Annotated in this window: 92 protein-coding genes, 1 pseudogene and 1 riboswitch (2 of these 94 only partly in view); of the genes and pseudogenes, 52 read left to right on the top strand and 41 right to left on the bottom strand. The window is 63.2% G+C overall.

Annotation, left to right across the window (positions count from 1 at the left end; genetic code table 11):
- From madL to Q9451_RS17795, 28 genes and pseudogenes are all read left to right on the top strand, one after another.
- Window positions 1–351, top strand: partial view of a malonate transporter subunit MadL gene (gene madL / locus Q9451_RS17930; protein WP_012272087.1) — the 3' portion only. It extends 72 nt beyond the left edge of the window; only the last 351 of its 423 coding nucleotides appear in the window; its start codon lies off the left edge, out of view; its stop codon occupies window positions 349–351.
- Between the two features lie 2 nt (window positions 352–353).
- On the top strand, window positions 354–1118 hold the full coding sequence (gene madM, locus Q9451_RS17925) for a malonate transporter subunit MadM (protein WP_012272088.1): 765 nt from the start codon (window positions 354–356) through the stop codon (window positions 1116–1118).
- Between the two features lie 196 nt (window positions 1119–1314).
- Window positions 1315–7149: a manganese-oxidizing multicopper oxidase MnxG gene (gene mnxG / locus Q9451_RS17920; protein WP_012272089.1), complete on the top strand. Its 5835-nt coding sequence runs from the start codon at window positions 1315–1317 to the stop codon at window positions 7147–7149.
- An 18-nt stretch (window positions 7150–7167) separates the two neighbouring features.
- Window positions 7168–9144: a cytochrome D1 domain-containing protein gene (locus tag Q9451_RS17915; RefSeq protein WP_012272090.1), complete on the top strand. Its 1977-nt coding sequence runs from the start codon at window positions 7168–7170 to the stop codon at window positions 9142–9144.
- The gene (locus Q9451_RS17910) at window positions 9141–9797 is read left to right on the top strand and encodes an SCO family protein (protein ID WP_012272091.1); all 657 of its coding nucleotides are present in this window, start codon (window positions 9141–9143) and stop codon (window positions 9795–9797) included. The genes Q9451_RS17915 and Q9451_RS17910 overlap by 4 nt, the downstream gene beginning before the upstream one ends.
- Window positions 9794–10459 carry an SCO family protein gene (locus tag Q9451_RS17905; protein WP_012272092.1) on the top strand — a complete coding sequence of 222 codons (666 nt, stop codon included), beginning with the start codon at window positions 9794–9796 and terminating at the stop codon, window positions 10457–10459. The genes Q9451_RS17910 and Q9451_RS17905 overlap by 4 nt, the downstream gene beginning before the upstream one ends.
- Window positions 10460–10656: 197 nt before the next feature.
- Complete coding sequence (locus Q9451_RS17900; RefSeq protein WP_080516249.1) at window positions 10657–12141, top strand: ABC transporter substrate-binding protein; 1485 nt, start codon at window positions 10657–10659, stop codon at window positions 12139–12141.
- Window positions 12142–12153: 12 nt separating this feature from the next.
- Window positions 12154–12795: a SurA N-terminal domain-containing protein gene (locus tag Q9451_RS17895; protein ID WP_012272094.1), complete on the top strand. Its 642-nt coding sequence runs from the start codon at window positions 12154–12156 to the stop codon at window positions 12793–12795.
- Between the two features lie 249 nt (window positions 12796–13044).
- Complete coding sequence (locus Q9451_RS17890) at window positions 13045–13578, top strand: response regulator (RefSeq protein ID WP_041166482.1); 534 nt, start codon at window positions 13045–13047, stop codon at window positions 13576–13578.
- 60 nt (window positions 13579–13638) lie between these two features.
- Window positions 13639–15312, top strand: coding sequence for a GspE/PulE family protein (locus tag Q9451_RS17885; RefSeq protein ID WP_012272096.1), 1674 nt, complete (start codon window positions 13639–13641; stop codon window positions 15310–15312).
- Window positions 15296–16075, top strand: a complete 780-nt coding sequence (locus Q9451_RS17880; RefSeq protein WP_012272097.1) for a hypothetical protein — start codon at window positions 15296–15298, stop codon at window positions 16073–16075. The genes Q9451_RS17885 and Q9451_RS17880 overlap by 17 nt, the downstream gene beginning before the upstream one ends.
- 1 nt (window position 16076) lies before the next feature.
- A complete protein-coding gene (locus Q9451_RS17875; protein ID WP_012272098.1) occupies window positions 16077–16619 on the top strand; it encodes a pilus protein in 543 nt (180 codons plus the stop codon).
- On the top strand, window positions 16606–17169 hold the full coding sequence (pilO, locus tag Q9451_RS17870; protein WP_012272099.1) for a type 4a pilus biogenesis protein PilO: 564 nt from the start codon (window positions 16606–16608) through the stop codon (window positions 17167–17169). Before Q9451_RS17875 ends, pilO begins: the two co-directional genes overlap by 14 nt.
- Window positions 17169–17678, top strand: a complete 510-nt coding sequence (locus tag Q9451_RS17865; protein ID WP_012272100.1) for a hypothetical protein — start codon at window positions 17169–17171, stop codon at window positions 17676–17678. Before pilO ends, Q9451_RS17865 begins: the two co-directional genes overlap by 1 nt.
- Window positions 17675–19540: a secretin N-terminal domain-containing protein gene (locus Q9451_RS17860; protein ID WP_012272101.1), complete on the top strand. Its 1866-nt coding sequence runs from the start codon at window positions 17675–17677 to the stop codon at window positions 19538–19540. Before Q9451_RS17865 ends, Q9451_RS17860 begins: the two co-directional genes overlap by 4 nt.
- Window positions 19537–20016 (top strand): type II secretion system protein, encoded by a 480-nt coding sequence (locus Q9451_RS17855; RefSeq protein WP_012272102.1) that lies wholly within the window; start codon window positions 19537–19539, stop codon window positions 20014–20016. Before Q9451_RS17860 ends, Q9451_RS17855 begins: the two co-directional genes overlap by 4 nt.
- Before the next feature lie 5 nt (window positions 20017–20021).
- Window positions 20022–20396 carry a type II secretion system protein gene (locus Q9451_RS17850; protein WP_012272103.1) on the top strand — a complete coding sequence of 125 codons (375 nt, stop codon included), beginning with the start codon at window positions 20022–20024 and terminating at the stop codon, window positions 20394–20396.
- Window positions 20371–20898, top strand: a complete 528-nt coding sequence (locus Q9451_RS17845) for a type II secretion system protein (protein WP_012272104.1) — start codon at window positions 20371–20373, stop codon at window positions 20896–20898. The genes Q9451_RS17850 and Q9451_RS17845 overlap by 26 nt, the downstream gene beginning before the upstream one ends.
- Window positions 20895–21287 (top strand): curli production assembly/transport protein CsgE, encoded by a 393-nt coding sequence (csgE, locus tag Q9451_RS17840; protein ID WP_012272105.1) that lies wholly within the window; start codon window positions 20895–20897, stop codon window positions 21285–21287. The genes Q9451_RS17845 and csgE overlap by 4 nt, the downstream gene beginning before the upstream one ends.
- Complete coding sequence (locus Q9451_RS17835) at window positions 21284–21697, top strand: curli assembly protein CsgF (RefSeq protein ID WP_012272106.1); 414 nt, start codon at window positions 21284–21286, stop codon at window positions 21695–21697. Before csgE ends, Q9451_RS17835 begins: the two co-directional genes overlap by 4 nt.
- A gap of 34 nt (window positions 21698–21731) precedes the next feature.
- A complete protein-coding gene (locus Q9451_RS17830) occupies window positions 21732–22583 on the top strand; it encodes a CsgG/HfaB family protein (RefSeq protein WP_012272107.1) in 852 nt (283 codons plus the stop codon).
- A gap of 192 nt (window positions 22584–22775) precedes the next feature.
- Window positions 22776–23615 carry an RHS repeat-associated core domain-containing protein gene (locus Q9451_RS17825; RefSeq protein ID WP_080516250.1) on the top strand — a complete coding sequence of 280 codons (840 nt, stop codon included), beginning with the start codon at window positions 22776–22778 and terminating at the stop codon, window positions 23613–23615.
- Window positions 23616–23664: 49 nt separating this feature from the next.
- Window positions 23665–23774, top strand: a pseudogene (locus Q9451_RS17820) (curli production assembly/transport protein CsgG); the annotation flags it as partial.
- A gap of 470 nt (window positions 23775–24244) precedes the next feature.
- On the top strand, window positions 24245–24490 hold the full coding sequence (locus Q9451_RS17815; protein ID WP_041166695.1) for a hypothetical protein: 246 nt from the start codon (window positions 24245–24247) through the stop codon (window positions 24488–24490).
- Between the two features lie 433 nt (window positions 24491–24923).
- A complete protein-coding gene (locus tag Q9451_RS17810) occupies window positions 24924–26834 on the top strand; it encodes a sigma-54-dependent Fis family transcriptional regulator (protein WP_345960696.1) in 1911 nt (636 codons plus the stop codon).
- Window positions 26835–26837: 3 nt separating this feature from the next.
- Window positions 26838–28571 carry an ABC transporter ATP-binding protein gene (locus tag Q9451_RS17805; RefSeq protein WP_012272112.1) on the top strand — a complete coding sequence of 578 codons (1734 nt, stop codon included), beginning with the start codon at window positions 26838–26840 and terminating at the stop codon, window positions 28569–28571.
- Entirely contained in the window at window positions 28561–29238 is a 678-nt protein-coding gene (locus Q9451_RS17800) for a hypothetical protein (RefSeq protein ID WP_012272113.1), read from the top strand. The genes Q9451_RS17805 and Q9451_RS17800 overlap by 11 nt, the downstream gene beginning before the upstream one ends.
- Window positions 29231–30523 (top strand): tryptophan 7-halogenase, encoded by a 1293-nt coding sequence (locus Q9451_RS17795; RefSeq protein WP_012272114.1) that lies wholly within the window; start codon window positions 29231–29233, stop codon window positions 30521–30523. Before Q9451_RS17800 ends, Q9451_RS17795 begins: the two co-directional genes overlap by 8 nt.
- Before the next feature lie 143 nt (window positions 30524–30666).
- Here Q9451_RS17795 and Q9451_RS17790 read toward each other — a convergent pair whose 3' ends face one another.
- On the bottom strand, window positions 30667–31980 hold the full coding sequence (locus Q9451_RS17790; RefSeq protein ID WP_345960695.1) for a hypothetical protein: 1314 nt from the start codon (window positions 31978–31980) through the stop codon (window positions 30667–30669).
- Window positions 31981–32085: 105 nt separating this feature from the next.
- Window positions 32086–33579: an aldehyde dehydrogenase family protein gene (locus tag Q9451_RS17785; RefSeq protein WP_012272116.1), complete on the bottom strand. Its 1494-nt coding sequence runs from the start codon at window positions 33577–33579 to the stop codon at window positions 32086–32088.
- A gap of 412 nt (window positions 33580–33991) precedes the next feature.
- Between Q9451_RS17785 and peaA the strand changes: the two genes are divergently transcribed.
- The 5 genes from peaA to Q9451_RS17760 all read left to right on the top strand — a co-directional run bounded on the left by peaA (window position 33992) and on the right by Q9451_RS17760 (window position 40264).
- Window positions 33992–35557 carry a quinohemoprotein amine dehydrogenase subunit alpha gene (gene peaA, locus Q9451_RS17780; RefSeq protein WP_041166696.1) on the top strand — a complete coding sequence of 522 codons (1566 nt, stop codon included), beginning with the start codon at window positions 33992–33994 and terminating at the stop codon, window positions 35555–35557.
- Between the two features lie 48 nt (window positions 35558–35605).
- Window positions 35606–37036, top strand: a complete 1431-nt coding sequence (gene peaB / locus Q9451_RS17775) for a quinohemoprotein amine dehydrogenase maturation protein (RefSeq protein WP_012272118.1) — start codon at window positions 35606–35608, stop codon at window positions 37034–37036.
- Window position 37037: 1 nt separating this feature from the next.
- Entirely contained in the window at window positions 37038–37361 is a 324-nt protein-coding gene (qhpC, locus tag Q9451_RS17770) for a quinohemoprotein amine dehydrogenase subunit gamma (RefSeq protein ID WP_012272119.1), read from the top strand.
- Window positions 37362–37392: 31 nt separating this feature from the next.
- A complete protein-coding gene (gene peaD, locus Q9451_RS17765) occupies window positions 37393–38514 on the top strand; it encodes a quinohemoprotein amine dehydrogenase subunit beta (protein WP_012272120.1) in 1122 nt (373 codons plus the stop codon).
- Between the two features lie 76 nt (window positions 38515–38590).
- The gene (locus Q9451_RS17760; RefSeq protein WP_012272121.1) at window positions 38591–40264 is read left to right on the top strand and encodes a fatty acid CoA ligase family protein; all 1674 of its coding nucleotides are present in this window, start codon (window positions 38591–38593) and stop codon (window positions 40262–40264) included.
- 30 nt (window positions 40265–40294) lie between these two features.
- Here Q9451_RS17760 and mobA read toward each other — a convergent pair whose 3' ends face one another.
- The 3 genes from mobA to Q9451_RS17745 all read right to left on the bottom strand — a co-directional run bounded on the left by mobA (window position 40295) and on the right by Q9451_RS17745 (window position 45247).
- Window positions 40295–40870 (bottom strand): molybdenum cofactor guanylyltransferase MobA, encoded by a 576-nt coding sequence (gene mobA / locus Q9451_RS17755; RefSeq protein WP_012272122.1) that lies wholly within the window; start codon window positions 40868–40870, stop codon window positions 40295–40297.
- A gap of 61 nt (window positions 40871–40931) precedes the next feature.
- Complete coding sequence (locus Q9451_RS17750) at window positions 40932–44060, bottom strand: efflux RND transporter permease subunit (protein WP_071984389.1); 3129 nt, start codon at window positions 44058–44060, stop codon at window positions 40932–40934.
- An 11-nt stretch (window positions 44061–44071) separates the two neighbouring features.
- Complete coding sequence (locus Q9451_RS17745) at window positions 44072–45247, bottom strand: efflux RND transporter periplasmic adaptor subunit (RefSeq protein ID WP_012272124.1); 1176 nt, start codon at window positions 45245–45247, stop codon at window positions 44072–44074.
- Window positions 45248–45438: 191 nt separating this feature from the next.
- Between Q9451_RS17745 and Q9451_RS17740 the strand changes: the two genes are divergently transcribed.
- Both Q9451_RS17740 and Q9451_RS17735 read left to right on the top strand, forming a co-directional pair.
- Entirely contained in the window at window positions 45439–46140 is a 702-nt protein-coding gene (locus Q9451_RS17740; RefSeq protein WP_012272125.1) for a response regulator transcription factor, read from the top strand.
- 6 nt (window positions 46141–46146) lie between these two features.
- Window positions 46147–47445 (top strand): ATP-binding protein, encoded by a 1299-nt coding sequence (locus Q9451_RS17735; protein ID WP_345960694.1) that lies wholly within the window; start codon window positions 46147–46149, stop codon window positions 47443–47445.
- Here Q9451_RS17735 and Q9451_RS17730 read toward each other — a convergent pair.
- The 4 genes from Q9451_RS17730 to nrfB are packed head-to-tail and all read right to left on the bottom strand — an operon-like array spanning window position 47420 to window position 54568.
- Window positions 47420–48511 (bottom strand): GGDEF domain-containing protein, encoded by a 1092-nt coding sequence (locus Q9451_RS17730; protein WP_012272127.1) that lies wholly within the window; start codon window positions 48509–48511, stop codon window positions 47420–47422. The genes Q9451_RS17735 and Q9451_RS17730 overlap by 26 nt on opposite strands.
- Before the next feature lie 41 nt (window positions 48512–48552).
- Window positions 48553–49392, bottom strand: coding sequence for a DUF4434 family protein (locus Q9451_RS17725; protein ID WP_012272128.1), 840 nt, complete (start codon window positions 49390–49392; stop codon window positions 48553–48555).
- A complete protein-coding gene (locus Q9451_RS17720; RefSeq protein ID WP_012272129.1) occupies window positions 49392–52397 on the bottom strand; it encodes a phage receptor in 3006 nt (1001 codons plus the stop codon). The genes Q9451_RS17725 and Q9451_RS17720 overlap by 1 nt, the downstream gene beginning before the upstream one ends.
- Complete coding sequence (nrfB, locus tag Q9451_RS17715) at window positions 52394–54568, bottom strand: cyclic di-3',5'-guanylate-activated glycosyltransferase NrfB (RefSeq protein ID WP_345960693.1); 2175 nt, start codon at window positions 54566–54568, stop codon at window positions 52394–52396. Before nrfB ends, Q9451_RS17720 begins: the two co-directional genes overlap by 4 nt.
- Before the next feature lie 193 nt (window positions 54569–54761).
- On the opposite strand from nrfB, the gene Q9451_RS17710 reads away from it, so the two are divergent.
- Together Q9451_RS17710 and ilvA are read left to right on the top strand one after the other, a co-directional pair.
- A complete protein-coding gene (locus Q9451_RS17710) occupies window positions 54762–55193 on the top strand; it encodes a PACE efflux transporter (RefSeq protein ID WP_003253887.1) in 432 nt (143 codons plus the stop codon).
- Window positions 55194–55374: 181 nt separating this feature from the next.
- A complete protein-coding gene (gene ilvA / locus Q9451_RS17705) occupies window positions 55375–56934 on the top strand; it encodes a threonine ammonia-lyase, biosynthetic (RefSeq protein ID WP_012272131.1) in 1560 nt (519 codons plus the stop codon).
- Window positions 56935–57099: 165 nt separating this feature from the next.
- On the opposite strand, the gene Q9451_RS17700 is transcribed toward ilvA, so the two are convergent.
- The 4 genes from Q9451_RS17700 to Q9451_RS17685 form a co-directional block, all read right to left on the bottom strand.
- Complete coding sequence (locus Q9451_RS17700; RefSeq protein ID WP_012272132.1) at window positions 57100–58281, bottom strand: hypothetical protein; 1182 nt, start codon at window positions 58279–58281, stop codon at window positions 57100–57102.
- A 63-nt stretch (window positions 58282–58344) separates the two neighbouring features.
- The gene (locus Q9451_RS17695) at window positions 58345–58812 is read right to left on the bottom strand and encodes a VOC family protein (protein ID WP_012272133.1); all 468 of its coding nucleotides are present in this window, start codon (window positions 58810–58812) and stop codon (window positions 58345–58347) included.
- A 110-nt stretch (window positions 58813–58922) separates the two neighbouring features.
- Window positions 58923–60542 (bottom strand): NADP-dependent glyceraldehyde-3-phosphate dehydrogenase, encoded by a 1620-nt coding sequence (locus Q9451_RS17690; RefSeq protein ID WP_012272134.1) that lies wholly within the window; start codon window positions 60540–60542, stop codon window positions 58923–58925.
- A gap of 147 nt (window positions 60543–60689) precedes the next feature.
- Window positions 60690–64517 (bottom strand): DUF6543 domain-containing protein, encoded by a 3828-nt coding sequence (locus Q9451_RS17685; RefSeq protein ID WP_012272135.1) that lies wholly within the window; start codon window positions 64515–64517, stop codon window positions 60690–60692.
- A 323-nt stretch (window positions 64518–64840) separates the two neighbouring features.
- On the opposite strand from Q9451_RS17685, the gene Q9451_RS17680 reads away from it, so the two are divergent.
- The 3 genes from Q9451_RS17680 (at window position 64841) to Q9451_RS17670 (ending at window position 68014) form a co-directional block, all read left to right on the top strand.
- Window positions 64841–65995 (top strand): hypothetical protein, encoded by a 1155-nt coding sequence (locus tag Q9451_RS17680; protein WP_012272136.1) that lies wholly within the window; start codon window positions 64841–64843, stop codon window positions 65993–65995.
- Window positions 65996–66068: 73 nt separating this feature from the next.
- Window positions 66069–67187: a glycosyltransferase 61 family protein gene (locus tag Q9451_RS17675; RefSeq protein ID WP_012272137.1), complete on the top strand. Its 1119-nt coding sequence runs from the start codon at window positions 66069–66071 to the stop codon at window positions 67185–67187.
- Window positions 67188–67231: 44 nt separating this feature from the next.
- Complete coding sequence (locus Q9451_RS17670) at window positions 67232–68014, top strand: AraC family transcriptional regulator (RefSeq protein WP_012272138.1); 783 nt, start codon at window positions 67232–67234, stop codon at window positions 68012–68014.
- Here the strand turns inward: Q9451_RS17670 and Q9451_RS17665 are convergent.
- Window positions 67993–68592 (bottom strand): LysE family translocator, encoded by a 600-nt coding sequence (locus tag Q9451_RS17665; RefSeq protein WP_012272139.1) that lies wholly within the window; start codon window positions 68590–68592, stop codon window positions 67993–67995. The genes Q9451_RS17670 and Q9451_RS17665 overlap by 22 nt on opposite strands.
- A 282-nt stretch (window positions 68593–68874) precedes the next feature.
- Between Q9451_RS17665 and Q9451_RS17660 the strand changes: the two genes are divergently transcribed.
- A complete protein-coding gene (locus Q9451_RS17660) occupies window positions 68875–70446 on the top strand; it encodes a TerC family protein (RefSeq protein WP_012272140.1) in 1572 nt (523 codons plus the stop codon).
- On the opposite strand, the gene rarD is transcribed toward Q9451_RS17660, so the two are convergent.
- Window positions 70409–71296, bottom strand: coding sequence for an EamA family transporter RarD (rarD, locus tag Q9451_RS17655; protein WP_041166484.1), 888 nt, complete (start codon window positions 71294–71296; stop codon window positions 70409–70411). The genes Q9451_RS17660 and rarD overlap by 38 nt on opposite strands.
- Before the next feature lie 33 nt (window positions 71297–71329).
- Window positions 71330–72916 carry a cyclic diguanylate phosphodiesterase gene (locus Q9451_RS17650; protein ID WP_012272142.1) on the bottom strand — a complete coding sequence of 529 codons (1587 nt, stop codon included), beginning with the start codon at window positions 72914–72916 and terminating at the stop codon, window positions 71330–71332.
- Window positions 72917–73216: 300 nt separating this feature from the next.
- Between Q9451_RS17650 and hppD the strand changes: the two genes are divergently transcribed.
- Window positions 73217–74293: a 4-hydroxyphenylpyruvate dioxygenase gene (gene hppD, locus Q9451_RS17645; protein ID WP_012272143.1), complete on the top strand. Its 1077-nt coding sequence runs from the start codon at window positions 73217–73219 to the stop codon at window positions 74291–74293.
- A 24-nt stretch (window positions 74294–74317) separates the two neighbouring features.
- Here hppD and Q9451_RS17640 read toward each other — a convergent pair whose 3' ends face one another.
- The gene (locus Q9451_RS17640) at window positions 74318–75124 is read right to left on the bottom strand and encodes a CSS-motif domain-containing protein (RefSeq protein ID WP_012272144.1); all 807 of its coding nucleotides are present in this window, start codon (window positions 75122–75124) and stop codon (window positions 74318–74320) included.
- Window positions 75125–75257: 133 nt separating this feature from the next.
- Entirely contained in the window at window positions 75258–75944 is a 687-nt protein-coding gene (locus Q9451_RS17635; protein WP_012272145.1) for a type 1 glutamine amidotransferase domain-containing protein, read from the bottom strand.
- A gap of 90 nt (window positions 75945–76034) precedes the next feature.
- Between Q9451_RS17635 and Q9451_RS17630 the strand changes: the two genes are divergently transcribed.
- Window positions 76035–78158 (top strand): ATP-binding protein, encoded by a 2124-nt coding sequence (locus tag Q9451_RS17630; RefSeq protein ID WP_012272146.1) that lies wholly within the window; start codon window positions 76035–76037, stop codon window positions 78156–78158.
- Between the two features lie 6 nt (window positions 78159–78164).
- On the opposite strand, the gene Q9451_RS17625 is transcribed toward Q9451_RS17630, so the two are convergent.
- Both Q9451_RS17625 and Q9451_RS17620 read right to left on the bottom strand, forming a co-directional pair.
- Window positions 78165–79781 (bottom strand): response regulator, encoded by a 1617-nt coding sequence (locus Q9451_RS17625; RefSeq protein WP_012272147.1) that lies wholly within the window; start codon window positions 79779–79781, stop codon window positions 78165–78167.
- Between the two features lie 80 nt (window positions 79782–79861).
- Window positions 79862–80917, bottom strand: coding sequence for a HEAT repeat domain-containing protein (locus Q9451_RS17620; RefSeq protein WP_012272148.1), 1056 nt, complete (start codon window positions 80915–80917; stop codon window positions 79862–79864).
- 136 nt (window positions 80918–81053) lie between these two features.
- On the opposite strand from Q9451_RS17620, the gene Q9451_RS17615 reads away from it, so the two are divergent.
- Complete coding sequence (locus tag Q9451_RS17615) at window positions 81054–81641, top strand: TetR/AcrR family transcriptional regulator (protein WP_012272149.1); 588 nt, start codon at window positions 81054–81056, stop codon at window positions 81639–81641.
- Between the two features lie 119 nt (window positions 81642–81760).
- Here the strand turns inward: Q9451_RS17615 and Q9451_RS17610 are convergent, their stop codons facing one another.
- From Q9451_RS17610 to Q9451_RS17590, 5 genes are all read right to left on the bottom strand, one after another.
- Window positions 81761–83176 (bottom strand): TolC family protein, encoded by a 1416-nt coding sequence (locus tag Q9451_RS17610; RefSeq protein ID WP_012272150.1) that lies wholly within the window; start codon window positions 83174–83176, stop codon window positions 81761–81763.
- Window positions 83173–86352 (bottom strand): efflux RND transporter permease subunit, encoded by a 3180-nt coding sequence (locus tag Q9451_RS17605; protein ID WP_012272151.1) that lies wholly within the window; start codon window positions 86350–86352, stop codon window positions 83173–83175. Before Q9451_RS17605 ends, Q9451_RS17610 begins: the two co-directional genes overlap by 4 nt.
- 12 nt (window positions 86353–86364) lie before the next feature.
- Window positions 86365–87606, bottom strand: coding sequence for a multidrug efflux RND transporter periplasmic adaptor subunit MexE (gene mexE / locus Q9451_RS17600; RefSeq protein ID WP_012272152.1), 1242 nt, complete (start codon window positions 87604–87606; stop codon window positions 86365–86367).
- Window positions 87607–87763: 157 nt separating this feature from the next.
- Complete coding sequence (locus Q9451_RS17595; RefSeq protein ID WP_012272153.1) at window positions 87764–89350, bottom strand: rhodanese-related sulfurtransferase; 1587 nt, start codon at window positions 89348–89350, stop codon at window positions 87764–87766.
- Window positions 89347–89955 (bottom strand): cysteine dioxygenase, encoded by a 609-nt coding sequence (locus Q9451_RS17590; protein ID WP_012272154.1) that lies wholly within the window; start codon window positions 89953–89955, stop codon window positions 89347–89349. The genes Q9451_RS17595 and Q9451_RS17590 overlap by 4 nt, the downstream gene beginning before the upstream one ends.
- A 194-nt stretch (window positions 89956–90149) precedes the next feature.
- Between Q9451_RS17590 and Q9451_RS17585 the strand changes: the two genes are divergently transcribed.
- Window positions 90150–91085, top strand: coding sequence for an ABC transporter substrate-binding protein (locus tag Q9451_RS17585; RefSeq protein WP_012272155.1), 936 nt, complete (start codon window positions 90150–90152; stop codon window positions 91083–91085).
- A 27-nt stretch (window positions 91086–91112) separates the two neighbouring features.
- Window positions 91113–92420 carry an LLM class flavin-dependent oxidoreductase gene (locus tag Q9451_RS17580; protein ID WP_012272156.1) on the top strand — a complete coding sequence of 436 codons (1308 nt, stop codon included), beginning with the start codon at window positions 91113–91115 and terminating at the stop codon, window positions 92418–92420.
- Here Q9451_RS17580 and Q9451_RS17575 read toward each other — a convergent pair.
- Together Q9451_RS17575 and gspG are read right to left on the bottom strand one after the other, a co-directional pair.
- Entirely contained in the window at window positions 92414–93604 is a 1191-nt protein-coding gene (locus Q9451_RS17575) for a type II secretion system F family protein (RefSeq protein ID WP_012272157.1), read from the bottom strand. The genes Q9451_RS17580 and Q9451_RS17575 overlap by 7 nt on opposite strands.
- Before the next feature lie 11 nt (window positions 93605–93615).
- Window positions 93616–94041 (bottom strand): type II secretion system major pseudopilin GspG, encoded by a 426-nt coding sequence (gene gspG, locus Q9451_RS17570; protein WP_012272158.1) that lies wholly within the window; start codon window positions 94039–94041, stop codon window positions 93616–93618.
- A 185-nt stretch (window positions 94042–94226) separates the two neighbouring features.
- Here gspG and Q9451_RS17565 point away from each other — a divergent pair, with 185 nt between their 5' ends.
- From Q9451_RS17565 to Q9451_RS17550, 4 genes are all read left to right on the top strand, one after another.
- On the top strand, window positions 94227–94820 hold the full coding sequence (locus Q9451_RS17565) for a lytic transglycosylase domain-containing protein (RefSeq protein ID WP_041166486.1): 594 nt from the start codon (window positions 94227–94229) through the stop codon (window positions 94818–94820).
- Window positions 94821–94938: 118 nt separating this feature from the next.
- On the top strand, window positions 94939–96399 hold the full coding sequence (locus Q9451_RS17560; protein WP_012272160.1) for a HAMP domain-containing sensor histidine kinase: 1461 nt from the start codon (window positions 94939–94941) through the stop codon (window positions 96397–96399).
- A gap of 297 nt (window positions 96400–96696) precedes the next feature.
- A complete protein-coding gene (locus Q9451_RS17555; RefSeq protein WP_012272161.1) occupies window positions 96697–98190 on the top strand; it encodes a HAMP domain-containing sensor histidine kinase in 1494 nt (497 codons plus the stop codon).
- Window positions 98159–99586 carry a sigma-54 dependent transcriptional regulator gene (locus Q9451_RS17550; RefSeq protein WP_012272162.1) on the top strand — a complete coding sequence of 476 codons (1428 nt, stop codon included), beginning with the start codon at window positions 98159–98161 and terminating at the stop codon, window positions 99584–99586. Before Q9451_RS17555 ends, Q9451_RS17550 begins: the two co-directional genes overlap by 32 nt.
- Before the next feature lie 84 nt (window positions 99587–99670).
- Here Q9451_RS17550 and Q9451_RS17545 read toward each other — a convergent pair whose 3' ends face one another.
- From Q9451_RS17545 to Q9451_RS17535, 3 genes are all read right to left on the bottom strand, one after another.
- A complete protein-coding gene (locus Q9451_RS17545) occupies window positions 99671–99973 on the bottom strand; it encodes a hypothetical protein (RefSeq protein WP_012272163.1) in 303 nt (100 codons plus the stop codon).
- A gap of 84 nt (window positions 99974–100057) precedes the next feature.
- Window positions 100058–101410 (bottom strand): GntP family permease, encoded by a 1353-nt coding sequence (locus Q9451_RS17540; RefSeq protein WP_003253832.1) that lies wholly within the window; start codon window positions 101408–101410, stop codon window positions 100058–100060.
- A gap of 111 nt (window positions 101411–101521) precedes the next feature.
- Window positions 101522–102061: a gluconokinase gene (locus Q9451_RS17535; RefSeq protein WP_012272164.1), complete on the bottom strand. Its 540-nt coding sequence runs from the start codon at window positions 102059–102061 to the stop codon at window positions 101522–101524.
- Between the two features lie 207 nt (window positions 102062–102268).
- Between Q9451_RS17535 and Q9451_RS17530 the strand changes: the two genes are divergently transcribed.
- Together Q9451_RS17530 and Q9451_RS17525 are read left to right on the top strand one after the other, a co-directional pair.
- On the top strand, window positions 102269–103288 hold the full coding sequence (locus Q9451_RS17530) for a LacI family DNA-binding transcriptional regulator (RefSeq protein WP_012272165.1): 1020 nt from the start codon (window positions 102269–102271) through the stop codon (window positions 103286–103288).
- A gap of 158 nt (window positions 103289–103446) precedes the next feature.
- Window positions 103447–104766, top strand: coding sequence for a PAS domain-containing methyl-accepting chemotaxis protein (locus tag Q9451_RS17525; RefSeq protein ID WP_012272166.1), 1320 nt, complete (start codon window positions 103447–103449; stop codon window positions 104764–104766).
- Here the strand turns inward: Q9451_RS17525 and Q9451_RS17520 are convergent.
- From Q9451_RS17520 to Q9451_RS17470, 11 genes are all read right to left on the bottom strand, one after another.
- Window positions 104741–108013 carry a transporter substrate-binding domain-containing protein gene (locus Q9451_RS17520; RefSeq protein WP_012272167.1) on the bottom strand — a complete coding sequence of 1091 codons (3273 nt, stop codon included), beginning with the start codon at window positions 108011–108013 and terminating at the stop codon, window positions 104741–104743. The two genes, Q9451_RS17525 and Q9451_RS17520, sit on opposite strands and share 26 nt — an antisense overlap.
- Window positions 108014–108026: 13 nt before the next feature.
- A complete protein-coding gene (locus Q9451_RS17515) occupies window positions 108027–108641 on the bottom strand; it encodes a response regulator transcription factor (RefSeq protein WP_012272168.1) in 615 nt (204 codons plus the stop codon).
- Window positions 108642–108863: 222 nt separating this feature from the next.
- Window positions 108864–109106, bottom strand: a complete 243-nt coding sequence (locus Q9451_RS17510; RefSeq protein WP_012272169.1) for a DUF1272 domain-containing protein — start codon at window positions 109104–109106, stop codon at window positions 108864–108866.
- A gap of 66 nt (window positions 109107–109172) precedes the next feature.
- Window positions 109173–109925 (bottom strand): precorrin-4 C(11)-methyltransferase, encoded by a 753-nt coding sequence (cobM, locus tag Q9451_RS17505; protein ID WP_012272170.1) that lies wholly within the window; start codon window positions 109923–109925, stop codon window positions 109173–109175.
- Between the two features lie 33 nt (window positions 109926–109958).
- Window positions 109959–110345: a cobalamin biosynthesis protein gene (locus Q9451_RS17500; protein WP_012272171.1), complete on the bottom strand. Its 387-nt coding sequence runs from the start codon at window positions 110343–110345 to the stop codon at window positions 109959–109961.
- Entirely contained in the window at window positions 110345–111031 is a 687-nt protein-coding gene (locus Q9451_RS17495) for a CbtA family protein (protein ID WP_012272172.1), read from the bottom strand. The genes Q9451_RS17500 and Q9451_RS17495 overlap by 1 nt, the downstream gene beginning before the upstream one ends.
- Before the next feature lie 9 nt (window positions 111032–111040).
- Entirely contained in the window at window positions 111041–111229 is a 189-nt protein-coding gene (locus Q9451_RS17490) for a CbtB domain-containing protein (protein ID WP_012272173.1), read from the bottom strand.
- A 93-nt stretch (window positions 111230–111322) separates the two neighbouring features.
- A riboswitch (cobalamin riboswitch) is annotated at window positions 111323–111547 on the bottom strand.
- 113 nt (window positions 111548–111660) lie between these two features.
- Entirely contained in the window at window positions 111661–112761 is a 1101-nt protein-coding gene (locus Q9451_RS17485; protein ID WP_012272174.1) for an LLM class flavin-dependent oxidoreductase, read from the bottom strand.
- Between the two features lie 27 nt (window positions 112762–112788).
- Window positions 112789–114123 (bottom strand): LLM class flavin-dependent oxidoreductase, encoded by a 1335-nt coding sequence (locus Q9451_RS17480; RefSeq protein WP_012272175.1) that lies wholly within the window; start codon window positions 114121–114123, stop codon window positions 112789–112791.
- Window positions 114124–114213: 90 nt separating this feature from the next.
- Window positions 114214–115008 carry a class II aldolase/adducin family protein gene (locus tag Q9451_RS17475; RefSeq protein ID WP_345960692.1) on the bottom strand — a complete coding sequence of 265 codons (795 nt, stop codon included), beginning with the start codon at window positions 115006–115008 and terminating at the stop codon, window positions 114214–114216.
- Between the two features lie 24 nt (window positions 115009–115032).
- Window positions 115033–115343, bottom strand: partial view of a D-isomer specific 2-hydroxyacid dehydrogenase family protein gene (locus tag Q9451_RS17470; protein WP_012272177.1) — the 3' portion only. The gene runs 634 nt beyond the window's last position; the window shows 311 of its 945 coding nt (coding positions 635–945); the start codon falls outside the window, past its right edge — the gene reads right to left on this strand; it ends in the stop codon at window positions 115033–115035.

Raw genomic sequence — 115343 nt, 5'->3', positions numbered from 1 at the left:
GTGCTGCTGGGCGTCAAATCCAATGTGGGTGGGGTTGGCATCGCCATGATCCTGCTGATCTGCGCACGCCTTTATATGCACCGCAACGGTGGCATGAGCAAGGAATGCGAGTTTGGCGTGGGCTTCTGGGGCGCCATGTACATCCCGGTTGTGGTGGCCATGGCCGCCCAGCAGAACGTGGTCACCGCCCTGCACGGCGGGCCGGTGGCGCTGCTGGCGGCGGTGGGCGCGGTGCTGGTGTGCGGCGCGACCATCGCCCTGATCAGCCGCAGCCATCGCGGCGAGCCTTTGCCCGCGCTTGACCCCACCCCTGAAGCCAGTGCGCAGGTTGCCCCTGCAGGAGGTCGTTGAACATGTGGCCCATCATTGAAAGTGCCTTGGAACACAACGGCCTGATCACTGCCTTCGCGGCGGTAGGCGCAATCATGTGGTTGTCGGTCGTGCTGTCGAAGTACCTGACCTTCGGCCGCGTGCACGGCTCGGCCATCGCCATCGTCATCGGCCTGGTCCTGGCCTGGGTCGGCGGCACCCTCACCGGCGGCCAGAAAGGCCTGGCCGACATGGCGCTGTTCTCCGGTATCGGCCTGATGGGCGGGGCCATGCTGCGTGACTTCGCCATTGTCGCCACGGCTTTCGAGGTGCAGGCCACCGAGGCGCGCAAAGCCGGCATGATCGGCGCGGTGGCGCTGTTGCTGGGCACTGTGTTGCCGTTCATTGTTGGCGCAGCGGTGGCTTACGCCTTCGGTTACCGCGATGCGGTGAGCATGACCACCATCGGTGCGGGTGCGGTGACCTATATCGTCGGGCCCGTGACCGGGGCGGCGCTGGGGGCCAGTTCGGATGTGATGGCCCTGTCGATTGCCACCGGGTTGATCAAGGCGATTCTGGTGATGGTGTTCACCCCTGTATCGGCGCGCCTGCTGGCGCTGGACAACCCACGCTCGGCGATGGTGTTCGGTGGGTTGGCGGGGACGGTGTCGGGGGTGACGGCCGGGCTGGCCGCGACGGATCGGCGGTTGGTGCCGTATGGGGCTTTGACGGCCACTTTCCATACTGGACTGGGTTGCCTGATGGGCCCGTCGATCTTGTACTTTTGTGTTCGCGGTCTGGTCGGCTGACAGCGAATTCGTGGGAGCCGCCGCATCGACATCAAACGCTGCGATGCGGCACCCCCCGATTCTGGGAAATCCGTTGGGGGATCCTCCCCAATCTGTTTCGGTTGATCTCATAACTTATTGATAAGGAAGAACATTATCTTTTGGCATACACCTTGCTGCAGCTCCCCGCAGAGTTCCTGTGTCCCGGAGGTGCAGCATGACTACGCCACGCAAAGGCCCCCTTCTGTCATCACTCGTTCTGGCCCTGCTGGGTTGGGAATCGACCAGCGAGGCGGCCGTGCAGTGCCAGCGCACCTTGGTCGCCAATGTGGTGGCACTGGACCAACCCCTGATGTTCAACCGCCTTGGTGCGCAAAACGCCAACGGCATGCTGTTCGCGCTCCGCGAGGATGTGGTGGACGACAAGCAGGTGCCGCTGAGCAAAGGCGGGGCTGCGGTACCCGGCAAGGTTACGCTGCGCCCGGACAAGCGCCCACGGCCGATCGTGCTGCGCGTGGCTGCCGGTGACTGCCTCACGGTCAACCTGACCAACCTGCTCGATTACCGGGCCAACCCCAACAAGCACGGCATCGAGGCAGAGGGGCCCGAGGGTGAAGAGGTGGAAAACGAAGCGGATGAAGGCTTCGTTGCCGACGAACAGGTGGCCGAGCGCATGGTCGGCTTCCAGGTCAACGGTATGCAGGCGGTCAATAGCATCGCCGACATTTCTGCCTACACCGGGCGCAATGGCAACTTCTTCGTCAGCCCCGGCAGCACCCGCAGCTACACCTTGTATGCCGAGCGCGAAGGTGCCTTTGCCGCTACCAGCAAAGCCGCCACGTTTGGCGGTGAAGGCACGGCGGGCAACGTTGCCAATGGCCTGTTCGGCCAGGTGGTGGTGGTGCCCAAGCTTGGCCGCACCTACCGCAACACCCTCACCGAAGAAGAAATGCGCCTGGCCACCACTGGCCGTACTGCCACCGGCCAGCCGGTGATCGACTACGAAGCGCGTTACCCGCAAGTAGAACCATGGATCGCCGAAGGCAAGGCCGGCAAGCCGATCATAGCCATGGTCAACGGTAACGAGATCATCAACAGCGAAACCGATGCCATCGTCATGGGCCCAAACCCCGACGGCAGCTTCCCCAAGTCTACCTACCCACTGGAAAGCATGGGCAAGCGCAACCCGGCGCTGCCCAACCGCCTGGAGGCGTTCCGCGATTTCGCCTCGCAGTTCGCCGACGAGGTCGCGGGCACTCAGGCGTTCCCCGGCTACTGGGCGGACCCTGTGATGGGCCATGTACTGGAGCCGACGCGTGACTCCTTCATGATCAACTATGGCTCCGGTGGCATGGGCGCCGAAGTGGTGGCCAACCGCCTGGGGGTGGGCCCGATGCACGACTGCCTGTCGTGCGCTTACGAAGAGTTCTTCCTCAGCGCCCATACCGTCGGCGACATCGGCACCCTGGTGGATGTGCCGGCCAACGTCGGCCTGGAGCACATCCGCCCAGGCGAAGTCCCGCCGGCCAGTGCCGTTGGGGTCAAAGCCAGCATGGCCCTGTACCCCTCGGAACCTGCCAACGTGCACCACAGCTACATCGGCGACTTCACCAAGTTCCGCAACACCCACAACGGGCATGAGCAGCACATCTTCCACCTGCACGGCCACCAGTGGCTGTTCAACCCCAATGACGACAACTCTGACTACATCGATGCCCAAGGTATCGGCGCCGGTGTCGGCTACACCTACGAGATCGCCAACGGTGGTTCGGGCAACCGCAACCGGGTGGCCGGCGATGCCATCTACCACTGCCACTTCTACCCGCATTTCGCCCAAGGCATGTGGGCCATGTGGCGGGTACACGATGTGTTCGAAGAAGGCACCCGCCTGGAGGTGAGTGGGCAGGGCGAGAATGGCTTCCACAGTACGCCATTCGCCTTGCGTAGCGGCAAACCGGCAGCGGGCGCTCGGGCGCTACCCGATGGCGAGATCGTCGCCGGCACGCCGATCCCGGCCATCGTGCCGCTGCCGGGCAAAGCCATGGCACCGATGCCTGGAAAAGTGGTGGTGGTACCCAAACTCTCCGAAACGCTGGTCGCTGCCAATGACGATGATGACGACGATGAGGAGGGCGATGACGACCACGCCAACCAACCCCCCGTGCGCAAGGCTGTCGGCTCGCTGGCATTGGTCGATCGTACCGAAGCCAACCGAAATGCCGACGGCACCCTGAAAAACCCAGGTTACCCATTCTGGATCGGCGGCATGGAAAGCAGCGTCGGCAACCGCCCACCCACCCCGCCGCTGGACATGCTCGACCCGGCCCTGGCCCGGCAGCTGAAAGACAGCGGCAAAGCCCTGTGGGCCAACCTGGATGCGAACCAGGTCGATGGCTGGGACGGTGGCCTTGGTCGCCACGCGCTGGACGGCGTTTCGGCCGGCGGCGAAGCCGAGACCACCACCACCAAGCTGGACTTCACCAAGGTCGTGCACAAGGCCAAGCCCATCTACCTACCGGAAGAGGGCACCGATGTCGAGCAGGCTGCCATGCAGTTCCACGCCATGGCCGAACACCCCAGCTATGCCCTGATCCCTGGCAGCCAACCCGTGGCCAAGGCATTCCGCACCAACGGTGCCTTGCCCACCGCCGGCGCACCGTACTACGAACCGTGCATGGATGACCGTGGCAAACGCTTGACCCAGTCTTCGGGCGTGGGCGAGTTCTTTAGCGGCGAGAGCCCTACCGGCCTGAACTTCCGTGGCGCTTCGGCCTTTACCGCCGACCGCCCACGTATCTACAAAGGTGCCAATATTCAATTCGACGCGGTGTACAACAAGGTCGGCTACCACTTCCCACAGGCACGCATCATTGCCCTATGGGAAGACGCCTGGCCGGTGATTACCAAGCAGCGCCCACCAGAGCCACTGGTGATGCGCATGAACACCTTCGACTGCACCATGTACCAGCACACCAACCTGATCCCGAACATCTACGAGATGGACGACTACCAGGTGCGCACCCCGACCGACGTGATCGGCCAGCACATCCACCTGCCTAAATGGGACCTGACCGCTGCCGATGGCTCGGCCAACGGCTGGAACTACGAAGACGGCATTCTCTCGCCCGGCAGCGTGGTCGAGCGCGTACATGCCATCCGTGCCTACAACGGCTGCACCGAGGGCGATAGCCGCGACGGTACCGCTGCCTGCCCGAAAGCCAAGCAGCACCCGTACTTCGGCCGCTTCGGCCGCGCCGACTGGCTGGGCGCACGCACTGCCATGCAGCGCTGGTTTGCCGACCCGCTGGTGAACGTGTACAACGTCGACCGTGGCCTGGGTACCATCTTCACCCATGACCACCTTGGCCCATCGACCCACCAGCAACTGGGCCTGTATGCCACGGTGCTGGCCGAACCCGCTGGCTCCACCTGGTACCACGCCGAAACCGGTGAGCAGCTGTACAACCCGGCCACGCGCCAGGATGGCGGCCCGACCTCGTGGCAGGCAGTGATCCAGACCGGCGACCACGATGGCGATGGCAAGAACGATAGCTACCGCGAGTTCTTCCTGGAGTACAGCGACTTCCAGCATGCTTATGAAGCGGGTGTTTACGTGGGCGCAGGGCCAGACGGCATCCCCAATGCCCAGTCGTACCCTGCCACCGCTGACAGCTTCCGCTACGCCATCAACCCCCCAGTGCGCGGCAAGGCGTCGAACCTGCTTGAAGCCATCGTCGAAGAACGTGGCGGTATCAACCCTGGCTGCCCAAGCCGGCCATGCCCGCAGGCGATCTCGGTGGACGACCCAGGCATGTTCGTCGTCAACTACCGTAACGAACCGTTGGCGCTGCGCGTGTACGACCCGAACAAGGTCGGCCCGGACGGCAAGCGTGGCATGCAGGCCGACGGCCTGGCCGGCGACCTCAGCTATGCCCTGCAAACCCGTACCGACCGCGCCATCCCGGCGATGAACCTGTCGCCTTCAGCGATCACCTCGGCGGTTGGCCCTACCGGCGGCACCACGCTGTTCCCGCCGCACATCAACAAGGCTGGCGCCGAACCGGGCGACCCATTCACCCCGTTGCTGCGCACCTACTCCGGTGACAACGTGCGTCTGCGCATGCACGCCGGGGGCCACGAAGAAGAGCACAACGTCACCCTGCATGGCGTGAAATGGCTGCAGAACGGTACCGGTTTCGGCAATAGCTCCAACTCGGGCTGGAAGTCATCACAGATGATCGGCATTTCCGAGCAACTGGGCTTCATGGCGCCGGTGTCGATGATCTCGAGTTCCGCAGCCACCAACGGCGACTACCTGTATTCGCTGGACGCCGCCCTGGAAGGCTATTGGAACGGTATATGGGGCATCATGCGCAACTACACCGTGCAACGTGCCGACCTGTTTGCGCTGCCTAACAACCCGCAACCGGTGGCCATGCGCAACACCGTGAACTTTGACGGCATCTGCCCGAAAACCACGGCCAACCCCAACGGCATCGGCACCCGCACCACGGTCAAGCGCAACTATGAGATTGTCGCGGCCCTGGCCAACGACATTCTCGAAAACCGCAACGGCGTCAGCATCAACGACCCGGCGGGCATCGGCCAGCACGTGGGTGGCGCGCTCAAGGCCAACGGCGGCACCCTGGTGTTCAACAGCCGTAGAACCGCCATCCCGCTGGTGAGTGGGGTAGACCCCGAAGATGGGGAACCTTTCACCATCGGTGGTCACAGTGCACCGCTGCATGACCCGACCGCGATCCTGTATGTGCGCAAGGCCGACCTCGATGCCAGCACTGGCAAGCTCAAGGCAGGTGTCCCGGTAGAGCCGCTGGTACTGCGCGCCAACGCTGGCGACTGCATCAGCATCACCCTGGAAAACCGCCTGCCACTGGTGATGCCAGACCTGCCAAGTACCGCCGTGATGCACAACGTGGTCAAGCGTGACCGCTTCGGTAGCGAGGGCTCCACCGCCTTCGCCAACAACCTGATGCGGCCGTCCAGCCACGTGGGCCTGCATGCCCAGTTGCTGGCCTACGACATCACCAAGTCAGACGGTGCCAACGTTGGCCTGAACCCGGTGCAGACCGTGCCACCCCGTGCCGGCACCAGCGGCGCCTACCCAACCAAGGTGTACCAGTACTACGCCGGCCACCTGGAGCGTGAAGGCAAACCGGTGTCGCAACTTGGCCGCACCGTGGACAACATCAACACCACGGCCATCGAGTTCGGCGGCCTCAACCTGACCCCGTCGGACTTCATCAAGCAGCCGCAAAAAGGCCTGGTGGGCGCCATGAGCATTCTGCCGCAAACCGCCACCTGGACCGAAGACACCGCCACCCGTGCCCAGGCCACGGTGAAGGTCAGCGGCCAGCCAGATTACCGCGACTTCGTCACGGTGTGGCAACGTGCGCTGAACATGCGCTGGGCCGATGGTCGCCCGGTAGAAGGCATCAATACCGAAGGCAACGGCGCTGCCGGTGACCCGCAGGACAACGGCAACATGGCGGTCAACTACAAGACCGAGCCGTTGTGGCTGCGCTTCGGCATGGCCCCCGACTCGCCATTCGGCCGCGCCAATGGCCTGGGCTTTGGTGATGTGCCCAACGCCCACATGGCGTACGCCAACGCCTTGGTCGGTGGCGACCCGCAGACCCCGGTGCTGTACGCCAAGCCTGGTCAGCCCGTGCGCAACCATATCGTGATGCCCAGTGGGGGCAGCCGCGGCATGGTCTACCAGCTGGACGGGCACATATGGCCACTGCACAACTACCAAGCCGAGAAGAGTGATGTGGACGGCTACCCGATGAGTCTGCCGGGTATCGGTTCGGTGCGCTTCGGCAACAACCCGATGGCCATGTACATCGGCGCGCAGGAAAGCGTACTGCCAGCGGCGCACTTCAGCTTCATGCTGCCCAGTGCCGGCGGTGCCAACGCGGTGGCGGGTGACTACCTGTTCCGCGACTACGCCGCCTACGGCAACCTTTCGGGGCTGTGGGGAATCTTGCGGGTGACCAACGAAGCGCCGCCGGCAACGGCCCCGGCGCAGTGACGGAAAAGGAGCGCGAGCATGAACAAAAAGACTCGCCCTGCTTACTTGGGGGTAATGTTGGGTGTGGCGCTGATTGGCCTGGGCGTGGCGTATGAAAAGCTCTGGTGCGACCCGCGCGAGCTGTTGCAGGAACCTGCCGACCCGCAGGCCCTGCACCGGCTCAGCCGGGACGGCGTCACCGTGGAGTTCGAAGCCCGACCGTTGGCCGGCGGGGAGCTGAAGGAAGGCAGCTTCGCCAACATCCGTTTCAAGCTCAGCGACCAGAGCAGTGGCCAGCCGCTGTCGGGCATGGCCCCAGGGGCGTGGATCGACCCCGCGCAGTCGGCCCCGTTGGGTGACCGCGAGCAAAGCTGCAAGGCGCGGGTCGCGCTGTTTCTCAAGAGCAGCATCGGGGCCCGGCCGCTGCTCGACCTGAACAGCTACTTCCTGCTGATGCTGAACAAGGACGCCAGCCTGACCGTGATCGACCCGACTGTGTCGGTGGGCGGCGTGACCAGCACCATGGCCCGCATCGACCTGCCCGGACGGCCCATGGACTGGGTGGCTACCAGCGACGACAAGCAGGTGTTCGTGTCGATCCCCGAGCGCGGCAAGGTGGCGGTGATCGACACCGAAACCTTCACCCGTGTCGCCGACCTGGACGCCGGCGACCAGCCGCTGCGCGTGGCCTTGCAGCCGGACCAACACCGGCTGTGGGTTGGCAACAACAGCAGCGACCCGGCCAAAGGCGGGGTAACCGTGATCGACGTGCCGGGGCGCAACACCCTGAAAAGCTTCAATACCGGCACCGGGCACCACGAAATCGCCTTCAGCGCTGACTCGCGCTATGCCTACGTCAGCAACCGCGACAGCGGCACCCTGAGCGTCATCGACATCCCGGAAATGCGCCTGGCCAAGACCATCAAGGTTGGCCCGCACCCGCTCTCGGTCAGCTATTCGGCGCTGTCCCAGGCCGTCTACGTGGTCGATGGCGAGGAGGGCAGTGTGCGGGTCTTCGACGCCCGCAGCCATCAGCTGCGCCACACGGTCAAGGCCGAGCAGGGCCTGGGGCCGATGCGCTTCAGCAGCGATGGCCGCTACGGCATCGTGCTCAATACCCTGGAGAACCAGGCGCTGGTCATAGATGCCAGTACCGACAAGCTGATCCACCACATCCCGGTGGCGGCCGAACCGTACCAGCTGACCTTCACCAAGGGCTATGCCTACATACGTGGCCTGGCTTCGCCCAAGGTCACCATGATCAACCTGTCCAGCCTGGGCGAGGGGCGTGCACCGATCGTGCAAGGTTTCGAGGCCGGCCCGGCAGCGCCGCGCCAGGCAGGTGACCTGCCGCTGGCCCAGGGGCTGTCGGTGTCACGCGATGACAACTCGGTGTTCGTGGTCAACCCGGTGGACAACACCACCTACTTCTACGCCGAAGGCATGAACGCGCCGATGTCCGGCTACAACAACCGTGGCCACCAGGCCCGCGCGGCCATCGTCGTCGACCGCAGCCTGCGTGAAGTGGCGCCTGGGGTGTATGGCTCGACCGTGAAGCTGCCCGCCGCCGGCAAGTTCGACGTGGCCTTCCTGCTCAACCAGCCGCAGATCATCCATTGCTTCAGCACCGATGTGGCCGCAGCGCCCAATGCCAGCAAACGCAAGGGCGCGCGTGCCGAGTTCATCGGCCTCGACCAGCCTTTGCCGCAGCACAGCGACTTTACCGCGCGGGTGCGTATCGTCGGCGACGACGGCCAGCCACGCCTGGGCCTGAACGACCTGAGCCTGCGCTACTTTCTGGCGCCATCGTCGATGCCGCGCAACCTGCAGCTGCAAGAGGTGGGCGAGGGTGTGTATCAGGCGGCGCTGAACCTGCCTGAAGCCGGCGCCTGGTACCTGCATGTGCAGTCGCCCTCGCTGGGGCGCAAGTTTGCCGAAGAGAACTACACCAGCCTGCGCGTCCTGCCGGCTGCAGCGACCAACGCTTCCCAGACTGACGTGAGGAATGTGCGATGAACGCCAAGCATGCTTTCACACTGTTGGCCCTGAGCCTGGCGTTTGCCAGCAACCTGGCCCTTGCCCACGCCGGTCACGACCATGACGGCCATGGCGCGCAACCGCCAGCGGCTCGCCAGGAAAAGACCAGCGTGCGCTTTGCCGATGTTTCGCTGCTTAACCAGGACGGCATGCCGGTACGCCTGGAGAAAGACCTGGTAAGCGACCACCTTGTGGTCATGGGCTTCATCTACACCAGCTGCACCACGGTGTGCCCGGTGGTGTCGTCGATCATGGGCAAGGTCCAGCAGCAGCTGGGTGGCCGGGTAGGCGAGGAGATCCACATGGTGTCGATCAGCGTCGACCCTCAGCGTGACGATGCCAAGCGCCTGCAAGACTACGCCAAGGCCTTCCAGAAGGGGCCGGGCTGGAGCTGGCTGACCGGCACCCCGTACGCCGTCACCGAGACCCTCAAGGGCCTGGGTAGCTTCAGTGCCGACCTCAGCCAGCACCCGCCGCTGATTCTGGTGGGTGACGGGCGCAGTGGGCACTGGACACGTTACTACGGCTTCACCGACCCGGCGGTACTGATCGAAGAGATCAACCGCCTCAGCGCCCGGCGAGTGCATGCCAAGAGCACTGCCATTGCCGACCATCACGAGGTGCAACCATGAGCACTGCAAGCTCCCGCCGCGCAAGCATGCGCGGGTTCGACTGGCTGGTGCTGGGTGGTTGCCTGTGGATTCTGGCCTCGGTGGCCTTCGCCCACGAAGGCCATGCGCCACAGGCCCCCGAGCCGCAGCCGGCGCCGCAGGCGATGACCAGTGGTGGCGGCACCCGTGATGCCCAGACCTGGTTCACCGACACGGTGTTGAAGGACCAGAATGGCCGCGAGCTGCGCTTTTACAGCGACGTGCTCAAGGACAAGGTGGTGATGCTTAACGTGATCTTCACCCACTGCACCGACGCGTGTCCGCTGATTACCCGCAAGTTGCGTGAAGTGCGCGAAGCGATGGGGCCGCAGCTGGCCAGCCAGGTGACTTTCGTGTCGATCAGCAGTGACCCGCTGAACGACACCCCGCAGGCATTGAAGGCGTTCGCCGAGAAGCAGGGCGTGGATGGGCCGAACTGGCTGTTCTTGACCGGCGACAAGGCCAATGTCGACCTGGTGCTGGGGCGTATAGGGCAGTTCCTGCCCAGCCCTGAGCAGCATTCGACTCAGCTGATTGCCGGTGACGTGGCCGGCAAACGCTGGAGCAAGATCCGCCCGGATGCGCCACCGGCGGCGATTGCCCAGCGCATGCAGCTGTTGGCTCAGCCACTGGCAGGCCGGTGATTGCCATGGTGCGTTCCCTGTGGAGTCAACCTCTGAGGGGGCAGCCTTTGTGGGAGCGGCCTTGCGTCGCCAAAGGGCTGCGCAGCAGCCCCAGCACTGGCAGCCTTGACCCCGAAAGTGGGGAGCGTTGCGCGCTCCTTTTGCGACGCAAGGCCGCTCCCACAGGGCTTGCGATCTGCTTGGCATGCTTGCTGGGCATGTCGCCTTTTGCCTCTGCACTGGACCTCACCGACCACGAGCAAGCCGGCAAGCGCCTCTACCGCGAAGGTGTCTCCAGCAGCGACGCCCAGCTGCAAGCGCGGGTCGGCGCCAGCGATATGGCGGTGCCCGCCAGCGTACTGCCCTGCGCCAGCTGCCATGGCAACGACGGCCGTGGCCGCGCCGAAGGCGGTGTGCGCCCGCCCAGCCTCGACTGGCAACGCCTGGCACTCGGCCAGGGCACACGCGAGGCCAACGGCCGCAGCTACCCTGCCTATACCGACAGCAGCCTGGCCCGCGCAATCCAGCATGGCGTCGACCCGGCAGGCAACCGCCTGGACCCGGCCATGCCACGCTTCGAACTGACCCTGGCCGACCAGCGCAACCTCACCGCCTATCTGAAGCGGCTAGCCCAGGAACGCGATCCAGGTGTGGAGGAGGGTGTGCTGCGCCTGGGCACCTTGCTGCCCGCGAGCGGCCCGCTGGCCGAAGCCGGGCAAGTGATACAGGCCGTGCTGGAAGATGGCCTGGCGCAGCTCAACCAGCAAGGCGGCATCCACGGCCGGCGCTTGGAACTGGTAGTGCTTGACCCAGGTTCCGATCCCGCCAGCGCCGAACGCGCCTTGCACCAATTGCTGGAGCAAGAGCGGGTGTTCGCCCTGGTCACGCCATTGGCACCGATGCTCGACCAGCGCCTGGCGACCTTGTTGGCGCCACAGAACGTACCGCTGATTGGCAGCACCCCACGCAGCGGCGGCAGCGCACAAATCTTCGACCCGCTACCCGGCCTGCCCGAGCAACTGCTGAGCCTGGCAGGCCATGCCCGTACAACGCTGGGGCTGGCCGCGGATGAGCTGCGCGTGGTGTATGCCGGCAACGAACAGGCCGCGTTGGCCGAGCAGGTGCGTGAGCGTTTGCTGCAGCAAGGCTGGGCGCCACCGGCCATCCAGGCGTTCGCCGGCCAGGCGGTGGACGGGCAGGGCATCGTCTTCCTTGGCCGCGCCCAGGCCTTCGCCGAGTTGGCGGCGGCGTTGCAGGCGGTGGGCCGCCAGCCTTATCTGTTCGCCGCTTCCAGCCAAGTGGCCGGTGCGGTGGCACGCGTGCCCGAGCAGTGGTCGCAACGGCTGTTTCTGGCCTACCCCTACGTGCCGGAGGATTGGACCGAGCAAGGCCTGGCAACCCTCGCCGGGCTGCAGCAGCGCCAGGGCCTGGACCCACGCCAGGCGTCGTTGCAGGTCAACACGTTGTGCGCGTTGCAGCTGTTGAGTGAAGCGCTGAAACAGATTGGCCGTGATGCCAGCCGCGAGCAGCTGATTGCTGCGCTGGAAGGCCTGCACGATGTGCCTACCGGCCTGACCCCGGCGCTGGGCTTCGGCCCCGGCCGCCGCCAGGGCATGGCCGGGGCCCATGTGGTGGCGGTGGCCCTGCCGGGGCCACGCTTTACTGCGGTCACACCGTACCGGCCTGTGCCGGACACCCCCTGAGCGGAGGTTGCCATGCGTATCGTGTTGTTGTGCCTGTTGCTGGTGCTGGCCAGGGCGAGCTGGGCCGATGTGCCGGCGGCGCGGGTCAATGGTGTGGAGATCGAGCTGTTGCGCCTGGAGCGCTACTTCAGCGAGTACCTGGACGCCCAGGGCCGTGCGGTGACCAGTATCCGCAACCCAGGCCTGTACAAGCGCCTGCGTGACCAGGCGCTGGACGAACTGATCGACAAGGAGCTGTTGTGGCAGGAAGCGCAACGCCAAGGCATTGCCGTCAGCGATGAACGGGTGTCGGCGCACGTCGGTGAAGTGGAAGCAGCCTTTGGCAGCCCGGCGGTTTTCGAACGGCGGCTGGCAGAGGCAGGCTTCGATAGGGCACAGTACACTGAATACACCCGGCAGGACATGGCCGCCCAGCAGGTGTATGCCCAGCTCAGCGCAGTCGACGCGCCGAGCCAGGGCGAAGTGGAGGCATTCTATGATGCCAACAAAGAAAGACTGCAAGGAGCGCAGAACCAAAGTGATAACCCTTCGGTCATACGCGAACAGGGCCTGGTCTTGGCCAGGGCTACGCTCATCGGTCAACGCGAGGCGCAGGCGCGCCAATCCGTGCGCCAACGTTTGCGCGAATCCGCTAAAGTGGAGATCGCCGACTGAGGCCCACGATGGCGTTTCCCCCAATGCTGGGGAATTAAGGTTTGGCAATGTGCCATCATTTCCCCCGCTTGTGGGGAACCGGTTGGGTGCGCGTGCTCAGCGTATTTCGGGTGCTGGCCGGCACCCTTGGCAAATCAGTGACTTACAGCGGTGCAACATGACTATTCACGCCTGGCACGAAGCCTGCTCAAGCCTTGTTAAGGGCGCACTTCGCAGACCGGGTAACCGGGCAGTTTTTAGGAGTCGACCTTGGTGAACAGAGTATTGGTAGTCGATGACGAACAGACTCTTGCGCAGAACCTGCAAGCGTACCTGCAGGCGCAAGGCCTGGAAGTTCATGTTGCCCACGACGGTGCCAGTGGTATCGAACAGGCTGAAAGCCTGGCACCGCAAGTAGTTGTGCTGGATTACCGCTTGCCCGACATGGAGGGTTTTCAGGTTCTGGAGGCTGTACGCAAGAACAGGCAATGCCACTTCGTGCTGATTACCGCCCATCCCACCGTCGAGGTGCGTGAGCGGGCCGCCGAACTGGGTGTGAGTCATGTCCTGTTCAAGCCGTTCCCACTGGTGGAACTGGCCCGTGCAATCTTCGACCTGATGGGCATTGAGCGCCGGCGCAGGGCCACGGACAACCCGGCAGAAGGGTTCGTCGAACGACGCCAGAACAGGAACGAATCGTTCCCCCTGCAGTTGTACGATGGAAGCTGGGTATTGGCCGACCGCCGCCGTAATGGCGTCAAGCCGCCAGGGCCCGACGACGATCAACTGCTCACAGGGGAATAGCGGCGCCCGCACCCCTGGCCGAGCCAGCCTGCGACGCGCCCCTGAGCGGAGTCGCAGGCCATGTCAGAAGCATTCGATGCAGCAGTCTCAGCCTACCCCCGCGACCTGCTGGCCCAAGCCCGGCTGCAAGCCAGTGATGAGCGCCTGCTCAACTGCCTGGAACGCCTGGCCTGCGACACCCCCGACACCTTCACCCGCCGCCTGGGCCTGACCCTGTACTACCCGGTACTGGACAGCCACACCCTGCTGGCCAGCACCCCACGCTTCGACAAGGTGTCCTTGGCCCAGTGCCTGAAGCGCGAATTCGTGCTGATCGAGCAAAACGGCCAGTTGCTGGGCGTGTTCGCCGACCCCTTCGACCACACCCGCCTGGCCTGGATCGACGACGTGCTGCAAGGCGCGCCGCTGTACCTGGCCCACGCCGCCGAACTGGCCACCTTTCTGGCCCGGCACGAAGAAAGCTTCCATGCAGTCGATGCCCTGGACCACGACCCCGAGGCCAGCAGCGAAAGCGACCCGCTGCAACGCCTGTCACTGGCCAGTATCAGCGAAGACCAAAGCCGCGTGGTCAAACTGGTCAACTCCACCCTGTACGATGCGCTCAAGCTGCACGCCAGCGACATCCACCTGGGCATGACCGGCCAGGGCCTGACCATCAAGTACCGTATCGACGGCGTGCTCAACGGTGCCGGCAAAGCCAGCGGCAGCGCCTTTGCCGACCAGGTGATTTCGCGGATCAAGGTCATGGCCGAGCTGGACATCGGCGAAAAGCGCGTGCCCCAGGACGGGCGCTTCAAGGTCGCCGTGGGCGATCGGCAAATCGACTTTCGGGTGTCGATCATGCCCAGCATCTTCGGTGAGGACGCCGTACTGCGGGTGCTCGACAAGCAGGACTTGTCCGACCGGGTCAGCGGCGTGCAGTTGCAAGCCCTGGGCTTTGCCGACGAAACCCTGCGCGCCCTGCGCCGGCTGGCCGCCGAACCTTACGGCATGATCCTGGTGACCGGCCCCACCGGCAGCGGCAAGACCACCACCCTGTACGCCATGATCAGCGAGATCAACCACGGCGTGGACAAGATCATCACCATCGAAGACCCGGTCGAGTACCAACTGCCCGGCGTGCTGCAGATCCCGGTCAACGAGAAGAAGGGCCTGACCTTCGCCCGTGGCCTGCGCTCGATCCTGCGCCATGACCCGGACAAGATCCTGGTTGGCGAAATCCGCGACCCCGACACCGCCCAGATTGCCGTGCAGTCGGCGCTCACCGGCCACCTGGTGTTCACCACCATCCACGCCAACAACGTATTCGACGTGATCGGCCGCTTCAGCCAGATGCAGGTCGACCCCTACAGCTTCGTTTCCGCGCTCAATGCAGTGCTGGCCCAGCGCTTGATTCGCCTGGCCTGCCCGCACTGCGCCACGGCCTGCGAACACGATGACGACACCCTGTATGGCTCGGGCCTGACCCGCGAGGCCGTAGCCGGTTGGACCTTCGTGCGCGCCCAGGGCTGCGGCCAATGCCGGGGCAGTGGCTACCGCGGCCGCAGCGCCATTGCCGAACTGCTGCACCTGGACGACGACCTGCGGCAAATGATCGTGGAGCGCCGCCCCCTGGCGCAAATCAAGACGCTTGCCTGCCAGCGCGGCCTGCGCCTGCTGCGGGCCTCGGCCCTGGACCTGGTCCGCGATGGCCGTACCACCCTTGAGGAGATCAACCGTGTCACATTCATCTGATCGTTTCTGCGCTGTATTGGGCGCCGAGGGTGTCGGCCTGGGTCGCTGGCACAATAACCACCACCAATGGCTGGGTAGCCGTGAGTTCAGCTGCGATGCCGCCCAACCGGCCTGGGCAGCCGCCGTTGATGCGCTGGCCGCGCTGCTGGCCGAGCATGCCGTACGTGGCGCCCAGTTGCGGGTATTGCTGTCGGCCCGCTACAGCCGCTTCTGCCTGGTGCCCTGGAGCGATGCCATCGGCCACCCCCGCGAACTGGATGCCTATGCCCGGGCCTGCTTCGAAAACCTCTACGGGCAACCCTTGGACGACTGGCGCATCGTGCTGTCGCCTGAGCCTGCCGGTGCTGCCCGCATCGCCACGGCGCTGCCCGAAGCCCTGCTGCAACGGCTTCAGGCGCTGGGCCGGGAAAGCCGCCTGAACCTGCGTTCGGTGCAGCCGTACCTGATGGCCGCCTACAACCGTTGTTCGCCGCAGCTGGAGCAAGGCGACTTCCTGTTCGTGCTGGCCGAACCGCGCCGCAGCGTGCTGCTGCTGGCTGCTGGTGGGGCCTGGCAGCAAGTGCTGGCGCAAGGTTGTGCCGACAGCGACCAGGCCCTGCAAGCGCTGATCGAGCGCACCTGCGAGCTGTACGGCGAGCACCTGCCACGAGTGTACCTGCATGCCCCAGGCCGGGGCGACGTGCCGCAACTGGCGGCGGTGCAGCTGTGCCAGCCGGCCAGCGAAGCCGACCCGCTGTGCGCCATGTGGCGGGCGGTGGCCTGACATGCGCCGCCTCGACCTGGAATTCCAGCCCCGGCGCACCAGCCCTTTGGCCTGGTCGCTGCTTGCTCTGGGCAGCGCCGTGGTCGTAGGCCTGGTGCTGCTGCAACAAAGCTTGCAGGCCGAGCAGGTCGACCTGGAGGCCAGCGTGCACAGCCTTGAGCTGCAACTGGGCCGCCGTCCGGCCACCGTAGCGCCACAAAACAGCGCTGCCAGCCGCGAGCAAGCCGAGCGTCTGGCACAGATGCGCAGTGTGTCGCAGCAACTGCAACGCCCCTGGCAGCAGCTGTTCGCCATGCTCGAAGCCATGCCCCAGGACGATGTCGCGTTGCTTGGCCTGACCCCGGATGCACGCAAGGGCCAGGTGCGCATTGCCGCCGAGGCACGCAACCTCGAAGCAATGCTGCAGTACCACCAGCGCCTGGAAGCCAGTGACGAGCTAAGCGATGTATCGCTGCTCAACCACGAGGTGCTGGCCGCACAGCCTGAGCACCCCGTGCGCTTCACCCTCACCGCCACTTGGGAGACCGGCCATGCGCGCCCTTGAATCGCTGAACAGCCTGATCCTCCAGGAGCGCCTGCGCAGTGTCGGCCCGGTCGGCCTGGCGGCGGTGGCCGTAGGCCTGCTGGCCATTGGTGTGGCGTGTGCCGGGGTGCTGCCGCAATGGCAGAACGTGCGCGAACTGCGCGCCACCGAAGCGGACGCCAGCGTGCAGGTAGGGCGGGTCAAGCGGGGAGAGCTGAAGATTGCCGTCAAACCCGAACAGCAGGCCCTGGACACCCTGCGTCAGCAACTGCCGGGGCAGCCCCAGGCCAGCGAGCTGATCGAGCGCCTGTATCACCTGGCCAGCGCCGAGCACATCAGCCTGGCCCGTGGTGAGTACGCCCTGGGCATCGACCCCAAGACCCAGCTGGCGCGCTACCAGATCGTGCTGCCGGTGCGCGGCAGCTATCCGCAGATTCGCGGCTTCCTCAAGGGCCTGCTCAAGCAGCTGCCGACCCTGGTGCTGGAGGACCTCGAGCTGCAACGCAAACGCATTGGCGACAGCGAGCTCAATGCCCGCCTGCGCATGACCCTTTACCTGTCGAGGTCGTGATGAACACTCAACGTGCAGTCATCTGGGCCGGTTTCCTCGGCGTGAGCGCAGCGCTGGCCTGGGCACCCGGCCATTGGTTCGGCCAAGAAGACGCGCTGGCCCCGGTCGCCGGCAAGCCAGCTCCCACAGAGACTGCGGGCAGCGCCGCTTCTGCGGGTGCGGCTTTGGCCGCGAAAGGGCCGGACCAGGCCTCCAGAGACCTGTTCCCCACCCAGCAGTGGACTAAGCCCAAAGCCCTGGCCACCGTCACCGAACAACCCGTGGTTGCCGCGCCAGCAGTAGTGCCAGCGCCAACCGCTCCGGCACTGCCATTTGAATTCATCGGCCGCATGGGTGACCGCGACGACCTGCAGATCTTCTTGCAGAGCGGCGAAAAACTCTACGTCGTGCGCCAAGGCGACGTGATCGAAGACACCTATCGCCTCGACCGCGTTTCAGCCAGCGAGCTGAGCCTGGTCTACCTGCCTTTGCACCAGTCGCAGACCTTGTCTGTAGGGAGCGCACCATGAAGTCGTCGAAGCTGTGCAAGCCTGCTCCGTTCCTGCTCGTAGCGCTGTGCGTGGCCATTGCCGGCTGCGGTACCAGCGCGGTACGCAAGGACAGCGACCAGTTGATGAAAGAGGGCCAGTACGAGGCCGGCATTGCCCGCCTGGAAGAAGCCCTGCGCGATGACCCACGCGACACCGAGCTGAACATCGCCCTGGCCCACAGCCGTCAGGCGGCAGTCGAGGCGCTGATCACCCAGGCCGACGCCGACCGTATCCGCCACGACTTCGCCAATGCCCGCATGGGCTATGGCCGAGTGCTGACCCTGGAGCCGAACAACCGCCGCGCCCAGGAAGGCATCCGCCAGCTGGAACTGATCCGCACCCTCGACGAGCGCGTGGCGCTTGGCCAAGCCGCGCTGCGCCAGGGCGACCTGTTCGGCGCCGAGCGCTACATGCGCGAAGTGCTGCGCCTGGACCCGCAGAACCAGAAGGGCATGACCCTGCGCAGCGACATCGAAAACGTCCAGGCGCGCACAGCACAGCCATACCCGCAGTTGCGCAGCAAGCTGGAGCGGCCGGTGACCCTGGAGTTTCGCGATGCCAACCTGAAGACCATCTTCGAGGTGCTGTCGCAGGTCGCCGGCATCAACTTCATTTTCGACAAGGACCTGCGCCCGGACATGAAAGCCACCATCTTCGTGCGTGAAGTGCGCATCGAAGACGCCGTGGCCCTGCTGCTGGAGCAGAACCAGCTGCGCCAGAAGATCGTCAACGACAACACCGTGATGGTCTACCCCGACTCGCCGCAGAAGACCAAGGACTACCAGGAACTGGTCATGCGCACGTTCTACCTGACCAGCATCGACGCCAACACCGCGCTGAACATGGTCAAGACCATGCTCAAGACCCGCGACGTGTTCGTCGACGAGCGCCTCAATACCCTGACCATGCGCGACACCCCGGATGCCGTGCGCATGGCCGAGAAGCTGCTGCAATCGCAGGACCAGTCCAACCCCGAGGTGGTGCTGGAAGTGGAGGTGATGGAAGTGGCCACCTCGCGCATCCTCGACCTCGGCCTGCAATGGCCCAACACCTTCGGCGTGCTGAGCAACGACGGCAAACCGGTCAGCGTGCTCGACCAGCTCAAGGGCATCGACTCCAGCCGCATCAGCATCTCGCCGGCGCCGCAGGCCAAGATCAACGCTTCGGACAAGGACATCAACACCCTGGCCAGCCCGGTGATCCGCGTCAGTAACCGCGAGCAGGCACGCATCCACATCGGCCAGCGGGTGCCGATCATCAGCGCCACCTCGGTGCCGTCCACCCAGGGCCCGGTGATCACCGAAAGCGTCACCTACCTGGACGTCGGTTTGAAGCTTGAAGTACAGCCCACCGTGCACTTGAACAACGAAGTGGCGATCAAGGTGGCGCTGGAAGTGAGCAACGCCACACCGTTGGAAGCCACCCGCCAGGGCACCATTCCGGTTCAGGTCGACACCCGCAACGCGCAAACCAGCCTGCGCCTGCACGATGGCGAAACCCAGGTGTTGGCCGGCCTGGTGCGCAACGACCACAACGCCAGCGGCAACAAAATCCCCGGGCTTGGCGACATCCCCGGCCTGGGCCGGCTGTTCGGCAGCAACAAGGACGACATGAGCAAGAGCGAGCTGGTGCTGGCGATCACCCCGCGCATCGTGCGCAACCTGCCGTACCAGAGCCCGTCGGACATGGAATTCTCCACCGGCACCGAGTCGGCCATGCAGGTACGCCAGATGGCCCCGCTGCCACCAATGGACGTGCCTGGCAATGCGCCAACCACCGACGCACCGGTCGTGGACAGCCAAATGGCGGTCGCCCCGGTCAACGGGAGCCCACGGCCATGAAAACCCGGCGCCGTATGCACGGCTTCAGCCTGATCGAGGTGGTGCTGACCCTGGCACTGCTCGGGCTGCTGGCCAGCATGGCCGCGCCGCTGACCGAAACCGTGGTGCGCCGTGGCAAGGAGCAGCAACTGCGCGAGGCGCTGTACCAGATTCGCGATGCCATTGACGCCTACAAGCGGGCCTTCGACGCCGGCTACATCGAGAAACGCCTGGATGCCAGCGGCTACCCGCCGAACTTGCAGGTACTGGTGGATGGCGTGCGCGATGTGCGCAGTGCCAAGGGCGCCAAGTTCTACTTCCTGCGGCGCATCCCGCACGACCCGCTGGTGGCGGCCAAGGATGAAGACGAAGGCGGCTGGGGCCTGCGCGCCTACGACAGCAGCCCCGACAACCCGCGCGAAGGCGAAGACGTGTTCGACGTGTACTCCAGGGCTCGAGGCAAAGGCCTCAACAGCATCCCTTACGGGCAATGGTGACAGCCATGAAACGCAGCAAAGGCTTCACCCTGATCGAACTGCTGGTGGTCATGGCGATCATCGCCACGCTGATGACCATCGCCATGCCGCGCTATTTCAACAGCCTGGAAAGCTCCCGCGAGGCCACCCTGCGCCAGAGCCTGGCGGTGCTGCGCGAGTCATTGGACCACTACTACGGCGACACCGGCCATTACCCGGACTCGCTGGAGCAACTGGTGGAGCAACGCTACCTGCGCAACACCCCGGTCGACCCTATTACCGAACGCAGCGATGCCTGGCAGTTGGTGCCACCACCCGAAGGCGTGGCCGGCGGCGTGGCCGATATCAAGAGCGGTGCCACAGGGAGGGCGCGTGATGGCAGCCTCTTCGCTGAATGGTAAGGCCCAAAGCGGCTTCACCTACCTGGGCGTGCTGCTGCTGATTGCGGTCAGCAGCGTGGCCCTGGCCGCTACCGGCACGATCTGGGCCAGCGCCGCCCAGCGTGACCGCGAACGCCAACTGCTGTGGGTGGGCAGCCAGTACGCCCAGGCCTTGCGCAGCTACTATCGCGCCTCGCCGGGTTTGGCCCAGTACCCGCAGGACTTGGCCGACCTGTTGCAGGACAACCGTTTCCCCCAGGCCAGGCGGCACATTCGCAGGCTGTACCCCGACCCCATCACCAACAGCGACGAGTGGGGCCTGCTGCGCTCGATCGACGGCCGCATCACCGGCGTGCACAGCCGTTCGGACGCCACCCCATTCAAACGCAGTGGCTTCAGCGCCGAATGGACAGGCTTCGAGGGGTTGGAGCATTACAGCGACTGGCAGTTCGTCGCCGAGCAGGCCTTCAGCGAAAGTGCCGGCGGTGTGCAGACCCACAGCGGCCCGGGAGACACGCCATGAACAGCCTGGCAGCGCTGTGCCTGAGCCTGCTGTTGCTGGCCACCTCGGCCAAGGCCGGTAATGAAGACGAGATGCAAGGCTTTATCGTCGACAACACCATCTCGCACATCGGCCACGACTTTTATTACTACTTCGCCGACCGCCTGCGCGCCACCAGCCGCCTGGACTTCAACCTGGTGGTACGCGAACGCCCGGATGCCCGCTGGGGCAGCCTGGTCACCGTGGAGTTCGAGCGTGAAGTGATGTACCGCCGCTTCCTGCCACCAAACACCACCGAACTGAAAGACGAGGCCGTTGCCGCCGCCGACCTGGTCAAGCAGCAAATCATTCAACGCAAGCTGCAACGCCTGCTGCAGGACACCACCGACTTGGAGAGGGACGAGCTATGAACCACCGCATTCCACGTTGCATCGCCGCCTGCCTGCTGGCCAGCGCGTTTGCTGCCCAGGCCACCGAGCTGGTGTACACCCCGGTCAACCCGGCGTTTGGCGGCAACCCATTGAACGGCACCTGGCTGCTGAACAACGCCCAGGCGCAGAACGACTACGACGACCCCGACCTCAAGGACCGTGCCTCGGCCTTTACCGGCACCACAGCCCTGGAGCGCTTCAGCAACCAGCTGGAGTCGCGGATGTTGTCGCAGTTGCTGGACAACATCAGCAACGGCAGCACCGGCAGCATGGCGACCGATGCGTTTCTCATCGACGTCATCGACGATTCCGGGGCCTTGAGCATCAAGGTCACCGATCGCGCCACAGGAGAAATTTCGATCATTGAGGTCAGCGGCCTGAACCCCTGAGAGGGAAGGGCTTTTATGTTGGGGAGAGAACACCATGAAACGTCTGCTGAGCACGCTGCTGATCCTCACCGCCCTTGGCCTGCAAACGGGTTGCAGCCTGCGCGAACCCATGTCGGCCGAACAGGACTCGGAAACCCCGACCCTGACCCCACGGGCCTCGACCTACTACGACCTGATCAACATGCCACGGCCCAAAGGCCGCCTGATGGCCGTGGTTTACGGCTTCCGCGATCAGACCGGGCAGTACAAGCCGACCCCGGCCAGCTCGTTCTCCACCAGCGTTACCCAGGGTGCGGCCAGCATGCTGATGGACGCCCTGAGCGCCAGCGGCTGGTTCGTGGTGCTGGAGCGTGAAGGCCTGCAGAACTTGCTGACCGAGCGCAAGATCATCCGTGCTTCGCAGAAAAAACCGGATGTACCTGAAAACATCATGGGCGAGCTGCCGCCGCTGCAGGCCGCCAACCTGATGCTCGAAGGCGGCATCATCGCCTACGACACCAACGTGCGCAGCGGCGGCGAGGGGGCTCGCTACCTGGGGATAGACATCTCCCGCGAGTATCGGGTGGACCAGGTGACCGTGAACCTGCGCGCCGTGGACGTACGCACCGGCCAGGTGCTGGCCAACGTGATGACCAGCAAGACCATCTACTCGGTTGGGCGCAGTGCCGGGGTGTTCAAGTTCATTGAATTCAAGAAGCTGCTGGAGGCCGAGGTGGGGTACACCACCAACGAACCGGCGCAGCTGTGCGTGCTGTCGGCGATCGAAGCGGCGGTGGGGCATTTGCTGGCGCAGGGGATCGAGCGGCGGTTGTGGCAGGTGGCGGGGGATCCAGCGGATGGCAAGGCGACGGTGGACAAGTATTTGAGCCAGAATCAGCAGCCGTGAAACAGGTTCAACGGCACCGGTGCGGTCGACGTGGGTGAGGCATTTTGCGACACAAGGCCGCTCCTGAGCCTAACATTTTTGCCAGTAGAAATTTTTACCATTAGCCATGATTATCTTGTGTAAAGCTGGAGGTGGGGAATCATCGTGACACCTACGCTAGGAACGTTATTTGACACGTCACGTAGCAGACCGATGTCTGGTGCTTTTCCTTATTCGCCTTATGGTTTCGTTCCTCGGTCAACGAGTTTGCTCGGTTTTAACGGCGAGCGACTAGACCCGTGTACCTGTAGTTATCTGCTTGGGAGCGGTTATCGATTATTTAACCCTGCTCTGATGCGATTTGGTTCTCCGGACAGTGTAAGTCCGTTCGGGTATGGTGGATTGAATTCATATGGATATTGCCAAGGGGATCCAATAAATTTAAAAGATCCCAGCGGGCATGGCCCAGTGCCCCCAGGCTATGATTTTGTAGGGTATCATGGTAGTACGCTAAAACATCAAAGCTCGTTGTTAAGTGGCGTTCAGCTCAAGTCACGTCCTACGGTTCATCATGGCAAGGGGTTTTACTTTACGCAAGACAGAAAATTGGCTTGGCATTATGCAAGGAGAACAAGTAGTCGTGAACGGAATGGGTCAACTCCGCACGTGTTTGGAGTATATGTAAAAAAATTCAAAGAACTGAAGGCGGGAGCGGAAGTCGTTAACCTCTGGCGTGGCACTGACAGACGCGTCAAAGAAAGCTACCGGATTCGTGAATCAGTATTTAATAAAGTAAAAGTGCTGGAAACAACTTACGGCCATCTTGTTCGTAGAAATTCGTTTGTCAAAAATCCGGGGTCTCATTCGCAGCGCTATCAAGGATCTCAGGGATCTCAGGGCTTTCAGAGCTTCCAGACTTTTCAGGGTTATCAGAGTTTTCAGGGTAATCAGAGTTTTCAGAGCTTCCAGGGTTTTCAGGGCTTCCAGAATATGCAGGATATTCGTGGAAATCAGAACTTTCGGGGCTTTCACAACTTTCAGTACCCTCAGTAGCAGAAAAAAGGCCGGTACGCTCTGGGAGTAAGCAATAACAATCCGTTTCATCCCCGCCTCACAGAAAAAGCCTAATGTCGGAGGGACATCATGGTCGAGCTGCCACCGCTGCAGTCCGCCAACCTGAAGCTGGAGGGTGGCATCATCGCCGACGACACCACCTGGGTATCGACACCTCCAGCCGTGATCTATCTTGAGGGCCTTTTCGCGGGCTTGCCCGCGAAGAGGCCAATGCGGTTGACAGAAGTGTTACGACAAATGCCCTCAGCTTGAAACCCTTCCCTGACCTCGGTAGTCTTTGCCCGCTGCTGTCAATCCAGCAGCCGGGTTTGGTAGCCCGCGATCAATCAAGGCGCACAAGCGCCCGCTCTGCGATACAGTTGGCGCTTTTTTGTGCCCGGCTGTTTCGTTTTATGGCGGCTGTGCGTAGGGCGCCTCCGTGCGCGCCGGTTTCCTTGATTCCCGGTCTACCAACCTGCGTACAGCCGTCACCACTTCGTTTGGTAGCGATCTGTGGCGGCTCCAGTGAATCAAGGAGCGACACAATGACAAAAGGCTTACCTGATCCTCCCGTACGCGCCACCACGGCGTCCTCCAGTTTTTCGACTTGTGAATGCAGCCATCCGCCGTTGTTTGCCGTGCGTGCAGGGGTGGACTACGAAGATGCGCTGGTGCATCTGTCCACGCTGCTCAAGGGGGCGTTTGCGACCAACCTCAAGGCGTTGGAGTTGGCCAAGGGGACTTGTCGTGATCTGTTGTTGAGCAATGACCATGGGCTGGATTCGGCAAAGGCGGTGGTGGAGGCTTTGCTGGATGGGGTTGAAAGGCAGCAGCTGACCGGGCGAGGGAAGGCGGTACAGATGCAGGGTTTTTGAGGGCTGGCTCGGGGCCTGCGTATGGGCCTCCAGGTGCACACCTATACAGGTTTGGCGCCTGTGAGATCGAGCGCCGCCCGCGCGGCGCATCGCGAGCTACGCTCGCTCCTACGTTTGTTTTTGGCCAGTAACGCCTGTGCCAGGTGCGCGCGACCGCCTTGTTTGTTCGACGCGATATTGAGCCGTGTGCCAAGGCATTCGCGCGCAAATCCCACAGACATAATTGGCCCGAAACAAACGTAGGAGCGAGCGTAGCTCGCGATGCGCCGCGCGGGCGGCGCTCGATATCCGCCCCACCCGAAAACCCAAGCCATACACCCCCAACCATCCCCCAGCCCATCAACCAGATGACGCCCAGCCATTTCTCCCGCACACTGCGGAAAATTCCCAAGCCCGTACCCCGCCACCTTGCGGGGCACAGCCGGAGTAGAAAATGGCGCGACAACTAATAACAAACGCCCACGACCCGCTGCACGAATCCCGCCAGGCCCGCCTGAAACTGGCCAGCGAAGGCGAGTTGCCGCTGGGCATGCTGCGCGACGAAATCGACGCTTCTTGGCGGCGCAGCCTAGGCTATGGCCTGGATTGCCTGCAAGGCGAACAAGTCGGCCTGGGCCTGGAACAGGGCCACGACCTGCGCATGCTGCTGGAGCGCAACCGCTTGCTGGTCGACGCCGTCACCCCCGAATTGGACTACCTGGTCGCCCGCCAGGGCAAGGCCGGTATCGTCATCCTCGGCGACGCCCAGGCCAACGTCCTGGCCATCGAAGGCCAGACGCACGTACTCAGCCGCGAGGGCCTGCGCGACCTGCACCCCGGCAGTTGCTGGAGCGAGTCGCTGCGCGGCACCAACGCCATCGGCACGGCGGTTGTCGAAGGCCGGCCGACGCTGATCAACTGCGGCGAACATTACCTGGACCGCCTCAGCCCGTTCTCCTGCACTTCCGTGCCGCTGCGCGACCCGCGCGGCGATGTGATCGGTGTGCTCGACATCACCCGTGAAGGCGTGATGGCGCAGCCGCAGGACAGCCTGTCAACGCTGATGCTGGCCGCTGGCAACATCGAAAGCCGCCTGTTCGGCCTGTGCCACCCAGAGCAGCTGGTGTTGGCCTTCCACAGCCGTCCACAGTACCTCAACAGTGCCTGGCATGGGCTGCTGGCGCTGAGCCTGGACGGTGAAGTGCTGGCCGCCAACGACAGTGCTTGCCAGTTGCTGCAGGTGCCGCGCCATGAGCTGATTGGCCGGCGCAGCACTGACCTGCTCGGCGAGCGTTCACCTGCTTTTATTGCGCGGCTATGGCAGGGCGGGGTAAGTAGCGTGCAGACGGCCAAGGGCGAGTTCTACTTCCGTGCCCTGCAGCTGCCGCGCCATGGCCGGGTCAATGGCAGTACGCCGGCAAGCAAGCCGACGCTGAGCAAGCAGTCGCCCGCGCTCGACGCGCTGGCCGGTGGTGACCCACGGCTGGCGCGCAACCTGCGCATGGCCCGCCAAGGGTTGGGCAATGGCCTGCCGGTGCTGCTGCTGGGCGAGACCGGTACCGGTAAGGAAGTGGTCGCCCGAGCCTTGCACCAGGCCAGCCCGCGTGCCGACAAACCGTTCGTGGCCGTCAACTGCGCGGCCATCCCCGAAGGGCTGATCGAGTCCGAGCTGTTCGGCTACCGCGAGGGTGCTTTCACAGGCTCCCGCCGGGGCGGCATGGTCGGGCGGCTGATGCAGGCCCATGGTGGCACACTGTTCCTCGACGAAATCGGCGACATGCCGCTGGCCTTGCAGGCGCGCCTATTGCGGGTATTGCAAGAGCGCCGTGTGGCGCCGCTGGGTGCCGGCGACGAGCAGGACATCGACGTGGCGTTGATTTGCGCCACCCACCGCGACCTCAAGCGTTTAGTGCAGGAGCAGCACTTCCGCGAAGACCTGTACTACCGGGTCAACGGCGTGTCGCTGCGCCTGCCGGCACTGCGCGAGCGTGACGACCTGGCCGCGATCATTCAAGGCCTGCTGGACAAGTCCGATGCCCGTGGCGTCACGCTAGACCCGGCGTTGGCGGCATTGCTCGAAGGCTTCGACTGGCCAGGCAACATCCGCCAGCTGGAAATGGTGGTGCGCACGGCACTGGCCATGCGCGAGAACGGCGAGCAGGTGCTGACGCTGGACCACCTCACCGATTGCCTACTGGACGAGTTGGCCAGCGGCTCGGCGCCCTCCGGTAGCCTCAAGGACAACGAGCTGGAGCTGATCCGTGGCGCCCTTGCGCGCCACCAGGGCAACGTGTCGGCCGCCGCCGAAGCACTGGGCATCAGCCGGGCGACGCTGTACCGCAAGCTCAAGCAGTTGCGCGGCTGAACCATGGGCCCATTGTTCGCAAAGCTGGTGGAGTCCAGCGACCCTGTACTCATGCGTCAGGCGTTGGCCTGGCTGTATGGTTTCGTGCGCCCGCACCGGCGTGCCATCGGCCTGCTGCTGGGCCTGTCGCTAGGTGCCTCGCTGCTGGCGCTGGCGCAACCTTGGCTGGTCAAGACGCTGATCGACGAGGGGCTGCTGGCCAAGGACTACCAGACCCTCTGGCACATGGCGGCGATCATGATCGGCGCAGGCCTGCTGGGCACGGTGCTGGCTGGCGTCAACCGCTACCTGCACACGCGCTTGTCTGGGCGCATTCTGTTCGCCCTGCGCGATGACCTGTACCGCCACCTGCAGCAGTTGTCGCCGACCTTCTACGGGCGGCGGCGCATGGGTGACATTCTTTCGCGGCTGGACGGCGATGTGGCGGAGATCCAGCGCTTTGCCGTGGATTCGCTGTTCTCGGCGGTGTCGGCGGTGATCGGCCTGGTGGGCGCGGTGGCGTTGATGCTGATGCTGTCGTGGCAGTTGTCGCTGTTGCTGGCGCTGCTGGTACCGATCGAGGTGCTGTGGCTGCGCTGGATGCGCCGTAAGGTAGAGCGCGAAGTGCGCAACCTGCGGGAGCGTTCGGCGGATGTGTCGTCGTTCCTGGTCGAGACCTTGCCGGCGATGAAGTTCATCCAGGCGGCCGGCCAGCAAGGCCGCGAGGCAGGGCGGCTGGATCAGCTTGGCCAGGGCTACATGCGCCAGTTGCTGAAGGTGCAGGTGACCGAATTCTTCACCCAGGCCGTTCCCGGCACGCTCACCTCCTGGTGCCGCGCTTGCGCGTTCCTGGTCGGCGGCTGGTGGGTGATTCAGGGGACCTGGCAGCTAGGCGCGTTAATCGCCTTTTCCACCTACATGGGCATGGCCGTAGGGCCGGTGCAGAGCCTGCTGGGCCTGTACGTGGCGGTGCAGCGCATGGCTGTGAGCCTGGGGCGGGTGATGGAGCTGAAACAGGAGGCGGTGGCCGTGCGCCCGGCAGCCAACCCGCAACCCATCCCCGATGGGCCAGGCGAATTGTGCCTCGAAGCACTGAGCTTTGCCCATGAAGGGCGCCAAGGTGCGGTGCTGAATAACGTACAGGTGTGTGTGCCTGGCGGGCTGAAGGTGGCCATCAGCGGTGCCTCGGGGGTGGGCAAATCGACCCTGATCGACCTGTTGCAGCGCTTCTACGACCCGGACGCCGGGCGCATCCTGCTGGATGGCACCGACCTGCGCGAGCTGGACTTGGCTGCGTTGCGTAGGCGTATCGCCGTCGTCAGCCAGGACATCGTGCTGTTCCGTGGCACCTTGGCGCAGAACCTGGCCTACGGTGTGCCCGAGGCCAGCCGCGCAGAGCTGGAGCGGGTGGTGCGCCTGGCGCGGCTGGACAGCCTGGTCGAAAGCCTGCCGCTGGGCCTGGACGGCTTGCTGGGCGAACGTGGCCAGCAGTTGTCCGGCGGCCAGAAGCAACGCATCGCCATCGCCCGTGCGGTGTTGCAGGCCCCGGCGATTCTGGTGCTGGACGAGGCCACCTCGGCGGTGGACGAAGCCACCGAACGTGAGGTGATCGCAGCTATCGACCAGCTGTTTGCCAGCCGCACGCGGATCCTCATCAGCCACCGCGCGTCGACTCTGGCTGATGCCGACCTGCACTTGCAGTTGCATGACGGCCAGTTGCAGGTACTGCCGCAGGAGACGGTCAAACATGGGCGCTGACGTGCGCGTTGGGGTCATCGACAGTGGCTGCTCGCCGGAGCAAACCAACGGCTTGCTCGATGCCCGCCGTTTCTGGCTGGAAGACGGCCAGTTACGTGAAGGCGCAATGCTGTCCGATGAGCTAGGGCATGGCAGTGCCGTGCTGGCCAGCTTGCAACGGGAGGCTGGCCCTGTGCCGTTGCTGGTGGCCCAGGTGTTCAGCGGCCAGGCCAGTACCAGTGCCTTGCAGGTGGCGGCAGCGCTGCTGTGGCTGGTGGAAGCGGGGGCTACGCTGGTCAACCTGAGCCTTGGCCTGCAGCAGGACCGGCCGGTTTTGCATCAGGCCTGCGCTGAGGCCTTGGCTGCGGGCGTGGTGTTGTGTGCATCCAGCCCGGCACAGGGCGGGCCCGTATTCCCAGCCAGCTACCCAGGGGTGATCCGGGTGACCGGTGATGCACGTTGCGCGCCCGGCCAGTGGTCGTGGCTGGGCACCCGGCAGGCGGACTTTGGCGGTTATGTAGGGACGGGCGGCAGAGCGGGCGCTAGCCTGGGTTGTGCGGCATTGAGCGGTAGGATTGCGGCGTTGCTGCGTGACGAGCCGGGCATGGATCGCCAGCGAATCCATGCGTGGTTGCGTCAGCATGCGACGTTCTCAGGCCCAGAGCGACGGGGGGCGAGCCATGCCTGAACCGCACATTGTGGTGTTGGGGGCCGGCCCTGCGGGTGCGGCCACGGCCATAGGCCTGCGGCGGCTGGGTTATACCGTGACGGTGGTGTCGCAGTGGCGCCGTTTCGCGGCTGTTGAAGGGGTTTCGCAACGGGTGCTGGAGGGCTTGCGGCATGCGGGCCTCGGCGGTGCTTTGAGCCAGGCGGCCACGCCGGCTACCCGGCAGGTGCACTGGAATGGCCAGCACCTGCGAATGAACCAGGAGTTCTTGCTGGATCGGCAACGGTTTGATCGGGCGCTGCGCGGCGATCTTCAGCGTGCCGGTGTAAGCGTGGTCGAGGGGCGGGTACGCGAGGTGGTGCACGAGGGCGGTCATCATGTGCGTCTGGACGATGGGCAAGTGCTGACGGCTGATTTTCTCGTTGAGGCCCGAGGCCGCCAGGCACCGCTGGCCGCAGACCGCCTGCGCGGGCCGGAAACAGTCAGCCTGCTGAATGTCTGGCAGGGTAGCCCTGGCGCGCCTGCGTCGGCAGTGGAAAGCCTGGAGGATGGCTGGGCGTGGATGGCGCGGCTGGCAGATGGCCGTTGCTACTGGCAAGTCACCCAGGACGCTGCAGGCCTGCCGGGTAAGGCCGGGTTGGCCGATTATTGCGCGACGCTGCGGGCACGCAGCGGGTTGGTCGCGGAGCTGTTCGACGATCAGGCGTTGGTGCCGGCACAGGTGCATGCACGCAGCAGTACTGCCATTCTGGCGGGCGAATGCGTCGGGCATGACTGGATACGGGTGGGTGATGCGGCGATGGCCGTTGACCCGCTGTCGGGTAACGGGATTTTCCAGTCACTGTCTTCGGCGTTGCAGGCGCCGGTGGTGATCAACACCTTGCTGCGCCGGCCCGAGCGGGCGGTGTTGGCGTGGCAGTTTCACCAGCAGCGGGTCGAACAGCTGTTTTTGCGATTTGCCCGCATTGGGCGGGATTTTTATGGGCAGGAGCAAGGGCGGGTAGGGCAGCCATTTTGGGCTCGGCGCCAAGGCTGGCCGGATGCGCAGCCCTTGCATACGGCCGCGGATTGGAGCGCCGTGCGGGTTGAACGGCGGCCTGTGTTGCGCGACGGTCTGGTGGACGAGGCCGAGGTGGTGGTGACGGCGGACCAGCCGTTGGGGGTGTGGCATTTGCAGGGGGTGGAGTTGGCGCCTGTGGTACGGGCGTTGCTGGGTGGCCTGGCAATTGGGGCGGTTTTGTCGGGCTTACCGGGTGAACAGCAGATGATGGTGCGGCGGTGGCTGGTGGAGCAGGGGTTGGCTTGAGATGGCCGGGGCCGCTTTGCGGCCCATCGCGACACAAGGCCGCTCCTACACAGGTACAACATCGCCTGTGATGCTTGCGCTGTACTTGTGTAGGAGCGGCCTTGCGTCGCGAAAGGGCTGCGAAGCAGCCCCAGGCTGCAGAGTCAAAAAAAGGTCCCGACAATCAGTTGCATGTAGGCCCCCGTATCCCGCCCACCCAATTGCGTGCCGCCGTTGTTCGCACTGCGCTCCGGCTTATAGAACCCCACCAACGGGCTGATCAGCAGGTGCTCGTTGACCATCCATTCCACGTACAGGTCCAGCTCACGTCCGCCGAGGTTGCCCTGATCCGTGTCCAGCGTATCGAAGTCGAAGTACAGCGCGCCGACGGTCAGGTTGTCCCGTGGCTTGCCTTTCAGCGCCACATGGTGCACCTGGCTGTTCTTGTTGAACGGCCCGGCATAGTTGGCCGCTACTTCACCCTGGAACCAGGTGCCATAGCCTCGGCTCAGGCCATAGAACAGTGGGTCGAAGCCTTCGGAGAAGCGGCTGTAGCGGTAGGTGGCAGTCGGTGACCAGGGCAGTTCGGAGAAGGTCCAGTTGCCTTCCAGGTACCAGGCATTCTCGCGCCCACCGGTCTTGTCCTGGCTCACGTACTCGGCGGCAAGTTCCAGGTCCTTCACGCCCAGGTTGCCGCGCCCGCGCAGGCTGGCGGTGTCCATGCCGTCGCGGTGTTCCAGGCCCATGATTTGCGCGTAGCGTTGGTCCACGTCCAGGCCGCGGATCCAGCTGAGGCCCACGGTGCCGGCGTCGCCGACGTGTTCCAAATTGGCTACCGCCAGCGAGGTATCGGCCTGGTAGTGGTTGTCGGACTTCAGCCACATCAGGTCGCCGCGCCAGCCCTGCTTGCCGCCCAGGCGCAGCACGGCGGTGCGGTCGAAGGCTTTACGGGCGGCCAGGTAGTAGGCGCCGACGCGATCGAAGTTGGCGCCCAGGTCGACCTTGCCCAGGTTCACCGGGTCGCCCTGGATCAGAAAACCATCGCCCAGTGTCACTACCTGGCGACCGCCTGAAATGTCCACGCCGTCTTCGCCCAGGGCCGGGAACAGGTTGGCCGAGCGCCAGCCCAGGTACAGGTCTTCGATGGCGGTGCGGCGTTCGTCGCCCAGGGTCAGGCCGGCGGCATCGCCATCGCCCCAGGTGGCGGAACTGAGCAGGTTGACGGCCCCGTAGAGGGCGCCGCTGTCGGCCAGGGCCTGGCTGCCGCTAAGGCCGTATTTGATGTAACCCTCCTGCCAGGCGGTGCTGCCGGGCTGACGGTTGCCGGCCTGGTTGAAGCTTTCGTCGCTGTGAAACACACCGAACAGGGCTTCGAGGTCGGCGTTGAGGGTGGTGCCGTTGTGGTTGTACAACTCGTAGGCTTGGCTGGCGGGTGCGGCGAACAGCAGGGCCAATGTGCAGGCGAGGGTGTGCCTCATGGTGTGCTCCATGTTTTTGTTGTTGTTTTTTGGGGTGCCTGTACCGGCCTCTTCGCAGCACAAGGCTGCTGCTGCAAAAGCGACGAGGCCGGCACAGGAAAAAGATCAGAGCTTGATCAGCACCGATTTGAGCTCGGTGTAATGCTCGATGGCTGCTGCGCCCATCTCGCGACCAACGCCAGACATCTTGTAGCCGCCGAACGGCAGTGCCGGGTCCAGTGCGCTGTGGCAGTTGACCCAAACCGAACCCGACTTGATGCGCGGGATCATGCGGTGCACGGCGGCCAGGTCGTTGGACCAGATGCTTGCGCCCAGGCCATAGGGGTTGTCGTTGGCCATGCCGATCACTTCGTCGATGTCATCGAACGGCATTGCCACCAGCACCGGCCCGAAGATTTCTTCTTGTACCAGGCGGTGGCGCTGGTCGACATCGACAATCACCGTCGGCTTGACGAAGTAACCCGGCCCGAAGCCTTCACCGCCACAGGCGATGGTCGCGCCCAGTTCGCGGCCAAGCTCGATGTAGCCGGTGACGCGGTCCTGCTGCTTGGCCGAGATCAGCGGGCCCATCTGCACCGCTGGGTCCAGCCCGTTGCCCAGTTTCATGCCATTGGCGATGCCGGCGATGTCGGCCACCACGTTGTCGAAGTGCTTGCGGTGCACATACAGCCGCGAACCCGCGCAGCACACCTGGCCCTGGTTGAAGAAGATTGCCGTGGCCGCACCGGCTGCGGCTTCCTGCAGGTTGGCGTCGGGCATGACGATGGTCGGCGACTTGCCGCCCAGCTCCAGGGTGACGCGGGTCATGTTGTCCATGGCCGCCTTGCCGATCAGCTTGCCGACTTCGGTCGAGCCGGTGAAGGTCAGCTTGTCCACCCCAGGGTGGCGACTGAGCGCAGCGCCCGCGTTCAGGCCTGTACCGGTGATTACATTGAAAACGCCTGCCGGGTAGCCGGCTTCGTCTACCAGTTCTGCCAGCTTGAGCACGCTCAGTGGGGTTTCATCGGCGGGCTTGAGCACCACGGTGCAACCGGTGGCCAGGGCTGGGCCGAGTTTCCAGCAGGCCAGCAGCAGCGGGAAGTTCCAGGCGACGATGGCGCCGACCACACCCACCGCCTCGCGGCGCACGAAACCATGGAACTGGTCGTTGGGCATCAGCGGCATGGAGGCTTCGACGGTGCTACCCTCGATCTTGGTGGCCCAACCGGCCATGTAGCGCAGGAAGTCGATGGCCAGTTGCACGTCCATCACCTGGGCGACGGCGGCGCTCTTGCCGTTGTTCAGGCATTCCAGTTCGGCCAGCTGGCGGGCGTCGCGCTCCATCAGGTCGGCCAGGCGCCACAACAGGTTTTGCCGCTCGCGCGGACGCAGGCGGCTCCAGGGCGAATCATCGAAGGCTTGACGGGCGGCGCGCACGGCGCGGTCGACATCCTCGGCCTCGGCGGCGGGCACTTCACCCAGCACTTCGCCGGTGGCCGGGTTGCGGAACGACAGGGTGCGACCGCTGGCGGCGTCCTGCCACTCGGCGCCGATGCGCATCTTTAGCTTGCGTTCGAGAAAGGCGCGGGTGGCGGGCAGGATGGGCAGTTCGGAAAGCATGGGACGGTGCCTCTTGTCATTGGATGTGGCGGGCACCGGCGCAATGGCCGTGCCAACCTGGGCAGATGGCGGCAAGGCCTTGAGCTGACTGGGTTTTGCCGTGACGCAAGGTTCGGTTTGCAAAGGTGCGCTGTTGCACAATGAGACGGTGTGAGACGGTGGTGAAACAGCGGCTCTCAGGGCCAGCAGCCGGCATGTCAGGTGTTGTCTCAACCTGAAACACCCTGTCGCGAAATGGCACGCTGCAATTGGCCATCCGTGCTGCTGGCCAAGCCCCGGAAACTGCCTAAAAGGTTGAAAGGCAACGCTTTTACAGCACCTGGCACAGTTCCTGTATCACAACTGTCACATGCACACCTGCTGTACCAAAGCGTGCGAAAACGATAAGAACAACAACCGTGGAGGTCTGACCTTGAAGACGACTCGACTCCGGCGGCATGCGGGCAAACTGGCGCTGGTCGCCGCCGCGCTGCTGAGCACCCAGGCCATGGCGGCCGAGCAGGGCCCGAGCCTGTTGCAGAACAAGTGCATGGGGTGCCATATCCCCGAAGGCAACGACACCTATAGCCGCATCAGCCACCAGCGCAAGACGCCGGAAGGCTGGCTGATGAGCATTGCCCGCATGCAGGTGATGCACGGCCTGCAGATCAGTGACGACGACCGTCGCACGCTGGTCAAGTACCTGGCCGACAAGCAGGGCCTGGCGCCCAGCGAAACCGATGGCGTGCGTTACGCCATGGAGCGCCGGCTCAATACCGTCGAGCACTTCGACACCCAGCTCAGCGAGACCTGTGGCCGTTGCCACTCCGGTGCCCGCGTCGCCTTGCAACGGCGCCCGGCCAAGGAGTGGGAACACCTGGTCAACTTCCACCTTGGCCAATGGCCGTCCCTTGAGTACCAGGCCCAGGCGCGTGACCGCGACTGGCTGCCGATTGCCCTGCAACAAGTGGTGCCGGAGCTTGCCAAGCGCTTCCCGATGGAAAGCGCGGCCTGGGCCGAATGGCAGAAGGCCAAACCCAAGGCTGACGCACTGCCGGGGCAGTGGGCATTCAGCGGCCATATGCTGGCCAAGGGCGATGTACGTGGGGTGATGAGCGTCACGGCTGGGGAGGGCGATACCTTCAAGGTCGAGGTCAAGGGCGCTTACGCCGACGGCACGCCGTTCAACGGCAGCGGCACGGCGATCCTCTACAACGGCTATGAGTGGCGTGGCAACGTCAAGGTCGGCGATGCCAACCTGCGCCAGGTGTTCGCCGCGCTGGATGGCGAGATGAAAGGCCGTATGTTCGAAGCCGACCACGATGAGCGTGGCCTGGACTTTACGGCGGCGAAGGAAGGCAAGGCGCGCCTGCTGGCGGTTCAGCCGGCATTCATCAAGGCCGGCGGCGAAAGCGAGATCACCCTGGTGGGTAGCGGCCTGGACGGCAAGCCCGACTTGGGTGCAGGGGTGGAAGTGACCGAGGTGCTGGAGCAAACCCCGACCCTGGTACGGGTCAAGGCCCGCGCCGCGGCAGACGCCAAGCCTGGCCAGCGCGAGGTTGCGGTGGGCGCGCTCAAAGGTGTCAACCTGGCGGTCTACGACAAGGTCGACGAAGTGAAGGTGGTGCCGGCGTTCTCCATCGCCCGCATTGGCGAGAACGGCGCTTCGGTGCCGAAAGTGCAGGGCCGCTTCGAGGCCGAAGCCTGGGGTAAAGACGCCAGCGGCCAACCGCTGCGCATCGGCTACCTGCCGGCCACCTGGAAGGTCGAGCCGTTCAACGAGCGTGCGGTCGAGGACGAAGACGTCAAGTTCGCCGGGCAGATGCAGGCTGATGGCGTGTTCGTACCAGGCGGTGCCGGGCCCAACCCCGAGCGCAAGATGATGACCAACAACGCCGGTAACTTGAAAGTCATCGCCACGCTTGCCGACGGTGGCCAGACCGGCGAAGGGCACATGATCGTCACCGTACAGCGCTGGAACAACCCGCCGCTGCCATAACGGCAGGGCGCAACGGTTTTCCAACGGATCGATTATCGGGAGGTCGCCATGGGCGTACTACTGAACCTGGTCGAGCGTAACCTGCACGAAGTGCAGGTCGATGCCGACCGCATGCTGTTCCATATTCCCAGCAGCTCGCTGTTTGCCACCGATGCGGTGACCGGCAGCATCATCGACGCTTTGCGCCAGCAAGGCTGCTCGGCCGAGGAGCTGATGCAGCGCCTTGGCCAGCAGTTTGCCGGCGACGATATCCAGGACACCCTGCGCGAGCTGATCGCGCTGGAGCTGGTCAGCGACGGCTCGCCGCTGACCCCGGAAATCGCCCTGAAGCAGGTCGAACGCACCGCGCTTAACACCGTGGTTCTGAACGTCAACACTGGCTGCAACCTCAGCTGCACTTATTGCTACAAGGAAGACCTGGACAAGCCTTCCGCCGGCAAGAAGATGAGCACCGCCACCGCCGAGGCCTCGGTGGAGATGCTGCTCAAGGAATCGCCCAACGAGGAGCGCTACAGTGTGGTGTTCTTCGGTGGCGAGCCACTGTCCAACCGGCCGTTGATCGAGCACATGGTGGCTTACTGCGAACGGCGTTTCGCCGAGGCGGGCAAGCAGGTGGAGTTCATCATGACCACCAACGCCACCTTGCTGACCGAAGAAATCATCGACTGGCTCAACGCCCACCGTTTCGGCCTGTCGATCAGCATCGACGGCCCCAAGACCGTGCACGACCGCAACCGCATCACCGTGGGTGGGCAGGGTACCTATGACGTGGTGCGGCGCAAGGCCGACTTGCTGCTGTCGCGCTACACCAGCCGCCCGGTGGGCGCGCGGGTCACGCTGACCCGTGGCATTACCGATGTCGAAACCATCTGGAACCACTTGTTCAATGAAATGGGCTTCGCCGAAGTCGGCTTTGCCCCGGTGACCTCGGGCGACATGGCCGATTTCAACCTCACGAGCGAAGAGCTGGTGCAGGTGTTCGCCAACATGAAGGCCCTCGGCCGGCGTTACCTGGAGGCGGCGCTGGCGCACCGCAACATCGGTTTCTCCAACCTGCACCAGTTGATCACCGACATCCACGAAGGCCACAAGAAGGCCCTGCCGTGTGGCGCCGGGCTGAAGATGCTGGCGGTTGACCACGAGGGCGAGCTGAACTTGTGCCACCGCTTCACCGGCTCCAGCCTGCCGACCTTCGGCAATGTGCACCAAGGGGTGAAGCAGGCGCAGCTCAACGACTTCCTGTCGCAACGCCTGGACCGTAGCAACACCGGCTGTGAAAGCTGCCGCATCCGCAACCTGTGCTCGGGCGGCTGCTACCACGAAAGCTATGCACGCTACGGCGACCCGCAGCACCCGACCTACCACTATTGCGAACTGATGCGCGACTGGGTGGACTTCGGCATCGAAGTCTACAGCCGCATCATGGCCGCCAACCCGGCCTTCATCGATCGCTACATCACCCCGCGGAAGGCGCACTGACATGAAGCACTTGAAGCCCCTGAACAACAAGGCGCGCATCCTGGAGCAGGCCGCCGCCGAAGACCGTGTCGAAGAAGTGATGGCCATGAGCGCGGTGGCAGGCTGCACGGCCACCACCGACCCGGGCTGGGAAGTGGATGCCTTTGGCGGCGTCAGCTCGTTGTGCCAACCGATGGAGGCCGACCTGTATGGCTGCTCCGACCCTTGCTGGTGGCCAGCCCAGGTGCCGGACATGATGAGCACCTACCAGGACTGGAACGCCCAGGCGACCAACTCGGCGGACGACTGGCGCAACCTCGGCACCGTGTTCCCGAAAGACAAGTGACGGCCCAACAAGAATGACAAGGGGAAACCGCATGAAAGCTGGACGCTGCGCGCAACTTGCGCTCACCATCGCCGCCACGGCCTGCGCCGGGCTGGTACAGGCCGACGACACCGGGCCGGCACTGAAGGCTGGCCACGAATACATGATCGTGACCAACTACCCGAACAACCTGCATGTGGTCGATGTGGCCAGTGACACGGTCTACAAAAGCTGCCAGATGCCCGACAAGTTCGGCCCTGGCACCGCAATGATGGCGCCGGACAACCGCACCGCCTACGTGCTCAACAACCACTACGGCGACATCTACGGTTTCGACCTGGACACCTGCAAGAACACCTTCCGCGCCAACCTGTCCAGCGTGGCAGGCGAAGTCGGCCGGTCGATGTACTCGTTCGCCATCAGCCCCGATGGCAAGGAAGTGTACGCCACGGTCAACCCGACCCAGATGCTGAACGACCATTACGTGGTCAAACCGCCGCGGCTGGAGGTGTTCAGCACCGCCGATGGCCTGCAGGCCAAGCCGGTGCGTACCTTCCCGATGCCGCGCCAGGTGTACCTGATGCGCGCCGCTGACGATGGCAGCCTGTTCGTCGCAGGGCCGGACATCTACAAGATGGACGTGAAGACCGGCAAATACACAGTGGCCCTGCCGTTGCGCAACTGGAACCGCAAGGGCTACAGCGCCCCGGACGTGCTGTACTTCTGGCCGCACCAGAGCCCGCGCCACGAGTTCACCATGCTGTACACCATTGCCAAGTTCAAGGACGACAAGCAGGACCCGGCCACCGCCGAGCCGCTGTATGGCTACCTGAGCGTCGACCTGAAGACCGGCAAGACCCACACCCAGGAGTTCGCCGACCTGACTGAGTTGTACTTCACCGGCCTGCGCTCGCCCAAGGACCCGAACCAGATCTACGGCGTGCTCAACCGCCTGGCCAAGTACGACATCAAACAGCGCAAGCTGATCAAGGCGGCTAACCTGGAGCACACTTACTACTGCGTCACCTTCGACAAGAAGGGCGACAAACTGTACCTGGGCGGCACCTTCAACGACCTGGCGGTGTTCAACCCGGAAACGTTGGAGAAAGTGAGGAACATCAAGTTGCCGGGTGGTGACATGTCTACCACGACGCCCCAGGTGTTCATCCGCTAGATCGGTGTGGGCCTGTTCGCGGGTTTACCCGCGAAGAGGCCGGTACAAAAAACACAAGAACAACAAGAGAACGCCCATGCCCCAGCCAAGCTACTCCCAGGGCAACCAGGACAAGGCCCTGCTTACCCAGTGCATCGGCGACGCCTTCGACGCCACTGTCGCTCGCTTTCCCGAGCGCGAGGCGCTGGTGGTGCGCCACCAGGCCCTTCGCTACACCTGGCGGCAACTGGCCGAGGCCGTCGACCAGCATGCTCGCGCGCTGATGGCCCTGGGCGTGCAGCCCGGTGACCGCCTGGGTATCTGGGCGCCCAATTGCGCCGAGTGGTGCATTACCCAGTTCGCCAGCGCCAAGGTTGGCGCAATCCTGGTCAACATCAATCCGGCCTACCGCTCCAGCGAGCTGGACTATGCGCTCGGCCAGTCCGGCTGCCGTTGGGTGATCTGTGCCGATGCGTTCAAGACCTCCGATTACCACGCCATGCTGCTGGGCCTTGTACCTGGCCTGGCCAGCGGTCAAGCGGGCGCGCTGATCTGCGAGCGTTTTCCCGAGCTGCGTGGCGTGGTCAGTCTGGCCGTTGCGCCCCCACCTGGGTTCCTCGCCTGGCACGACCTGCAGTCCCGCGCCGAGGCCGTCAGCCGCGAGGCCCTGGCCCAGCGGCAGGCACAACTGCGCTGCGACGATCCGATCAACATCCAGTACACCTCGGGGACTACCGGCTTCCCAAAGGGCGCCACCCTCAGCCACAGCAACATTCTCAACAACGGCTACATGGTGGGTGAAAGCCTGGGCCTGACCGAACATGATCGGTTGGTAGTGCCGGTGCCGCTGTACCACTGCTTCGGTATGGTCATGGCCAACCTTGGCTGCATGACCCACGGCAGCACCTTGATTTATCCCAACGATGCCTTCGACCCTTTGGCTACCCTGCGCGCGGTGGCGGAGGAGAAAGCCACGGCGTTGTATGGCGTGCCGACCATGTTCATTGCCGAGCTGGACCACCCGCAGCGCGGCGAGTTCGACCTGTCGAGCCTGCGCACGGGGATCATGGCCGGCGCTACGTGCCCGATCGAGGTGATGCGCCGGGTGATTGGCGAGATGCACATGGCCGAGGTGCAGATTGCCTACGGCATGACCGAGACCAGCCCGGTGTCGCTACAGACCTGCGCCACTGACGACCTGGAGCGCCGCGTGACCAGCGTGGGGCGCACCCAGCCACGGCTGGAGAACAAAGTGATCGACAACGACGGCGGCACAGTGCCGCGCGGTGAGATTGGCGAGCTGTGCACGCGTGGCTACAGCGTGATGCTGGGTTACTGGAACAACCCCAAGGCCACGGCCGAGAGCATCGATGAAGACGGCTGGATGCACACCGGCGACCTGGCAGTGATGGACGAACAAGGCTATGTGCGGATTGTCGGGCGCAGCAAGGACATGATCATTCGCGGCGGTGAGAACATCTACCCGCGTGAGCTGGAAGAGTTCTTCTTCACCCACCCAGCGGTGGCCGATGTGCAGGTGATTGGCGTGCCGTGCAGCAAGTATGGCGAAGAGATCGTCGCCTGGGTGCGGCTGCACCCAGGGCATGCTGCCAGTGAAGAAGAACTGCGAGAGTGGGCCAAGGCGCGAATTGCGCACTTCAAGGTGCCCCGGTACTTCCGCTTTGTCGACGAGTTCCCGATGACGGTGACCGGCAAGGTGCAGAAGTTCAGGATGCGCGAGATCAGCGTCGAGGAACTGACTGCCAATTGATGTAGGGGCCGGCACAGGCAGCAGAGGATCTCAGCCTTGCAGCAGTTCCGGGCTGTTGAAGTTGCTTAGCCGACAATCATCGTCGGCACACGCCAGCCCTTGCACCGCCTCGCGCAGCAAGGCCTTCTGCAAACTCCGCTCACCCGCCGCCCAGGCTTGTTCCAGCACCGGCAACACCCGTTTTGGCAGCACGCTGAACATCGGCTGCCAATACTCACCCTGACGCACCATCGCCGCACTGTCATTGGCCTTCGCCAGCCGCAGCAGGTCTTCGATCAACACCTGATCGACACGTGGTGCATCGCAGGCCAGCAGCACAACCCATTCATGCCGTGCCACCTTGAGCCCGGCAATCACTCCCGCCAAAGGCCCGGGGAAGTCCGCCTCGGCATCGCCCACCACCTGGTCGGCATACGCCCGGTAGGCCTCCTGGTTACGGTTGCAGGAAATCACCAGGTCGTCGCTCAGCGGGCGCACCACTCGCTGTACATGCGCCACCAAGGGTTCGCCCTGCCAGTCGATCAAACCCTTGTCGCGGCCGCCCATACGCTGCCCGCGACCGCCGGCAAGGATGAGGATGGAGCAGGGGGGAAATGCATCAGGCATGAAAAAGGGTTCCGGGCAGTCATTGCCGGGAACCCTCCCATTTCAAGCGGGGCTTGTCCAGTCAGCTTTCACCGGCCACCGGATGCGTGGCAGCGTTTTGCGTCTGGCGCCGCCCGGACAGGCGCATCACCACCACGAAGAACACCGGCACGAACACCACCGCCAGGGTGGCGCTGAGCATGCCGCCAATCACCCCGGTGCCGATCGCTTGCTGGCTGGCGGAGCTTGCGCCGCTGGCGATGGCCAGTGGCACCACGCCGAGGATGAACGCCAGCGAGGTCATCACGATCGGCCGCAGGCGCAGGCGGGCGGCTTGTACGGCAGCGTCGACGGCGTCCACGCCCTGATCGACCAGGTGCTTGGCGAACTCGATGATCAGGATGGCATTCTTCGCCGACAGGCCGATCAGAGTAATCAGGCCAACTTTGAAGAATACATCGTTGGGCATGCCGCGCAGGGTCACGGCCAGCACTGCACCCAGCACGCCGAGTGGTACCACCAGCAGTACCGCAGTCGGGATCGACCAGCTTTCGTACAGCGCCGCCAGGCACAGGAACACCACCAGCAACGACAGCGCCATCAGCATCGGTGCCTGGCTGCCGGAAAGGCGTTCCTGCAGGGACAGGCCGGTCCATTCCAGGCCGGCACCGGCTGGAAGCTGCGCCACCAGGCGCTCGACTTCGGCCATGGCCTCACCGGAGCTGTAGCCGGCCGCCGGTTCGCCGGAAATCGACACCGCCGGGTAGCCGTTGTAGCGGGTCAGCTGCACCGGGCCGCTGACCCATTTGGCCTGGACGAACGCGCCCAGTGGCACCATCTTGCCGCTAGTGTTGCGTACGTGGATTTTCAGCAAATCCTCGACCTGGCTGCGCTGGTTGCCTTCGGCCTGCACCACCACCCGCTGCATGCGGCCCTGGTTGGGGAAGTCGTTGACGTAGCTGGAGCCCACAGCCACGTCCAGCACCGTGCCGATATCGGCAAACGATACGCCCAGGGCATTGGCCTGGCGGCGGTCGATTTCCAGCTGCACTTGCGGGCTTTCCGCCAGCGAGGCTTCACGCACGTTGGTCAATACCTTGCTTTTACCGGCGCTTGCCAGCAACTGGTCACGGGCCGCCATCAGTTCGGCGTGGCCCATGCCGCCACGGTCCTGCAGGCGGAACTCGAAGCCGGTCGATTCGCCCAGGCCGTCGATTGGGGGTGGCAGTACCGAGAAGGCGATGGCGTCCTTGAGCTGGCTGAAGGCCATGGTCGCGCGGTCGGCGATCGACTGGGCGCTGTCATCGGTGCCGCGCTCGGACCAGTCCTTGAGCGTGGTGAAGGCCAGCGCCGCGTTCTGCCCGCTGCCGGAGAAGCTGAAACCGAGAATCAAGGTGGTGTTGCCCACCCCCGGTTCCTCGGCGTTATGCGCCTCGATCTGCGCGGCTACCTGTTCGGTGCGCATGCGGCTGGCACCGGGCGGCAGTTGGATGTCGGTAATGGTGTAACCCTGGTCTTCGGTGGGCAGAAACGCCGTGGGCAACTGGCTGAACCCGTAGCCCAGCACCGCCAGCAGCACAGCGTACACCACCAGGTAGCGGCCACTGCGCTTGAGCGCCTGTACCACCCAGCGTTGGTAGCCGTTGCTCATGCTTTCGAAGCGGCGGTTGAACCAGCCGAAGAAGCCTTTGCGTGCGTGGTGCTCACCTTTGGCCACGGGCTTGAGCAGGGTGGCGCACAATGCCGGGGTCAGGCTGAGGGCAAGAAACGCCGAGAACAGGATCGATACCGCCATCGACAGCGAGAACTGCTGGTAGATCACCCCCACCGAGCCTTGCATGAAGGCCATGGGCAGGAACACCGCCACCAGTACCAGGGTGATACCGATGATCGCCCCGCTGATCTGGCCCATGGCTTTGCGCGTGGCCTCTTTGGGCGGCAGGCCTTCTTCGGCCATGATGCGCTCGACGTTTTCCACCACCACGATGGCATCGTCGACCAGGATGCCGATGGCCAGCACCATGCCGAACAGGGTCAGCACATTGACCGAGAAGCCCATGGCCAGCATCACGGCGAAGGTGCCCATCAATGCCACGGGCACCACCAGGGTCGGGATCAGCGTGTAGCGCAGGTTCTGCAGGAACAGGAACATCACTGCGAACACCAGCAGCATGGCTTCGAACAGGGTGTTGATGACCTGCTCGATCGACACTTTGACGAACGGCGAGGTGTCGTAGGGGATGTCGTACTTGACGCCTTCCGGGAAGTAGCGGGCCAGGTCCTGCATCTTCGCCCGTACCAGGGTGGCGGTTTCCATGGCGTTGGCCCCCGGCGACAGCTGCACGCTGAAGGCGGTGGCCGGCTTGCCGTTCAGGCGCGTGCCGTACTGGTATTCCTGGGCGCCGATCTCGACCCGGGCGACATCCCCGATGGTCACCGTGGAGCCATCCAGGTTGGCGCGCAGAACAATCGCGGCGAATTCTTCAGGCGTGCTCAGCTGGCCCTTGACCACTACGTTGGCGGTGATTTCCTGGGTGTCGCGGCTGGGCAGGTCGCCAATGCTGCCAGGGGCGACCTGGGCGTTCTGCGCCGCGATGGCCTCGGCCACGTCGTTGGGCGTGAGGTTGAAGCCGATCAGCTTGCGTGGGTCGATCCAGATGCGCATGGCGCGCTCGGAGCCGTACAACTGAGCCTTGCCGACGCCTTTGAGGCGGCGGATTTCGTCCATCACGTTACGGGCGAGGATGTCCGACAGCGCGGTTTCGTCGAGCTTGCCGTCTTCGGAGGTGAGGGTGGCCAACAGCAGGAAGCCCGTAGACACCTTCTCCACTTGCAGGCCCTGCTGGGTGACTGGGCGTGGCAGGCGCGATTCGACCACCTTCAGGCGGTTTTGCACGTCGACCTGGGCCAGGTCCGGGTTGGTGCCTGGGGCGAAGGTGGCGGTGATGGTGGCGCTGCCCAGGCTGCTCTGCGACTCGAAGTACAGCAGGTTGTCGGCGCCGTTGAGTTCCTGCTCGATCAGGCTGACCACGCTTTCGTCCATGGTCGCCGCCGAGGCGCCTGGGTACACGGCGTAGATCTCCACCTGTGGCGGTGCCACGTTGGGGTACTGGGCCACCGGCAGTTGCGGGATGGCCAGCGCACCGGCCAGCAGGATGAACAGTGCGACCACCCAGGCGAATACCGGGCGATCGATGAAGAATTGCGGCATTGATCAGGCCCTCACTGGCCGATGTGCTGAGCGATGGGGGGGGCACCGGGTGTGGTGTCGACCTGCACCTGGTCGCCGGCCTTGACGTGCTGCAGGCCCTCGATCACCACCCGCTCGCCGGCGGCCAGGCCCTCGCTGACGATCCAGCGGTCGCCCTGGGCGCTGCCCAGGACTACCTGACGGTCGCTGACGCGGGCCTGCTGGTCGACCACCAGCACCTTCGGCACGCCGGCGCTGTCGCGCAGGATGGCGCGTTGCGGCACGCTCAGGCCCTTGGCTTGCACCGCCTGCTCCAGGCGTACGCGCACGTAGCTGCCGGGCAGCAGGTCGAGGTCCGGGTTGGGGAACTCGCTGCGCAGGGTGATCTGGTTGGTGCTGGGGTCGACGCTGATGTCGGAAAACAGCAGCTTGCCCGGCAGCGGGTAGGCGCTGCCGTCGTCCTGGATCAGGGTGGCGCGGGCCTGGCTGTCGCCTACCTGTTGCAGCTCGCCAGCACGCAGGGCGCGGCGCAAGGCGTTCAGCTCACGGGTCGACTGAGTGACATCGGCATGGATCGGGTCCAGTTGCTGGATGGTCGCCAGCGGGGTGGTCTCGTTTTGCCCGACCAGCGCGCCTTCGGTGACCTGGGCGCGGCCGATACGGCCGGAGATCGGCGCGGTCACAGTGGCGTAACCGAGGTTCAGGCGAGCCCGCTCCAGGGCTGCTTTGGCTTCGGCCACTGCAGCGTCGGCCTGCAGGAAGCTGGCTTTGGCGTTGTCGTATTCCTGGCGGCTGACGGCCTTGTCATCGACCAGCTCGCGGTAGCGCTGCTCTTGCAGGCGCGCCTGGTACAGGGTCGCCTCGGCCTTGGCCAGGGTGGCGCGGGCGCTGTCATGGTCGGCCTTGAACGGCGCCGGGTCGATCAAGAACAGTACATCGCCCTGTTTGACGTCGCTGCCTTCGCGGTACACCCGCTTGAGCACCACGCCAGCGACCCGCGCGCGCACTTCGGCGGTGCGCGGGGCCAGGATACGGCCGCTTAGCTCACTGCTGATGGCCAGGGGTTGCAGTTGCAAGGTTTCCACCCGCACTTGCGGGGTGGGGGCTTTTTCGTCTTGCTCGGCGCTGTCGCCGCAGCCGGCCAGAGACAGGCTCAGGAACGCCAGGAGCGCCAATGGGCGCAGGCGCGGGGAGAGGGTAGTAGGCATGCGGATCTTCCGATGATGACCGTGTCTATGCTAAGGCAGGTGCTGCCTGGGCGGCTGTTAATACCTGTAGGGCGAGTGTGAAAAAGTGTGAAGAACAAGCCTGTGGCGCGGTAGTGTTCTATATCCTGAGTGTTCCTGTGCCGGCTTCTTCGCGGGCACAGGTATACCTCAACCCAGACTCCCAAGCACCTATGCCGAATATTTTACTGGTCGAAGACGACAGCGCCCTGTCCGAGTTGATCGCCAGCTACCTGCAACGCAACGACTTCCATGTCCAGGTGATCGCCCGGGGCGATCATGTGCTGGACGAGTACCGCCGGCAAAAGCCCGACCTGGTCATACTCGACTTGATGCTGCCAGGCATCGATGGCCTGCAGCTGTGCCGCCTGCTGCGCCAGGAGTCGCAGAGCCTGCCAATTCTCATGCTGACCGCCCGCGACGACAGCCATGATCAGGTACTGGGCCTGGAAATGGGTGCCGACGACTACGTGACCAAACCCTGCGAGCCACGCGTGCTGCTGGCGCGCGTGCGTACGCTGCTGCGCCGCAGCAGTGTCAACGAGCCGCGGCTGGACAACGACCTGATCCTGATTGGCGGCCTGCGCATCGACCTGGCCGAGCGCACGGTCAGTTGGCGCGGCGAAGAGGTGGAGCTGTCCAGCGGCGAGTACAACCTGCTGGTGGTGCTGGCGCGCAATGCCGGCGAGGTGATGAACCGCGACCGTATCCTGCAACAACTGCGTGGCATCGAGTTCAATGGCACCGACCGCTCGGTGGACGTGGCCATCTCCAAACTGCGGCGCAAGTTCGACGACAACGCTGGCGAAGCACGCAAGATCAAGACCGTGTGGGGCAAGGGGTACCTGTTCAGCCGCGTCGAGTGGGAGTGCTGATCGGCCATGCTCAAGATCCTGGTGCGGCTGTACCTGGTGATCATCGTCGCCTACGCCGGCGCGTTGCTGTTCATCCCCGACACCATCGTTGGCCTGTTCCGCGAGCGCTTCATGGCCTACAACCTGGACCAGGCAAAGGGTGTGCAGGCGTTGATCGTACGCCAGTTCCGCCAGGCCCCGCGTGAGCAGTGGCCGGCGGTGGAGCAGGAACTGGCCGGTGATTTTGCGCCGCTGGAGCTGAAACTGCTGCGCATGGACCAGGCGGGTTTGAGCGAGGAAGAACAGGCACGCCTGGAGCATGGCCTGTACGCGGTACGTATTGCCGAGTGGGGCTACTACGAAACGGTGCTGGCGCCGCTGGACAAGCAATGGCTGGTGCGCCTGCATTCGCCGCCAGACCCGCTGGACATCAACGTGCTGTCGTGGGGCGTGACGGTGCTGATCGGTGCGGCCATGCTCGGGTGCCTGCTGCTGTGGGTCTGGCCGCACTGGCGCGACCTGGAGCGCCTCAAGGAGACCGCTCGGCGCCTGGGCCAAGGGCAGATGGCCGAGCGCACGCACATTTCACCACACTCCAACATCGGTGAGCTGGCCGGGGTTTTCGACACCATGGCCAGTGACCTGGAGCGCCACGTCAACCAGCAGCGCGAGCTGCTCAATGCGGTATCGCACGAGTTGCGCACGCCGCTGACCCGGCTGGATTTCGGCCTGGTGCTGTTGTTCGACGAAGTGCCGCCGGCCAGCCGCAAGCGCCTGCTGGAACTGGTCGGGCATGTACGCGAACTGGACGAGCTGGTACTGGAGTTGCTGTCCTATAGCCGCTTGTACAACGCTGACCAGGCTCGCGAACGGGTCGAAGTGTCGCTGCTGGAGCTGGTCGACAGTGTGCTTGGCAGCTTTGCCGAGGAGCTTGATGGCCGTGGTATCCAGTGGGAAGTGCGGGCCGAAGGTGACCTGCCGCGCTTTGTGCTGGACCCTCGGCTGACGGCGCGCGCGGTGCAGAACCTGGTGCGCAATGCCATGCGCTATTGCGACGAAAGCCTGTTGTTGCGCTTGCGCCTGGAAGAGGATGGCGCCTGCCTGCTGACGGTGGAGGATGACGGGATTGGCATTCCGGTGGAGGAGCGCGAGCGCATTTTCCAGCCGTTCTACCGGCTAGACCGAAGCCTCGACCGAAATACCGGTGGGTTTGGCCTGGGGCTGGCGATCAGCCGGCGGGCCATCGAGGGGCAGGGTGGTACCTTGACCGTGGCACAGTCGGCGCTGGGTGGGGCGCAGTTCAGGATTCGCTTGCCAGCCGGGTAGTCCACAGCACGAACCGGTCCTTGCCGGTGTGCTTGGCTTCATACAGCGCCTGGTCGGCCTTGATCAACGCCATGGTCAATGTATCGCCCGCGCTCACCTGGGCCAGCCCGATACTGATGGTCACCGGGTGTGTGCCCGCATCCTCGCGTACCCTGCGTACCAATGCCTCCATCTGCTGCTCGGCACCTTGCTGGTCCAGCCCTTCAAGAAAAATGGCAAACTCCTCGCCGCCCAGTCGGGCGAACTCGGAATCGACCATGGCGGCCTTGATATGCAGTGCCACGCGTCTTAGCACTTCATCACCAATGTCGTGGCCGAAACGGTCATTCACTTTCTTGAAGTTGTCTATGTCGACCATCGCCAGGTATTGCCCGGGCGTTGCCAGTTTCAGTTGTTGCTCCGTTTTGGCCATGAACGAGCGGCGGTTGGGGATTTCGGTCAGGGCGTCGACGTAAGCTTGTTCAAGCAGCACCCTGGACAGGTAGAAATTGTGCAGTTTGGCCTTGCGCGTCTGCAGGTAGCTGTAGGTGATCAGGCCGCTGAGAAACACGGCGTAACTAACCAGCATGGCGCCTTCGAGCGCGTCGGGCTCGATACGGGTGTGGTAGAACGGGTTGAGCATCACCCAGGTGATGACCATGGCGCTGAAGAACGACCAGCGTCGCACCGGCAGCACCGACACGGCGTACAGCACGGTGGATACGCCAAGTACCAGCCACACCGGGCGCAGGGCCACCGGGATGCCTTCGATCAGCAGGCGCATGCCCAAGGTGATGATGGTGATGAACAGCAGGTTGAGTACATCGAAGTGATGGCTGCGGCGGGTGAAATGCAGTACTACGCAAAGGCTGCCGAGCGCGGCGATGAACAGGTAGGACAGCCAGGTGAAACCCTGACCGCCGAGAAAACTGACGATCAGGTCGAAGACCAGCCAGATCAGGATGCTGATGCAGAACACCAGCAGGCAGAACGGGCGCATGGACTCGAATTCGTGTTGTCGGAACTCGGCGCGCAAGGCGGCGGGGGCGACCTGCTTGCGCACGTGTTCTTCGATGGTCTTGAACATCGGTGGGCTCCTCGGAGTACTGCTTTGCCAGGCCAAACAACTCAATTTTGTGGCAAGACACCTGTGGCCCAAGGCCGGTAGCGCAAGGCAAACACCGCCTCGGCATGGCACCCGCTGCCCAGCTTGGGCTCGGCAGGTTCGGCCCTGAATGGCTGCCCAGGCGCGCTCACCTGGCGGAACGCCTCGCGCACCACGCCTACCCGGCATGGCAAGGCCTGCTCGTAGCTCTGGCGCACCAACGGCGGCAAACGCTCTGTACCGGCGCCATCCTGCCACCACACGGTCAAGCCCAACCCGACCAGTTGATCCAGCCAGCTGGCATGGACGCGCGGCGACAGCTTGCCAGCACTGAATGCACTGATGTGCAACGGTTTGTCCAGCTGGCGGTTGAACGCCTGCAGTTGGCTGTAGAGCGCATCGCGTCGTTCGGCATCACGAAAATGCTGGTCGTCCAGTTCCATGGGCAGGTACCAGCCATCCACCGGCAACTGCCACACCTGACGAAGGTGTTGGTACTGGCTGAGCGAACGGCCCAATTGCGCCTTCCAGTAGCTGTTCAGGCCCTCGCCATCCAGTTGCTCGAGGCGCTGGTAATAGGCCGGGTCCATGTACAGCCCCATAACCAGCTGCAGGCCCTCGGCACGCGCCGTGCGCAGGCTGTTGGCCAGCCAGCCCTGGGCGCCACCGAAATCGCTGTCGCCATAGGCGCTCCATTGCACGATCAGGGTGTTGCCACCTTGGGCAGCGGTGGCATGCCACAGTTGCTGCCATTGGGCGGGGGTGACGCTGGCATCACGGTTCAGCGGTTGGTAGAACAGGCGCTGGTCGGCGGAGGCCTGTAGGCACAGGACCAGCAGGCAATAGGCGATGATCGTACGCATCAGAAAGTCATCTCCGCACCGACCAGCACACCGTTGGCGCGCTCGTAGAGGTTGCCGCCCAGCGATTGCTGGTATTCGGCACGCACTTTCAGCGAGCCGCGGTAGGCGTTGTAGCGGTCGTCGTCGAACCACCATTGCCAGCGCACGCCGACCCCGGCGCGGGCATCCTGGCGCCAGTCGTTGCTTGGGTCCTGGCTGGAAAATTCGACAAAACCGTAAGGCATGAGGGTTTGCGGCGAGCTGCCCGGCAGTTTCCAGGCGTGGCCCTGCTGGAAGCGTGACAGCCAGGCGTGGTCGCCGGCACGGGTCCACCAGGCGGCGTCGAGGTAGAGGAAACGCTCGTTCCAATCGTCCTCATCGACACGCCAGTCGTTGCGCCAGTCACCCTGGTCAAGGAACGAGGCGGTGGCGCGCAGCAGCAAGTCGTTGCTCGATTCGGCGTGGTGACGCAAGTCGCCCCAGTTGCCGCCGACCTTGGCCGGGCTCAGCAATTGGCCAAGGCTAAGGCCGCGGTAGTGCGCTTCGTCGATCTGCCGCTGGTGGTAAAGCTCGGCATACAGGTTGAGGTTGGCCTGGCCGAGCGGCTTGTAGCGCAGGCCGACGCCGGTACCCATGCTTTGTGCATAGTCGGTGCGGCTCTGGCCGCCGAACAATACCCGGCCATACACCGACAGGGTGCTGCCGTTGCGGCTGGGTTCTTCGCCCAGGGCGTGGTCCCACATGGCCAGTTGTACGTTCTGCGATTGTGCCCGGCGCGAGCTGCCGCTGCGCTGGCCATTGTCGAGGAACTTGTCGTTGGTCGAGGTGCCGGCGGGCGACCAGGTGCTGGCCAGGGTAATGGTGTCACGACGTGACAGGCTCTCGTGGGCGCGGCGCTGGCGGTACTTGCGGGCTTCGAGGCTGCCGTATTCGTCATCAGCGTCGACCAGGTTCTGCTCCACGTCGAGGATACGCCGCAGTTCGTGGCGTGCCGCAGCGCTGTCTTCGTGCTCGTCGTAGCGCAAGGCCAGTGTTTCGCCCAGGCGGTAGTCTTCGGGGAAATCGTGGGTGGCGCGCTCGAGGTAGGGAATCGATTGTATGCGCTGTGCCTTGTCTGTCGAACCGGCCAGGCGCATGCCGTAGTCGGCTCGATAGCGCGGCTGATCGGGGGCCATGCGCACGGCTTCGGCCAGCCAGGCGGTGCTTTGCGCGCTGTCGCCAGCCAGTTGCGCAGTACTGGATGCGGCGTAGTAGTGATCGGCGCGCGGGTTGTGCGCCAGAGCCTGGCGCTGAAAGCCCAGCGCGGTCTGCGGGTCGCCTTGGCGCTGGGCGATGGCGGCGCCCAGCGCCCAGTCATCGGCGCTGCGGTGTGCGGCGGCGTCCCAGTAGCGGCGGGCTGCACCAGCGTCGCCTGCATTCAGCGCGCCACGGGCTGCGGTGAGGCGGGCGTTGTCGGTCCAGGCGCTGTCCGGCAGGCTGCGCCAGATGGGCAGGGCGGCTTCGGAGTCGCCGGCCGCTTCAAGTGCGTAGGCCAGTGGCAAGCGGTTGCCATTGTCGCCCAGGCGTTCGGCGGCCTGGTAGTAGACCACCGCCTCGCCCGGCTGGTCGGGCATGGCGCAACGCCCAAGGGCGCGGTACTGGCCGGGCTCGCTTGGGGTAGCTGGCACGGCCTGGCGCACGGCATCGCACAGGCCGGCCTCGGCCAGCCGGCCAAGCAACTGGGCGCGGGTATTGGCGTCGACCCGGGGGATCAGGCTGAGCATGCGTCGGCTGTCCAGTGGGCCGTCGTTGCGGGCATACAGGTTGCCCAGGCGCTGCAGCAGCGAGGGGGTGAGGCGGCCCTGGCGACGGTCGTAGGCCTGCTCCAGCAGTTGCCGGGCGCGATCACCGTGGCCCTGTTCGGTCAGCAGGAAGGTGGCTTGCTCCAGCGCGGCGAGGTCGCTGCTCTGCCGGTAGCGTTTCTCCCATTCGGCAGCGGTGCGCGGCTGCGCAGGTTGTGGTGGGTCGCCGTACAGGCGTTGCTTGAGCACCGCGTAGGCCCGCGGGTCGGTACTGGCGGTGCAGCCTTTGAACTGTTCACGGGCCAGATCCGGGTCTTGGTGTGACAACCAGTCGACCGTTTCCAGGCAAGGGCGTTGCAGGTCGTTGCTCAGGCGCTGCACCAGTGCAGCGTCGTCGCCTTCGCGGGCCAACTGCCAAAGTTGCTGGCGCTGTTCGGGGTGCTGCAGTTGCTCGGGCGGTAGCGACTGTAGCCAGCGTTGGGCTTGCTGGTGGTGGCCAACGGCAATGGCGCGGTTGGCCATGGCCAGGCGCGCCTGGTTGGCCGCTGTGGCGGATGGCGCGCTGGGTAACAGCGCATTCAGGCCTTTTTCGTCGACTTTCTGGATATAGGCATTGGCCAGGCGTTGCCAGTCTTCGGCGGGCAACTGGCCTTTGTCGGCCAGCGGCTGCAGCTGTTCGATGGTTTCTTTCCAGTTGCGCAGTTGCTCGGCGAAGTTGGCCCGAGCCAGGCGCAGTACCTGGCCGTCGTTGCCGGGCGGTAGCTGGTTGAGCCAGTCCAGCGCCTTGGCCGCGCCACCAAACTTGGCCAGGCTCAGGCTGTAGGCCTGCCACAGGCGCACCCGCTGGTTGCCGTCGCTGGCGGCCAGCCATTGTTCCACCTGGCTGGCCGCCGGTGGGTCCTGTTCGATCCAGGTCAAGCGTAGCGCCAGCAGGGCGTCGGCATACTCGGGGCTGTCGCCCAGCTGCTCGGCCTGCGCCTGGGCCTCTTTGTAACGGCGTTGGTGGGCCAGGGCCTCGACCAGCAGGGCACGCGCCTCGTCGTTGTTCGGCACCCGCCCCAGCACGTGGCGAGTCAGGCGCTCGACTTCCGCCCAATTGTCCTTCTTGGCCTCGCGGTAGCTGCGGTCCATGAACGGAAAGCTGGTGAACCGCTGAAAGTCGGTCATCGGCGCCGAAGCAGCGGCGGGCAGGGCAGCGCAGAACAGCAACAGTCCAGTGAAAGTCAGGGAAAAGCGCGGCTTCATGCCACCTCCCGGGTCAGGTCAAAGGCGGCCTGCTGTTCGCTGGCCTGTTCGATCAGGGCCTGCTCCAGCACCTGTTCGGTGATGATGCCTCGGGCGATCAGGTGCTCGCCCAGGCTCTGGTGTTCAGGGTCGAAGTCGATCAGCGCCTGGTTGAACAGGGTGACCGGGACCATGCCCCGCACCTGCAGCAGTGCGCCGAGCATGACCTGGTGATGGCTGACCCGCTCCAGCAGCGCTTCGTTGTCCTGGTGGCGTTCAAGGACGGCCAGCATGTCGCGGGTTTCTGGCTTCTGCCAGGGGCTTGGGTAGTGGTAGCGCAGGCCCAGCGTGACCCGGCCCTGGGGTGCCAGGCGGGCCTTGACCGGGCGTTTCAGCTGGCGGCTGATAACCCCAAGCGACACCTGGCTGACCGGGCTTTCGCTGGCCAGGATCAGCGTGTCGCCGTCTTCATCCACCGGCAGCACGCCATAATGCGTGGCCAGCTTGCGCGGCAGTTTGGCGATCAACTGCGGGTCGAGCTTGAACGGGTTCAGCGGTGCCCAGGGCAAGTCCAACTGTTCGGCCAGGGTGGCCACCAACTGCTCGCTGTTCAACCAGCCGCGCAGTAGCAGTTCGCGGCCCAGGCGCCGGCGAACCGGGCTGGTGATGGCCTGCTGCAGCTGTTCGTCGCTGATCAGGCCCTTGGCCACCAGGCGCTGGCCCAGTGGTATGCGGGCAGGTGCGGCGATAGCGGGGAACTCGTGGGTGGTCTTGTCCCAGGCCACGCGCCGCGAATCGCCCATTTCCATGACCTGGCGCAGGGCGCGCAGGTTGGCGAAAAAATTGACGAAGTTGCTCCACATCATCCGCGGTGCCGACAGCAGGCCTTCGCCGATGCCATAGAAGCGGGTGACGAACCAGGCGCGCTGGAACAGCCGGTTGAACAGCATCAGGCCGTTCAGCCACAGCAGGGTCGACAGCAGCCAGCTGTCGCTTAGGATCGACATGAAACGCCACGAATTCGGCGCGACCACCGTGACCAGCCACATGGCCAGCAATACCAGCAGCAACAGGTTGACCAGAAAGCTCAGCAGGTAGGCGAACAGCCCACGGCGGTCACGCCAGAGGAAATAGTTGAGTGCGCCTTTGCGGCTCCACCCGAGGTTGCTGGTGCCCTGGAACACGATGCCGACAATCCAGCGCGACTTCTGCCGGATGGCATGCTGCCAGTCACGTGGGAAGTGCTCGCGTACGCAGATTACCTGGGAGAACTCGCGGCTCATGCCCGGGCGCCAGTCCTGCTTCAGGGTCAGTGCCGGGTCGGTGATGGAATAGCGGGCGAAAATGCACTTCATGCCTTTTTGCTTCAGGCGAAAACCGATGTCGTAGTCTTCGGTCAGGCTCTGTACGTCGAAGGCGATGCCGTCACCGTCCTCGAGCAGCGCGCTGATGGCGCGGCGGCTGAAGCAGGTGCCGACGCCGGCGCTGGGCACCTGGCCCGTCAGCGCTTCACGCACGATCACGTCCTTGCCGTGGTTTTCGGCGAACTCGTCGACATAGTGGCCGGCAGTAAAGCCCTTCCATTCCGGTGCGTAGGGGTACACCGGGATCTGGATCATGTCCTTGCTTGGCAGCAGGTAGTTGAACAGGCGCAACTCCATGGGCGAGATCACGTCTTCGGCGTCATGCAGGATGAAGCCGGCAAACTCGATGCCCGCGTCCTGCTGGAAGCGCAGCAACGCGTCGATGATGTTGTTCAGGCAGTCGGCCTTGCTGGTGGGGCCAGGGCGCGCGCAGACCACCTTGTGCACGTTGGGGTAGTGCAGGCACACCGCGTCGACGTCGGCCTGGGTTTGCGGGTCGTTGGGGTAGGTGCCGACGAAAATCTGGTAATTCTCGTAGTCGATCGTCGAGGCTGCCAGGCGCGCCATCTCACCGACCACGCCTACTTCGTTCCAGGCCGGGACCATGATGGCCAGGGGTTTTTCCGGCACCTCGAACAAGCGCTTTTCATCAGCTTTTTCGAACTTGTCGTAAATGCGAAAACGCCGGATCAGCTTTCGCCCCCAATAGCACACGTCGATGAAAAGGTCGTCCAGGCCCAACAGGAACATCAGCGAGGCAAGGGTGATTGCCAGAATTTTCAGGCCGAACAGCACATAGGTGAGAAAATCGATGAATGCCAAACTCATGTGGCAGCCACCGAAAGGGTAGAGGGGGCCATCGTCATTATCCTCGCTCGGTTCCTTCGACGAAGTTGTACGAGATGTCACTGTTTGTACGGGATAGATACAAGCAGCCGAACGCGATGTTGTCCAAATTTCGGGCTTTTTCTTACAGGCTACATCTTGTAGTTTTACAGGTCGTTTATTCAGGGAGTTGAACATGCAAGGCAAGGCCCGCAAGATCGTCCAGGCCATTCTCTATGAGGCCATCGCGGTCGCCTGCGTGGCGCCCGCGCTGGAACTGGCGTTCGGTGCCGGGATGGCGCAGTCGACCGTGTTGTCGGTGCTGATGTCGGGCATCGCGATGAGCTGGAACATGGGCTACAACTGGGTGTTCGAGCGTTGGGAAGCGCGCCAGCACAAGCGGGAGCGCACTTTCTTGCGGCGCCTGTTGCATGCGCTGGGCTTCGAGGGCGGGTTGGTGGTGATTCTGCTGCCGTTGGTGGCGTACTGGCTGGACGTGAGCCTGTGGGCGGCACTGCTGACCAACCTGGCGTTGTTCGTGTTCTTCTTCGTTTACGCCTTCGTCTTCCAGTGGGGCTTCGACAAGGTGTTCGATGTGCCGCTTTCGGCGCAGCAAGCCAAGTGTTGACTTGCGGCCGGGCGGCAGGCTAAGTTCCTACCCCATGAACACATTCCCGTACGTGAACGCCATTATTATTACCGCCATTATCAGCTTGGCGGGCTAGCGCATACGTGCACCGAACCCGCCCTGGAGGCGGGTTTTTTCTCTCTGACTCCTGGGCAACGTGAAAACAGCCAAGGAGTCATCGATGACCAGCTTCAGTGTCCTTCGTACCACCGTCACCCCCCAGCAACTGCTGTCGGAGCAGGTGCGGCGCATTCTTGCCGCGCCGGTGTACGACCTGGCCATCGAAACGCCCCTGCAGGCCGCGCCTGCCTTGTCCGCCAGCCTGGGTAACCAAGTACTGCTCAAGCGCGAAGACCTGCAGCCTACGTTCTCGTTCAAGATTCGTGGGGCCTACACTCGCCTGTCGCGTCTTACCCCCACGCAGCGCGAGTGCGGGGTGATCACCGCTTCGGCGGGCAACCACGCCCAGGGTGTGGCCCTGGCGGCATCGCACCTGGGCATGAAGGCCACCATCGTCATGCCGACCACCACCCCGTCGTTGAAAGTGGAAGGGGTGCGGTCGCGCGGCGGGCATGTGGTGCTGCACGGCGAGAGCTTCCCCCATGCCCTGGCCCACGCATTGAAACTGGCCGACAGCGAAGGCGCCACCTTCGTACCACCGTTCGATGACCCGGACGTGATTGCCGGGCAGGGCACCGTGGCCATGGAAATCCTCCGTCAGCGCCCAGGTGCCCTGGACGCCATCTTTGTACCGGTGGGCGGAGGCGGCTTGATCGCTGGTATCGCCGCGTATGTGAAGTACCTGCGCCCAGAGGTGAAGGTGATCGGCGTGGAGCCGGAAGACTCCAACTGTCTGCAGGCCGCCATGGCAGCTGGCGAGCGGGTGATCTTGCCGCAGGTTGGCACCTTCGCCGATGGCGTGGCGGTGGCGCAGATCGGTGCCCATTGCTTCGAACTGTGCCGGCACTTCGTCGATGAGGTGGTAACGGTAAGCAGCGACGAACTGTGCGCGGCAATCAAGGACATCTACGATGACACCCGCTCGATCACCGAGCCTTCCGGGGCCCTGGCCGTGGCCGGGATCAAGAAGTACGTGGCGCGCGAAGGCGTGCAGGGGCAGACCCTGGTAGCAATCGACTCCGGGGCCAATGTCAACTTCGATCGTTTGCGCCATGTGGCCGAGCGGGCTGAACTGGGTGAGCAGCGCGAGGCGATCATCGCCGTCACCATCCCGGAGCAACCGGGCAGCTTCCGCGCCTTCTGCCAGGCGCTGGGCAAGCGGCAAATCACCGAATTCAACTACCGCTACTACCCCGGCAAGGAAGCGCGCCTGTTCGTGGGTATGCAAACCCACCCCGTGCACGACCCACGCGAGCAGTTGCTGGCCAACTTGCGCGAGCAGGGTTACAACGTGCTGGATTTGACCGACAACGAGCTGGCCAAGCTGCATGTGCGCCATACCGTGGGCGGGCATGCAGCACCGGGCGCGGATGAGCGGGTACTGCGTTTCGAGTTCCCCGAGCGGCCTGGGGCGTTGTTGGGCTTTTTGGAGCGGTTGGGCAAGCGCTGGAATATCAGCCTGTTCCATTACCGTAACCATGGGGCAGCGGAGGCGCGGGTGTTTGCGGCTTTGGAAGTGCCGGCGGATGAGCTGGCGGGGTTGCCATTGGCCCTGGATGAGATGGGGTATCGGTATTGGGATGAGACGGATAACCCGGCGTACACGCTGTTTTTGGGCTGACACGCAATCGTTGAACAATGCAATCTCGTGTAGGAGCGGCCTTGTGTCGCGATGGGCCGCAAAGCGGCCCCTGAATATCATTGCCGCCGCAAAAATCGAGGGGCTGCTTTGCAGCCCGATCGCGACACAAGGCCGCTCCTACAAGGGTTCGTGCAAGGGCGGGTATCAACGCTCGCGCATGAAAAAGCCGGCGACGAACTTGCGGAAAGTTTCCAAACTTTTGAAGTCGGCGTAGCGCTTGAAATTTTCAGCATCCGGCTCGGGCCCGATCGGCTGTTCCAGCAGTGACACCGACAGCACCCGGTCCTGGTCCGAGGTCATCAGCAGCTCATCCATGACCTGCCCGCCAATCACCGGCCTGCGCATCTGCACTTTCACGCCCTTGCTGGCCATCCAGTCGATCAGCGACACCAGCGCCTTGAGCGGCTCGCGTTCTTCATCGCGGTATACCGGGAACAGGTGCGCGCGTGACAGCACGGGCACGCTGGCCACATGAATCAGCTCGTAGTAATGGCTACCGGCGCTGGTCGGCGAGTAGATCATCAGGGCCAGCAACGGCCCGGTGGTACGGCTGCCGCCCCAGTACAGGTGGTGCCCCTGGAAGTCGAAGCCGTCTTCACTGCGGTTGTTGAACAGTTTGCGCCCTTTGATCTGGTCGACGCAGTCCAACAGCAGGCCGTGGCGGCGGTGGTTGCCGAACACCGAGGCTTCGCGCAGGCGGGACTTGAGCATCATCATGTGCTTCATGTCCAGGCGTGTTTCCAGGTAGTTGCTGGCAGGCACCCGTTCCAGCAGCGGGTAGCGGCTGGCCACGCTGCGCAGTTCGGCGAACTGGCCGGTCAGGTCCTTTTTCAGGTGGGTGGCGTAAAGGTTGAGGCCACTGGTTTCGAGCCATGTCAGCAGCAGTGACAGCAGGCGCTGTTGTTCGCGCCGATCGCTGCCATCGCTGCCTGCACCGGCTGTGCCTGCGCGCAAGTCGCCGATCAGGCGCAAGGGGGTGTCTGGCGGCAGCCAGGCGGCGGGTGGCGCGGGGTCGTTTTCGCGCTCGGCGGCTTCCTGCTCGTCTTTGGTGAACGGGCAGCCGGGCGCGTGCTCGGCGGTGCCTGGGTTGTTCTTGAGGAACAGCGTGCCAGTGTTGCCGTTAAGGGTGACATTGAGCACCGGCAAGGCGTCGTTGCGGCAATCGCAGGCCAGCCACTGGTTGGCATTGCGCACCTTCATCAGCAGCTGGTTGGCTTGCAGCAGGCGCGGGCCGGCGAGGCTGCCGGTGGCAAAGCCGACCAGCAGCTCTTCTTCGGCAGGGGTCAGGCTGCGCACCTGAACGGCGGTTTTGTCGATGATTCGCATGAAGCGGCTCCAAGCTACGAGCCTCAAGCTTCAAGCAAAGTCGCGCCGCTTTCAACTTGCCGCTCAGTTACCGCCGAACATCTTCGCGGCGCGGGCGCGAATCTCGTCGGGTGTCAGGTCCTCTTTGTGAGTGGAGACGAACCAGATGTTGCCGAACGGGTCTTTCAGGGTGCCGCTGCGGTCACCGTAGAACTGGTCGGTCAAGGGGTGCAGTTGGGTGCCGCCAGCGGCCAGGGCCTGGGCATAGACTTTGTCGCAGTCTTCGACATACAGGTGCAGGCCCACGCCTGCGCCGCTGAGCTTCTGGCTGGCGGTGAGGCCGCCTTCCATGTCGCAGGGGTCGCCCAGCATCAGCGACGAATCACCAATCTTCAGCTCGGCATGGCCAACGCGGCCACCTGGGGCATCGAGGCGGAACATTTCAACCGCGCCAAAGGCCTGCTTGTAGAACTCGATGGCCTTGGCGGCGTCGTTGATGGCCAGGTAGGGGGTGATGCTGTGCTGGCCTTCGGGGATGGGTTTGACTGCCATGTTGGACGCTCCTGTGCAAGGGGCGCCGGAGGACGCCCTGTTGCTTAGAGTCGTTTGCACAGATGGAAAATCGACAGTGACGCTAGATCGATTGTCTATAAGCGCGGCCGTCAGAAGATGTAGTCGGTGGTCAGGAAGCTCGACTGGCGGTTGCGGATGATGTCGCTGATCAGTTCCTTGTTGGCCTCCTGGAAGCGCGTGGCGACCAGGGTACGGATCGAGAACACGCGCAAGGCGTCATGCACCGACAGTGTGCCTTCGGCGCTGTTCTTGCGGCCGTTGAACGGGTAGGTGTCCGGGCCACGCTGGCATTGTGCGTTGATGTTGATGCGCCCGACCTGGTTGGCGAAAATGTCGACCAGGCTGCCAATGGTGGCCGGGTCGTTGCCGAACAGGCTCAGTTGCTGGCCGTAGTCGGAGTCCAGCACATAGTCGATCACCGTTTGCAGGTCGCGGTAGGGTACCACCGGCACCAGCGGGCCGAACTGCTCCTCGTGGTACACGCGCATTTGCTGGCTGACCGGGTACAGCAAGGCGGGGTAGAAGAACGAGCCGCGGCTGTGCCCGCCACCTTCGTTGAGCACGTGCGCGCCTTTGGCCGTGGCGTCGGCGACCAGGCCATCGAGGTAGTCGACCTTGCCAGGCTCGGGCAGCGGTGTCAGCGCCACGCCAGGCTCCCACGGCATGCCGGGTTTGAGCGCTGCCAGTTTGCGTTGGAACTTGTCGAGGAAGGCGTCGACCACGTCCTCGTGAACGAACAGGATCTTCAGTGCCGTGCAGCGCTGCCCATTGAACGACAGCGCCCCGGTGACGGCCTCTTCGACGGCATTGTCGAGGTCTACCTGAGGCAGCACGATGCCTGGGTTCTTGGCATCCAGGCCCAGTGCGGCGCGCAGGCGGTGGGGGCGTGGGTGCAGCTTCTTCAGGTCGCTGGCGGCCTTGTGGGTGCCAATGAAGGCGAACACATCCACCTTGCCGCTGGCCATCAGCGCGCTCACCGTTTCCCGGCCGCGGCCATAGATGACATTGATCACCCCCGGCGGGAAGCTGTCGCGGAACGCCTCGAGCAGTGGGCGAATCAGCAGCACACCGAACTTGGCCGGCTTGAACACCACGGTGTTGCCCATGATCAGCGCCGGGATCAGCGTGGTGAAGGTTTCGTTCAGTGGGTAGTTGTACGGCCCCATGCACAGTGCGACGCCCAGTGGCGCACGGCGGATCTGGCCGAGGGTGCCCTGTTCCAGTTCGAAGCGGCTGGAGCGGCGGTCAAGGTCCTTGAGGGCGTTGATGGTGTCGACGATGTAGTCGCAGGTGCGGTCGAATTCCTTTTCCGAGTCCTTGAGGTTCTTGCCGATTTCCCACATCAGCAACTTGACCACGGCCTGGCGCTGTTCACGCATGCGTGCGAGGAAGGTTTCGACATGCTGGATACGCTCGGCCACGCGCATGTTCGGCCAGGCACCACGGCCTTTGTCGTAGGCCTGTACGGCGGCGTCGAGGGCGGTGAGCGCGGTGTCGGCATCGAGCAGCGGGGCGCTGCCCAGAATGACCTGATGCTCGGTGTCGCCTTGCTTGAGCCACACCGGGCTGCGCACCGTGGCCAGGGGGCCGTCCCAGCGTCTGAGTTCACCGTTGACCAGGTAGTCGCGTTGTTCCAGGGGGGCTCCCAGGCGCCAGGCTTCCGGAATGTTATCGGCGCTGGGGAAGAGTGAATCGAGCAGACGGTCCATGGGTACTGCACCTCACATTACAGGGCGGGTTTCAAGCCAGGTGAATCGCTTCAGCCTCGAGCATGCACCGGCTGCGGAAAAAACACCAGTCTGGCTCACCCGCAGAGCAAATGCCTGCCGATGCGCCGACAGGCACCGCGAACATGACTAAAGCGGCAGATTGAAAAGGTCGCGTGGCGGGTGGGTGAGCCACTCCTCGCGCAGGGCTTGATTCGTATCGATCACTGTCAAACGTCTCCAGAATTCCCTGCGGGCCTGATTCGGCTGCGACAGGAAGGGCTCTTGGTCGAGCAATGGCCGAAGGTCACGGCGAAATTGCAGTGGCAAGCGTTGCCACAATTCGACTTCTGCAGGGCCTGTGTTCTCGAAGAAGTCCAGGTAATCATCTTCGTTTACCATCAGATCGACACCGTGGGCAGTGTTGTAGGCATCGATTTGTGCCAATGCAGTCTGGCCCAGCCACTCGCTTTCAAGGCTCAGGGATTCAGCTACCGGGTGTGGAACATTGAACGCGGCAGGCAGTTGCTGGAACTGGTTGGATGTAAGGTCCAGCACCACAGGTTCACTGATGAGCTGCAGGCCCCGCGGCAATTCGGTGAGCGCACAACCGGACAGGAACACGGTCCTGAGCCCGGAAAGCCGACGCAGGTCGGGTGCCTGAAGCAGGGGGTTGTCAGTCAGATCGAGTATGCCTAGTTGGCTGAACTGGTTTAGCGTTCGTTGAGCCTGGCTATCCCAGGTAATGCGATTGCTGTCCAGGTCCAGCCAGAGTAGATGCTCGGGGCTGGTCAGTTCAGGTAGGCGCTGGAAGCGGCAATTGGTGAGAAACAGGCGCTTGAGGTTGGGGAAACGTTCGTGAAAATCAGCTGGGAGGTGGCTGAGCATCGGGTTGTCGTTAAGTGTGATGTGTTCGATGTGGGTGAATTGATCGGGCAGGTAGAGTGTCGCCAGGTCCTCGTTGCGCAGGTCGAGGCCGGAAAGGTCAAGGCTGAAGAGTCGGCCAGTGCTTCCGAATGGCAGCCAGGAAAGGCGGCGCCAGGCGTTGATGATTGGGCGCACTGCCAGGTGCCGCTGGTGCGGGCTTGATGGGTCGGGCCTTGCCCATTGCTGCAGGTTTTGCCGCAGAGCGCTCAGGTGCTGCTGGAGGTCTCGCAGTCGCTCGGTGGGTGTACGCATGTCATACAGGTCGTGGTCTTCCTGTTCATCGCCCAGCCAGTCGGCGAACTCCGCATCGGTGGCATCGGGGAAAATGCGGCGGTAAGCCGCTGCCAGAGAACCGGCCTGAAGCGGGGGCGCTGGCAACGGCTCCAGGGGGCGGCCGCCGCGTAGCCAGCCTTGTGTCGAGCGCCGCTGCAGAGGCGCTCCCCAGAGTCGCTGCGCCAGCACGGGCCTGTTTCTATCGACCCACGCCAGTACGCGCTGGCGCACTACGCTGCCGTCGCTTCGTGCAATGCCGAGGGCTTCGCGCTGCACGCGTGGCAGCGCCTGCTCCACGGCACGGCACAGGTCCTCATCACGCAGCGCGGGCGCCGGGCGCTCTCCCAGATCGGCCTCATAGCCTTCGGCCGTTTTGATCACCCGGCACAGGGTGGTGGCCTGCTCACTGCCGACGTAGTTCAACGTTGGGCCTTGCGGGCTTGCAGCGCGCAACTCAAGGCGTAGGTCAGCAGGCCATTCGGGCAGGGCGTCCAGTGCGCTGAACAGCAGGCGCTCACTGTCAGCGCTGCACTGCGCAGGATGCAACAAGTCTTCCAACGCACGTACCAGCGGCAGCTCGCTGTGTGCCCGTTGGATCTGTTGGCCAATCGCTTTGGGGAGCTCGCCGTGCTCTTGCCAGGTGAGTGATTCAGTATCGTCCAGCCGTGCCAGCAACCGCCTGGCCAAGGCGGGAGACAGGCGTGGGTAGGCCGTAAGCAGCTGCTGCGTTGCGGGGGCGACTGCCGCGTCGCCGTTGTAGAGCTGGTCGAACAGACCCGGCGCTGCGTTTGCACCCATGCCTCGCACTTCGGTCCGTGCCGCCATGCGTTGCAGGGTGTCGAGCAATAGCGGCGGGGTTGGCTGGCCTTGCAGGTGCACCTGGCGCAAGCGTTCTGCGTCGATGCCGCAGATGCGTCCGGCCTGCTCCAGTTGCTGGGGTGTGAACGCTGCGAATGGCTCACCCAGGCGCCGCACGAGTGTTGCGAAAGGCCACTGGGCGGGCTGTTCATGCTGGCCGCGCCAGGCACCTTGCCCATTGTGTTCCAGCGGTGGCTGCCAGGCATCCGCTGTGTCCGGGTGAATGATGCGCCATTGCTGCAGCGTGTTGTCGAAGTGCTGCTGGAAAAGATGGCCGTCCAGGCGGATGAATTGCTGGCCCTCGTGCAGGTACTGGCCTTGCGCATTGGGTTGCAGATGCTCTGGCAGCTCGATGCTACTGCGGTAAGGGGTCAGGTCCTGATTCCAGAGCTTGTAGCCCCCGTTGTTGCCGGGCACTTCCTGGAGGTTTTCCAGCAGCGGGCTGCCGAACAGTTTGGGGACCACGCGGCCTGCCACGGCAAGGCCGCCTATGAGGCCCAGGTTCAGGCCGACGGCTTCCAGATGGCGCAGGGCAAGGTGGCGGTCGCCTTCCTCCCAAGCCTCGTAGCCTTCGAATACCTCGCCCAGCAACTGGCAAGCGGTGACGGCCAGCATCAAGGGGCCTGCCCCTGGTATGAAGAAGCCGGCAACGTTCAGTGCATCCCAGCCAAGGTTTTCCCATTCTTCCAGGCGTTTGGTTCGAGCGTTGGCATCGGCCGTTGCGGTCGGTACCGCAAGCTGGCTGGCTTCATGCTTGAGGCGGGCCAGGTGCTGGTCCTGGTAGTAGCCGAACGGCTCTGCCGCGATCACCTGGTGCGTCGGGCGCAAGTCCACGTGCGCTGCACGCAGCCAGGGGCGGTCGAAGGCAGCGTTGCCGGAGGCGTCGAGGTTCTGTTGCAGCAGGTCGAGAAAGTGCGCGCGCTCATCCAGCCTGATGTAGGCGGTAAATGCCTGGCGCGCTGCGGGCTCCAGCAACAACGTCGCCAACGCTTCATGCACCGCTTCAAGGTCATGGCACTGGCGCAGCGCTGGGTCATGGCCAGGCAAGAACAGCGCAAGCCCCGCGCTGCCGACATCGATCAGCATCACTTCGTGCAGGATGCTGCCGAACAGCGCCAGCTGCCAGCACGTCACGTTGTCACCTTGCAACAGTCGCTCTATTTCGTCACGAGCGTTGCCGCCAAGCAGGTGTCGCAGGTAGGCCAGGTCGGCCGCCAGCCGCAGGCTGTCTTGTTGCACGTGCATGGCTTGCGCGCGAACGCCGGGTTGCCCTAAATGGTGTGTCAGATGGGCCTGGTAGGTGCCACCCAAGTCCAGTTCTCGACACAGTGTGGCGAAGGCTTCGGGACTAAGCGGCAAACGATCTACCTGGTAGTGTTCCGACTTCAGTGGAAACTGCGCAGTCGGCACCTGCATGCCAAGGGGAGCGTACCCTTGAACCTGAATTGCCGTGACATGGATGTTGTCCTTCAGCGCAATCGCGCTCTGGGAGGTAAATACTTCGTCATCGGCAAAGTTCTGCAGGGCCGCTTGTAACAAATTGTCGCGACGATGGCTGTAGAGATAGCGTAAGCCGACCCAGTGCCAGTTGCTTTCAACCCGCAGCAACTGGCTGTTGCGCAGTGGCGCGTGAAAACCATGTGCCGCAAGGCGGCCTTGCAGCAAGGGTTCGGCGAATTCGGTGATCTGTGCGAGGCCCTTGAGTGAGCGGGCCAAGGCGGCTTGTGAGCGAACCAGGCGTGCCTGGCTGGCGTGCACTGCCTGGCGCAGGTCTGGGGCGGCATTGGCGAACCAGTCCTGCTCTTGCCAGGCATTAGCCTGGGTTTGCTGCAACGCGGCCCACTGTTTGGGTGTTGCCCGGTGGGCCCAATGGGGTAGTTGCGCCTTCAGCAGGGCTTGATGCGGAAGGTAATCAGGCATGGTGATGCTCCTTTTATGCAAAGAAGGCATCAAACGCTAATTATCAATAGCCAAGTGGTAACGGAGTATCGTGCTTATCGGCACGCTTATAGCAAAGTTTCGCTGATGGAGGCTTTTAGAGCAGAAAATTTGACGCCATGAAACTTGATCTAAAGTCAGCGAAGAGCCGCTTGCCAAAGCCTTTCGGGGCATCTTAAATTGTTACTGAATGTGATAATAAAGTTGTAGGGCAAACTATAAAAATCAAAGCGTTAAGTGTTTTTGCTGCATTTTTCTCTCTTTACGCATGGCCATAGAGCACTTCAAAGGACGTCGAAGAAGAAATGAAAGAGACCTTGACAGCTGTGGCGCGAAAGCTCCTGTCGCCCTCCACGCGCTACGAAATGAGGCTGCTGGCCAGCAAAACGCGAGAAATGATGGCGCGTGCCTGTTTCTGGCGGTGGGAGGTTGCCAGGTTTCGGCCGCAGCAGGAGAGCCCGTACGAAATCCTCTACATCGGCCGCAAGCAGCAACGGGAAATGGCCAAGCTGCTGATCGGCGGCAAAGGCCAGGGCAGCGCATCGATCGTGGAGGGTGCAAATGCCACGGCGCCTGCCAACCATGTGGTGGTCATCAGCGAAATGCCGACCTCGGGGGCGCTGTCCGTGCCGCATTACCTGAGCGCCGTGGTGCCGCTGGGGCGACCACTGGATGACATCACGGCCCGCTACGACAGCGAACTGCGCCGCAGCATTCGCAAGAACCGGCCGCTGTATCACATGCGCCAAGCCCTCTCGGACGACGAAATCAGCATGGCCGACCGCGATCTGCTGCGCCCTTATGCCACGGCCAGGCAAGGCATCCACGCCGCGCAGTTCCCTACCGAAGAGGTGTTCCGAATTGCCAAGAGCGTCGGCCGGCTCGACTTGATCATGCTGGGCGATGAAGTGATCGGCTGCCACCTGGGGTGTGAAGTGGTACGCGGCGGCAAGCGTTACTGGAGCACCTTGCGCTTTGGCTATTGCGAGGCGGTGTTTTCCGATGCGAAGAAACTGCGCGAGGTGAATTCGATCACCACCTTCATGGCGCTTGAATGGGCACTGGAGCAGGGCTTCGATTACTACGACATCGGCCTGTGCCTGGCACGCCCGGACGACGGCCTGTTGAAATGGAAGCGCCGCCGGGGTGGTGATATCGACTCACTGGGTAACCATGCGTACCTGTTTGTCCGCCTGCCAAAGACCGGCACGGCGAAGTTCTTGTGGGACACGCCGATGTTCGCCGTCGAAGGCGACAAGCTCACGCTGCATCTGGGGTTGCCGGATGGGCCTAGCGATGAGGAAGTTGCCAGCCGTTACCACGAAATGGTGTTTGGCGGCCTGCATAAGATTTATCTCTACGGTGGCAACGGTGCAGGTGAGCCGTTCGTGGAAACGTTGCGCAGCCGTTACGCAAGCCAGCAGTCACCGCCCACCATGGAAAGGGTCACATGCAACTGAGTGGCTGCCAGGGATGCATTGATAGGGCGCCTTGCGCCAGGCTTCAGACTTCGTCATCAAGGGAGGACGCTTCATGGGAGGCGATATCTCGCAGTTCAGTGCATCGCCCGCAGCCAAGCATCACACCTGGACCTTGGCCGCCTATCGCTACATGGCGCGCAAACGCTTGGGCAAGAACACGGCCATCGACCTTAAAAGCATCGCCACCAAGAGCTGGGACATAGCCCCTGGCGAAGCCACGGTTTCGCCGCCAGCCATTTTTCTGCCCGGCCAGCTGGAACGGGTGACAGGCTGGGAAGGCAAGCGCTTCTACCCCTACGTGCACCCGGCACGCACCATGGAAGGCGGCGTCAATACGCTGCAAGGGCCAACCCGCGGCTACCTGATCAAGGATGTGTGGCTAATCGACGGGGCGTTGTACAAGGGCAAGGCCAGCCATTGGTTGTCACTGAAGCCAAGCACCTTCCCGACCATCATCGTCGACAATGAGATCGACCGCGCGGCTATCTACTGCACGCAAAACGGCAACTCGTGGTTCGGCACCTGGCTGATGGAAGATTGCCCGACCTATGCGCTGGCTTGTAACGAAGGTATCCCGGTGACCACCGCACCTTCTGCCCGGTTTCCACTGTTTACTCAGGCACCGGCCTATGAGGAGTTGCTGGGTATGAAACCGCTGCGTTTGCGCAGTGCGTTCTTCCGTGAGCTGGTGCTGTTCGATGACCAGAGCAACAACCGCAGCCGGCATGCCCGCTATCGTGCGATGGGCGACAAGCTGCTTTCGCATGTGCCGCATGCGCAACATCCTGGGGTGTTCCTGCTGCGCGGTGGTGATGGCGACCTGCGCCTCTTGCGCAACGAGCTTGAGCTTGCCGAGCACTTGCGCGTTACCCGTGGTTTTCGCATCGTCAACCCGCTGAAGTCCGACCTGCCGAGTATTGTCGCTGCCTGCGCCGGTGCCCAAGTGGTGATCGGGGTAGAGGGCAGCCAGTTGGTGCACGGCGTGAATGTGCTGCAGGCAGGCGGTTGCCTGCTGACCTTGCAGCCACCTAACCGCTTTGTCAGTTACTACAAGTACCTGACGGACCGCGACCACCAGCATTTCGGTTTCGTGGTCGGCATACCGGAAGGTGACGGTTTTCGGATCGATATCGGCGAGGTAGAGCGCACACTGGACCTGTTCCCACGCTAAGTGTGTAGTATTCGGGCACATGGCTGCGGCGGGCGAGGCGAAGGATGATCGAGGTATCACGGTTCTGGCGCGACCCGGCGCTGCCATTCGTCGAAGCCCGAAGGGTAGGGGACGGGCGCAAGGTGTGTTACGCCGCGCACGCCCACGAAAGCTTCTCCATCGGGGTGATCACGGGTGGGCGCAGCACCTACCTTAACGCCGGTCAGGGTGTCGAGGTGACGGCGGGGACCACGGTGCTGATGAACCCGGGTGTGGTGCATACCTGCAACCCTGTTGCCGGGGAGCCGTGGTCCTACCTGATGCTGTTCGTCGACCAGCCTTGGTTGCAGGCCTTGGGGTTTGCCTTGCCGGCGCAGACCTGGAGCCGTTCGCCGCTGTTGTACCAGCGGCTTTTGCAAACCTTCGCCGACCTGTTCGATACCCGTCTGCCAGATCGCGAAGCGCGCCTGGCGGCTTTTTTCAGCGGATTGCCGAAATTACTGGGTGGCAGTGCCCCTGTGAGTGACGAGGGCAACCCTCGACTGCAGGCGGCGGCAGCATTCATACGCGCCCACCGCAGTGACGCGTTGAGCCTCGAGGACATCTGCGCGGCCTGCGGCCTGTCACGCTCCTACCTGATTCGTGCGTTCCGCCAACATTTCGGCCTGACCCCGCATGGCTATCTGCTCGACCAGCGCGTGCAGCTGGCCAGGGCGCGGCTGCGGCAAGGCCGGGCGATTGCCGAAGTGGCACAGGAGGCCGGGTTTGCCGACCAGGCGCATTTGCAGCGGGCATTCAAGCAGCAACTGGCGGCGACACCAGGGCATTATCGCAATGCGCTTGGCTGAATGATCAGGTAAACCGCACTGGCAATCAGCAACACGGCCAACCCTCGGTTCAGCAGGCGCATATGCCGTGGATTGCCCAGATACCGCCGGATCACGCTCCCGGCCCACGCCCAGCAGGCCACCGAGATGAAACAGATTGGCCCATAGATCCAGGCGAACAGCCACAGCAGGTGCTGTTCACCGCCGGTGTAGGCGCCCACGCCGGCGACTGCTGCCAACCAGGCTTTGGGGTTGAGCCACTGCATTACCGCGCCCTGCCAGGCTGAAGGGGCCATGGTCGGGTGTTCGCTGCCCAGGTTGCCATCGTCACTGGCCAGTTTCCACGCCATGTACAGCAGAAATGCCACACCGCTCCAGTGCAACAGCAGGCCCAGCAAAGGCCAGCGCAACATCAGCTGATGCACGCCCAGCCCGACCAGCACCAGCAGCAGGCAAAAGCCCAGCGTGGCGCCGGCCACATGTGCCAGGCTGGCGCGCAGGCCGTGGCGGGCACCGCTGCCTAGTGCGACGATGTTGACCGGGCCGGGGGAAATCGAGGCCGCCAAGGCGAAGGCGGCCATTGACAAGGACAGGCTCATGAGGGAAATCCGAATGGCTGAAGGAGGGCTTCATCCTCGGGCATCCGCTTGCAGAGGTATTGAACAAAAGTACCCTCTCCACAACTGGAAGCGTGCAGTGCAGAGGTGTTACAGGTTTTGTAATAGTTTTGCGCTACTAGAGAAACCTGCTGTGCTTGTAGCATCATCCTCCCAATTTGTTATCAAGGTCTATATGAGCACCTTCGCGGAGCCCCCCAGTTTTCGGCCGTTTCGGCCATCCTTTCCCTGTCCTTGTGACGCCTTCCTCGTGAGTACCCGCTAATGGAATGGCTAGCCGACCCAACGGCCTGGCTAGGCCTGTTGACGCTTATCGTCCTTGAGCTGGTGCTGGGTATCGACAACCTGGTGTTCATCGCCATCCTCGCCGACAAGTTGCCGCCTCACCAGCGTGATCGCGCACGGGTCATTGGCCTTGGCCTGGCGTTGATCATGCGTCTGGGCCTGTTGGCCAGTATTTCGTGGATGGTCACACTTACCGCGCCGCTGATCGACGTATTCGGCAAGAGCTTCTCTGGCCGTGACCTGATCATGCTGTTCGGTGGTGTATTCCTGCTGTTCAAGGCCACCATGGAGCTGCATGAACGCCTGGAGGGCCACGTGACACAGGCCAGTGGCACATTGCGCCATGCCGCGTTCTGGCCGATCGTCGCCCAGATCGTGGTACTGGACGCGGTGTTCTCGCTGGACGCCGTGATCACGGCGGTGGGCATGGTCGATGAGCTGTCGGTGATGATGATCGCGGTGATCTTCTCGATCGGTATCATGATCGTTGCCAGCAAGCCGCTGACCCGTTTCGTCAACGCCCACCCCACGGTAATCATGCTGTGCCTGGGCTTCCTGATGATGATCGGTTTCAGCCTCACTGCAGAAGGCCTGGGCTTCCATATCCCGAAAGGCTACCTGTATGCGGCGATTGGCTTCTCGATCCTGATCGAGCTGTTCAACCAGCTGGCCCGTGCCCGCCGCAAGCGCAGCTTGCAGCAGCATCGACCGCTACGCGAACGTACTGCCCATGCGGTGCTGCGCCTGCTGGGCGGCCGCCGGATCGAAGCTGACGAGGTGGGTGAGGAAATCGCCGATCTGGTCGAAGGTGGCGAGGAACAGGTGCTGTTCGACCGCCGTGAGCGGGTAATGATCAGTGGTGTGCTGAACCTGGCAGAGCGGCCGATCCGTACGGTGATGACCGCGCGTGCCGAGGTCGATGTGATCGACCTGGCACAGCCGGCCGAGGCCATTACCCAGGCCTTGGTCAACTCGCCGTACTCGCGCCTGCCGTTGATCCGCGATGGCCGTGTGGACGAACCCTTGGGTTTTGTGCACAAGAAGGAATTGCTCAAGGAGCTGCTGTCGGGCGACCAACCCGATCTGGAAAGCATGGCCCGGGCGCCGTTGAACCTGCTGGAGAGTTTCAGCATCCTCAATGCCCTGGAGCAGATGCGTGGCCAGTCGACCCACATCGCATTCGTGGTCAACGAGTTCGGCGACTTTACCGGCCTGCTGACCATGACCGACATCCTTGAGTCGATTGCCGGTGAATTGCCGGATGCGAGCGAGGTAGAAGGCCCCGGCATCGTTCAGGAGGGTGAAGCCTTTGTGGTCAGTGGTGCACTGAACTTGAGCCAGGTGCAGGCCCGTACAGGCTTCAGTGCCCGTGCTACCGAAGATTACCAGACCCTCGCGGGCCTGGTGATGAGCTTGCTCGACCGCCTGCCGATGGTGGGTGATCAGTTGGCCTGGAACGGCTGGATGCTGACCGTGGAGGCGGTTGAAGAGCGGCGGGTGCGCCAGGTTCGGCTTACACCGAACGGCGGCGCTGACGCAACAGGTGCTTGAAGCCTTCGAGCACCAGCACCAGCACTGCGGCCCAGATTGGCAGGTAGGTCAACCACTGATCCGGGCCGATGGTTTCGCCCAGCAGTAATGCCACCCCCACCAGCAGCACGGGTTCGACGTAGCTGAGCAGGCCGAACAGGCTGAATGGCAACATGCGGCTGGCCAGTACGTAAGCGATCAGGGCCGAGGCGCTGATCGCCCCAAGGATCGGGATCAGCGCATACAGCCCAGGGTGTGCTTGCAGGTCGGCATTGGATAGCGGGCCCTGGATAACGAAGTACAGGGCCCACGGCAGCAGCAGGCACATGTCGCACCACAGGCCACCCAGGTGGTCGGTGCGGCAACGCCGGCGCAGCACGAAGTAGATCGGGTAACCGATCGTCACCAACAGGGTTTCCCAGGCAAAGCTGCCATTTTGGTACAGCTCGTGGCCCACGCCCAGCGCGGCGCAAGCCACCGCCACCTTCTGCAGGCGCGACAGGCGCTCGCCATACACCAGTCGCCCGGTCAGGACCATGGCCAGCGGGAGCAAGAAGTAGCCCATCGACACTTCCAGGCTACGCCCGTGCAGGGGCGCCCAGAGAAACAGCCACAGCTGCACGCCCATCAGCCACGAAGTACCGACCATGCCGAGCAACAGCACCGGCGTGCGCTTTACCCGGCCCAACAGCTCGCCGACCCGTTTCCAGTCCTTCGAGACAAGCATGAACAAGGTGAGGCAGGGCAGCGTCAACAGGGTGCGCCAGCCAAAGATTTCTTCGCCATCGAGTGGCTTGAGCAGCGAGGTATAGAAGTACATCACGGCGAACAGACAAGACGCCATGACCGATGAAACAATGCCTTTTGACACGAATGCCTCGAATACGGGAGTTGAGCGAGTGAATCAGCCGCGCATGATCTCAGGGGCAGCGCCTTGCGGCAACTGCGCAGCGCCCGGGCGTGTGGCCAGGGCTTCAAGGAACTGGGCAGCTGGCATGGGCCTGGCGAACAGGTAACCCTGCTGGAAGTCCACCCCATGCTCGGCCAGGTAGTCGCGCTGAATGTCGGTTTCGACACCCTCGGCTACGATGCCCAGGCCCAGCTTGGCCGACAGCTCGATGATGCTTTCGAGAATGTGCACCGACAGCGCATCGGCACCTATCATGGCGACGAAACTCTGGTCGATCTTCAGGTAGTCGACCTTGAATTGCCGAAGGTAGTTGAGGCTCGACTGGCCGGTGCCGAAGTCGTCGAGGGCAATCATTACGCCCATGGCATGCAGTTTTTCGAACAGTTCGAGGGCCACGGGCGTGGGTTCGATCAGTTTGCGCTCGGTCAGCTCCAGGGTGAGTACCACCCGGCCGGGCGGAAAGTGTTGCAGGAACGTACGGCAGTCATCCAGCAACCTGAGATCGCGGCAATGGTCCGCGGTGATGTTGATACCAACATGAAAGCCGTCCTCCATCAGCCCGGCATAAGGTGCCAGGCTTTGCGCGGTATGCGTCATCAGCGCCCGGGTCATGGCGACAATCTGCCCGCTGTGTTCTGCATATGGGATGAACAGGTCAGGGCGAACCAGGCCTTCTCGTGGATGATTCCAGCGCATCAGCACTTCGGCGCCGGCCCAGCGGTAATCGCCTTTGCGTACCACCGGCTGGAAGTACGGCAGAAACTCATCGGCCTGCAGGGCGCGATCCAGTTCGGCACGGGGGGAGGTGACGCGACGAATCTGCCAGCGGCATGCCAGCGCCGCCACAACCCCCAGCACCAGCAGCAGGCTGAGCAGGGCCGGGTAGTGGCTGCGTAACAGTTGGCCTTGCTTGTTGGCGCTGTAGCCGCCCTGCACGCTAAACGGGTATCGCGTGGAGCCTAGCAACACGTTGGCGCTGGAGGCGGCAGGTGGTACGCCTTTGTGCACCACTCCGTCTTTGCCCATCCAGGCGTCGCCGACGCGGATTTGCAGTTCTTCATCGGGGCCGATCAGGCGCAATGCCGTCAGCAGGTGGTCGCCATCCACCGTGGTGATTGCACCGTGGTCACCATCGCTGGCACGGTATACCAGTAGCGGGTGGCCAGGCGTAACCGAATTGCCGTCCATCAGCCATAGCTTGCCGTCTACGTAGTCGGCTGCATTGACCGGTTCCTCGAACTCGCCGAACAACGAGGTGCAATAAAGGTTGTTGTGCCTGAACAGGTTGGTCGAGCGCACGAAGGCATTGCGGGTAACCTGGGCCCGCAACGTGAGCTGGGCTTGATCGCAAGCGCTGCCAGCCAGGGGCAGCAGCGCATTGGCAGCAGCGGACAGGTTGTCGAGGATGCGCTCGACGTGCTCCACCGCCTGCCGGGTGGTGGCCTGGCTACTGGCTTGCATTTCGCGCTCGATCTGCCAGTTCATCACGCCCAGGCCGCACATTACCGGCAGTACGCCGACGACCCAGGGCAACAGGGTACGCCAGCTGAGCGCGGCGCGGCGTTTGGTGGTGAGGGGCATGCTGACCTGACTACTATGAGGGATAAACGAGAGGATAGCCGTTTGCCTGACCGTGCGAGCAACTAAAACGCGACAAAAATTTTTACGCAATGTAGAATCGGTTTACGAATACAACAATAAGGTCCTTCATTTCCGAAGGATCAAGCCCGCCGAGAATGGGTCCATATGACATACCATGGGTTCAAGCTGATCATAGGTGGCTTCCTCGCTCGCAGCGTGCGGGGCATCCCGTGCTCACCGCCGTTTTTGTTCCGCATCCCACGCAATCAATAATATTTCGCTGCAGATGAGGACACGAACATGGCTGATATCTTCGACAATCCAATGGGCCTGATGGGCTTCGAATTCATCGAACTGGCTTCGCCGACCCCTGGCGTACTTGAGCCGGTCTTCCAGATACTGGGTTTCACCAAGGTGGCTACCCACCGCTCCAAGGATGTACACCTCTACCGTCAGGGTGGCATCAATCTGATTTTGAACAACGAGCCCAAGAGCATCGCCTCGTATTTCGCGGCTGAGCACGGCCCGTCTGTCTGTGGTATGGCATTCCGTGTACGCAATGCCCATGAAGCCTATGCCCGTGCCCTCGAATTGGGCGCCCAGCCGGTGGAAATCGAAACCGGCCCGATGGAACTGCGTCTGCCAGCGATCAAGGGTATTGGTGGCGCACCGCTTTACCTGATCGACCGTTTCGAGGAAGGCAGCTCGATCTACGACATCGACTTCAACTTCATCGAAGGCGTGGATCGCAACCCGGTGGGCGCCGGCCTGAAAATCATCGACCACCTCACCCACAACGTCTACCGCGGACGCATGGCCTACTGGGCCGGCTTCTACGAGAAGCTGTTCAACTTCCGTGAAATCCGTTACTTCGATATCAAGGGTGAGTACACCGGCCTGACGTCCAAGGCCATGACCGCTCCTGATGGCATGATCCGCATCCCGCTCAACGAAGAGTCCTCCAAGGGTGCCGGGCAGATCGAAGAGTTCCTGATGCAGTTCAACGGCGAAGGCATCCAGCACGTGGCCTTCCTGACTGATGACCTGCTCAAGACCTGGGATGCCCTGAAGGGCTTCGGTATGCGCTTCATGACCGCGCCACCGCAAACCTACTACGAAATGCTCGAAGAGCGCCTGCCTGGTCACGGCGAGCCGGTCGATCAACTGCAAGCGCGTGGCATCCTTCTCGATGGCGCCTCGCAGCCCGGCGACAAGCGCCTGCTGCTGCAGATTTTCTCGGAAACCTTGCTTGGGCCGGTGTTCTTCGAGTTCATCCAGCGCAAAGGTGACGACGGTTTTGGTGAAGGCAACTTCAAGGCATTGTTCGAATCCATCGAACGGGACCAAGTTCGCCGTGGTGTACTGAGCACCGACTGATGCCGCTCTGGGTAGCGCCTGCCTTCATGGGTTGTTGGCGGCGCTCTCAGGCTTGCAGGAGCGGGTCCTGAACAGGCCCAGATACACGATCAAGCTGGTCGCGATCCCCACCAACATCAACGATGGCAGGATCTGCAGCATGGACTGGCGTATTTCCTGGGCGGTGAAACCCTGTGCATAGCCGCCTTTGATTCTGTATCCATACTTGGCCGACAAGGCGTTGGCCAAGAACTCGGACTGCGAGGGGGGCTGTGCGTCACGGCTATCACCCTTGCTCCAGATATAGCGATCGTCGAACTCCACTACCAGTGTCAGCCCATCCTGAAAAGCATCCAGTTCATTGCGCAGCTGTGAGGCATACGCGGTCACGATTACGCCGACGCCATTGCTTTGCAGGTAGAAGTTGACCAGCAGTTTGCGGCGGTTGTCGGGTTGCCCATAAGACAGTTCGACCTGTTGGCCCGACAGCGTCAAGGACGACAAGTAGTCCATTGAGCCTGAAGCGCTGCTGCAGTAAGCTTCATTGTCCTCCACCAAGGTCAATGACCTGAGCATGGAGCGGCTGACAACCTGGTCCTGTAAAGCGCTTCTGACGTTTTCGCAGGGCTTGCCGGCAAGTGGCAATGCGCGATGGGCAGCCTCGCTCAGCCTGTTCAGCGCCTGATCGATGCTGAACACCGCTTCCCGAACCGAGATGTTCGCGTTTTCCGCAAGTTTCATTTCCAGTTGAACAATCATTACCAGCAAACCGGAAATCACAGGTACAAGGCCCACAGTGGTGAGTAGCAGCAGCTCCCGCATGCGGCGCCCGGCGTGCAAGATTTTCAACATAGGACAAGGGTTCTCCGGCCCGAAGCTGTTCGCGTTGAACAGCTGAGCCTTGAGCCTATGTTTTCAATGAGCTGCCTGCTGTAGTCCGCGTGCAGTCTGCTCGATAGGAAACCTACAAGGTTAATGTAAGGTTTTACTTGCCCTGGAGTTTCGCGAGGACTTTTTCGGCGAGCAGCGCGGTAGAGGCAGGGTTCTGCCCGGTGATCAGTCGACCATCATCGACCACGTATGGCTTCCATGGATCGTCATGCTTGCTGTACACGCCGCCACGGCCACCCAACTCGTTTTCTGTCAGGAATGGCACCACGTTGTCCAACTCGACCAGTTTTTCCTCGATATTGGAAAAGCCGGTTACCTTCCGATCTTTCAGCAGCAGGCTATTGTCGCTGAGCTTGATGTTCAGCAGGCCGACCACACCGTGGCACACTGCGGCAACAATGCCGCCATTTTCGTAGACCTTGCGTGCCAGCTCCTGCAGCGGTTGGTTTTCGGCAAAGTCATACATCACTCCGTGCCCGCCTGTGTAGTAGATGACGCTGTATTCTTCGGCCTTTACCTGGCCAGGGCTAAAGGTGCTGCCCAGGCGATTCATGAAGCCCTTGTCGTCATACCATTGCCAGTCCAGGTCGGGGGCCATCTGCAGGCTGTGTGGGTCGATGGGGATGTAGCCGCCCTGTGGGCTGACATAATCGACCGTGTAGCCGGCCTTTTCGACCTTCTCGACAAAGTGCACCGCTTCGCCCAGCCACAGCCCGGTCGCCCGACTCAGCGTCGGATACTTGGCTGTATTGGTCAGTACTACCAGTATTTTCTTGCTCATGACCACGCTCCCGTCGGCAACCTGAATGGGCCGTTGCTCCCTGGCCCGAGGAAAAACCTAATGAGCATAGCTGCCACCAGCCAGGGCGTCATGGTGTGCGATGCATGCTGTGCTAAGTTGAATGAATTCACAGCTGGAGCCACGACATTGGTCGCAAACGGTACGCCACGCGAGCCTGTACCGCAGGCTATACGGCAGTCGCTTGTTTCGTCATCGATCAAGCCGATGGGGGAACGCATCGCCCAGTTCGAGTGGGGGCATACCTCGCTCGGGCCATTGCCGCGCTGGCCGGCTTCATTGCGCATTGCTGTAGACATGATGCACTTGTCGCCGTTCCCGTGTGCGGTGGTCTGGGGGCCTGACCTCTGTGTGGTGCACAACGATGGCTATCGGGCGCTGCGGGCTGTTACCCATGATGCGCTGGGTAAGACGTTCGATGCCCTTTGGCATGATGTCTGGCCAGCAGTGGGGCCTTGGGTGTTCAACGTACTTGAGGGGCGCTCGAGTTTCGTCGAGGACCCACCCCTGCGAATCGTCCGGGGCGAAGGCGCCGAGCCGCTATGGTGCGCGTTCGGTTATGCCCCCCTGCATGATGAACTCGGTAACGTGGCCGGGTTTCTGCATACGGTGATCGAAACCACGGCCAGCGTCGAGGCGCACCGTCACTGGCGTGAGCAGGCGCAGGGATTTGAACGGCAGGTCGAGCGCCATGTGGCCGAGCGCGAGCAGTTCTGGCAGCTGTCGCGCGACGCCATAATGACGATTACCCCGGAACTGAAACTGCATGCCGCCAACCCGGCCTGGCACCGCATTTTGGGGTGGCCTCAAGAACAGGTGCAGGACATACCGATACTGGAGCTGGTTCACCCCGCCGATCGTGTCGAAGTGCAAGTGGCAGTGTCGGGGCTACTGCAAGACAGTCATGCGGAACAGATCGAGACCCGTCTGCGCCACCGCGATGGTCACTACCACTGGTTTTGCTGGAGTGCGCGGTTTGATGGCAGCCTTCTGAACGTGGTTGGCCGGGACATTACCGCAGAGCGCGAAGAGGCTGCACGTCAGTCCGAGGCGCTGATGCGCAGCAGCGAGCGTATGGAGGTGGTAGGCCAGTTGGCGGGTGGCATGGGCCATGAAATGAACAACTTGCTGTCCGGTATTGGTGGCAGCCTCGAATTGCTGCAGCGGCGCCTGCAGGACGGGCGCCTGGAGCGAGTGGAGGCTTATGTGGAGGTCGCGCGTGACTCAGTGCAGCGTGCGATGGAACTGACTCATCGCTTGCTTGCGTTTTCTCGCCATCAGCCGTTGGCACCTGGACCGCTGAATTTCAATCGGCAGTTACGTCAGAGCGAGCCGCTGTTATTGCAGGCGCTGGGGGCAGAGATGCGTTTGCACTGGCAACTGGATGTTGCGCACTGGGCGGTGAACTTGGACGTGCGCCAGCTTGAAAATGCGCTGATCAATTTGTGCGCCAATGCCCGTGAGGCATGCCTGGCGCAAGGCAATGTCACCATCAGCAGCGTCAACGAACGGCTGACTGCCTTTTTCCCGGATGAGGGTGGCTTGCCCCCAGGCGACTACGTGGCTTTGCATGTCGAGGACGATGGCCATGGCATGGCGGCGGTAGATATCCCCAGGGCATTTGAACCGTTCTTCACCACCAAACCCGTCGGGCGTGGGTCCGGCCTTGGTTTGTCGATGGTTTATGGCTTTGTCGGCCAGTCGGGCGGGTATGCCTGGATCGAGTCGACCCAGGGAAAGGGCACCAAGGTTTCCATGCTTTTCCCTCGGTGCCATGAGCCGGTACCGGACGAGGTCACGCCGGCACCGCGTCCGCAGCGTATGGCAAGAGGCGAGCGCCTGCTGTTGGTCGATGATGAGCTTAACTTGCGCGCGGTGATGCGCGAATACCTGACTGAGCGTGGTTTCAACGTGACCGACGTGGGCGATGCCAATACTGCGCTGGACCGCTTCCGCCATGGCGGCCCCTTCGATTTGGTAATCACCGACATCGGCCTGCCGGGTGGTTTCAGTGGTCGGCAAGTGGCCAAGGCCATGCGCATGCAACTTGAACAGCAGAAGATTCTGTTTATCACAGGCTATGCGGATCAGCCGATTGAAGCGCAACTGCTCGGCCAGCCGGGCACGGCGTTAATGAATAAACCGTTCTCGCTGGCGGACCTTGCCGACGAAGCGATACGCGTGCTTGATGAGTAGGGCGCTTCAGGGCTTGCCAAGAATCTGCGTCACTTGGGCCTGCAACTGCTTCAGTTCGAACGGTTTGCAGATCAGGTGCATGCCCGTGCCCAGGAAGCCCTCACGGGCCATGGCTGTCTCCGCATAGCCGGTGATGAATAGCACTGGCAAGTGCGGTCGCAGGCTGCGAGCAATTTCGGCCAGTTGCCGGCCATTCATGCCGGGCAAGCCAACATCGCTGACCAGCAAGTCTACCGCTTGTGCCGAGCGTAAAACTTTCAAACCCTCGTTGGCATTGGCGGCGCTGTGGCAGGGGAAGCCGTCGTCGCGCAGAGCCTGGCACAGCAGATGGCGCACATCAGGGTCATCTTCGACCACCAAGACATGCCGGCTACAATCGCCTTGTTTGGGAGGCGTTGGGCTGGACACTCGCCGAGCTTCACCGCGATGGCGGGGCAGGTACAGTTCTACCTGGGTGCCTTGGCCAAGCTCGCTGTGCAGCGTGACATGCCCGTGGGATTGCTTGCTGAAGCCGTACACCATCGACAAGCCGAGCCCGATCCCCTGGCCGGTCGCCTTGGTGCTGAAGAACGGCTCGAAGGCGTGCTCCAGTGTGCTTTGTGCCATGCCCTGGCCGTCGTCGATGATCCGCAGGCGCACATAATCGCCCTCGCGCAGAGCGCCGTCGGCGAATTGCTCGGTGGCGATGTATTGATTGCTCGCCTCGATGCGCAGTAGACCACCACTGGGCATGGCCTCGCAGGCATTGAGCAGCAGGTTGTCCAGGGCTTCGTGCAGCTGCTCGTCGTCTGCCTCCACAGGCCAGAGCCCTTTGGCAACCTGCACCTGCAGGGCTACCGCCGGGCTCACCCGAGCCTTGAGGCGCTTTGCCTGCAGAAGTGTATGCAGGTCGATTCGTTCGTTATGCAGCGATTGTCGGGAAGAGAATGCCAGCAGGCGGTGTGTCAGGCGGGCGGCGCGTGCTACAGCCTCGCGGCCCATGCTCAGCACGCCGTCCAGGCCGTCGCTGCGGCCTTGGTACAGGCGCCGCTCGATCAGTTCGAAGCTGCCACCAATGCTGGTGAGCAAATTGTTGAAGTCATGGGCGACGCCGCCGGCCAATTGGCCGATGGCTTCCATCTTGCGTACTTGGTAACGGGAGAATTCGCTGTGCTGCTGTTCTTCGTTTGGCGGCTCAAGCTGGGTGTCCAGGCGCTGCTGCAGGCCATGGAGCTGGTCACGTATCAGGTATTGCCTGCGGCGGTTGCGCAGTGCGGACTGGGTCATGTGCAACAGCTGGGCGTGTTCGAAGGGCGCAATCAGCAATGCCAGGTTGCCCACGGGGTGATTAGTCGCGCCAGTGGCTGACCAGGCGCCCTGGGTCACCAGTACGATGGGCAGGTCCGACCAGCTTGGTTGCTGGTCAATATAGGCTTGCAGCGACTCGCATGGGCCATGGCTGAACACTTGTTCGGCAATGATCGCCAAACCTGCGCCTTCGGCCAGGCGCGCCTGCAGGTTGGCCATGTCGACCGCACACAGGCTTTCGATGCCGGCGCGAGCGAGCAGGTTCGAGGTGTCCGCCGCCAACGGCGGGGGTGCCAGAATCAACGCACGTTGATCCAGCGTCAACGAACTGGCCAAAACGGCTCTCCTGTAGGGTGGCCTGTTATCCACTGGACCCCGGGCACTGGCACGGGGTTCAACAATAAATCAGGAATGGCCTACAGGCCCTGTTGCAATACGGGATCGTCCGGGTTCTGGCGTTCCAGTTCGGCCAGCAGTACCTGCACATTCTGCAGTTGGCCGGATTCTTTCCAGTACTGAATCAGCAATACCCGCGCCCGACGATTGGCGGGTTGCCGATTGAGCACGGTTTCCAGTTGCTTCTGCGCGGCATCGAGTTGCTCCAGTTCGTGCAGGGTAACCGCCAGCGTATAGCGATAGTCTGTGTTGTCCGGGTCAAGTTCGACGGCGCGGGAAAGGGCCAGCAAGGCATATTCGCGCTGCTCGTGGCGGTTCAGCCAAAGCCCGAGTTCGTACTGCAGAAAGGCCGAGTCAGGGCTCAACGTCAAGGCTTTGCCCAGTACTTGGCGTGAGGCGTCGTGATGGCCCTGGCGTTCCAGCAGGCGCACTTGAGTGGCCAGCGCGTCGAGGTTGCCGGGGTCAACCGCCAGCGCGCGTTGCAGTGCTGTGGAGGCCTGGGTGTAGTCGTTTTCATGCAGGTACAGGCGCGCCAGGTGCACCTGCGCGTCGGCATCCTCGGGTTGCTGTTCCAGGGCTTGCTGGTATTGCTCAAGGGCTGCCTGAAGCGGGCCGAAGTACAGGCCGATGGCGTCGGGATCGAGGCCTAGCAGGGCATCCACGGCGGCAAAGCGCACGCTTTGGTCGTCGTCGTCCAGCAGCGGGCCGAGTACCAGGCTGCGCTGCGCCGCCGGCAGCAGGCGACGGATACCCGCAATGGCCGCACGACGCACCAGCGGGTCGCCATGCTCCAGGTCCTGGCTGGCGAGTTTCAATGCCTGCGGCGAGGGGTAGTTGGGCAACTCTGTGTACAGCGCCGCACGGCGGATGGCGGGCAGGTCGTTACGTTGCAATTGCTGGTACAGCACCCGTGCTGCTCCAGGCTGACCGTCGTGTGCCTGGCGTAGCGCCTTGGTGTAGCTGTGTGCCGGCAAGGTAGGCTGCGCGGGTGGGGCATCACGCCACAGGTAGCCGAACAGGGCCAATACCACAATCGACGACAGTAGGGCGATCAGGTAGCGGTTGCGTCTGGGCATCTGACGATCCGTGGCGGCGGGAAGGGCAGAGCTTGGGCCAGCTGGGGGGTAATTGCAACCGAACCGAACAGGCTGCTTGCCACGGGCCAGGCCTACGTGGTGACATTACATGCATTGCGTATGTAAGGAGAGACACATGGTTCGCCGCACCCGTGCCGAGATGGAAGAAACCCGCGCCACGCTGTTGGCAACCGCCCGCCAGTGCTTCACTGCGCTGGGTTATGCGGACACCTCCATGGATGACCTCACCGCACAGGCGGGGCTGACTCGAGGGGCGCTTTATCATCATTTTGGTGACAAGCAAGGCTTGTTGACTGCGGTGGTGGAGCAGATCGACGCCGAGATGGACCAGCGCCTGCAAGCAATTTCGGAGGCGGCCGAAGATGCCTGGGAGGGCTTTCGCCAACGTTGTCGGGTTTACCTGGAAATGGCCTTGGAGCCGGAGATTCAGCGCATTGTGTTGCGTGACGCCAAAGCGGTGCTCGGCGGGGCTTCGCCGGGTTCGCAACGGCAGTGCATTGCGTCGATGCAACGGTTGATCGCAGACCTCATGCAGCAGGGCGTCATTGCCGAAGCCGACCCACAGGCGTTGGCATCGTTGATTTACGGGAGCCTGGCGGAAGCCGCCTGCTGGATTGCACAGGGGGAAGACGGCCAAGGCCGGCTGTTGAAGGGTTTGAACGCACTGGAGTTGCTGTTGCGGGGCGTGTTGAACAAGGCCTGAGCGCTGCGTACCGAGCCTCGGCCCCCGATGCTGTCGGGCATAAAAAAGCCCCGCGGGCCAAGGCCTGCGGGGCAAACGGTTGGGGGAGGAACCAACCAAAGGAGTCGTTGAAACGGGGGTCAGCGGGCGCTGGCAACGGTCTCCGGTTGCCAGCCACCGCCCAGGGCCTTGTAGATCGAGACGATGCCGCGGTAGAGCTCAACCTCACCCTGGGCCTGTGCATCTTCAGCGCTCAGCCGTTCGCGCTCGGCATCGAGCAGTACCAGGTAATCCACCGTACCCTCGCGATAGCGAATCGAGGCCAGCTCCGCCGCCTTGCGGCTGGCGTCGCTCTGACGCATCAGCGACAACAGCCGTTGCTGGGTTTTGTCGTAATCGCTGAAGGCGTTGGCCGACTCTTCCAGGGCCAGCAGTACTTGCTGCTCGTAGTTGGCCAATGCCCCTTCGGCATCGGCCTTGGCGCCGCGCAGGCGGGCCCGCACGCTGCCCAGGTCGAAGGCCGCCCAGGTAATGCTCGGGCCCAGCGCCCAGGCGTTGGCCGCCGAGGAGCCGATCTGCGAGCCGCGCGCGGCGGTAAAGCCGAGGAAGCCGCTGAGGCTGACCCGCGGGAACAGGTCGGCGGTGGCCACGCCCACGTTGGCGGTGGCGGCCGCCAGCTGGCGTTCGGCGCTGCGGATGTCCGGGCGGCGGCGCAGCAACTCACCCGGGTCACCCACCGGCAGCGCCTTGGCGATGGCCGGCAGGGCTTTGGGCGACAGGTCTACGCTGAGCGCGTCAGGGCGTTGGCCGAGCAGGGTGGCGATGCGGTGCCGCGCCCGTGCCTGTTCGGCCTGCAGTTGCGGCACGGTGGCTTCGACCCCGGCCAGGCGCGCATCGGCACGCACCACGTCAAGGTCGTTGCCCACGCCGGCATCGCGCAGGGTTTCGGTGATAGTGCGCGATTCCTGCTGGGTCTTGAGGTTGGCCAGGGCGATTTTTTCGCGTAACTGGGCACCGCGCAATTGCCCGTAGGCATCGACCAGTTCGGCGATCAGGCTGACTTGCAACTGCTGCAGGTCGGCGGCGGCTACCGCTTCCTGGGCTTCGCTGGCTTCGATCTGGCGCTGGATGCGGCCGAACAGGTCAAGCTCCCAGGCCATGTCCAGGCCCAGGTCGTAGCGCTCGCTGTTCACCCGCTGGGTGGTCTGGCCTGGGATCTGGCCCTTGCCGATGTCGCTGCTGGCGCGGCTGGTGACCACCGGGAACTGATCGTTCTCAGCGTCTTCACGGATCGAGCGGGCCGACTTCAGGCGGGCGAAGGCCACGCGCAAATCACGGTTGCCGTCCAGCGAAGCCTGCACCAGCTGGTTCAGCACCGGGTCGTCGAACTGCTTCCACCACAGGCTCTCGAAGCGGCTTCGGTCGTAGGCCTTGGCCTGCACATCGCTGGCCAGCTGCGCAGGCTCGGTAGCGGGGGCCTGGTAGTCCGGGCCTACCGCACAGGCCGCCAGGGCCAGTGCCAGCAGGCTTGGGGTCAGGGGTTTGAGCAGGTTCATGCATGGTTCTCCAGCACTTGAACGCGTTCGGCCTTGCGGGCCTGGCGACGCTCGACGAAACGGCGGATCAGGAAGAAGAACACCGGGGTCAGGAACAGGCCGAACACGGTCACCCCGATCATCCCCGAGAACACCGCCACACCCATGGCATGGCGCATTTCGGAACCTGCACCGGAGCTGAACACCAGCGGCACCACACCCATGATGAAGGCGATCGACGTCATGAGGATCGGCCGCAGGCGCAGGCGGCAGGCTTCCAGCACCGCAGCCAGCGGGTCGAGGCCCTTGGCCTGTTCATCCTTGGCGAACTCGACGATCAGAATCGCGTTCTTGCACGCCAGGCCCACCAGTACGATCAGGCCGATCTGGGTGAAGATGTTGTTGTCGCCACCCGACACGATCACACCGGTGATGGCCGACAGCAGGGTCATCGGTACGATCAGGATCACCGCCAGCGGCAAGCTCCAGCTTTCGTACTGGGCAGCCAGTACCAGGAACGCCAGCAGTACGCACAGCGGGAACACCAGCAGTGCAGTATTGCCCGAGAGAATCTGCTGGTAAGTCAGGTCGGTCCACTCGAAGGTCATGCCGTTGGGCAGTTCCTCTTTCAGCAGCTTCTCGATGGCGGCTTCGGCCTGGCCAGAGCTGTAGCCCGGCGCTGCGGCCCCGTTGATTTCGGCTGTGATGAAACCGTTGTAGTGCATGACGCGGTCTGGCCCGGAGGTATCGCTGACCTTGAGGAAGGTCGCCAGCGGGATCATCTCGCCCAGGTTGTTGCGCACCTTCAACTGGCCGATCTGCTCGGCATCGAGGCGGAACTGTTGCTCGGCCTGGACGTTGACCTGATAGGTGCGGCCAAAACGGTTGAAGTCGTTGGTGTACAGCGAGCCCAGGTAAACCTGCAGGGTGTCGAAGATGTCTGTGATCGCCACACCGTGGGTCTTGGCCTTTTCCCGGTCGATGGCGGCATCGACCTGCGGCACGTTGACCTGGTAGCTGGTGAACAGGCCTGCCAGCTCGGGTACGTTGTGGCTCTTGGCGATGATGTTCTGGGTTTCCTTGTACAGCGCTTCGTAACCCAGGTTGCCACGGTCTTCGATTTGCAGGCGGAAGCCGCCAATCGTGCCCAGGCCCTGTACCGGCGGCGGTGGGAAGATGGCGATGTAAGCGTCCTGGATGTCGGCGAATTGGGCATTCAGCGCGGCTGCAATGGCTGCCGCCGACTGGCTCGGGTCCTTGCGCTCATCAAACGGCTTGAGCGGGGTGAACACGATGCCGCTGTTCGGGCTGTTGGTGAAACCGTTGATCGACAAGCCTGGGAACGCCACCGAGTCGGCAACGCCAGGTTGTTTCAGGGCGATTTCGCTCATGCGCTTGATCACCGCCTCGGTACGGTCGAGGCTGGCGGCGTCCGGCAGTTGGGCGAAGGCTACCAGGTACTGCTTGTCCTGGGCCGGCACGAAACCGGTCGGGGTGGACGAGAAGCCGAGGTAGGTCAGGCCCATCAGGCCGGCATACACGAACAGGGCGATGCCGCTGGAGCGAATGACTCGGCGCACGCCGCCGACGTAGCGGTGGCTGGCACGGTCGAAGAAACGGTTGAACGGGGCGAACAGCCAACTGCCCAGCAGTTTGTCGAGGAACCGCGAGAAACGGTCCTTGGGTGCATGGTGGTCCTTCAGCAGCACGGCAGCCAGGGCCGGCGACAAGGTCAGCGAGTTGAACGCCGAGATCACAGTGGAAATGGCGATAGTCAAGGCGAACTGCTTGTAGAACTGCCCGGTAAGGCCAGAGATGAACGCGGCCGGCACGAACACCGCGCACAACACCAGCGCGGTGGCGATGATTGGCCCGGTCACTTCGCTCATGGCCTTTTGCGTGGCTTCCAGCGGTTTCAGGCCGAGCCCGATATTACGCTCGACGTTCTCCACCACGACGATGGCGTCGTCCACCACAATACCGATGGCGAGCACCAGCCCGAATAACGACAGCGCGTTGAGCGAGAAGCCGAACAGGTGCATCACCGCAAACGTACCGATCAGCGACACCGGTACTGCCAGCAGCGGGATGATCGAAGCGCGCCAGGTCTGCAGGAACAGGATCACCACCAGCACGACCAGCACCAGGGCTTCGAACAGGGTGTGCACCACTGCTTCGATGGAGCCGCGCACGAAGATGGTCGGGTCATAGACGATGCTGTAGTCCATCCCTTCCGGGAAGTCCTTCTTCAGCTCGGCCATTTTCGCCCGTACTTCGTCGGAGATCTCGATGGCGTTGGAGCCTGGGCGCTGGAAGATCGGGATGGCCACCGCCGGCTGGTTGTTCAGCAGCGAGCGCAAGGCGTACTGGCTGGAGCCAAGTTCGACCCGGGCGATGTCTTTGAGGCGGGTAATTTCGCCATCGGCACCGGCGCGGATGATGATGTTTTCGAACTCTTCCTCATTGACCAGACGGCCTTGGGTGTTGATCGACAGCTGGAAGCTGGTGGAGCCGGGGGCGGGCGGGGCGCCCAGCTGGCCAGCGGCTACCTGGCGGTTCTGCTCGCGGATCGCGGCCACTACATCACTGGCAGTCAGGTTGCGCGAAGCGGTCTTGTTCGGGTCCAGCCACACGCGTAGCGAGTAGTCGCCCATGCCAAACAGCTGCACGTCGCCTACACCACCCAGACGCGCCAACTCGTCCTTGATGTTGAGGATGGCGTAGTTGGACAGGTAAAGCATGTCGTAGCGGTTATCCGGCGAGGTCAGGTGCACGACCATGGTCAGGTCGGGCGAGGCCTTGTCGACGGTGATACCGATACGGGTCACTTCCTCGGGCAGTTTGGGCTGGGTACGCGTGACGCGGTTCTGCACCTGCACCTGAGCGTTGTCCAGGTCGGTCCCCAGGGCGAAGGTGATGGTCAGCGTCAGCTTGCCGTCAGCAGTGGACTGGGAGGACATGTACAGCATGTTCTCCACACCGGTAATGGCCTGCTCCAGCGGCGCGGCAACGGTTTCGCCAATGACCTTGGGGTTGGCACCGGGGAAGTTGGCGCGCACCACCACGGTGGGTGGCACCACTTCGGGGTATTCGCTGATCGGCAGCTGGAACAGCGAGATGGAACCCGCAATCAGCAGCACCAGCGACAGCACCGCGGCGAAGATCGGCCGGGTAATGAAGAATTTCGAGAAGTTCATCGGTAGGTTCCCTTAACCGCGTGGCGCCTGGGCGCTGGCGACTTTCACGTTGTTGCCCGCCACCTTCGGCGCCGGGTTGCTGGCCTCCAGGGCCTGGCGCTGCTGAGCGAGGGCGGCGAGGGTCTGTTCGCTGGCCATTGGCGTTTCTTCTGGGGTGACCGGCGAGCCAGGGCGCACGCGCTGCAGGCCCTTGACCACGATGCGGTCGTCCTTGCCAAGGCCGCTGCGCACGATGCGCAGGCCTTCCAGCTTCGGCCCCAGCTCCACGGCGCGGTAGGCGGCCTTGTTGTCCTTGTCCATGACCAGTACGAACTTCTTGCCAAGGTCGGTGCCTACGGCTTCGTCGTTGATCAGTACGGCGTCGTACTGGGCGCTGCCGACCAGCTTCAGACGCGCATACAGCCCAGGGGTGAACTGGCCGTCGCTGTTGTCGAACACCGCACGGCCACGGATGGTGCCGGTGCGCGGGTTGACCTGGTTGTCGACGAAGTTCATCTGGCCCAAGTGCGGGTTGCCGGTTTCGCTGGTCAGGCCCAGGTACACCGGGGTGCTCTGGCCACGCTGGCCTTCGCGGGCCAGCTGGGTGTACTTGAGGTAAACGCGCTCGTCGGCGTCGAAGTAGGCATAGACCTTGTCGGTGGACACCACGCTGGTCAGCGGGGTGACATCGGCGCTGACGATGTTGCCTGCGGTGAACTGGGCGCGGCTGACGCGGCCGCTGATGGGTGCGGTGACGCGGGTGAAGCTGAGGTTCAGGCGTGCCAGGTCGAGTTGAGCCTGGATCGCATCGACCCCGGCGCGGGCTTCGGCGGCGGCGCTGCTGCGCGATTCGGCCAGTTCGGCGGAAATGGCATTGCTGTCACGCAGACGCTCGCCACGGCGGGCCTCGTTGGCGCTGCGGATGGCGGTGGCCTTGGCTTGTTGCAACTGCGCTTCGAGGCGGCGGACTTCTGCCTGGAACGGGCGTGGGTCGATCTGGAACAGCAGGTCGCCTTTCTTGACCTGGGCGCCTTCAGTGAAGGCTACCTGGTCGATCTGGCCGGAGACCCGTGGGCGCACCTCTACGGTTTCCGGTGCTTCGAGGCGGCCGGTGAACTCGTCCCATTCGTTGATCGGTTGTTCGATCACCTTGGCAACGGTGACTTTCGGCGCGGCGGGAGCCTGCACGGCGTCGGGGGTTCGACCGCAAGCGCTGATCACCACCACTGCCAGGGCAGCGAGGGGAAAGCGCAAGGGTTTGAGTGATTGTTCCATGGAGAACTCCGCCAATGTATTAGTAGTGGGCGGAGTGTGAGTGTGTTGCGCGTGAGGCACGAATCGAACGAGACGAAGGTTATTATCACGCTGAATGATATGTGCGGATCAATCATCGATGGCGGGCATGGTTGGGGCGCAGAGCGCCCCGGCAATCTCAGCTCAATACGCTGAACCCATGGGTGCCATCGCGCTCCAGTTGGGCAATCAACCCGAACTCCCAATCCAGATATCCCTGCATGGCTTCGCGTGGGTTATCAGTGCCTTCATAAGGCCGGCGATAGCGGTCGGTTCGCGCAACCGCCAGGTGGGTTTCGCCACTGTCCAAGGGTTTGCCTGCCGCAATCCAGCGCGCAGTACCGCCGTCCAGTACATACACCGGGGTTTGCGTAAGTGCTTGCAAGTCTACCGCCGCAAAGCGTGCCAGCAGGCTGCTGCCGCAGGTCAGCACATAGCGCTCGGCAACCGGCAACTGCTCCAGCACCTGCGGTAATTGCGCACGGATCGCCCAATGGGCGCCTGGAATGTGGCGTTTGACGTAGTTGGCACTGCTGGTGAAGTCCAGCAGCACGGTGCCTGGCGCTTGCAGCCAGTCATGCAGTTGCTCGACGCCGATTTCGGTGACTGCGGGTAGTGCAGGCTGCGGTGCCTGCCAATCGCCGGTCTCGCTGAAGTCCGCCACCGACAGACCATCGAGCACCCCTACCTGCCAGCCCATTTGCGCCAGCCACGAGGCGCTCATGTTGGCCCGTACGCCATCGTCATCCACCAGCACGATGCGCGCCCCGCGCACGCTGGCGACATGGTCGGTTTCCTGCACCAGTTGCCCGCCTGGCACACTGCGGCTGGCCGGTAGGTGGCCATGGGCGTATTCCTCAGGCGTGCGCACATCGAACAGGTAGGTAGTACGGCGGCTATCGGCCTGCCAGGTGGCCAGCGTTTCGCGCGTCAGGCGCAGCACACCGGCACGGTCGGCTACATGGCGTGCACGCTGAGCGGCGTCGATGCGGGTGGTATCGCTGACCGCTGCAAAACGGCGCTCCTGGCCGTGAGCCAGGGTTTGCCCGGCCAGGGTCCAGCCGATGGTGCCGTTGCGCAGGGCGGCCACGGGGTTGGGGATGCCGGCGTTGACCAGCGACTGGGTGCCGATGATGCTGCGGGTGCGCCCGGCGCAGTTGACGATGACTTGGGTGGCGGGGCTGGGCGCCAGTTCGGCAACCCGTAGCACCAGCTCGGCGCCCGGCACGCTGATGCCTCCAGGAATGCTCATGGTCTGGTATTCGTCGAAGCGGCGGGCGTCGAGCACCACCACATCGGCTTTGGCGTCCAGCAGCGCTTGCACGTGTTCGGCCGCCAGCGATGGGGTGTGGCGCACGCTTTCGACCAGCTCGCCAAAGGCCTTGCTCGGCACATTGACGTCACGGAACAGCTCGCCACCGGCTGCGCGCCAGCCGGCCAGGCCACCTTCGAGCACTGCAACATCGCTGTAGCCCAGTGCCACCAGGCGTTCGGCCGCCAGAGCAACCAGCCCTTCGCCGTCGTCATACACCGTGAGGGGGGTGTCACGGCGGGGCACGCGGGCGAAAATTTCCAGCTCCAGTTTCGACAATGGGAGGTTGGCGGCGAACAGTGGGTGTGCTTGGGCGAACGGGTCTTCCTCGCGCACATCGATCAGTGCCAGTTCTTCATGGGCCAGCAGGGCTTGGCGAATGGCGTGATAGGAACGGGTGGCAACGGTGCTCATGGGGCAGGGTTCTCTTTGGACAAGTCCCAGATGTTGGGCAGAAGGTGGTTGGAGTAGCCGGAAATGAACGCTTTTTCGGTGCCATCGGGCAGGTAAACCGCCCGGCTGACGGCGCCAATGTTGGCGCCGTACACGTGAATACTGATCGACACCCGGTCACCGAAGGCATTGCTGACCTGGTGGATATCGCCGATACGGGGCGAAACAGCCTCGACGTGGCCAGGATCGATGCGCACAGGCTCGCCCGCCGGCAGCAAGGCGCCCTGTTCGCTACGGGTGAAGCCTTGCGAGTATTCGGCGCCACGCAGCATGCCGATCAGGCCCCATACCCGGTGGTCGTGAATCGGCGTCTGCTGGCCGGGCCCCCAGACGAAACTGACGATGGAAAAGCGCTGGCGCGAATCGCAGTGCAGCAGATATTGCTGATAGCGGGCTGGATCTGGCTGCGCCAATGCCTCTGGTAGCCAGTCGTCATGCGCGACCAGGCTGCGCAGCAGGCCCTGACCTTGGTCGAGGAGTGTGGCTTCGTCGGTTTCCCGGTCCAGCAGTTGCGAAAGGGCGTCGATGAAGTGTCGCAAGCGCTCGAAGCGTAGGGGTTGGCTCATGGTTTAGGCTCGGCTGGCGGTTTTGCTTAACCCTAGCAAATGCGCTAAATATTCTCAAAAGTAAAAATATGCATAAGCTAATATGCATAAAATGCATTTACAGATTGCCCCGATCTGTTTTCAAATGAACGTACAACCTACGAGACCGCACGCGCGGATCGGCCTTATGTACCCGACGGTACCTGGAGACGAACGTGCGATACCTCAAGCAATTGGCCGCCGGTGTGCTGGCCAGCTCCCTAAGCCTGGCCGCCGCTGCACAAACCCTGGTGGTCGGCGACCAGAGCTTCAATGCCCGTGCCGTGATGGAAGCAGCCGGTGTGCTCGAAGACCTGCCGTATACCCTCGAATGGAAGCAATTTACCGCCGGTTCGCCGGTGGCCGAGGCGCTGAATGTGGGCAGCCTGGACATCGGCTTGCTGGGCGATGCGCCGCCGTTGTTCCTCGGGGCATTGGGCGCGCCGATCAAGGTGATCGCGGTCAGCCGGCAGAACCTCGATGGCGTGGCCATCCTGGCACGCAAGGACTCGAACATTCACAGCCTCGAAGACTTGCGCGGCAAGCGCGCAGCGATCTGGAAGGGCTCGTGGAGCCAGCAGTTGCTGTTCAGCGCGCTGGACAAGGCTGCCGTGCCGCGTGATGCCCTGGAGCTGCGCTACCTCAGTGCCCTGGACGCCTCGCATGCCCTGGATGGTGGCTCGGTGGACGTAATCGCCACCTGGGAGCCTTACGTCACCCAACAGGAGCGCCAAGGGGCGCGGGTGCTGGCCACGGCCGAAGGGCTGATCCCGGCACAGAGCTTCGTGGTGGCCAACGCCAAGGCGGTAGAGGCCAAGCGGGCGCAGATCAGCGATTTTCTCCAGCGCCTGAAAAAGGCCCGTGACTGGACCTTGAGCGACCCGGCGCATACCGAAGCCTATGCCGATGCCTGGGCCAAGCGCACCCGCGCCGACCGCGATATTGCCCGTGCCTGGTTTGCCCGTGCGCGCACCGATGTGGCACCGCTGAACCCGCAGGTGATCGTGGATGCGCAGAAAACCGTGGACTTCTTTGCCGGGCTGGGGCTGATCAAGGGATACCCGGCGGCGAGCCTGTTCGATACCTCGTTCGCGCCAGCGTTCGAGCATTGATTTCACCTGCGCTTGCGAGGAATGACCATGACCACCCGCAAAATCAAACTCGGCGCCCTGACCATGGGCTGTGGCGGCCCCGGCCGGCACAACCTGTGGCTGGACCCGGAGCTACCGGCCGATGCCAGCGTCAATATCGACTGGTACATCGATATCGCCCGCCAGGCCGAGGCGGCGTTGTTCGACCTGATGTTCATCGTCGACAGCCAGTACATCACCCCCGGCTCACCGTCCCACTACCTCAACCGCCTGGAGCCGCTGACCCTGCTCTCGGCACTGGCGGTGACCACCCGCAATATCGGCCTGGTCGGCACCCTGACCACTTCCTACAACGAACCCTTCAACGTCGCCCGCCGCCTGGCCTCGCTGGACCTGATCAGCAAAGGCCGCGCCGGCTGGAACGTGGTGACCAGCGGTGACGCCGGCACTGCTGGCAACTATGGCCGAGACGAGCATTACGACTACGACACCCGTTACGCCCGGGCTCAGGAGCATGTAGCGGTGGTGCAGGGCCTGTGGCGGTCCTATGAGGACGGCGCGTTCCCGCGCAACCGCGCAACCGGGCAGTTTCTCGACCCTGGCCGTATGCACGCGCTGAACCACAAGGGCGAGCACTTCTCGGTCGTTGGGCCTTTGAATATCCAGCGTTCACCCCAAGGCCAGCCGGTGATCTTCCAGGCCGGGGACTCGCAGCAAGGCCGCGAGCTGGGGGCCGCCACGGCGGATGTCATCTTCACCCATGCCGCCAGCATCGAGCAGGGGCAGGCGTTTTACCGCGATGTGAAAGGCCGTGCGGCGCGGTTAGGCCGCGACCCGGACCAATTGCTGGTTTTGCCCGGCGCCGAGGTCTACGTGGGCGACACCGACGAACACGCCCGCGAGATCGAGCGTCATTACCACCAGCAGGATCACAGCTTCGAACTGGCCCTCAAGGAGTTCGGGCGCAATTTTGGTTGGCATGACTTCAGCCAGTACGACCTTGACGCACCCTTCCCACAAGAAAGCCTGGAACAGGCGCGCAGCAGCTTTTTCACCAACGCCAAGCGCATCGCCGACCAGGCACGGGAGCAGGGCTTTAGCCTGCGACAGGCGGTGGAGTACGGGCGTAAGCTGCGCCCGGGCGCTTTCGTCGGTTCGGCTGAAACAGTCGCGGCAAAGATGGCCGAATGGTTCGAGGCGCGGGCGCTGGATGGCTTCAACATCTACATCGGCCACCCAGGGCAGTTCCGCCGGCTTACCCAGGAAGTAGTGCCCTTGCTGCAAGAACGCGGGGTATACCGCACTGCTTATGAAGGCACCACACTGCGCGAAAGCCTAGGCCTGGCGCTTCAGTGAATGCTCGAGGCCAGCTCGAAGATCGGCATGTACATGAGGATCACGATCAGGCCGATCAGCAAGCCGATGAAGGTCATCAGCAGGGGTTCGAACAGTTTGACGAACCATTCCACCCAGCGGCCGATTTCCTGGTCATGGAAGTCGGCGCAGCGTTCCAGCATCTCGCCCAGGTTGCCCGACTGCTCGCCGGCCCGCAGCAGGCGCAGCGATACCGGTGTAACCAGGTGCCCGGCCTCCAGTGCATCGGACAGGGGCAGCCCTTCGCCCACCCGCTGGCTGGCTTGCGCCAGGCCCTGCGCTGCTGCGCTGCCGAGCAGGCCGCGGGCCATGCCCATGGCGGTGAGGATGGGAATACCGCCTTGCAGCAGTATGCCCAGCGAGCGATAGAAGCGCGCCAGCTCGTACATCATCAGACGCTGGTGCAGTGCTGGCAGGCGCCGTAACTGGCAGGAGGCCCAATGCCGTACACGCGGATGACGCCGCAACAGCCAAAGCGCCGTGACCCCGCCGACGGTGCCCAGCGCCAGGGGCAATTGCTGGGCATGCAGGAACAGGCCGATCTGCATCAGCACCCGTGATAGCCAGGGCAGCTCGGTGCCCATGCCTTCGAATACCTGGCTGAAGCGCGGCACCACGTAGCCGAGCAGGAACAGCACCACGCCGCCTCCCACCAGCAACAGCAACAACGGGTAGACCGAGGCACCGACCAGTTTCTGCCGCACAAGGTCCAGGCGTTGGCGGTAGCTGATGTAGCGGGCGAGGGCGTCACCCAGCGCGCCGGTGCGCTCGCTGGACTGCACCAGCGCTACATACAGCGGCGGGAATACACGGGGTTGCTGGCCCAGGGCCTGGGACAGCGAGCGGCCTTCGTACAACTGGCGTACCAGTTCGGCCAGCACCTTGCGCGTTGCAGGCGAAGGGGCCTTCTCTGCCAGGCTTTCCAGTGCGTCGATCAGCGGCAGGCCGGCATTGAGCAGGGTCGACAATTCCTGGCTGAACAGCACCAGGTCAAACGCCGCTTCGCGGCGCCAGGCCATACCACGCAAGGAGCCGCCGCTGCCGCGCAGGCTGAGCACGCGCAGGCCCTGGTCTTCGGCCTGGCGGCGAGCCTGCTCGGCGTCTTCGGCGTCGATCTGCAACTGCACCACGCCCTGCCTGCCCAGGGCCTTGAGGCTGTAGCGCATGGTTGTTCTCCTCACTGCCAACTGGTGATTTCGGCGTTTTCCCCATCGCCACCCGGCTGGCCGTCCTTGCCCATCGACAGCAGATCGTACTCACCGCCGTTCTCGCCGGGTTGCCGGTAGATGTAGGGGCGGCCCCACGGGTCTTGCGGCACAGCCTTCTGCAGGTAGGGGCCGGTCCAGCGCGTCTCGCCACTGGGGGCAACCACCAGTGCCTGCAAGCCTTGCTCACTGTTGGGGTAGTGGCCGACCTCCAGGCGGTACAGGTCCAGGGCTTTGCTCAGCCCCTCGATCTGCGCTCGCGCCACTTTGGCTTCGGAGCGGCCCAGTTGGCTGAAGTATTTGGGCGCGACAATGCCGGCCAGCAGGCCGAGCACCACCAGTACCACCAGGAGTTCAAGCAGGGTGAAGCCACGTTGCGGGTTGGTTCTGCGCTGCATGGTGAAGCCCTCCACTGCATGGGGACACGTGTTGGCAGGCACCATGCAACAGCCGTGCACGTCTGCCTCGGGGCCTTGCGCCATGCGGCACAGGAAGCGGCACAGTGCTTGCGTCGTGGTCATCGTCCACGGGTTTTCCGGGGCATTTTCCCCACATTGGGGGCCACGACGAAGAGGCGACCGACATGCGTGGACTCATCCTCGGTTTGATCTGGCTGGCGGCAGGTGCTGCCCAGGCCGATATGTACATCTCAATCGATGCCAAGGGTGGCTATGTACTGACCAACGTCCATCGACCAGGGCGCCACTATGAGAAGGTAATCGCCGAGCCGTTGGCCCAGGGCGGGCCGGCCAATGCGCAGATGATCACGGGTCGCCCTTACGCCGAGGTGGTGGCGACGGCGGCGCGCATTCACAATGTGCCGCCGGCGCTGCTGCATGCACTGATCAAGGCCGAGTCCGGGTACAACCCCAAGGCCCGATCGCGGGCGGGGGCGGTGGGGTTGATGCAATTGATGCCGGATACCGCCCGAGAAATGGGTGTGGAAGACCGCCTGGACCCGGAAGACAACGTGCAGGGCGGGGCACGCTACATCAAGCAGATGCTCACGCTGTTCGACAACGACATCACTTTGGCCGTGGCGGCCTACAACGCCGGACCGGATGCCGTATTGCGAAGGGGGGCCGTGCCGCCGTTCGCCGAGACACGGCGTTATGTGCCCACAGTACTGCGGGAATATCGCAAGTTGCAGGGGTTGGCAGCTGATTCGCCTTTGTAGTTAGCCTGCACAGTACGCACCTCCCAACTACCCTTCGGCAGATGCTATTAATTTAATACCATAGTTTCCCCAAGTCTGGGCTATAACCTTCTGAAGGTGCCCAGCAGTGGAGTCCACCATGGACCTCGCCCCTCGTTCCGACGCTCTTGACGTGCCCGCCGGTAGCGAACTGGCTGCCCCGCACAAGCCGTTCAATTTGCTGCGCTGGTACGCCTGGGTCAGCCTGGCCATCATCCTGTCGGTGGCCGCTGGGCTGGGGCTGATTTCAAGCCGTTTCATCATCGACGAGAGCGTCGAGCGCGATGCATTGCTAACCGCGCAGTTCATCACCTCCATCGCCGATGCCGAAGTGCGCCATGTGTCTATCCCCAATGTGCGCACCATGGGCGAACTGCTCGACCCGCGCACCGACCGCAGCAACTTGCCCGATGTCGACCCGGATGCCCGGCGCAAAGCGCGCGGTGAATTCCTTGACCATATCGCCCACCTGCCCGATATGCTGCTGGCCAATATCTACGCCCCGGACCGCACGGTGATCTGGTCCAGCAACCCGGCCCTTATCGGCAAGCTGATCGACGCCGACGACGACCTGGAGCGGGCATTCGAGTACAAGATGCGGGTCTCGGCCAGCTATCACAACTTCGAGCAGGCCCGCGCCGAGCAAAAGTTCATTACCCCCCCCGAGCAGCTGTTCATCGAAAACTACATACCGCTGTTCGATGCCGATGGCGAACAGGTCACGGCAATGGTCGAGATATACAAAGAGCCCCATGACCTGATCGTGCGCATCGAGCATGGCTTGATCCTGATCTGGTTGGCAATCACCGTCGGCGCCGCGCTGGTCTATGTTGGCCTGTACGGCATCATGCACCGCGCCGCAAAGTTGCTGGCGGTGCAGCAGAAACGGCTGATCAGCAGCGAAACCTACGTGGCACTGGGCGAAGTGTCTTCGGCGGTGGCCCACAGCCTGCGCAACCCGTTGGCCAGTATCCGCTCAAGTGCCGAACTGGCCCAGGCGTTCGATGAAGGCCCGGCGCAACGCCAGGTCAACGACATCATCAACCAGGTCGATCGTATGTCGCAGTGGATTCGCCAGATGCTGCAGTCACTGCGCCCGTTGAACGACGAGGCGGTGGCGGTGGATTTGCCCCAGGCATTGCAGGAAAGCCTGCAAACCTACGCCGTGCCGCTGGCACGCGATGGGGTCAGCCTGGACGTGCAACCGTTACCGGCAGTGCAGGTGTTGGGGCACCCGGCGCTACTGCGTCAGGTATTCAGCAGCCTGATTGCCAATGCCCTGGAGTCGATGGAGCAGGGCGGGCGGCTGCGTATCGAGGTGGTGCGCCAGAACCGGCGCTGCCTGACCCTGCGCTTGTCCGACAATGGCAAGGGCATGAACGAAGCGCAGCAGCGTATGGCCTTCCGGCCGTTTTTCACCACCAAGCAGGGTGGGCTGGGGGTGGGGCTGGTACTGGTGAAACGCATCATGGAACGTTTCGGCGGAACGGTTCGACTCAGCAGCAGCGAAGGTCATGGCACCCGGGTTTCGTTAAGTTTTCGCTTGGCTAATACGCTCTGAATTACATTAAGAAATTCTGGTAATTCATTGATTTATAAAAGAATACGCTTTTTGGGTGGAAATTACCCAAATGTGGGGAGAGCTTTCTCCATTTTGGTTCATAAAGCTAACGTAAATTATTGAAAGATAAGTAAAAGATTATTTCTTATTTCGCTGGCCAAGTTTTTGCTACGTGATCTGTGGAGCGCAACACGCGACAAATGGCAGCTGCGGCTGCCCAGGTGGATTGCAAATCGGTGACTACGGTCATTGGCCTTGATGCAATTCTGAACGGACGCCCTGCGCGGGAACCACGCGATGCAGATGCTGGAAAACGAAGCGCCCGACAAGGCCAATGCGACCGCCAGCGGTCTGGCCGTTCCTTTGCGTGAATTCAACCTGCTGCGCTGGTTTTCGGTCATCAGCCTGCTCATCATTGCCTCGGTGGCGGGTGGGCTGGGCTACGTTTCGACGCGCTTCGTGGTGCGCGACAGCGTGCAACGCGATGCCATGCTGACCGCGCAGTTCATTCAGGCCATGGCACAAGCCGAGGTGCGCCATTCGCAACTACCGCCGGGTACTACCATGGGCGAGTTGCTGGACCCGCGCCTGGACTTGCAGCACCTGCAATTCACCCCGGCGCTGGCCGAAGCGACCCGGGTCGAGTTCCTTGACCATGTCGAGCACCTACCGGACACCTTGCTGGCCAATGTCTATGCCCGCGACCGCACCATTGTCTGGTCCACCAATGTCGAGCTGATCGGCAAGCGGATAGAAGCCGATGGCGACCTCGACCGTGCATTCCGCTCACGCAAGGCCGTGTCGGCCAGCTACCACAAGGCCGAGGATGATCGCGAAGAGCAGAAGTTTCAGCGTGAACCGCGCTACCTGTTCATCGAGAACTACATCCCGCTGTTCGACAGCCAGGGCGAGCAGGTGCTGGCCATGGTGGAAATCTACAAGGAGCCGCAGGACCTGATTCGGCGCATCCAGCGCGGCTATGTGCTGATCTGGGCCTCGACCCTGGTGGGCGGGGCGCTGATCTATTTCGGGCTGTTCTGGATCGTGCGCCGAGCGGCGCAGATGCTGCACCTGCAGCAAGACCGGCTGGTGGCCAGCGAAACCTACGTGGCGTTGGGCGAGATGTCCTCGGCGGTGGCCCACAGCTTGCGCAACCCGCTGGCCAATATCCGTTCCAGCGCCGAACTGGCCCAGGAAATCGCCAACCCCGCAGCGCAGAAGAACATCACCGACATCATCAGCCAGGTGGACCGCATGTCGCGCTGGGTGCGTGACCTGCTGGTGTCGTTGCGCCCGGTCAGCGACGAGGCCGAGGCTGTGGACCTCGTAGCGGCCATCGAGGATACCCATCTGGCATTCGTCCAGCAGATCGAGCGCAATGGTGTGCGGTTCCATTTCGAAGGGCCTGACGCGCAGTGGGTGGCCAGCCAGCCGCTACAGCTCACGCAGATTCTCAATAGCCTGTTCTCCAATGCCCTGGAGGCCATGCCAGCGGGTGGCATGCTGACTGCGCAGGTCAATGTGCAGGAGGGCCAGCGTGCCGAGTTCGTGCTCACCGACACTGGCAAGGGCATGAGCCAACAACAGGAACGGATGGTGTTCAAGCCGTTCTTCACCACCAAGCAGGGTGGCCTCGGTGTAGGCCTGGCCCTGGTCAAGCGCATCATGGAACGTTTTGGCGGCTCGGTCAGCCTGAGCAGCCGCGAAGAGGAAGGAACCCGCGTCAGCCTTACATTCAATATCGCAGCGGGAGGGGACCATGGAGCACAGCATCCTGGTAGTCGAGGATGATGAAATCCTCGCCGACAACATTCGCACCTACCTCAGCCTCAAGGGCTACGAGGTTACCGTTTGCCACAGCGCGGAGCTGGCGCTGGAGCAGATCAAGCGGGCCCAGCCCGATGCGGTGCTGACCGACAACTCGCTGCCGGGCATGAGCGGGCATGACCTGCTGCGTACCCTGGTGGCACAGGTGGCGGACTTGAAAGTGATCATGATGACCGGCTACGGCAATGTCGAAGATGCCGTGCAGGCGATGAAGGAGGGCGCGTTCCATTACCTGACCAAGCCTGTGGTACTGGCCGAGCTCAAGCTGACCCTGGACAAGGCCCTGGCCGCCGAGCGCATGGAGCGCACGCTGTCGTTCTACCAGGAACGCGAGGCGCAGAAGTCCGGGCTGCAGGCGCTGATTGGCGAGTCGCCGGTGATGCTCACGCTCAAGCACACCCTGCGCCAGGTGCTCGATGCCGAACGGCGCATGGCCAGCGACGACCTGCCACCAGTGCTGGTCGAAGGCGAGACCGGCACCGGCAAGGAGCTGGTGGCCCGTGCCCTGCATTTTGACGGCTCGCGCAGCAAAGGGCCGTTCATCGAGTTCAATTGCGCCTCGATCCCTGCCAACCTGCTGGAGGCTGAACTGTTCGGCCACGAGAAGGGCGCGTTCACCGATGCCAAGGAGCGCCGGGTGGGCCTGGTAGAGGCTGCCGATGGCGGCACCTTGTTCCTTGACGAGATCGGCGAGATGGACCTGGTGCTGCAGGCCAAGCTACTCAAGTTGCTGGAAGATCGAAGCATCCGACGGATTGGTGCAGTGAAGGAGCGCAAGGTCGACCTGCGGGTGATCAGCGCTACCAACTGTAACCTGGAGCAAATGGTGCAGCAGGGCAAGTTTCGCCGCGACCTGTTCTTCCGTCTGCGTATCATCGCCCTGAAGGTGCCGCGCCTGTATGCCCGTGGGCAGGACATTCTGTTACTGGCAAGGCATTTTCTGGCCCACCATGGCCGGCGGTATGGCAAGCCGAACCTGCGTTTTTCTGCCGAAGCAGAAAGCTTGATGCTTGGTTACAGCTGGCCCGGTAATGTGCGCGAATTGCGCAACATGCTGGAGCAGACCGTGTTGCTGGCGCCGAACGAGGTGGTGCAGGCGCATCAGCTGAACCTGTGCATGACGTTGATTGACGAGCCATTGGTGCAGCAGCCAGCGCCGGTGATGTTCGAAATGCCGCGACACGAGCCGGAGCCCGGTACCAGCCTGCCGGACATGGAACGTGACCTGGTGTGCAAGACCCTGGACCGCACTGACTGGAATGTGACCAAGTCAGCACGAATGCTTGGGCTGTCGCGGGACATGCTGCGTTACAGGATCGAGAAACTGGGATTGACCCGGCCTGACAAGCGTCAGTGGTAATCATGGCCATGCGAGGCACTTGTGAGAGCGGCCTTGTGCGGCGAAAGGGCCGCGCAAGGCCCAGATTTCAACCGGCCCGCGTCATCACGGGTTACCTGTGCTCGTGCCGCTATTGCCCTGATGACCGGTCCCCTCCGAACCACTCCCATCCATACCCGGGAGGTCGCGGTTGTCGTTCTGCTTCGCCGGCGGGCTTTGCGGGTCGTTACCCTGAATGCGCGGGTCGGTATCCCGTGGCATGGGTTTCTCGATCGGGTTGAGGGTGCTGTCCACGCCCGGCCGTGGCGCCGGGTTGTGCGGGTCGTCGGGGTAAGTCGGGCCAGTGCCGGCGGCCAGGGCCAATGGCGAGGCGAGCAGGGCAATCAGCAGGATGCTTGAACGGGGCATGGCAGGCTCCTTTGCTTCGGGTGGGTCTCATGTTTTCCTTCGGCCCTACCCAAAGCATCCTAGTGCCATGGCCCCGATCAACGGTTACACCACCAGCGACAGCAACATGATGAAGATGATGCCGACGATGGACAGGATCGTCTCCATCATGCTCCAGGTCTTGAAGGTTTCTGCCACGGTCATGTTGAAGTATTGCTTCACCAGCCAGAAGCCGGCGTCGTTCACATGCGACAAAATCAGCGAGCCAGCACCGGTAGCCAGTACCAACAGCTCACGGTTCACCCCAGGTACCAGGTCGATCACCGGTGCGACGATACCTGCACCGGTGATGGTGGCGACGGTAGCGGAGCCTGTGGCGATGCGGATCACCGCGGCTACCAGCCAAGCCAGCATGATCGGTGAAATTTCTGCCTGCACGGCCATTTGCCCGATTACATTGCCCACGCCGGTGTCCACCAGCATCTGCTTGAACCCACCGCCAGCGCCTACGATCAGTACGATGGCGGCGGTCGGTGCCAGGCTCTGGTCGAGCATTTTCATGATCTGCTGGCGGTTGAAACCGCGGGCTGAGCCGAAGGTATAGAAGGCCAGCAGCAGGGCGGCGAGCAGGGCGGTGATCGGGTGGCCGATCAGGTCCATCCACTGGCGCACGATGTGCTCGGCGGGTAGCACCACGTCGGCAAAGGTTTTCAGCAACATCAGCGCCACCGGCAGCAGTACGGTGATCAGGGTGATGCTGAAGCTTGGCAGGTTGCCCTGGTCGGACTCCTTGGCGATCTGGTCCATCAGCTCCTGCGACGGGTTACCCGGTATGTAGCGGGAAATGAAGTTACCGAACAGCGGACCGGCGATGATCGCGGTGGGCAACGCAACGATCAGGCCATAGAAGATGGTTTTGCCGATATCGGCGTGGAAAATGCCGATCGCCAGCAATGGGCCTGGGTGCGGCGGCACCAGGCCGTGCACAACCGACAGGCCGGCCAGTAGCGGAATGCCGATTTTCACCAGCGACACCCCGGAGCGCCTGGCGACGATGAACACCAGTGGGATCAGCAGCACGAAGCCGATTTCGAAGAACAGCGGGATGCCCACCAGGAACGCGGCAAACATCATCGCCCAATGCACGTTCTTCTTGCCGAAGGCGCGGATGAGGGTTTGCGCGATCTGGTCGGCGCCCCCGGAGTCGGCCATCAGCTTGCCGAGCATGGTGCCCAGGGCGAGCACGATACCGACAAAGCCGAGCACGCCGCCAAAGCCGTCCTGGAACGATTTCATGACCTTGGCCACGGGCATGCCGGAGGTCAAGCCAAGGAAGCCGGCCGCGAGGGTGAGGGCGACGAAGGGGTGGACCTTGAAGTGGGTGATCAGCAGGATCAGCCCGACGATGGTAACCAGCGCGTCGAGCAGCAGGAAGGTATCAGTAGCCAGTCCGAACATGGTGTGAAGGCCTCGGTCTTATCGTTGTTTTGGGCGTAGCTTTTTGGATCTTTTCCCGCATTCACGGGGCAAGGTAGCGCTGTCTTGGGTGAGACGGAAAAACCGCCAGGGTCAGGCGGTCTGCGCCAGGCCCGGCTCACCGCAGCGCTTTAGCCAGCGGTCCACCGCTTCGGCCAATGCTTCGATGGGTTGGGTGGCGTCCAGTGCCAGCGTCAGTGGCTCGCCGCGTGGCGACTCCAGGGCAGCGAACTGGCTGTCGATGAGGCTGGCCGGCATGAAGTGCCCGGGGCGGGCCAGCACGCGTTTTTCGGCCTCGGCAGGCGTCAGTTCGAGGAACACGAACACCAGCCCAGGCATGGCATCGCGCAGGGTGTCGCGGTAGCGGCGCTTGAGTGCCGAGCACGTCAGGATCGGGCGCTCACCCGCCTGGGTGGTGGTTTGCAGCTCTTCGCCAAGGCGCACCAGCCATCCGGCACGATCGCTGTCGTCCAGCGGGATGCCAGCGCTCATCTTGCGGATATTTTCGGCAGGGTGGAAAGCGTCGCCTTCTATCAGGCGGCCGCCGCTTCTGGCAGCGATGGCGGCGCCGATGCAGCTCTTGCCGCAACCGGCCACGCCCATCACCACAATGGCGGACAGGGGAGAATTCATCAGTACCTCCTGCGGGGTGAGATAGCGCTGTCTCGCTGTTGACGAGCAGCCACCTCCCCGGTGTTATTGGTCTTGTCCTTACGCAGTATGGACGCCTGGCGGCACACGCGTGGTGGCTGCTACCAAAGATTACATTGCCTGCGTCCTGAGACAGCGCTACCTTAGTGGCCGTTCCCTATCCTTGCAAGTAGTAAAATTACAACATCCATGTCCCGCATCGGCTCCCGCACTACAGGTCGTCCCACCCTGGCTGAAGTTGCCAGGCTTTCCGGGGTTTCCCCGATTACCGCTTCGCGCGCGTTGCGCGGGGTCAGCACGGTTGCGCCAGAACTGGTGGAAAAGGTCGTCGCCGCAGCAGCGAACCTCGGCTATGTGGCCAACCCGGCGGCCCGGGCGCTGGCCTCGGCGCGCAGCCAGTCGGTGGTGGTGTTGATCCCGTCACTGTCAAACCAGCTGTTCATCGACACCCTGGAGGCCATCCACGAGGTCATGCGCCCGCGTGGGCTCGAGGTGCTGATCGGCAACTATCACTACGACCTTGCCGAAGAAGAGAACCTGATCCGCAATTACTTGGCGTACCAGCCCTGCGGCATGCTGCTGACCGGTTTCGAGCGTAGCGATGCCGCACGGCAGATGCTGGCTGCCAGCGGCGTGCCGTGCGTGCACATGATGGAGCTTAACGGTGAGCCAGGCGCATTGTCGGTCGGTTTCTCGCAGCAACAGGCCGGGCGCGCTGCGGCCCGGCACTTGATCGAGCGTGGGTGCAAGCGCCTGGGATTCATTGCTGCGCAGCTCGACCCTCGGGTGATGCAGCGTGCCGAGGGCTTCCGCCAAGCGTTGGCCGAAGCCGGCCTTCAGGCCGCCGAGCTGGAAGTGTTGGCGCCGGAGCCTTCATCGATTGCCTTGGGCAGCGCGCTGTTCAGTCAGCTGATGCAACAGGCGCCGGATGTCGACGGTATCTTCTTCTGTAATGACGACTTGGCCCAGGGCGCGGTGCTACAGGCCTTGCGCCAAGGGGTGGAGGTGCCACGCCAGGTGGCGATGGTGGGGTTCAACGACCTGCCAGCTTCGGCGCACATGGTGCCGCGGCTGACCTCGATTCGCACACCACGGGCTGCCGTTGGTCGGGGCGCGGCGCAGGCGCTGTTGGCGTTGCTCGATGGCAAGCGGGTGACGCATGCACAGCAGGACCTGGGCTTCGAGCTGATGGTGCGGGAAAGCTCCTGATTCAAGAGCTGGCAAGGCGGCTCCGACGGGAACCCGCCAGCCTCTGAATCAACTGCCAAGTCATGAGAATGTAGTAATCACAAAGTGATAGCACTGTGCTTGCACGGCGCTAACGGCGATCTATGCTCAGGACACCGCGCAAAAAGGAGCCCGGCGTCATGTTCGATTTCCATCGCAAATCTGATTTGGTAGAAATCCAGCGCAGCCAACAGGCATTGGCCAATGCACAAGCCAAACTGGCGGCAATCAGCCGGTCGATGGCGATGATCGAGTTCGCCCCCGATGGCACCATCCTTGATGCCAACGAGCGTTTCTGTCAGGCCATGGGCTACAGCGTCGATGAACTGCGGGGCAAGCACCACCGGCTGTTCTGTGAGCCGGACTACGCCAAAAGCGCCGAGTACCAGCAACTGTGGCGCGAACTCGGGCAGGGCAAAGCCATCAGCGGTACTTTTGAGCGCATCGACAAGGCCGGCCGCGAGGTCTGGCTGGAAGCCAGCTACATGCCGGTACTGGATGAGCAGCGCCAAGTCACCAGCGTGATCAAGGTGGCATCCGACATCAGCCAGCGGGTGGTGCTGGAGCACGAAAGCGAAAGCCTGCTCAAGGCCATCAGCCGTTCCATGGCAGTGATCGAGTTCACCCCGCAAGGCCGGGTGATCAAGGCCAACCAGAACTTCCTCGACACCATGGGCTACCGCCTCGACGAAGTGGTTGGCCGCCACCATGGGCTGTTCTGCCTGGCGCATGAACGTGAGTCGGCCGAGTACCGTGGGTTCTGGGCTTCGCTGAACCGTGGCGAGTACCACTCGCACCGCTTCGAGCGCGTCAACAAGCAAGGCCAGACCGTGTACCTCGAAGCGTCCTACAACCCGATCTTCGACAGCAAGGGCCGCCTGTACAAAGTGGTCAAGTTCGCCAGCGACATCACCCACCAGGTCTGCACCCAGCAAAGCGCTGCAGACGCTGCCCATGCCAGTTCGGTGCAGACCGACGCCTGCGCGCGCAAGGGTACCGAAGTGGTGCAGCAGACGGTGCAGGTGATCGAGCAGATTTCCCAGGAACTGAACGACGCCGCGCGCAGCATCGATGCGGTGAGCAAGCAGTCGGATGTGATCGGGCAGATCGTGCTGACCATTCGCGGCATTGCCGATCAGACCAACCTGTTGGCCCTTAATGCAGCGATCGAGGCAGCCCGTGCCGGCGAGCACGGGCGCGGCTTTGCCGTGGTGGCGGACGAGGTGCGAAGCCTGGCCGCGCGAACCAGCAAGGCCACCCTGGAAATTGTCGATGTGGTTCGGCAGAACCACGACCTGTCGCTATTGGCCGTGGCCAGCATGCAGTCGAGCCTGAACCGCACCGGTCACGGCGTGGCATTGGCCAATGAGGCCGGTACGGTAATCATGGAAATTCAGCAAGGCTCGCGGCACGTCGTGGATGCCATCAGCCAGATCAGCTCGACGCTGCAATTGCATTGAGCGCATCGCGCATCTCGTCAAGCAATGCCTGCAGGCTGGTTTGCAGTTGCGCGCGCTGTTCGACAGTCGGTAAGCCCTGTGCGTGGGCGCGTTCGATGGCTTCGCAGTCGTTGACTACGGTGCGCACCCTGATCATCTTGGCGCCGCCCTTGATGCGATGGGCCAGGGTGTGCACAGCCTCATCAGGTGCGTCGTCAGCCAGTGCGCTCAAGGCGGCCAGGTCTTCTCCCACGCTGATCGACAGTTGTTCGAGCAAATGCCGCGTCAACTGTTCGTCGCCCTGGGTCAGGTGGCGCAATTCGGCCAGGTCGAACCCGGTGTGGCGTGGTGTCGGCGACTGCTGTTGAGGGTGGACTTGTGGGAGATGGTTCTTGAGTGTACGCAGGCCAATCGGTTTGAACAGGCATTCGTCCATGCCGCTGGCCAGGCAGCGGGCACGCTCCTCGGCCTGGGCGTTGGCGGTCACGCCAATAATCCGGCTTGCAGACAGGTCGCGTTCACCCTCCAGGGCGCGAATGCGCCGGGTGAGTTCGTGGCCGTCCATGACCGGCATGCTGCAATCGGTAATCACCAGGTCGAAGCGCGCGGCCTGCCAATGTGCCAGGGCGATTTCGCCATTCTCCGCCAAGGTCACGCGATGGCCCAAGGTATTCAGTTGTCGCTCCAGCAACAACAAGTTGGCAGGGTAGTCGTCGACCACCAGAATATTCAGCGGGCCACTGCTGCTCTCTTGTGCCGGCAGGTCCCGTTCGGCCTGTGTCGGTGCAGTGCAGGTGGGCAGTTGCAGGTTGACTTGGACCCGGGTACCGACGCCCTCGACGCTCTGCAGGGTCAAGGCGCCGCCCATCAATTCGACCAGGGTACGGCTGATGACCAACCCCAGGCCTGCACCCTGGCGGGTTCTTGGGCCCTCGGCCTGAACGAAGGCATTGAACAGCCGGGCCTGGTCGGCGGGGCTGATGCCGATGCCTGTGTCGCGCACATTCAGTGTGATGGCCAGCATGCCGTGGTCGGCAACGTTGGGCAACAGCAGGCTCGCCTGCACTTCACCACGGTTGGTGAACTTGATGGCGTTGCTGATAAGGTTGGACAGAATCTGCTTGAGCCGCAGCGGATCAGCCAGCACCCAGACCGGTTCTGCGGGCATTTCGCCGTGCAGATGCAGGCTTTTGGCCCGTGCATTGCCTTCGAACACCCGCAGCGTGGAGCGCACCAGCTCCACAAGGTCGGCGGGCACTGGCTGCAGGCTGATATGCCCGGATTCGATACGGGAAATGTCGAGGATATCGCCAATCAGCTCAAGCAGGCCAATGGCCGAATCGTGTGCGGTTTGCAAGGTCTGGGTGTCACACCGGCCGCCGCGGCTGTCCACCAACGCCATTTCCAGCAGACCGATCACGGCATTCATCGGGGTACGGATTTCATGGCTCATGGTGGCCAGGAAGGTGCTTTTGGTCTGGCTGGCCTGTTCGGCGTCATCCTTGGCCTGGCGCAGCTGTTCAAGCAGCCCGCGGCTCAGCGCCAGCTGTGCCTGCAGCGCGTGCTGAGCATCGGTACGCTGGTTGATCAGCTTGCGCAGGTAGCTGTTCCAGAACACCACCCCGGCCAGCAGCAGGGCCGACAGTACCAGCACCTGCAAGGCCAGGGTGCGGTAGTCGCGCCATGGGCTGTCACTGACCAGGGTGCTGGTGCGCCAGCGGTTGATCAGTTGGTCAAGCTCTTCGGGCGGAATGCTCAGCAGTGCCTTGTCGAGGATGGCTTGAAGCTGGGGCTGGTCGGCGGCGACGGCGAATGCGGCAATGGCCGGTTGGTCGTCGAGCACGCTGGCGATGCGCAAGCGGCCCTTGAACACGTGGCTGATGTAGTAGGCCGCATTGATTTGGTTGCTCAGTGCCGCGTCGGCGTTGCCATTGACCACCGCCTCCATCAGGCCGAGCGGGTTGTCCACTTCGATCAGGCTGGCCTGCGGGTAGCGTTGCTGCAACATGGCCCGCTGCGGTGAGCCGCGCACCAGGGCAATGCGCTGGCCGTTCGAGGCCATGGCCTGTACAGGCGATGCCTGGTCGCTGCGGGTGACCAGCACCCGTGGGCTGACCAGGTAGGGGCGGGTAAAGCGCAGTTGCTTCACGCGCTCCGCGCCATAGCCGAGGGCACCGATCATCAGTGCATCGCCTCGCTTCAGGCGTTCAACCATGGCGAAGGCCGACGTGCTTTCGATGGGGTTGAAGTGCAGCCCTGTACGCAACCCGATCTGCTTGAGCAGGTCGAGAGTAATGCCGCTGGGGTGATGCTGGGCGTCGTTGAAAGTCAGTGGCGCCAGCGAAGTATTGATCAACACGTTAACGGTGGGGTGCTCGGCGATCCAGGCTTGTTCTTCGGCACTGAGGGCGCTCAGGTGACGCTGCAGTAGCAGGCTGGTGTTGCCGCTGCTCCAGCGGCGCAGAATGTTCAGGCGCTCGCTTTCGCTGATGCGCGCCAGCGCCTTGTCGACCAGTTGCAGCAAGCGCGAGTGGTCGTTGGCCACGGCGAAGGCGAAGACCTCGGGGGGTACATGGGAAAAATGGTCGACTTTCAACGCGCCCTGAAAGCTTTTTCCGATAGTGAAATCGGTGCTGAGGGCATCGCCTAGGTAGGCGTCTGCCTCACCCAGCTCGACCGCCGCAAGCCCGGCCAGCGTGGAACGGTACAGGCTCAACTGTGCCTTGGGGTAGAGGCTGCGTACGCTGCTGGCTGGCAAGTAGTGATCGACCATGGCCAGGCGCATGCCGGCGAGGTCGGGCGTGCTTTTCAAGCTGCGCCCTTCTCGGGTGACGATCACCGGCAGGTCGTCAGCGTAGGGGGTACTGAGGCTGAGCTGAGCATCTGCCGCCTCGAAGCCGTTGGAGCTGCCGAGCAGGTCGATGCGGCCATCACGCAAGGCGGTGATTGCCTCGTGGCGGCTGTCGAAGCGACGTACTTCGATGGCTATACCAAGCTGTTCGCCGATGATGCCGGCGTAGTCGGCGCTCAGGCCCTCATAGTCTTGTTGGCTGACATTGATTTCAAACGGCGGGTAGTCGGGACGCGAAGTGCCCAGTACCAGGCGTTGACGTTGTTGTAGCCAGTGGCGGTCGTCGGCGGACAGCGTTAGCGGGGCGGCGGCGCTGACCGAGCGGGCCAGCAGTTGGCGGGGTTCGCTGCTGGCCAGCAGCGCACTAGCGTTGGCCAGGCCGATGGCCAAAAGGGCGCTCGCCAGCAGCTGCTTCATGGTAGTCGGGTGCTCAAAGGACGCTGTTACGCTTGGCCAGGTCGACCATTTCAACCAGTGATTCAGTCTTGAGCTTTTCCATGATTCGGCCCCGGTAGGTGCTGATGGTCTTGGCGCTGAGGTTCATGCAGGTGCCGATATTCTTGTTGTTTTCACCGCGCGCCAGGCGCCGCAATACTTCCATTTCGCGGTTGGAGAGGCTGGCCAGGCGTACTGGCTCGCTTTCCAGCGAATTGCTGTTGACCGACATCTGCGGGAAGGTTGAATAGCCCTTGACCAGGGCCTTGAGGGCAAACAGCAGCGCTTCGTGGTCCTCTTCCTTGGTGACGAAGGCGCCGATCCCGGCATCCAGGCAGCGGCGCACATACAGGTCGGTGGCCTGGCCAGTCAGCACCATGATCTTCGGCGCCGGCTCCAGACACTGCAGGCGCTTGATGACTTCCATGCCGTCCAGGCCAGGCAGGCCGATATCAAGAATGACCACGTCCGGGCGCAGCCTGCGAGCCTCCTGAGCCACTTCACTGCCATCGCCAACTTCGCCGACTACATGGAAGCGCTCGCGTTCGAGCAGTAGGCGCAGCGACAGCCGGACGATGGGGTGGTCGTCGACGATCAGCACGGTTGTCATGTGGAAAACTCCTGTAGGGATGTGGTCCGCTTCCTGGATCACTCAGGAATACGTCTGCAAGTGGGGTTGTCGGAAGCGCTGCACGATACGACCATTCCCGAAGTTTGGTAATGCCGAGTATAGAAGTGTTGAGATTTCCCGTGCCTGCTGTTGAAAAACCCTACAAAAAACAAGAAAGACATCACTGCTGACAAGGCAGTGATGTCGGTTATTTGCGGTGGTTCAGGCGCAGGCAGCGTGCGATTTGTTTACGCGCAGGGTGGAAGCGGGGTTGTTGGTCAATGCCTGGCCGACCCGCGTCGGGCGGGCCACCAGCTGACCGGTGCAATTTGGGCAACGGCCTTGGAAGCGGGTTTCGGCACAGCTACGGCAGAATGTGCATTCGAAAGAGCAGATCATAACGTCGGGGTTGTCACCCCTCAGGTCGGTATCGCAGCACTCGCAGTTGGGGCGTAATTCCAGCATGGGCATGGCTCCTGTTCGCAGGCGGGAACCGGCAGTCTGCTATGCCCGAGGTAAGGCTGGCAATGTTCAGTCGCCAGGGCGATACAGGTGGGCGTGCCCGGCACGGTACAAGGCCGATTCGGCGAATGGCGTATCCCCCAGAACGTGGCCTACCAGGATCAGCGCCGTGCGCCGAAAGCCCTTGCTTGCCACGCGTTCGACGATATCGCCGAGGTTGCCGCGTACCCAGTCCTGGTCTGGCCAGGTGGCGCGATGCACCACCGCTACCGGGCAGTGTGCGCCGTAGTGCGGCAGCAGCTCATCGACAATGCGCGAAAGGTGTTTGACCCCCAGGTGAATCGCCAGCGTGCTGCCGTGGCGCGCCAGGTCGCCCAGTTGCTCGCCAGGCGGCATGGGCGAGCTGTCGCCATAGCGGGTGAGGATCACGGTCTGTGCCACTTGAGGCAAAGTCAGTTCGCAGCCGAGCAGGGCAGCGCTGGCCGCCGTGGCAGTCACTCCCGGGATGATCTGGTAATCGATGCCCAGTGCTTGCAGGTGGCGGATCTGCTCGCCGATGGCGCCGTACAAGCTGGGGTCGCCGCTATGTACGCGGGCTACATCCAGCCCCCGTTCGTGTGCGCTTTGCATGGCCGCGATAATCTGCTCCAGATGCAGTTCGGCGCTGTTGATCACGGCCTCGGCCTGATGGCCTTCGAGCACGGCAGCGGGCACCAGTGAGCCGGCATAAATGATCACCGGGCATTGGCGAATCAGCCGTTGGCCCTTGACCGTGATCAGTTCTGGGTCGCCAGGGCCGGCGCCGATGAAGTAGACGGTCATGGAAAGTCCTTGCAAGAAATAGGGTATGAAACGTCAGCCGGCCAGGGCGAGGGTCGCCGGGCCTAGTACCTTGCGTGGCAGCAGCAACCTAGCCGTGCCCAGTTGTTGGCTGGCCAGGGCCAGTGCCGCACTCTCGGCCACGCCCCAACAGCCGCTGTGGGCATAGGCTGTGGCCGAGCGGTGGCTGAGCAACGGCTCATAGGCTTGGAGTTGCGCGCTATGGTACAGCACCAAGGGCAAGGCCAGGCGTGCGGCCAGTTGCTGCAGGCCGGCTTCGTCGGCCTTGAGGTTGATGCTGGCAATGCCGCGCAGGTCGGAAAGCGCCAGGCCCTGGCTAGCCAGGGCTTGGTGCAGCAGGGTTTGCAGGGTATCCGCCGGGCAACCCCGGCGGCAGCCCAAGCCAGCGTAGAAAGCCGGCATCAGGCCTCGCTGGAGCGGCGGAACAGCCACGCACTGAGCAGGCCCAACGCCACCCAGAAGGCAGCGTTGGTCAGCCAGGAGGCCATCTTGAACTGCGTCTCCAGTGCTTCGGGGGCCAGGCTTTCATGGACTTCAGGCTGTGGCGCACCGATCACATGGGGGATAACCAGCAGCACGGCGCCCAGCGCCTTCAGCAGCCAGTGGCGGGCGAACACCAGCAAGGCCAGGCCAAGGGCGGTGGCGCTGGCCGTGCCAATCCACCAGGCCTGGCGTTGCCCCAGGTCGGCGGCAGCAGTGCCGGGCAGTTCCGGTGGCAACCCCAACGTTGGGGCCAGACAGAACACGGCGAAACCGGCCAGGCCCCACAAGGCGCCAGTGCTGACGCGCTTCGGCTCGCGCAGGCCATACAGTGCGGCGAGGATCAGGGCAAAGCCCACCGCCACCACCAGGTTGCCACCGGTGGTGGACAGCACGCGCTGCCAGCCGTCTTCTGGTGACCAGGCTTCGGCGCTGTGTTCATGAGCGCCCTCATTGCCGCCATGTTCGTGTTGTGCGGCCGGGGCCGAGGACTCGTAGGTTTCCGCTTCGAGAATCAGCGGGGCGACCCAAAAGCTTTGCAGCAAGGTCAGCAACAGGGCCGCAAGCAACCCGCTGAAACCCGCAGTACGGGCAATGCGCGTGATCATCAGGCGTACTCAGTGGCAGGGGAAGGCGGCGCTGTGGCGGGTGTCGTGGGCGGCGTTGTGCACGGCCTCGATGTGCGAGAAGCCGGCGAAGTACACCAGGCACAGGCCCAACAGGCTGGCGCCGACGGCGATGACTACGCGCTGGCTGAGGGTGACGGGTGTGGCAAGGCTGTGCTGCTTGGCGCTGGTGACGGGCATGACGCGTTCCTCTGCTTTTTAGTGAGCAACGGGCGAGCGCGGCAGCCCCGGGCGGGGTCGCCCAGGGGAATGCAACAGCGCCCGCCCACCGCGGGGTGTTCATGAACGCCAGGCCGGTCTCCGGGCTTGCGAGGAAGAGCAGGGCTCCTGGAACACGTCACCTTCCCATGCCGTACTACGAGGCACAGTGGTACAGACGCTTCACTCGCTTACCGTTGCGGGGGCAGCACCGGCATTGTCCGGCCCTGCTGGAGGGCCTGCGACGCACCGGTTTCCCGTTTCACCCCCTATGGGGGCACCTGAACGTGAGGCATAAGGAGAGCATGGGGCGGGCTTGGCGTCAATCTGTGGGTGCATCTGCCTTCCACCCATTTCAGGCTTGCGCGGGTTCCTGCCGGACGGCGCTATCCCTGCAGCCGTACCGTAGAAATCTACGCAGTTCGAATATCGCGGCCAGACTCACGCTGGGCCACCAGCGCGCGAATGCGCGGGATCAGGTCCTGCCCGTACTCGACCGCATCACGCAATTGGTCAAAACCGCGGAACAGGAAAGTGCTCACCCCAAGCTCGTAGTAAGCCAATGCGGCCTCTGCCACCTGCTCTGCAGTCCCCACCAGCGACGTAGAGTTACCGGCACCGCCACCCAGCGCGGCAATCTCGGTCCACAGCCGGGTGTCATGCACTTTGCGCTGGCTGGCCAGCTGCACCAGACGCTCAGAGCCGGCATTGCTCTTGCCGAAGTTCTTCTCGCGGCGGTTGCCCTGGTGGATGCCGATCCGCGCCTGGGCGTCGGCCAGAATGCGCTCGGCACGGCCCCAGGCCTCGGCCTCGGTAGCGCCCAGAATCGGCCGCAACGACAGGCTGAAGCGAATATGCTTTTCGCGTCCGTAGCGGGCGGCGGCCTTGCGCACTTTGGCGATGCGTTCGCGTACCTGTTCCAGCGGTTCGCCCCACATCATGTACACATCGGCGTATTTGGCGGCCACTTCGACGGCCGCATCAGAGGCGCCAGAGAAATAGATCGGCAAATGCTGCACTGGCTTGACCAGGGTCAGGTTGTCTTCGACGCGGTAATGTGTGCCCTGGTGGTCGAACGGTTCATGGCGAGTCCAGGTGTCACGCAGTACCTGCAGGTATTCGTCGGTGCGCGCATAACGGGCATCCTTGTCCAGGAAGTCGCCATCGCGCTGCAGGTCGCCGCTGTCGCCGCCGGTAATGACGTTGATCGAGGCACGGCCACGGCTCAGCTGGTCAAGGGTGGCGAACTGGCGGGCGGCGAAGGTCGGGGCCTGGAAGCCAGGGCGGTGGGCTACCAGCAGGCCGATGCGCTCGGTGAGGGCGGCCACATAGCTGGCCAGAATCAACGAATCCGGCGCGCTGGTATTGACTGCCAGCAGCGCTTTGTCAAAGCCACCATACTCTTGGGCCTGGGAGAAGGCTTTGATGAACTCCAGGTCGACCAGCGGGCCGCGTGCTGCCTGTGACTCGCTGCTTTCCTGCGGGCCGATGAGGCCGATGAATTCGAGGCTCATGGAACAGAACTCCTTGTCGTGATGGGCTCAGGCAACCGCTGTCTGGGTGCGGCGCAGTGTGTTGCGGTTTTCCGGCACGTCGAGGCCGAAATGGTCTCGCAGGGTTGTACCGGCATACGTCTGGCGTACCAGGCCTCGCGCCTGCAGCAGCGGCACCACCTGCTCGGTGAAATACTGCAGGCCGTCGGGTAGCAGCGAGTTGATGATGAAACCGTCGGCCGCGCCGTTTTCGAACCAGTGCTGCAGGGCATCGCCAACCTGTTCCGGGGTACCGACGAAGTCCCGGCGTGGACGCGAGAAACGCAGCGCCAGCTCGCGCAAGGTCAGGCCTTCATCACGGGCCAGCTGCTTGAGTTGGTCCGAGGTGCCCTTGTGGCTGTCATTGCCCAGCGTGCCGAGGTCGGGGAAGGGCGCATCCAAGTCATGGTGGCTGAAGTCGTAGTCGTTGAACGGCCGGCCAAGCGCAACCAGGGCATCTTCGATGCTTACCAGGTCCACGGCTTGCTGATAACGCTGTTCGACCTCCTCGGCGTCGCGGCCGACGATCGGGCGTATGCCGGGCAGGATGAACAATGCATCCGGATCACGGCCATGGCGCGCGGCACGCTGCTTGAGGTCCTGATAGTAAGCGTGGGCATCGTCGAACGATTCCGGGTTGACGAAGATGGCGTCGGCGTTTTGCGCGGCGAAGTTGCGACCCTCTTCCGACACGCCTGCCTGGAAGATCAGTGGCTGGCCCTGGGGCGAGCGCTGGATGTTCAGCGGGCCCTTGACCTTGAAGAACTCACCCTGGTGGCCGAGGGTGTGCAGTTTGGCCGGGTCGAAGAACTGTCCGCTTTGCTTGTCGCGGGTAAAGGCGTCGTCTTCCCAGGAGTCCCACAGCCCTTTGACCACCTCTACGTGCTCGCGCGCAATTCGGTAACGCACGGCATGCGGCGGGTGTTCAGCCTTGCCGAAGTTGTCAGCAGTACCGGAAAGCCAGGAAGTCACCACGTTCCAGCCCGCGCGCCCACCGCTGATCAGGTCCAGCGAGGCGAACTGACGTGCTACCTGGAAGGGCTCGGTGTAGCTGACCGTGACCGTGGCCACCAGGCCGATGTGTTCGGTTACCGCAGCCAGCGCCGAGAGGATGGTCAGCGGCTCGAAACGGTTGAGGTAGTGAGGGCTGGAGCGGGCGTGGATGTGCAGGCTGTCGGCAATGAAGGCGAAGTCGAACGTTGCCGCCTCCGCCAGTTTTGCCTGATGTTTGTAGAAACCGAAATTGACACTGGCATCGGCCAATGCATCGGGGTGGCGCCATTCGCCCCAGCCGTGGCCGACGCCATGGATCATGGCGCCCAGGCGGATCTGTCGTTTGCTCATCGGAATACCTGCGGGTTGTGCTGCAAATGGAGTCGATACGGCCTTGAAACTCAGCCGCGGCGGAGGTCGGTACAGGCCACAAGAACGCGGTCAGTTCTGGTAATCCAGTCCCTCCCGATCCAGCTGGCGTATCAGCGCATCCCAATGCCGCTGGATCCCTTCCCCCAGCCCATCGGAAAACCGCTTCGACTGCTCATGCACCTTGGCAATTGCTGCCGGCGCCGCGTACAGCAGTTGGTCGTTGCCCCCTGCCTGCGCCGCCACCTGGATGTTGCAGGCCCGCTCCAGCCCGTGCAGCTCGCGGAAGGCATGCTCGACGCTGATTCCCCCGGTCAGCAGGCCAAGGTTGCGTAGGATCAGGATATTGCTGTCGCCCAGGTTGGCCACCAGCCGCTGCTGCTCGTCCAGGTCCAGGGCGACGCCTTCGTAGTCGTGGTACACCACGCGGCTGTAGTAGGCCAGGGCATGCTGCGAGATTGGCAGCAGGCCATCGCGTTGTGCCGACACTGCTGCGCCATCGCGCGTGTGGGTGTGCAGCACGGCCTTGAGGTCGGGCCGCGCACGGTGAATGGCGCTGTGAATCACATAGCCGGCCTGGTTGATGCCCAGGCCCAGGGGATCATCGATGATCGTGCCATCTACATCGACCTTCACCAGGTTGGAGGCGGTGATCTCGTCGAACAGCAGGCCGAAGGCGTTGATCAGAAAGTGTTCGTCGGGCCCAGGCACGCGTGCCGAGAAGTGTGTGTAGATATGGTCGGTCCAGCGGAACAGGGCAGCCAGGCGATAGGCCGCAGCCAGCTTTACTCGCACCTCCCATTCTTCGGCGCTGACCCGTTGGCGCACGGTGTTTTCCTGGGGGGCGATGACAGACAATGCAGTCATGGTGTTCTCCAAAAAATTGTCGGTTCAGTAGCCGCGCTGGGTATCGACCAGGTTGTGCAGCGGTGCCTGTTCGCGGTAGCGGGCGAAGTTGTCGAGAAATGCGTCGAGCAAGGCCGGGTAGCCGTCCTCGGAAATCGCCGAGGTATGCGGCGACAGGAATACTCGCGGGTGCTGGTACAGCGGGTGCCCCGTCGGTAGCGGCTCCGGTTCGGTGACATCCAGGCTGGCGCGGCCGATCAGGCCACTGTCCAGGGCATCGAGCAGGGCTTGCTGGTTCAGCAGCCCGCCACGGGCGATGTTGATCAGGTGCAGGCCGGGCTTGGCCTGGGCCAGTA

The organism is Pseudomonas sp. NY8896 (assembly GCF_039634505.1).
Note: the sequence above shows the minus strand (reverse complement) of the source record. Positions and strands in the feature narration are given on the sequence as shown.

Coding starts and splice junctions, on each gene's coding strand:
- Q9451_RS17660 (WP_012272140.1), top strand. CDS start 68,875: ATGGAATGGCTAGCCGACCCAACGGCCTGGCTAGGCCTGTTGACGCTT.
- Q9451_RS17535 (WP_012272164.1), bottom strand. CDS start 102,061: ATGAATTCTCCCCTGTCCGCCATTGTGGTGATGGGCGTGGCCGGTTGC.
- Q9451_RS17790 (WP_345960695.1), bottom strand. CDS start 31,980: ATGAGGCACACCCTCGCCTGCACATTGGCCCTGCTGTTCGCCGCACCC.
- Q9451_RS17855 (WP_012272102.1), top strand. CDS start 19,537: ATGAAAACCCGGCGCCGTATGCACGGCTTCAGCCTGATCGAGGTGGTG.
- Q9451_RS17785 (WP_012272116.1), bottom strand. CDS start 33,579: ATGCTTTCCGAACTGCCCATCCTGCCCGCCACCCGCGCCTTTCTCGAA.
- Q9451_RS17605 (WP_012272151.1), bottom strand. CDS start 86,352: ATGAACTTCTCGAAATTCTTCATTACCCGGCCGATCTTCGCCGCGGTG.
- Q9451_RS17710 (WP_003253887.1), top strand. CDS start 54,762: ATGCAAGGCAAGGCCCGCAAGATCGTCCAGGCCATTCTCTATGAGGCC.
- Q9451_RS17745 (WP_012272124.1), bottom strand. CDS start 45,247: ATGCCTACTACCCTCTCCCCGCGCCTGCGCCCATTGGCGCTCCTGGCG.
- Q9451_RS17865 (WP_012272100.1), top strand. CDS start 17,169: ATGAACACTCAACGTGCAGTCATCTGGGCCGGTTTCCTCGGCGTGAGC.
- Q9451_RS17615 (WP_012272149.1), top strand. CDS start 81,054: ATGGTTCGCCGCACCCGTGCCGAGATGGAAGAAACCCGCGCCACGCTG.
- Q9451_RS17515 (WP_012272168.1), bottom strand. CDS start 108,641: ATGACAACCGTGCTGATCGTCGACGACCACCCCATCGTCCGGCTGTCG.
- Q9451_RS17860 (WP_012272101.1), top strand. CDS start 17,675: ATGAAGTCGTCGAAGCTGTGCAAGCCTGCTCCGTTCCTGCTCGTAGCG.
- Q9451_RS17500 (WP_012272171.1), bottom strand. CDS start 110,345: ATGCCGGCTTTCTACGCTGGCTTGGGCTGCCGCCGGGGTTGCCCGGCG.
- Q9451_RS17825 (WP_080516250.1), top strand. CDS start 22,776: ATGTCTGGTGCTTTTCCTTATTCGCCTTATGGTTTCGTTCCTCGGTCA.
- csgE (WP_012272105.1), top strand. CDS start 20,895: ATGAACAGCCTGGCAGCGCTGTGCCTGAGCCTGCTGTTGCTGGCCACC.
- Q9451_RS17915 (WP_012272090.1), top strand. CDS start 7,168: ATGAACAAAAAGACTCGCCCTGCTTACTTGGGGGTAATGTTGGGTGTG.
- Q9451_RS17620 (WP_012272148.1), bottom strand. CDS start 80,917: ATGCCCAGACGCAACCGCTACCTGATCGCCCTACTGTCGTCGATTGTG.
- Q9451_RS17550 (WP_012272162.1), top strand. CDS start 98,159: ATGGAGCACAGCATCCTGGTAGTCGAGGATGATGAAATCCTCGCCGAC.
- qhpC (WP_012272119.1), top strand. CDS start 37,038: ATGAAGCACTTGAAGCCCCTGAACAACAAGGCGCGCATCCTGGAGCAG.
- Q9451_RS17800 (WP_012272113.1), top strand. CDS start 28,561: ATGGGCGCTGACGTGCGCGTTGGGGTCATCGACAGTGGCTGCTCGCCG.
- Q9451_RS17530 (WP_012272165.1), top strand. CDS start 102,269: ATGTCCCGCATCGGCTCCCGCACTACAGGTCGTCCCACCCTGGCTGAA.
- Q9451_RS17525 (WP_012272166.1), top strand. CDS start 103,447: ATGTTCGATTTCCATCGCAAATCTGATTTGGTAGAAATCCAGCGCAGC.
- mnxG (WP_012272089.1), top strand. CDS start 1,315: ATGACTACGCCACGCAAAGGCCCCCTTCTGTCATCACTCGTTCTGGCC.
- Q9451_RS17695 (WP_012272133.1), bottom strand. CDS start 58,812: ATGGCAGTCAAACCCATCCCCGAAGGCCAGCACAGCATCACCCCCTAC.
- Q9451_RS17805 (WP_012272112.1), top strand. CDS start 26,838: ATGGGCCCATTGTTCGCAAAGCTGGTGGAGTCCAGCGACCCTGTACTC.
- Q9451_RS17640 (WP_012272144.1), bottom strand. CDS start 75,124: ATGTTGAAAATCTTGCACGCCGGGCGCCGCATGCGGGAGCTGCTGCTA.
- peaD (WP_012272120.1), top strand. CDS start 37,393: ATGAAAGCTGGACGCTGCGCGCAACTTGCGCTCACCATCGCCGCCACG.
- Q9451_RS17740 (WP_012272125.1), top strand. CDS start 45,439: ATGCCGAATATTTTACTGGTCGAAGACGACAGCGCCCTGTCCGAGTTG.
- Q9451_RS17750 (WP_071984389.1), bottom strand. CDS start 44,060: ATGCCGCAATTCTTCATCGATCGCCCGGTATTCGCCTGGGTGGTCGCA.
- Q9451_RS17730 (WP_012272127.1), bottom strand. CDS start 48,511: ATGTTCAAGACCATCGAAGAACACGTGCGCAAGCAGGTCGCCCCCGCC.
- Q9451_RS17885 (WP_012272096.1), top strand. CDS start 13,639: ATGTCAGAAGCATTCGATGCAGCAGTCTCAGCCTACCCCCGCGACCTG.
- Q9451_RS17475 (WP_345960692.1), bottom strand. CDS start 115,008: ATGACTGCATTGTCTGTCATCGCCCCCCAGGAAAACACCGTGCGCCAA.
- hppD (WP_012272143.1), top strand. CDS start 73,217: ATGGCTGATATCTTCGACAATCCAATGGGCCTGATGGGCTTCGAATTC.
- Q9451_RS17575 (WP_012272157.1), bottom strand. CDS start 93,604: ATGCGCTACAGCCTCAAGGCCCTGGGCAGGCAGGGCGTGGTGCAGTTG.
- Q9451_RS17910 (WP_012272091.1), top strand. CDS start 9,141: ATGAACGCCAAGCATGCTTTCACACTGTTGGCCCTGAGCCTGGCGTTT.
- Q9451_RS17490 (WP_012272173.1), bottom strand. CDS start 111,229: ATGCCCGTCACCAGCGCCAAGCAGCACAGCCTTGCCACACCCGTCACC.
- Q9451_RS17485 (WP_012272174.1), bottom strand. CDS start 112,761: ATGAGCCTCGAATTCATCGGCCTCATCGGCCCGCAGGAAAGCAGCGAG.
- gspG (WP_012272158.1), bottom strand. CDS start 94,041: ATGCAGCGCAGAACCAACCCGCAACGTGGCTTCACCCTGCTTGAACTC.
- Q9451_RS17580 (WP_012272156.1), top strand. CDS start 91,113: ATGACCACCCGCAAAATCAAACTCGGCGCCCTGACCATGGGCTGTGGC.
- Q9451_RS17540 (WP_003253832.1), bottom strand. CDS start 101,410: ATGTTCGGACTGGCTACTGATACCTTCCTGCTGCTCGACGCGCTGGTT.
- Q9451_RS17725 (WP_012272128.1), bottom strand. CDS start 49,392: ATGCGTACGATCATCGCCTATTGCCTGCTGGTCCTGTGCCTACAGGCC.
- Q9451_RS17895 (WP_012272094.1), top strand. CDS start 12,154: ATGCGTATCGTGTTGTTGTGCCTGTTGCTGGTGCTGGCCAGGGCGAGC.
- Q9451_RS17680 (WP_012272136.1), top strand. CDS start 64,841: ATGAAAGAGACCTTGACAGCTGTGGCGCGAAAGCTCCTGTCGCCCTCC.
- Q9451_RS17595 (WP_012272153.1), bottom strand. CDS start 89,350: ATGAGCACCGTTGCCACCCGTTCCTATCACGCCATTCGCCAAGCCCTG.
- Q9451_RS17690 (WP_012272134.1), bottom strand. CDS start 60,542: ATGGACCGTCTGCTCGATTCACTCTTCCCCAGCGCCGATAACATTCCG.
- Q9451_RS17510 (WP_012272169.1), bottom strand. CDS start 109,106: ATGCTGGAATTACGCCCCAACTGCGAGTGCTGCGATACCGACCTGAGG.
- Q9451_RS17555 (WP_012272161.1), top strand. CDS start 96,697: ATGCAGATGCTGGAAAACGAAGCGCCCGACAAGGCCAATGCGACCGCC.
- Q9451_RS17520 (WP_012272167.1), bottom strand. CDS start 108,013: ATGAAGCAGCTGCTGGCGAGCGCCCTTTTGGCCATCGGCCTGGCCAAC.
- Q9451_RS17610 (WP_012272150.1), bottom strand. CDS start 83,176: ATGAACCTGCTCAAACCCCTGACCCCAAGCCTGCTGGCACTGGCCCTG.
- pilO (WP_012272099.1), top strand. CDS start 16,606: ATGCGCGCCCTTGAATCGCTGAACAGCCTGATCCTCCAGGAGCGCCTG.
- cobM (WP_012272170.1), bottom strand. CDS start 109,925: ATGACCGTCTACTTCATCGGCGCCGGCCCTGGCGACCCAGAACTGATC.
- Q9451_RS17545 (WP_012272163.1), bottom strand. CDS start 99,973: ATGCCCCGTTCAAGCATCCTGCTGATTGCCCTGCTCGCCTCGCCATTG.
- Q9451_RS17650 (WP_012272142.1), bottom strand. CDS start 72,916: ATGCCCCTCACCACCAAACGCCGCGCCGCGCTCAGCTGGCGTACCCTG.
- peaB (WP_012272118.1), top strand. CDS start 35,606: ATGGGCGTACTACTGAACCTGGTCGAGCGTAACCTGCACGAAGTGCAG.
- Q9451_RS17685 (WP_012272135.1), bottom strand. CDS start 64,517: ATGCCTGATTACCTTCCGCATCAAGCCCTGCTGAAGGCGCAACTACCC.
- Q9451_RS17810 (WP_345960696.1), top strand. CDS start 24,924: ATGGCGCGACAACTAATAACAAACGCCCACGACCCGCTGCACGAATCC.
- Q9451_RS17900 (WP_080516249.1), top strand. CDS start 10,657: ATGTCGCCTTTTGCCTCTGCACTGGACCTCACCGACCACGAGCAAGCC.
- Q9451_RS17590 (WP_012272154.1), bottom strand. CDS start 89,955: ATGAGCCAACCCCTACGCTTCGAGCGCTTGCGACACTTCATCGACGCC.
- Q9451_RS17675 (WP_012272137.1), top strand. CDS start 66,069: ATGGGAGGCGATATCTCGCAGTTCAGTGCATCGCCCGCAGCCAAGCAT.
- Q9451_RS17665 (WP_012272139.1), bottom strand. CDS start 68,592: ATGAGCCTGTCCTTGTCAATGGCCGCCTTCGCCTTGGCGGCCTCGATT.
- Q9451_RS17735 (WP_345960694.1), top strand. CDS start 46,147: ATGCTCAAGATCCTGGTGCGGCTGTACCTGGTGATCATCGTCGCCTAC.
- Q9451_RS17635 (WP_012272145.1), bottom strand. CDS start 75,944: ATGAGCAAGAAAATACTGGTAGTACTGACCAATACAGCCAAGTATCCG.
- ilvA (WP_012272131.1), top strand. CDS start 55,375: ATGACCAGCTTCAGTGTCCTTCGTACCACCGTCACCCCCCAGCAACTG.
- Q9451_RS17670 (WP_012272138.1), top strand. CDS start 67,232: ATGATCGAGGTATCACGGTTCTGGCGCGACCCGGCGCTGCCATTCGTC.
- Q9451_RS17720 (WP_012272129.1), bottom strand. CDS start 52,397: ATGAAGCCGCGCTTTTCCCTGACTTTCACTGGACTGTTGCTGTTCTGC.
- Q9451_RS17760 (WP_012272121.1), top strand. CDS start 38,591: ATGCCCCAGCCAAGCTACTCCCAGGGCAACCAGGACAAGGCCCTGCTT.
- Q9451_RS17560 (WP_012272160.1), top strand. CDS start 94,939: ATGGACCTCGCCCCTCGTTCCGACGCTCTTGACGTGCCCGCCGGTAGC.
- mexE (WP_012272152.1), bottom strand. CDS start 87,606: ATGGAACAATCACTCAAACCCTTGCGCTTTCCCCTCGCTGCCCTGGCA.
- Q9451_RS17845 (WP_012272104.1), top strand. CDS start 20,371: ATGGCAGCCTCTTCGCTGAATGGTAAGGCCCAAAGCGGCTTCACCTAC.
- madM (WP_012272088.1), top strand. CDS start 354: ATGTGGCCCATCATTGAAAGTGCCTTGGAACACAACGGCCTGATCACT.
- Q9451_RS17835 (WP_012272106.1), top strand. CDS start 21,284: ATGAACCACCGCATTCCACGTTGCATCGCCGCCTGCCTGCTGGCCAGC.
- Q9451_RS17700 (WP_012272132.1), bottom strand. CDS start 58,281: ATGCGAATCATCGACAAAACCGCCGTTCAGGTGCGCAGCCTGACCCCT.
- Q9451_RS17795 (WP_012272114.1), top strand. CDS start 29,231: ATGCCTGAACCGCACATTGTGGTGTTGGGGGCCGGCCCTGCGGGTGCG.
- Q9451_RS17830 (WP_012272107.1), top strand. CDS start 21,732: ATGAAACGTCTGCTGAGCACGCTGCTGATCCTCACCGCCCTTGGCCTG.
- Q9451_RS17850 (WP_012272103.1), top strand. CDS start 20,022: ATGAAACGCAGCAAAGGCTTCACCCTGATCGAACTGCTGGTGGTCATG.
- nrfB (WP_345960693.1), bottom strand. CDS start 54,568: ATGAGTTTGGCATTCATCGATTTTCTCACCTATGTGCTGTTCGGCCTG.
- Q9451_RS17495 (WP_012272172.1), bottom strand. CDS start 111,031: ATGATCACGCGCATTGCCCGTACTGCGGGTTTCAGCGGGTTGCTTGCG.
- Q9451_RS17905 (WP_012272092.1), top strand. CDS start 9,794: ATGAGCACTGCAAGCTCCCGCCGCGCAAGCATGCGCGGGTTCGACTGG.
- Q9451_RS17875 (WP_012272098.1), top strand. CDS start 16,077: ATGCGCCGCCTCGACCTGGAATTCCAGCCCCGGCGCACCAGCCCTTTG.
- mobA (WP_012272122.1), bottom strand. CDS start 40,870: ATGCCTGATGCATTTCCCCCCTGCTCCATCCTCATCCTTGCCGGCGGT.
- Q9451_RS17630 (WP_012272146.1), top strand. CDS start 76,035: ATGGTGTGCGATGCATGCTGTGCTAAGTTGAATGAATTCACAGCTGGA.
- Q9451_RS17565 (WP_041166486.1), top strand. CDS start 94,227: ATGCGTGGACTCATCCTCGGTTTGATCTGGCTGGCGGCAGGTGCTGCC.
- Q9451_RS17480 (WP_012272175.1), bottom strand. CDS start 114,123: ATGAGCAAACGACAGATCCGCCTGGGCGCCATGATCCATGGCGTCGGC.